The 115343-nt window shown below is 47.3% G+C and carries 101 protein-coding genes and 1 pseudogene (2 of these 102 only partly in view); 58 read left to right on the top strand and 44 right to left on the bottom strand.

Features of this window, described 5'->3' with window-relative positions:
* The 4 genes in view from MKY97_RS27325 to MKY97_RS27310 are tightly spaced (at most 1 nt apart) and all read left to right on the top strand, a layout consistent with a single transcriptional unit that may run on beyond the window.
* Positions 1-670, top strand: the final stretch of a protein-coding gene (locus tag MKY97_RS27325; RefSeq protein WP_342553277.1) for a cytochrome ubiquinol oxidase subunit I. 746 nt of this gene lie to the left of the window's left edge; 670 of the gene's 1416 nt are visible here — the last part of the coding sequence; its start codon lies beyond the left edge, outside the window; the stop codon is at positions 668-670.
* Positions 657-1670, top strand: coding sequence for a cytochrome d ubiquinol oxidase subunit II (gene cydB, locus MKY97_RS27320; RefSeq protein ID WP_342553276.1), 1014 nt, complete (start codon positions 657-659; stop codon positions 1668-1670). Before MKY97_RS27325 ends, cydB begins: the two co-directional genes overlap by 14 nt.
* 1 nt (position 1671) lies before the next feature.
* The gene (locus MKY97_RS27315; RefSeq protein WP_342553275.1) at positions 1672-3678 is read left to right on the top strand and encodes an ABC transporter ATP-binding protein/permease; all 2007 of its coding nucleotides are present in this window, start codon (positions 1672-1674) and stop codon (positions 3676-3678) included.
* Position 3679: 1 nt separating this feature from the next.
* On the top strand, positions 3680-5677 hold the full coding sequence (locus tag MKY97_RS27310; protein WP_342553274.1) for an amino acid ABC transporter ATP-binding/permease protein: 1998 nt from the start codon (positions 3680-3682) through the stop codon (positions 5675-5677).
* A gap of 750 nt (positions 5678-6427) precedes the next feature.
* Here the strand turns inward: MKY97_RS27310 and MKY97_RS27305 are convergent.
* Positions 6428-7450 carry a LacI family DNA-binding transcriptional regulator gene (locus MKY97_RS27305; protein ID WP_342553273.1) on the bottom strand — a complete coding sequence of 341 codons (1023 nt, stop codon included), beginning with the start codon at positions 7448-7450 and terminating at the stop codon, positions 6428-6430.
* Between the two features lie 486 nt (positions 7451-7936).
* Between MKY97_RS27305 and MKY97_RS27300 the strand changes: the two genes are divergently transcribed.
* From MKY97_RS27300 to MKY97_RS27290, 3 genes are all read left to right on the top strand, one after another.
* Positions 7937-9280 (top strand): extracellular solute-binding protein, encoded by a 1344-nt coding sequence (locus tag MKY97_RS27300; protein WP_342553272.1) that lies wholly within the window; start codon positions 7937-7939, stop codon positions 9278-9280.
* Positions 9281-9416: 136 nt separating this feature from the next.
* Complete coding sequence (locus MKY97_RS27295) at positions 9417-10310, top strand: sugar ABC transporter permease (RefSeq protein WP_342553271.1); 894 nt, start codon at positions 9417-9419, stop codon at positions 10308-10310.
* A complete protein-coding gene (locus MKY97_RS27290; RefSeq protein ID WP_342553270.1) occupies positions 10310-11128 on the top strand; it encodes a carbohydrate ABC transporter permease in 819 nt (272 codons plus the stop codon). The genes MKY97_RS27295 and MKY97_RS27290 overlap by 1 nt, the downstream gene beginning before the upstream one ends.
* Positions 11129-11281: 153 nt before the next feature.
* Here MKY97_RS27290 and MKY97_RS27285 read toward each other — a convergent pair whose 3' ends face one another.
* The 3 genes from MKY97_RS27285 to MKY97_RS27275 all read right to left on the bottom strand — a co-directional run bounded on the left by MKY97_RS27285 (position 11282) and on the right by MKY97_RS27275 (position 13625).
* Positions 11282-12241: an MraY family glycosyltransferase gene (locus MKY97_RS27285; protein ID WP_342553269.1), complete on the bottom strand. Its 960-nt coding sequence runs from the start codon at positions 12239-12241 to the stop codon at positions 11282-11284.
* A 117-nt stretch (positions 12242-12358) separates the two neighbouring features.
* Complete coding sequence (locus MKY97_RS27280; protein WP_342553268.1) at positions 12359-13207, bottom strand: hypothetical protein; 849 nt, start codon at positions 13205-13207, stop codon at positions 12359-12361.
* A gap of 112 nt (positions 13208-13319) precedes the next feature.
* A complete protein-coding gene (locus tag MKY97_RS27275) occupies positions 13320-13625 on the bottom strand; it encodes a metalloregulator ArsR/SmtB family transcription factor (RefSeq protein WP_342553267.1) in 306 nt (101 codons plus the stop codon).
* Between the two features lie 191 nt (positions 13626-13816).
* On the opposite strand from MKY97_RS27275, the gene MKY97_RS27270 reads away from it, so the two are divergent.
* Positions 13817-14338 carry a nuclear transport factor 2 family protein gene (locus MKY97_RS27270; RefSeq protein ID WP_342553266.1) on the top strand — a complete coding sequence of 174 codons (522 nt, stop codon included), beginning with the start codon at positions 13817-13819 and terminating at the stop codon, positions 14336-14338.
* A gap of 385 nt (positions 14339-14723) precedes the next feature.
* Here MKY97_RS27270 and gntK read toward each other — a convergent pair whose 3' ends face one another.
* From gntK to MKY97_RS27250, 4 genes are all read right to left on the bottom strand, one after another.
* On the bottom strand, positions 14724-16283 hold the full coding sequence (gntK, locus tag MKY97_RS27265; RefSeq protein ID WP_342553265.1) for a gluconokinase: 1560 nt from the start codon (positions 16281-16283) through the stop codon (positions 14724-14726).
* A 287-nt stretch (positions 16284-16570) separates the two neighbouring features.
* Entirely contained in the window at positions 16571-17398 is an 828-nt protein-coding gene (locus tag MKY97_RS27260; protein ID WP_342553264.1) for a carbohydrate ABC transporter permease, read from the bottom strand.
* A gap of 21 nt (positions 17399-17419) precedes the next feature.
* A complete protein-coding gene (locus MKY97_RS27255; protein ID WP_342556469.1) occupies positions 17420-18349 on the bottom strand; it encodes a sugar ABC transporter permease in 930 nt (309 codons plus the stop codon).
* A 116-nt stretch (positions 18350-18465) separates the two neighbouring features.
* Entirely contained in the window at positions 18466-19740 is a 1275-nt protein-coding gene (locus MKY97_RS27250) for an ABC transporter substrate-binding protein (protein WP_342553263.1), read from the bottom strand.
* A 393-nt stretch (positions 19741-20133) separates the two neighbouring features.
* Between MKY97_RS27250 and MKY97_RS27245 the strand changes: the two genes are divergently transcribed.
* From MKY97_RS27245 to MKY97_RS27225, 5 genes are all read left to right on the top strand, one after another.
* Positions 20134-20901 carry a GTP cyclohydrolase II gene (locus tag MKY97_RS27245; protein ID WP_342553262.1) on the top strand — a complete coding sequence of 256 codons (768 nt, stop codon included), beginning with the start codon at positions 20134-20136 and terminating at the stop codon, positions 20899-20901.
* Between the two features lie 304 nt (positions 20902-21205).
* A complete protein-coding gene (locus MKY97_RS27240; protein WP_342553261.1) occupies positions 21206-21775 on the top strand; it encodes a glycerol-3-phosphate responsive antiterminator in 570 nt (189 codons plus the stop codon).
* Between the two features lie 21 nt (positions 21776-21796).
* Positions 21797-23281, top strand: coding sequence for a glycerol kinase GlpK (gene glpK, locus MKY97_RS27235; protein WP_342553260.1), 1485 nt, complete (start codon positions 21797-21799; stop codon positions 23279-23281).
* 408 nt (positions 23282-23689) lie between these two features.
* Positions 23690-25348, top strand: a complete 1659-nt coding sequence (locus tag MKY97_RS27230; RefSeq protein WP_342553259.1) for an FAD-dependent oxidoreductase — start codon at positions 23690-23692, stop codon at positions 25346-25348.
* Between the two features lie 69 nt (positions 25349-25417).
* Positions 25418-26401, top strand: a complete 984-nt coding sequence (locus MKY97_RS27225) for a Gfo/Idh/MocA family oxidoreductase (RefSeq protein WP_342553258.1) — start codon at positions 25418-25420, stop codon at positions 26399-26401.
* Between the two features lie 181 nt (positions 26402-26582).
* Here the strand turns inward: MKY97_RS27225 and MKY97_RS27220 are convergent, their stop codons facing one another.
* On the bottom strand, positions 26583-26870 hold the full coding sequence (locus MKY97_RS27220; protein WP_342556468.1) for a helix-turn-helix domain-containing protein: 288 nt from the start codon (positions 26868-26870) through the stop codon (positions 26583-26585).
* Positions 26871-27337: 467 nt separating this feature from the next.
* Between MKY97_RS27220 and MKY97_RS27215 the strand changes: the two genes are divergently transcribed.
* Entirely contained in the window at positions 27338-27715 is a 378-nt protein-coding gene (locus tag MKY97_RS27215) for a DoxX family protein (RefSeq protein WP_342553257.1), read from the top strand.
* A 74-nt stretch (positions 27716-27789) separates the two neighbouring features.
* Here MKY97_RS27215 and MKY97_RS27210 read toward each other — a convergent pair whose 3' ends face one another.
* The 5 genes from MKY97_RS27210 to MKY97_RS27190 form a co-directional block, all read right to left on the bottom strand.
* Positions 27790-28626 (bottom strand): DNA alkylation repair protein, encoded by an 837-nt coding sequence (locus MKY97_RS27210; RefSeq protein ID WP_342553256.1) that lies wholly within the window; start codon positions 28624-28626, stop codon positions 27790-27792.
* An 84-nt stretch (positions 28627-28710) separates the two neighbouring features.
* Positions 28711-29415, bottom strand: a complete 705-nt coding sequence (locus MKY97_RS27205; protein ID WP_342553255.1) for a Crp/Fnr family transcriptional regulator — start codon at positions 29413-29415, stop codon at positions 28711-28713.
* A gap of 124 nt (positions 29416-29539) precedes the next feature.
* Positions 29540-30049, bottom strand: coding sequence for an AbrB/MazE/SpoVT family DNA-binding domain-containing protein (locus MKY97_RS27200; RefSeq protein ID WP_342553254.1), 510 nt, complete (start codon positions 30047-30049; stop codon positions 29540-29542).
* A 104-nt stretch (positions 30050-30153) separates the two neighbouring features.
* Positions 30154-30834 carry a CidB/LrgB family autolysis modulator gene (locus tag MKY97_RS27195; protein WP_342553253.1) on the bottom strand — a complete coding sequence of 227 codons (681 nt, stop codon included), beginning with the start codon at positions 30832-30834 and terminating at the stop codon, positions 30154-30156.
* Entirely contained in the window at positions 30831-31229 is a 399-nt protein-coding gene (locus MKY97_RS27190; RefSeq protein WP_342553252.1) for a CidA/LrgA family holin-like protein, read from the bottom strand. The genes MKY97_RS27195 and MKY97_RS27190 overlap by 4 nt, the downstream gene beginning before the upstream one ends.
* Positions 31230-31414: 185 nt before the next feature.
* Here MKY97_RS27190 and MKY97_RS27185 point away from each other — a divergent pair, with 185 nt between their 5' ends.
* The 4 genes from MKY97_RS27185 (at position 31415) to MKY97_RS27170 (ending at position 35028) form a co-directional block, all read left to right on the top strand.
* Positions 31415-32302 (top strand): LysR family transcriptional regulator, encoded by an 888-nt coding sequence (locus MKY97_RS27185; protein ID WP_342553251.1) that lies wholly within the window; start codon positions 31415-31417, stop codon positions 32300-32302.
* A 195-nt stretch (positions 32303-32497) separates the two neighbouring features.
* Positions 32498-33355, top strand: a complete 858-nt coding sequence (locus MKY97_RS27180) for a carbon-nitrogen hydrolase family protein (RefSeq protein ID WP_342553250.1) — start codon at positions 32498-32500, stop codon at positions 33353-33355.
* Positions 33356-33475: 120 nt separating this feature from the next.
* Positions 33476-34159 carry a GNAT family N-acetyltransferase gene (locus tag MKY97_RS27175; protein ID WP_342553249.1) on the top strand — a complete coding sequence of 228 codons (684 nt, stop codon included), beginning with the start codon at positions 33476-33478 and terminating at the stop codon, positions 34157-34159.
* A gap of 197 nt (positions 34160-34356) precedes the next feature.
* Entirely contained in the window at positions 34357-35028 is a 672-nt protein-coding gene (locus tag MKY97_RS27170) for a GNAT family N-acetyltransferase (RefSeq protein WP_342553248.1), read from the top strand.
* A 745-nt stretch (positions 35029-35773) separates the two neighbouring features.
* On the opposite strand, the gene MKY97_RS27165 is transcribed toward MKY97_RS27170, so the two are convergent.
* From MKY97_RS27165 to MKY97_RS27155, 3 genes are all read right to left on the bottom strand, one after another.
* Positions 35774-36274, bottom strand: a complete 501-nt coding sequence (locus MKY97_RS27165; RefSeq protein WP_342553247.1) for an antibiotic biosynthesis monooxygenase — start codon at positions 36272-36274, stop codon at positions 35774-35776.
* Between the two features lie 181 nt (positions 36275-36455).
* Complete coding sequence (locus MKY97_RS27160) at positions 36456-36770, bottom strand: hypothetical protein (RefSeq protein ID WP_342553246.1); 315 nt, start codon at positions 36768-36770, stop codon at positions 36456-36458.
* Positions 36760-36972 (bottom strand): helix-turn-helix transcriptional regulator, encoded by a 213-nt coding sequence (locus tag MKY97_RS27155; RefSeq protein ID WP_342553245.1) that lies wholly within the window; start codon positions 36970-36972, stop codon positions 36760-36762. Before MKY97_RS27155 ends, MKY97_RS27160 begins: the two co-directional genes overlap by 11 nt.
* 307 nt (positions 36973-37279) lie before the next feature.
* Here MKY97_RS27155 and MKY97_RS27150 point away from each other — a divergent pair, with 307 nt between their 5' ends.
* Entirely contained in the window at positions 37280-37690 is a 411-nt protein-coding gene (locus MKY97_RS27150) for a sigma-70 family RNA polymerase sigma factor (RefSeq protein ID WP_342553244.1), read from the top strand.
* 484 nt (positions 37691-38174) lie between these two features.
* Complete coding sequence (locus tag MKY97_RS27145; protein ID WP_342553243.1) at positions 38175-38771, top strand: lysozyme; 597 nt, start codon at positions 38175-38177, stop codon at positions 38769-38771.
* Positions 38772-38877: 106 nt separating this feature from the next.
* Here MKY97_RS27145 and MKY97_RS27140 read toward each other — a convergent pair whose 3' ends face one another.
* Positions 38878-39480, bottom strand: coding sequence for a hypothetical protein (locus tag MKY97_RS27140; protein ID WP_342553242.1), 603 nt, complete (start codon positions 39478-39480; stop codon positions 38878-38880).
* Between the two features lie 365 nt (positions 39481-39845).
* Positions 39846-39995, bottom strand: a complete 150-nt coding sequence (locus MKY97_RS27135; RefSeq protein WP_342553241.1) for a hypothetical protein — start codon at positions 39993-39995, stop codon at positions 39846-39848.
* Positions 39996-40835: 840 nt separating this feature from the next.
* Here MKY97_RS27135 and MKY97_RS27130 point away from each other — a divergent pair.
* Positions 40836-41327 (top strand): hypothetical protein, encoded by a 492-nt coding sequence (locus MKY97_RS27130; RefSeq protein WP_342553240.1) that lies wholly within the window; start codon positions 40836-40838, stop codon positions 41325-41327.
* Positions 41328-41615: 288 nt separating this feature from the next.
* On the opposite strand, the pseudogene MKY97_RS27125 reads toward MKY97_RS27130, so the two are convergent.
* Positions 41616-41816: pseudogene (locus MKY97_RS27125) on the bottom strand (recombinase family protein); the annotation flags it as partial.
* A 518-nt stretch (positions 41817-42334) separates the two neighbouring features.
* On the opposite strand from MKY97_RS27125, the gene MKY97_RS27120 reads away from it, so the two are divergent.
* The gene (locus MKY97_RS27120; RefSeq protein WP_342553239.1) at positions 42335-43201 is read left to right on the top strand and encodes a DNA-binding protein; all 867 of its coding nucleotides are present in this window, start codon (positions 42335-42337) and stop codon (positions 43199-43201) included.
* Between the two features lie 196 nt (positions 43202-43397).
* Complete coding sequence (locus MKY97_RS27115; RefSeq protein ID WP_342553238.1) at positions 43398-44048, top strand: hypothetical protein; 651 nt, start codon at positions 43398-43400, stop codon at positions 44046-44048.
* 161 nt (positions 44049-44209) lie between these two features.
* Here MKY97_RS27115 and MKY97_RS27110 read toward each other — a convergent pair whose 3' ends face one another.
* The 3 genes from MKY97_RS27110 to MKY97_RS27100 form a co-directional block, all read right to left on the bottom strand.
* Complete coding sequence (locus MKY97_RS27110; protein ID WP_342553237.1) at positions 44210-44872, bottom strand: zeta toxin family protein; 663 nt, start codon at positions 44870-44872, stop codon at positions 44210-44212.
* Positions 44869-45063 carry a hypothetical protein gene (locus MKY97_RS27105; RefSeq protein ID WP_342553236.1) on the bottom strand — a complete coding sequence of 65 codons (195 nt, stop codon included), beginning with the start codon at positions 45061-45063 and terminating at the stop codon, positions 44869-44871. The genes MKY97_RS27110 and MKY97_RS27105 overlap by 4 nt, the downstream gene beginning before the upstream one ends.
* Before the next feature lie 89 nt (positions 45064-45152).
* Complete coding sequence (locus MKY97_RS27100) at positions 45153-45644, bottom strand: hypothetical protein (protein WP_342553235.1); 492 nt, start codon at positions 45642-45644, stop codon at positions 45153-45155.
* Between the two features lie 304 nt (positions 45645-45948).
* Here MKY97_RS27100 and MKY97_RS27095 point away from each other — a divergent pair, with 304 nt between their 5' ends.
* The 3 genes from MKY97_RS27095 to MKY97_RS27085 all read left to right on the top strand — a co-directional run bounded on the left by MKY97_RS27095 (position 45949) and on the right by MKY97_RS27085 (position 51559).
* Positions 45949-48261, top strand: coding sequence for a helicase C-terminal domain-containing protein (locus tag MKY97_RS27095; RefSeq protein ID WP_342553234.1), 2313 nt, complete (start codon positions 45949-45951; stop codon positions 48259-48261).
* Positions 48262-48455: 194 nt separating this feature from the next.
* Positions 48456-49949: an alpha-amylase gene (locus tag MKY97_RS27090; RefSeq protein ID WP_342553233.1), complete on the top strand. Its 1494-nt coding sequence runs from the start codon at positions 48456-48458 to the stop codon at positions 49947-49949.
* A gap of 902 nt (positions 49950-50851) precedes the next feature.
* A complete protein-coding gene (locus MKY97_RS27085; protein WP_342553232.1) occupies positions 50852-51559 on the top strand; it encodes a hypothetical protein in 708 nt (235 codons plus the stop codon).
* 76 nt (positions 51560-51635) lie between these two features.
* On the opposite strand, the gene MKY97_RS27080 is transcribed toward MKY97_RS27085, so the two are convergent.
* The gene (locus tag MKY97_RS27080; protein ID WP_342553231.1) at positions 51636-52388 is read right to left on the bottom strand and encodes an MBL fold metallo-hydrolase; all 753 of its coding nucleotides are present in this window, start codon (positions 52386-52388) and stop codon (positions 51636-51638) included.
* Positions 52389-52664: 276 nt separating this feature from the next.
* Between MKY97_RS27080 and uxaC the strand changes: the two genes are divergently transcribed.
* From uxaC to MKY97_RS27055, 5 genes are all read left to right on the top strand, one after another.
* Entirely contained in the window at positions 52665-54104 is a 1440-nt protein-coding gene (uxaC, locus tag MKY97_RS27075; RefSeq protein ID WP_342553230.1) for a glucuronate isomerase, read from the top strand.
* A 297-nt stretch (positions 54105-54401) separates the two neighbouring features.
* The gene (locus tag MKY97_RS27070; protein ID WP_342553229.1) at positions 54402-55043 is read left to right on the top strand and encodes a MarR family transcriptional regulator; all 642 of its coding nucleotides are present in this window, start codon (positions 54402-54404) and stop codon (positions 55041-55043) included.
* Positions 55040-56767 carry an ABC transporter ATP-binding protein gene (locus MKY97_RS27065; protein ID WP_342553228.1) on the top strand — a complete coding sequence of 576 codons (1728 nt, stop codon included), beginning with the start codon at positions 55040-55042 and terminating at the stop codon, positions 56765-56767. Before MKY97_RS27070 ends, MKY97_RS27065 begins: the two co-directional genes overlap by 4 nt.
* Positions 56764-58644, top strand: coding sequence for an ABC transporter ATP-binding protein (locus MKY97_RS27060; RefSeq protein WP_342553227.1), 1881 nt, complete (start codon positions 56764-56766; stop codon positions 58642-58644). Before MKY97_RS27065 ends, MKY97_RS27060 begins: the two co-directional genes overlap by 4 nt.
* Before the next feature lie 517 nt (positions 58645-59161).
* Positions 59162-59842, top strand: a complete 681-nt coding sequence (locus tag MKY97_RS27055; protein ID WP_342553226.1) for an MFS transporter — start codon at positions 59162-59164, stop codon at positions 59840-59842.
* 96 nt (positions 59843-59938) lie between these two features.
* Here MKY97_RS27055 and MKY97_RS27050 read toward each other — a convergent pair whose 3' ends face one another.
* A complete protein-coding gene (locus MKY97_RS27050; RefSeq protein WP_342553225.1) occupies positions 59939-60562 on the bottom strand; it encodes a hypothetical protein in 624 nt (207 codons plus the stop codon).
* A gap of 356 nt (positions 60563-60918) precedes the next feature.
* On the opposite strand from MKY97_RS27050, the gene MKY97_RS27045 reads away from it, so the two are divergent.
* Positions 60919-61815, top strand: coding sequence for a YegS/Rv2252/BmrU family lipid kinase (locus tag MKY97_RS27045; protein ID WP_342553224.1), 897 nt, complete (start codon positions 60919-60921; stop codon positions 61813-61815).
* A 40-nt stretch (positions 61816-61855) separates the two neighbouring features.
* Here MKY97_RS27045 and MKY97_RS27040 read toward each other — a convergent pair whose 3' ends face one another.
* Positions 61856-62437: a GNAT family protein gene (locus tag MKY97_RS27040; RefSeq protein WP_342553223.1), complete on the bottom strand. Its 582-nt coding sequence runs from the start codon at positions 62435-62437 to the stop codon at positions 61856-61858.
* A 170-nt stretch (positions 62438-62607) separates the two neighbouring features.
* Between MKY97_RS27040 and MKY97_RS27035 the strand changes: the two genes are divergently transcribed.
* Together MKY97_RS27035 and MKY97_RS27030 are read left to right on the top strand one after the other, a co-directional pair.
* Complete coding sequence (locus MKY97_RS27035) at positions 62608-64086, top strand: PLP-dependent aminotransferase family protein (protein ID WP_342553222.1); 1479 nt, start codon at positions 62608-62610, stop codon at positions 64084-64086.
* A 601-nt stretch (positions 64087-64687) separates the two neighbouring features.
* A complete protein-coding gene (locus MKY97_RS27030) occupies positions 64688-65281 on the top strand; it encodes an undecaprenyl-diphosphatase (RefSeq protein WP_342553221.1) in 594 nt (197 codons plus the stop codon).
* Between the two features lie 244 nt (positions 65282-65525).
* Here the strand turns inward: MKY97_RS27030 and MKY97_RS27025 are convergent, their stop codons facing one another.
* Positions 65526-66161, bottom strand: a complete 636-nt coding sequence (locus tag MKY97_RS27025; RefSeq protein ID WP_342553220.1) for a TetR/AcrR family transcriptional regulator — start codon at positions 66159-66161, stop codon at positions 65526-65528.
* A 184-nt stretch (positions 66162-66345) separates the two neighbouring features.
* Here MKY97_RS27025 and MKY97_RS27020 point away from each other — a divergent pair, with 184 nt between their 5' ends.
* Complete coding sequence (locus MKY97_RS27020) at positions 66346-68577, top strand: MMPL family transporter (RefSeq protein ID WP_342553219.1); 2232 nt, start codon at positions 66346-66348, stop codon at positions 68575-68577.
* A gap of 269 nt (positions 68578-68846) precedes the next feature.
* The gene (locus MKY97_RS27015) at positions 68847-69800 is read left to right on the top strand and encodes a nucleoside hydrolase (protein WP_342553218.1); all 954 of its coding nucleotides are present in this window, start codon (positions 68847-68849) and stop codon (positions 69798-69800) included.
* A 168-nt stretch (positions 69801-69968) separates the two neighbouring features.
* Here MKY97_RS27015 and MKY97_RS27010 read toward each other — a convergent pair whose 3' ends face one another.
* From MKY97_RS27010 to MKY97_RS27000, 3 genes are all read right to left on the bottom strand, one after another.
* Positions 69969-71690 (bottom strand): methyl-accepting chemotaxis protein, encoded by a 1722-nt coding sequence (locus tag MKY97_RS27010; protein ID WP_342553217.1) that lies wholly within the window; start codon positions 71688-71690, stop codon positions 69969-69971.
* A 384-nt stretch (positions 71691-72074) separates the two neighbouring features.
* Complete coding sequence (locus MKY97_RS27005; RefSeq protein WP_342553216.1) at positions 72075-72821, bottom strand: DUF3105 domain-containing protein; 747 nt, start codon at positions 72819-72821, stop codon at positions 72075-72077.
* Between the two features lie 307 nt (positions 72822-73128).
* Complete coding sequence (locus MKY97_RS27000) at positions 73129-74067, bottom strand: zinc ribbon domain-containing protein (RefSeq protein ID WP_342553215.1); 939 nt, start codon at positions 74065-74067, stop codon at positions 73129-73131.
* 388 nt (positions 74068-74455) lie between these two features.
* On the opposite strand from MKY97_RS27000, the gene MKY97_RS26995 reads away from it, so the two are divergent.
* From MKY97_RS26995 to MKY97_RS26965, 7 genes are all read left to right on the top strand, one after another.
* Complete coding sequence (locus MKY97_RS26995) at positions 74456-74800, top strand: Na-translocating system protein MpsC family protein (RefSeq protein WP_342556467.1); 345 nt, start codon at positions 74456-74458, stop codon at positions 74798-74800.
* A 251-nt stretch (positions 74801-75051) separates the two neighbouring features.
* On the top strand, positions 75052-76125 hold the full coding sequence (locus tag MKY97_RS26990; RefSeq protein ID WP_342553214.1) for an ABC transporter substrate-binding protein: 1074 nt from the start codon (positions 75052-75054) through the stop codon (positions 76123-76125).
* Positions 76126-76226: 101 nt separating this feature from the next.
* A complete protein-coding gene (locus MKY97_RS26985) occupies positions 76227-77162 on the top strand; it encodes a nucleoside hydrolase (protein WP_342553213.1) in 936 nt (311 codons plus the stop codon).
* 285 nt (positions 77163-77447) lie between these two features.
* Positions 77448-78269, top strand: a complete 822-nt coding sequence (locus MKY97_RS26980) for an ABC transporter permease (RefSeq protein WP_342553212.1) — start codon at positions 77448-77450, stop codon at positions 78267-78269.
* 4 nt (positions 78270-78273) lie between these two features.
* Positions 78274-79065: an ABC transporter permease gene (locus MKY97_RS26975; protein ID WP_145324685.1), complete on the top strand. Its 792-nt coding sequence runs from the start codon at positions 78274-78276 to the stop codon at positions 79063-79065.
* Positions 79066-79083: 18 nt separating this feature from the next.
* Positions 79084-80142, top strand: a complete 1059-nt coding sequence (locus tag MKY97_RS26970; protein WP_342553211.1) for an ABC transporter ATP-binding protein — start codon at positions 79084-79086, stop codon at positions 80140-80142.
* Between the two features lie 99 nt (positions 80143-80241).
* On the top strand, positions 80242-82008 hold the full coding sequence (locus MKY97_RS26965) for an adenine deaminase C-terminal domain-containing protein (RefSeq protein WP_342553210.1): 1767 nt from the start codon (positions 80242-80244) through the stop codon (positions 82006-82008).
* A gap of 163 nt (positions 82009-82171) precedes the next feature.
* Here the strand turns inward: MKY97_RS26965 and MKY97_RS26960 are convergent, their stop codons facing one another.
* Together MKY97_RS26960 and MKY97_RS26955 are read right to left on the bottom strand one after the other, a co-directional pair.
* A complete protein-coding gene (locus tag MKY97_RS26960; protein WP_342553209.1) occupies positions 82172-82603 on the bottom strand; it encodes an SMI1/KNR4 family protein in 432 nt (143 codons plus the stop codon).
* A 163-nt stretch (positions 82604-82766) separates the two neighbouring features.
* Entirely contained in the window at positions 82767-83030 is a 264-nt protein-coding gene (locus MKY97_RS26955; RefSeq protein WP_342553208.1) for a hypothetical protein, read from the bottom strand.
* Positions 83031-83317: 287 nt separating this feature from the next.
* On the opposite strand from MKY97_RS26955, the gene MKY97_RS26950 reads away from it, so the two are divergent.
* The 4 genes from MKY97_RS26950 to MKY97_RS26935 all read left to right on the top strand — a co-directional run bounded on the left by MKY97_RS26950 (position 83318) and on the right by MKY97_RS26935 (position 86906).
* Positions 83318-84055, top strand: a complete 738-nt coding sequence (locus MKY97_RS26950) for an HAD family hydrolase (RefSeq protein ID WP_342553207.1) — start codon at positions 83318-83320, stop codon at positions 84053-84055.
* Between the two features lie 395 nt (positions 84056-84450).
* Positions 84451-84930, top strand: coding sequence for a DNA starvation/stationary phase protection protein (locus MKY97_RS26945; protein WP_342553206.1), 480 nt, complete (start codon positions 84451-84453; stop codon positions 84928-84930).
* Between the two features lie 120 nt (positions 84931-85050).
* Complete coding sequence (locus MKY97_RS26940; RefSeq protein WP_342553205.1) at positions 85051-86313, top strand: nitric oxide synthase oxygenase; 1263 nt, start codon at positions 85051-85053, stop codon at positions 86311-86313.
* A 131-nt stretch (positions 86314-86444) separates the two neighbouring features.
* Positions 86445-86906 (top strand): NUDIX domain-containing protein, encoded by a 462-nt coding sequence (locus MKY97_RS26935; protein ID WP_342553204.1) that lies wholly within the window; start codon positions 86445-86447, stop codon positions 86904-86906.
* Between the two features lie 140 nt (positions 86907-87046).
* On the opposite strand, the gene MKY97_RS26930 is transcribed toward MKY97_RS26935, so the two are convergent.
* Positions 87047-88309, bottom strand: coding sequence for an MFS transporter (locus MKY97_RS26930; RefSeq protein WP_342553203.1), 1263 nt, complete (start codon positions 88307-88309; stop codon positions 87047-87049).
* A gap of 513 nt (positions 88310-88822) precedes the next feature.
* Here MKY97_RS26930 and MKY97_RS26925 point away from each other — a divergent pair.
* The 6 genes from MKY97_RS26925 to MKY97_RS26900 all read left to right on the top strand — a co-directional run bounded on the left by MKY97_RS26925 (position 88823) and on the right by MKY97_RS26900 (position 97442).
* Entirely contained in the window at positions 88823-90619 is a 1797-nt protein-coding gene (locus MKY97_RS26925) for an InlB B-repeat-containing protein (protein ID WP_342553202.1), read from the top strand.
* A gap of 79 nt (positions 90620-90698) precedes the next feature.
* Positions 90699-93206 carry an S-layer homology domain-containing protein gene (locus MKY97_RS26920; RefSeq protein WP_342553201.1) on the top strand — a complete coding sequence of 836 codons (2508 nt, stop codon included), beginning with the start codon at positions 90699-90701 and terminating at the stop codon, positions 93204-93206.
* Positions 93207-93655: 449 nt separating this feature from the next.
* Positions 93656-94765, top strand: coding sequence for an ABC transporter ATP-binding protein (locus tag MKY97_RS26915; RefSeq protein WP_123064123.1), 1110 nt, complete (start codon positions 93656-93658; stop codon positions 94763-94765).
* Complete coding sequence (locus MKY97_RS26910) at positions 94755-95588, top strand: ABC transporter permease (RefSeq protein ID WP_145333566.1); 834 nt, start codon at positions 94755-94757, stop codon at positions 95586-95588. The genes MKY97_RS26915 and MKY97_RS26910 overlap by 11 nt, the downstream gene beginning before the upstream one ends.
* Positions 95563-96372: an ABC transporter permease gene (locus MKY97_RS26905; protein WP_342553200.1), complete on the top strand. Its 810-nt coding sequence runs from the start codon at positions 95563-95565 to the stop codon at positions 96370-96372. The genes MKY97_RS26910 and MKY97_RS26905 overlap by 26 nt, the downstream gene beginning before the upstream one ends.
* Complete coding sequence (locus MKY97_RS26900) at positions 96369-97442, top strand: ABC transporter substrate-binding protein (RefSeq protein ID WP_342553199.1); 1074 nt, start codon at positions 96369-96371, stop codon at positions 97440-97442. Before MKY97_RS26905 ends, MKY97_RS26900 begins: the two co-directional genes overlap by 4 nt.
* Before the next feature lie 717 nt (positions 97443-98159).
* On the opposite strand, the gene MKY97_RS26895 is transcribed toward MKY97_RS26900, so the two are convergent.
* Both MKY97_RS26895 and MKY97_RS26890 read right to left on the bottom strand, forming a co-directional pair.
* Positions 98160-98660 carry a hypothetical protein gene (locus tag MKY97_RS26895; protein ID WP_342553198.1) on the bottom strand — a complete coding sequence of 167 codons (501 nt, stop codon included), beginning with the start codon at positions 98658-98660 and terminating at the stop codon, positions 98160-98162.
* Between the two features lie 221 nt (positions 98661-98881).
* Positions 98882-99916, bottom strand: coding sequence for an AraC family transcriptional regulator (locus tag MKY97_RS26890; RefSeq protein WP_342553197.1), 1035 nt, complete (start codon positions 99914-99916; stop codon positions 98882-98884).
* Between the two features lie 134 nt (positions 99917-100050).
* Between MKY97_RS26890 and MKY97_RS26885 the strand changes: the two genes are divergently transcribed.
* Positions 100051-100638 (top strand): NAD(P)H-dependent oxidoreductase, encoded by a 588-nt coding sequence (locus MKY97_RS26885; RefSeq protein ID WP_342553196.1) that lies wholly within the window; start codon positions 100051-100053, stop codon positions 100636-100638.
* 211 nt (positions 100639-100849) lie between these two features.
* Here the strand turns inward: MKY97_RS26885 and MKY97_RS26880 are convergent, their stop codons facing one another.
* The 4 genes from MKY97_RS26880 to MKY97_RS26865 all read right to left on the bottom strand — a co-directional run bounded on the left by MKY97_RS26880 (position 100850) and on the right by MKY97_RS26865 (position 104461).
* The gene (locus tag MKY97_RS26880) at positions 100850-101851 is read right to left on the bottom strand and encodes a cation diffusion facilitator family transporter (RefSeq protein WP_342553195.1); all 1002 of its coding nucleotides are present in this window, start codon (positions 101849-101851) and stop codon (positions 100850-100852) included.
* 169 nt (positions 101852-102020) lie between these two features.
* The gene (locus MKY97_RS26875) at positions 102021-102629 is read right to left on the bottom strand and encodes an SMI1/KNR4 family protein (RefSeq protein ID WP_342553194.1); all 609 of its coding nucleotides are present in this window, start codon (positions 102627-102629) and stop codon (positions 102021-102023) included.
* Positions 102630-103013: 384 nt separating this feature from the next.
* Positions 103014-103787 (bottom strand): class III extradiol ring-cleavage dioxygenase, encoded by a 774-nt coding sequence (locus tag MKY97_RS26870; RefSeq protein ID WP_342553193.1) that lies wholly within the window; start codon positions 103785-103787, stop codon positions 103014-103016.
* Positions 103784-104461 carry an alpha/beta hydrolase-fold protein gene (locus MKY97_RS26865; protein ID WP_342553192.1) on the bottom strand — a complete coding sequence of 226 codons (678 nt, stop codon included), beginning with the start codon at positions 104459-104461 and terminating at the stop codon, positions 103784-103786. The genes MKY97_RS26870 and MKY97_RS26865 overlap by 4 nt, the downstream gene beginning before the upstream one ends.
* A gap of 261 nt (positions 104462-104722) precedes the next feature.
* Between MKY97_RS26865 and MKY97_RS26860 the strand changes: the two genes are divergently transcribed.
* Both MKY97_RS26860 and MKY97_RS26855 read left to right on the top strand, forming a co-directional pair.
* Positions 104723-105091, top strand: a complete 369-nt coding sequence (locus MKY97_RS26860; protein ID WP_342553191.1) for a glyoxalase superfamily protein — start codon at positions 104723-104725, stop codon at positions 105089-105091.
* Between the two features lie 39 nt (positions 105092-105130).
* Complete coding sequence (locus MKY97_RS26855) at positions 105131-105679, top strand: XRE family transcriptional regulator (protein ID WP_342553190.1); 549 nt, start codon at positions 105131-105133, stop codon at positions 105677-105679.
* A 106-nt stretch (positions 105680-105785) separates the two neighbouring features.
* Here the strand turns inward: MKY97_RS26855 and MKY97_RS26850 are convergent, their stop codons facing one another.
* The 5 genes from MKY97_RS26850 to MKY97_RS26830 all read right to left on the bottom strand — a co-directional run bounded on the left by MKY97_RS26850 (position 105786) and on the right by MKY97_RS26830 (position 110212).
* Complete coding sequence (locus tag MKY97_RS26850) at positions 105786-106505, bottom strand: 3-ketoacyl-ACP reductase (protein WP_342553189.1); 720 nt, start codon at positions 106503-106505, stop codon at positions 105786-105788.
* 72 nt (positions 106506-106577) lie between these two features.
* Complete coding sequence (locus MKY97_RS26845; protein ID WP_342553188.1) at positions 106578-107483, bottom strand: DUF4097 family beta strand repeat-containing protein; 906 nt, start codon at positions 107481-107483, stop codon at positions 106578-106580.
* The gene (locus tag MKY97_RS26840) at positions 107480-108085 is read right to left on the bottom strand and encodes a DUF1700 domain-containing protein (RefSeq protein WP_342553187.1); all 606 of its coding nucleotides are present in this window, start codon (positions 108083-108085) and stop codon (positions 107480-107482) included. Before MKY97_RS26840 ends, MKY97_RS26845 begins: the two co-directional genes overlap by 4 nt.
* Entirely contained in the window at positions 108078-108407 is a 330-nt protein-coding gene (locus tag MKY97_RS26835) for a PadR family transcriptional regulator (protein WP_342553186.1), read from the bottom strand. Before MKY97_RS26835 ends, MKY97_RS26840 begins: the two co-directional genes overlap by 8 nt.
* Positions 108408-108667: 260 nt before the next feature.
* Complete coding sequence (locus tag MKY97_RS26830) at positions 108668-110212, bottom strand: FAD-dependent oxidoreductase (RefSeq protein WP_342553185.1); 1545 nt, start codon at positions 110210-110212, stop codon at positions 108668-108670.
* A 369-nt stretch (positions 110213-110581) separates the two neighbouring features.
* On the opposite strand from MKY97_RS26830, the gene MKY97_RS26825 reads away from it, so the two are divergent.
* Positions 110582-113413 carry a glycoside hydrolase family 3 C-terminal domain-containing protein gene (locus tag MKY97_RS26825; RefSeq protein ID WP_342553184.1) on the top strand — a complete coding sequence of 944 codons (2832 nt, stop codon included), beginning with the start codon at positions 110582-110584 and terminating at the stop codon, positions 113411-113413.
* 274 nt (positions 113414-113687) lie between these two features.
* Positions 113688-115343 carry the 5' portion of a methyl-accepting chemotaxis protein gene (locus tag MKY97_RS26820; protein ID WP_342553183.1) on the top strand. It continues 93 nt past the right edge of the window, so 1656 of the gene's 1749 nt are visible here — the first part of the coding sequence; its start codon is at positions 113688-113690; its stop codon lies beyond the right edge, outside the window.

Genomic DNA, 115343 nt, shown 5'->3' with positions numbered 1-115343 from the left:
AATGGCTGCAAGTGAAGGGACATGGACGACAACAGAAGATCCGGCACCTTGGACGGTCATTGCCTCCATTGATCCGGAGAAGCAGGAGAACTCCGGCGAGATCAAAATCCCCGGACTGCTCAGTTACCTGTCTTACAGTAAATTCTCAGGCAGCGTCAAAGGGATGAAAGAGCTGAATGCGGAGTACCAGCAGACGTACGGCCCTGGAGACTATATTCCGCCTGTACGAACTACGTTCTGGAGCTTCCGTGTCATGATCGCTGCGGGTGGTTTGATGATTCTGCTGGCGATGTATGGTACATATCTGGCTTGGCGCAAGAAGCTCGAAGCGGCCAAACCTTGGTTTATGCGTCTGATGGTTTTTGCGATCTCCCTGCCTTTTATTGCGAATACAGCAGGCTGGATTATGACCGAGGTTGGCAGACAGCCGTGGACCGTATTCGGTTACATGACGACTGAAGCAGGTGTATCACCTAATGTATCAGCAGGTATGATTTTGTTCTCTACGATAGCCTTTACTGCGGCTTACACGGTTTTGGGTATCGTGATGGTGTATTTGTTTGTACGTAAAATCAAAGCAGGACCATACGCTGTTGACAAGTCGGAAGAAGAGGATGAGTCGGCTGATCCGTTTGGCATGGATGGGGGGTATTCCGTTGTTACTAAATGAACTGTGGTTTGTACTGATTGCCGTATTGTTCATCGGTTTTTTCTTTCTTGAAGGTTTCGACTTTGGTGTAGGCATGTCTACAGGTCTGATTGCCAAAACGGATCGTGAGCGTCGTACATTGATTAACTCGATTGGTCCGTTCTGGGATGGAAACGAAGTCTGGCTGCTGACCGCGGGCGGTGCCATGTTTGCGGCTTTCCCGCATTGGTACGCAACGCTGTTCAGCGGATTCTACCTGCCGCTTGTCGTTGTACTGCTGTTATTGATCGGACGGGGAGTTGCCTTTGAGTTCCGCAGTAAAATGAAACAGCAGCGCTGGCGCAAAACATGGGACGTCATCATTCTGGTGGCCAGTGCACTGCTGCCATTCCTGTTTGGGGTTGTTTTTGCCACACTGATGAAAGGTCTACCTATTGATGATCAGATGCAGATGCATGCCGGTTTCCTGGATATTGTGAATCCATACACCGTTGTAGGCGGCTTGAGTGTAACCCTGCTGTGTCTTGTACATGGGCTGTTATTTGCTTCTCTGCGTACCGTAGGTGAATTGAGGGAACGTGCACTTCAGATGGCCCAAAAATTAATGGTGCCGCTTGCTGTAGTTCTGGTCTTGTATGCTGTATTGACCTATCTGATGACAGATGTATTCGCTGTTCGCGGCTGGGCGCTCTGGATTATGGCGGCGCTTGGTGCAGCTGCATTTGCCCTTGCAGCGTATTTCATTCGTCAGAAGCGTGAAGGCTGGGCTTTTGGGATGACAGGGGCCGTCATTGCGATCGCTTTTGCATCCGTATTTATCGGGTTGTTCCCAAGAGTCATGGTAAGTTCACTCGGTTCAACATTTGACTTGACGGTATATAACGCGTCATCGGGCCCGTATTCCCTAAAAGTGATGACCATTGTTGCCTGCACGCTGCTGCCATTTGTGCTTGGCTATCAGATTTGGAGTTATTATATTTTCCGCAAACGTCTGAACGAACAGCATCACCTGGAGTACTGACATGGGACGCGGGCTGATGAAGCTGCCGGGCATCCGCCCGGTACTCGTACTGGCATCTGCGCTGGTGCTGCTGCAGGCGATGACGATTATTATGCAGGCCAAATGGCTCGCGCAGGCTGTTACTGCACTTTTTGAAGGTGCTGCCGTCGCGTCACAAGCTGCAGTACTGCTGCTGTTCCTGGCTGCTTTTGCCGCCCGCTACGCCCTGTCATTCTGCCTGCAGCTTGTTACCACGACGTATGCGGAGAAAACGGGAACCGATCTGCGGAGACAGATGACGGAACAGTGGTTTCGACTTGGGCCGCGTTACGCCAAGACAGAAGGTACAGGACATCTGGTAACGCTGGCACGTGAAGGCATTTCCCAGTATAAAACGTATCTCGAACTGTTTATTCCACGTATGCTCGGTATGGGATTTACGCCTGTTGTCATTTTGTTCTATGTGTTCAAACTGGATACAATGTCCGGTGTCATATTAATGCTGACACTGCCTATTCTGATTGTGTTCATGATTCTGATTGGTCTGGCAACCCAGCGAAAAATAGACGGACAATTCAAATCTTACAAAGCGCTGGCAAATCATTTTGTGGATACACTGCGCGGGCTGGAAACGTTGAAAACGCTGGGGCAGAGCAAATCACACGAAGGCTCGATTATGCGCGTGAGCCAGCGATATCGAAAAGCAACGATGTCGACGCTCCGCATGGCCTTTTTATCCTCCTTTGCTCTTGATTTCTTCACCATGCTGTCTGTTGCTTCGGTTGCAGTAGGACTTGGACTCCGGCTGACAGAAGGGCACATGCTGCTTGGTCCTGCCCTGACAGTACTTATTCTGGCACCGGAATATTTTCTGCCAGTACGGATGTTGGGCGCAGATTACCATGCGACTCTGGACGGCAAAGAAGCCGGGGAAGCCATTAATAAAGTCATTGAACGAGGCAAAGCTGCAGAGCAGCGTCAGAACGAAGTGTATGCAGGCATGATGGACCGGGCAGAAGGGCTGCATGGATGTAAGAGTGGAAATGAAGGAGACGTAGGTGAGGATGAGTCTGCACAAACCCCACCCGAGATACAGAACGCTCTAGATACCCGGAAGCTTTCTCCACTCCATACCTCTGTTTCCGCTTCACAGCTTCGAGTGGTGTTTAATCGGGATCTACATGCAGCGCAGCGGGCGAAAGCCTCATTTCCCACTTCGGCAGCAGCCGTGCATGCTGAATCCTTGGCCCTCGGCTCTGCCAATTCCTCGGTTTTACCGTTTATGTGGGGGGAGTGCAGTCGATTAGCGTTAACTGATATTCAGGTCCAGCATGAGGCGGAGGGGCCTTATTCTCTTCGGGATGTGACGTTCCAGCTGACCGGTCTTGGTAAGATTGGAATTATTGGTGCCAGTGGAGCTGGAAAATCAACGCTGATCGATATACTGGCGGGGTTCCAAACCCCGACGGCCGGACAAGTGCTGGTCAATGGACAGCATCTGAATCCGGATCTGCTTGAGTCTTGGCGTAGTCAGACGGCGGCAATCCCGCAGCATCCGTATATTTTCAGCGGTTCGATTGCGGATAACATTCGTTTCTATATGCCTGATACATCCGATGCCGTAGTGGCACAAGCTGCACAGGCTGCGGGGTTAACGAAGCTGCTTTCGTCTTTACCAAATGGACTGCATGAACAGATTGGTGCAGGAGGAAGACAGCTCAGCGGGGGGCAGGAACAGCGTGTGGCGCTGGCAAGAGCTCTGCTCAGTGAACGCCGCATTCTGCTGCTCGATGAACCTACAGCGCATCTGGACGTAGAGACTGAATATGAGTTGAAGCAGACGATGCTGCCGCTGTTCGAGGGCAGGCTTGTTTTTCTGGCCACGCATCGTCTGCACTGGATGCAGCATATGGACCGAATTATCGTTATGGAAGGCGGCACGGTGGCAGAGATCGGAACACATCAGGAGCTGCTTGCAAGACAAGGAGCATACTATCAAATGATTCAGGCGCAGATGGAGGCGATATGAGATGAGATCAGGACATCCTAGGGAGGAGACAGAACACAGCAAACATCTTAAAAACAGCTGGATTGCTCCATATGCAGCACAGTACCGCTGGCGGTTTATCGGTGCGATTGCGCTGGGTACGTGTGCGGCTCTCTGTGCGGTCATGCTTCTTTTTACCTCCGGATATCTGATCTCCAAGTCTGCGCTGCGTCCTGAGAACATTTTAATGGTGTACGTTCCGATTGTTGGCGTACGTGCCTTTGGTATCTTTCGCGCTGTATTTCGATATGCAGAGCGCCTGGCAGGACATGATGCTGTTCTGCGTGTGCTGGCAGATCAGCGGGTGAAGCTGTATCGTATTTTAGAGCCGCAGGCCCTGTTTTTGCGTTCGCGTATGCAGACCGGAGATGTACTTGGCGCGCTTGCCGATGATGTCGAACGTCTGCAGGATATCTATCTGCGCACCGTATTTCCGGCGGTTACTGCGCTTGTGATCTATGGCGCGGCCGTGCTGGCTTTTGGCAGTATTGATCCGATGTTTGCGATGTGGATGGCGCTGTACATGTTATTTATTGCTGCGGTCCTTCCGGCAATTTCTTTGAAATTAACCTGGGCATGGCGTATACAGCTCAAAAAAGAAAACAGCAGCTTGTATACCCGTCTGACCGACGGGGTGCTTGGGCTTGGGGACTGGATTGCCAGCGGCAGAGCGGCAGCTTTTGTGCAGTGGCAGGAAGAGGATGAGGAACAAGCAGACCGGATTCGCCGCAGATTAAGGCGCTGGAGCCGCTGGCGGGATTTCATCGCCCAATGTGTCATTGGGCTGATGGTTGTTTCGGTAACCATCTGGGCAGGACAAGCGGCATCTGCTGCCCAGCTGCCTGCGGTGATGATTGCGGCGTTTGTGCTGGTTCTGTTTCCGCTAACAGAATCACTGCTGCCTGTAAATGACGCACTCGGGCATGTGCCGGACTACCGTGAATCCTTGGATCGGCTGAACCGACTGGAAGGGCCGGAGGAGATGGCGAAATCCAACTCCAAGGAAACAGCATCCTCACTGACAAACAGCATGGATAGAAGCAAGGGTGAGAACAAGGACGGGGACGACCATTGGGGAGGATTGAAGAAGTCTCAGAGAACTGCTCTTCATTCTGAACAGCGAGCTGATTCGGTTGGTGGACAGCGGAATGATGAGACAGCTGCAGCGCATGGACGGATTCGGCTGCGAATTCCGCCGAAGCTGCGTGCAGATATAGTAATCGAGCAGGTGAGCTATCGTTATGAAGCAGAGGGAGAGTATGCCATTCGGGATATCTCGCTGCATCTGCCTCAAGGTAAGCGCGTGGCCATCCTCGGGTGCAGCGGCGGTGGCAAATCCACGCTGTTGAAGCTCATACAGGGTGCGCTGTCTCCTTCATCCGGTAAGGTGCTGATTAATGAGCTGCCGGTGGAAATGCTTGGCGAGAGTGTAACTGAAGTGGTTGCGGTGCTTAATCAGAGCCCGCATCTCTTCGATACCACGGTTGCGGGGAATCTGCGCATTGGCCGTCCAGATGCGACGGATGAGGAGATTCAGCAGGCAGCTGCGCAGGTCGGTCTCGCTGATCTGATCGAATCTTTACCGCAGGGGTATCATACCCCGATGCTGGAGACGGGATTGCGCTTCTCTGGCGGAGAACGTCAACGGATTGCACTAGCACGTGTGCTGCTGCGGAAGACCCCTGTTGTCATTTTTGACGAGCCGACGGTAGGGCTTGATCCCGTAACAGAACGCGCACTGATGCGCACCATGCTGGACAGCCTGCAGGGCAAAACATTGATCTGGGTCACCCATCACCTGATTGGTGCGGAGAAGATGGACGAAATTGTGTTTGTGGAAAACGGAAACATCGTCATGCAGGGTTCTCACGAACAGCTGCTGGCTCGGGAAGAGCGATACCGTCGGCTCCTTGAACTGGATCGGCCCGGATGGCTGGATCGGCAGCGAAATGCACCGCTGCCGCCCGCCGCTTCGAAATAGTCGGCGGCTCCGAAGGGGCCTGCCTATCCGTAAGGCGACCCGGTGCGCTTATTAGAGCTGACAAAAAAATCCCGAAGTTAACCGCTAATCATATATGATTTATGGGCAAAAAGACGAAGCAGGACTGCTTCGTCTTTTTGGTATTCGCGGCAGCTTTTTGCAGCTCGCTAAAACTCTCTATCTGCCCATGCAGCGCTCATCAAGTGGTGACGGTCATGCACTTCTCACCCATATACCGAAAATTATGCACTACCTGTCTAAGTACTGACTAGTGTCAATGGACAGGGTACTTGCTTTCGTTAGGAGTATGAAGGATAGACAAATACAGTCTATCGACCTGTATGGTCGGCTGAGCATCGTTACCTTGAATAAATCTGGGCTAACGATCTCAGATGACGCTATTTGGTGCATTTTAGCCCTTTTCAAAACCTAACGATTCTGAGAAACGTTATTTTGCACGTTTTAATCCGAAAAAGACCTTAAATCAGCCTTTTTGGTTCAAATAACGTTCCTGGTAATCGTTAGAATATTTAATAAGCCGGAATCCGCTAAATAAGGCTTCCGGGAATCGTTAGACTACCTAGAGAGCGTTAGACTACCTAGAGAGCGTTAGACTGCCTGGAGAGCATTTGATTACTGGTAATCGTTAGCTGTGAGGAAGAGGAAGGAGACGGGGCAGTTGGCGCCAATCCGCCCTTCCCTTCCCCGCTTACTAACTCATCCTCTTCTTCCTCCGTAGAACTGCCTCACTTACTGATACGCCAGCAAAGTGCCGCAGGATCGGCGCAGCACCAGCTCCGGCTCTACTTTGATACAGCGGTTGTCCATCTGTTTATTCATCAGGTCAAACAAAATCATGGCAGCAAGACGCCCGATTTTGTCGGTGTCCTGCTTCACAGTGGTCAGCGGCGGGTCGCTGTAGCGGCAGGCTTCGATGTCGTCGCATCCTGCAACAGCGATATCCTCCGGAACACGCAGTCCAGCCTCTTTAAAGGCACGTACTGCTCCAAATGCAAGCAAATCCGTAGCAGCGAATACAGCACGCGGCAGAACATCTGCTGTCAGCAGCTGTTTGGCTGCTTCGTACCCGTCAGCAGCAGCATAATCTTTACTGTATACCATCCATTCAGGTCTCTCTTCGAGACTAAACTGCTTTAGTGATTGCTGGAAAGCCTTCTCCCGCTGCTGCATTACGAGAGAGGCACGCTGGAGCCCGATAAACCCGAGTTCCCGATATCCGTTCATGTAAAACTGTTCTACCACTTTGGTCGAAATTTTTTCGTTATCAGACATAATGTAACAGGAGTTCTGTCCTGTCAGCTCGATATCTATCCCTATGCACGGGATGGGACTGGAATCAAGATCGGATACACTGCTCTCCACCTCATCACCCGCGATAATAATACAGCCATCTACTTGAAAATATTTGGACCGTGCCAGGTAATCTTCCCCCTGATCAAGGAACTTCTCGTTGGAAAAGAAGAGCAGATCATAGCCTAACAGGCCAATCTGTTTTTTGAAGGCATTAATGACCTCTACAAAGAAAGGGTGGCTGAAATCTACATTCAGTTTTCCCGCAAATACAACACCAACCAGATTGGATTTTTTGGTCGCGAGCGTTTTGGCTGAAGAGGAAGGGCGATAACCAGTCTCCTCCATAATTTTAAGCACGCGTTGGCGTGTCTCTTCACCGATGTCAGGGTAGTTGTTAATGATTTTGGACACCGTTGCAACAGACACGCCGGCTAAACGAGCTATCGTTTTGATATTCATATATATACATCCCTCAAGTTCTAAACTAGTTTCGTAGATTTCGGCTCTGTCTTTTTTACGCTTTCCTGCCAACATTCTATGTCACAACTACCAGAGAGTCAATAACGGAAGGGGGGATAATCAAGGTGATTATGATATGTATAGATATATTTCAATCTTTTAATCTGCAATACTACGAAAATGATAAGCTATTTTAGTGAAATTACACCATTTTTACGAGAATTTCAAGTGTGGTTTGATAGGGAAATAGAATAAGCAAACATGGAAAATTACAGCTGCTGGTTATTTGGTTTCGTAAATTGCACTTGAATTCTTCTTCAGTATACCTTCAAATTTCCTTTTGTGATGCGGTTTTCGCCTAATAAATTGTAAAAATTCAAATAAACTATTTACAAATTTATCAGGTGAAGTCATAATGAGGGTGTGATTAACGAAACTGATTTCGTAAATTGACAAATCAATCTGGAATGGTTGGGGGAAAGCGATATGAAGAGAAAGATTTTATCTATTACACTTGTAACCGCTTTACTGTTTGTGCTTGCAGCCTGCGGCAGTGCTTCCAAAGACTCGGATGGGAAAGCATCTACAGATGGAAGCAAAAAAGTGACGTTGAAGATCATTCATTGGCAGCAGGAGAATATCAACAACTACATCAAAGAATTCAATACAAAATTTGAAGCAAAGTACCCGGATGTGAAGGTTGAGTACACGACAGTTCCAGCGGATGCAACTTACGATCAATTGATGCAGACGCGCATGAATGCGGGTACTACAGGCGATGTAGATATCATCCCGCTCAAGTCCAGCTTTGTTGGTGCTCCTCAGGACTGGTCTAAGGGCGCGGCTGATCCGATGTGGAAGCAGTGGATTGATGCAGGGCTGATCAGTGATCTGTCAGGCCAGGCCTTTATCAAAAATTATAATGAAGTTGATGTGCAGAACGCGATGACGTACAACGACAAAGTGTACGGTGTCAATATGGGTAAAGTGGCATTTACGGGCCTGTTCTATAATAAAGACCTTTTCGCCAAATATAATCTGCAGGTACCTGCAACGTGGGATGAACTGCAGAATGTGATCAAAGTATTTAAAGACAACGGCGTAGAAGCACTCGGCTTTGCAGGTAAAGATGTTTGGCCGATCGGCCTTGCGGTGCAGGGACTTCAAGCCTCGATTCATGACGACCAGCTGAGCTACATCAAAGGTCTGTGGACAGGACAAACCAAGCTGACTGATCCGGTACAGATTGAAGTACTGCAGAAAGCTCAAACGCTGATGAACAGTGCAATGCCTGGTTTCATGGGAATTGATTATGGAACACTGCCAAGTCTGTTTGCCACAGGTAAGGTGGCGATGATTGCTGACGGTACGTGGGATGCAACGACGATTCAAGCGGCTAACCCTGAACTGAAATTTGGTTATTTCCCGATTCCGGGCAGCAATGATGCGGCAAAGAACAAGGATTTAGCTGGTAAATACGATATGACCTGGATGGTTGTAGATAAGTCACCGAACAAGGATTATGCAATGAAATGGCTTGAAATGCTGTCAGAGAAAGATAACTACACGGATTTTGTCAATGCAGCCGGATTCCTTCCGACACAGCCTGATGTCGAGATCAAGAGCGAATTCATCAAGGACATTCAGCCATATCTCGAGAACTTTAAGCTTTCATGGGATCAGCTGTTCATTAACCGTCAGAACGTAGGACAGTACATTGCAGAGTCCAGCGTTCATGCTGAGATGCTCAAACCAGCCGGACCAATTGCAGCACCGGAGGAACTTGCGAGCAAATCACAAGCAGACTGGGATGCAGCTGCTCCGAAATAACAAGGAAGTCCTGCTTCTTGATGCAGCTGTAACATGAACCGGAATAGCGCTTGGGGTCGGAGCCTTCAGGCCAGCCCATATCAAGTAAAGCTGTTATTCCGGTTTTTTGTTTTACCCGATGAAAGGTGTGAGGACGATGTATCCGTTTGGAAAAGGGAAGGCACGGCTGATTCCTTATCTGTATTTGAGCATACCGCTGCTGCTTTATGTCGTGTTTGGCTTTGGCCCATCACTCGTGACTGTGTTGTTTTCGTTCACAGATGCAACAGGTGTGCGTGGACAGGAATGGAGCTTTGTTGGCTTCGAAAATTATAAAACTTTTTTTGGCGCATCCAATGCGGGGGATCGATTGGATGCAATTGGCCGATCTTTATATTTTGCGTTTGCTGTGGTCATCATCCAGAACGCAGTCGGCCTGTTCATGGCCATTCTGATTAACAAAAAGCTTCGCGGCGACAAGCTGTACCGTGCGGTATTCTTTTTGCCTGTTGTACTTGGTGTAACAGTCTCTGGACTGATCTGGCAGCTCGTAGCCAATCCGCTCGGCGGGCCGGCACAGTCCATTCTGAATTTCTTCGGCACCAGTTCCAACTTTTTCGGAGATTACAATATTGCCTTTGAGTTAATTATTTTCGTGCAGATCTGGATGTATATGGGGTACTCCATGACCATCTTCCTGGCAGGACTGCAGACCATTCCGAATGATTTGTACGAAGCGGGATATATGGATGGTGCATCGGGCTGGAAAGCTTTTACGAACATTACGTTCCCGATGATCGCTCCTTCTTTTACCGTGAACATGCTGCTGTCCATCATTGGCGCACTGCAGACCTTTGACATTATTTACGTCCTCACTGGCGGTAAATTTAATACAACAACACTGGCGTTTGATGTTTATGCAACAGCGTTTGGCACGGGTACAGCGGATTATGGTCTGGCTTCTGCGGTAGCGATGATTCAATTCCTGTTTGTATTTACGATTTCCATGGTTGCCTTGTTCTATCTTCGCAAAAGAGAGGTGGAGGTATAATGAAGCAGAGCAGAACGTCAAGAACGATCAGCTATATCATAGTGATGCTGATGCTTGCCCTGTACGTCTTCCCTCTGTTCTACCTGTTTAATGTGTCGATGAAAACACAGACGGAGTATTTGCTGAATCCCGTCGCGCTCACGGAAGGCATAAGGCTGGAGAACTTTGCCGAAGCATGGACGAAGGGCAGCTTCTCGCAGTACATGTGGAACAGTGTGCTTTATACCGGGATGTCTACACTGCTGACCTTGATTTTGTCCATATTTGCAGCTTTCCCGCTTGCTCGCAGGTACGTAAAATTCAGCACGCTGATCTATATTTTCTTTTTGATCTCTATGTATTTGCCGAATCCTCTGATTCCGCAGTTCTCTTTAATTAATCAACTGGGTCTGTATAATACCCAAACGGGTTACATTTTGCTGAAAACGACGGGCACGGGCATTGCGTTTCTGATGTTTGTCGGTTATATCAAGTCAGTATCCCGTGAACTGGATGAGGCGGCTGCCATGGATGGGTGCGGGTACACCCGGTATTTGTTTACCATCCTTGTTCCTTTGATGAAGCCGATCCTGGCAACAGGCATTATTCTCACAGCCATCGGGGTATGGAATGATATCATCGGTCCGACGATTTACTTATCTGATCCGAATTATCAGCCGGTGACCAAAGGGTTGTTTACCTTCTATGGGCAGTACATGAATAACTGGCCGCTGCTGGCCTGCGGTATTCTGATTGTGACGCTGCCGCTGGTTGTGCTGTACGTTGCACTGCAGCGTTTCATTGTCGGCGGAGCAATGGCAGGTGCCGTTAAATCCTAAGGTTTTGCACTTGGGAAAACGACCGACTCTGATTCGAGAGATATCCAACAATAAAGCCACCCTCATTAGAAGACATGAAGGTGGCTTTATTGCGTTTCTATTGCAGTAATCCGCGTACGTTCTGGTAAGTGATGCTTGATGAAGCTTGTTTTTCTACATATCCACTAACAACAAAATAATAGAGGAGAGACACAGACAGGTGCTGACCAGATAGAGCACGCCGACCACTTGTTTATGGTTTAAGCCTGCACGCAGAAGGCGATAATGAGCCTGACTTGCATCAGCCTGATAGATTGCTTTTCCCTGCAGGAAACGTTTGATCACGACAAAAATATTGTCGAAAATCGGTACGCCCAGCGCCAGAATCGGAATGAAAATGGACAGCATCGTTGCTTGTTTGAATGCACCGTCCAGTGCAATTACTGCCAGAATGAAACCAAGGAACGTAGCGCCTGCATCGCCCATAAATACTTTCGCCGGAGCCTTGTTGTATTTCAGATAACCGAGCGTGACCCCCACCAGTGTGATGGACATGAGCGCAGAATCGCTCTGGCCCTTCGTGATGGCTACGATAAACAAGGTAAGCGCCGAGATTGCAGATAAACCGCCAGCCAGTCCATCCATGCCGTCCGAGAAGTTAATCACGGTGGTTACGCCGAAAATCCAGAGGATCGTCAGAATGAACTGCAGCCAGATGGGCAGCATTACGTATTCTGCATTAAACGGATTTACAAAGCCGGTAAATGCAATGCCGGACGCAAAAACGAGCACCGCAGCCGAGACCTGAATGATCATTTTAGGCAGGGCGGGGAAATCTTTACCTTTGGTTTTGTACCAGTCATCAATCGTACCAATCGTCAGGAGCAGCATACCACCTGCAATCAGCGCAGTTGTTTCCCAAGTCAATTCTTTTGTCAGGGCAATGTATGTCAGGAAAAATCCAGTAAATATCGCGTAGCTCGCCGTCAGTGGAATCGGCTGTCTGTGCAGCTTACGCTCCACATCTTCCCGAGGCTTGTCCACAAAATCCAGTCGGTGTGCCAGTCGGCCCAGCGGCGGAATCAGCAGAACCACGACAGCAAAAGACAATATGAAAGCCAGTATGTAGATCATAAACTCGCTTGGTTCACTCCCATCATCCCATTTCCTCTTATTATACGAGTTCTACCCGAAATCTGTCGATGTCATTATTGTAACCTGGTGCACCGATCGTGATGCGTCAGACAACGTCTATTTACTCGTTTGAGGTAGGTAAGGGCTGAAATAATCAATCGCGTTCTCAGCATGATAGCCATCATCGCCCTGCCATGCTGCTGCAAAGACAAAGTCACCGGAACCGCCCTTGCGTTTCCTAGGCGTATCCCTTTCAACCAGTATGCCGGCTGCTGCCCAAATTTCCAATAGAGCATCTCGTTCCTGTTTACTGGAAGGCAGGCATTCTTTCCACCTTTTCTCCAGAGAGCGTGCGCTGTCATTCGGGTCTCCCGTCTGTGCGGATTCCAGCAGTTTGGCTAGGATCATTTGATCTTCCGCAGTTACTTCATATGGGCTAATATTACTGGCATCAGTGCTGCTGTTATCATTTTCATCCTGAAGCAGTAATTCCAGGTCCATCAGGCAGTAAAGCAGCCAGTTATGGCGGACGCCGCCCCACTTCATCCGTTCAAAATTCAATACATTCATATCGGTATGAACATAGTGCTCATCCGATTGTAAACGAAGGAAATTACAGTCCCCGCAGGCGCTTGTATTGGCATGCAGAGCTGGGCGTTCACCATAGGTATGCAGAGGCAATTTTCGTGTCAAAGCCCAGCTGGATAATGCGCTGCGCAGATAAACTTTTTTGGTAGATAGACTGTGTAGAAAGGCGGTAATGACTCGTTCTTTAAGTGCAGGGTTCTGATGCATCCTGTGCAGGCGCTGTACGACCTCGTCATGCGTAATGGTGAGTGGGTCAAACATGACTCCCTTACTTTTGGCGTATTCAAAATCATCACCCGAAAAAGGAGCATGGGGTGATTTCCAGCCGCCCCCTCCCCAGAATGTGTTTAATAGAATTTTGACTGCTTTTTTATCCATTAATCCGAGCCTCCTGTCTTATCTGATTCTGATTATTCATCGAGCAGCAATGCCGTGGAGTGGATGCAGCTGTTCTGGAAAGTTTTAGTAAGTTAGTAACGCAGCGGATGCCTTAAACGGTTGTGTCCAGAATCATCGCGACAAGGCCGGGAAAGCGTGCGTTCAGATCATCCTTTCGAAGTGAATAAAAGTGGTGTTTGCCTTCAATGCGCGGCTGGATTATACCGGCTTCGCGCAGCAATTTGATATGGTGGGACAACGTCGATTTGGAGATGTGGTCTACTTCGAAAGCCGAGCAGTTCTTTTCGCCCGAGCTGGCCAGACAATGTGCAATTTTCATGCGTATCGGGTCACCAAGTGCATTGCAGACCCTAGTCAGGTTCATCTCCGAAGCTGTGGGTATCGGTAAAGTTCTCATAATATAGACGTTAGCATATTCAACATCTCCTTTCAATGTTTGAAATATTTCGAAATGTATCTTGCAGTGCAGCGTGGAAGTGTGATAAAGTTCTTTTTGCATTAAATTGTTCGAAATAATTCGAATTGATAGAAACTCAATGCATAATATATATATTTTGAGACAGCACGAGAACTATAGGAGGTCATGAGATGACGAATACAGCAGCAGGAATTCACAACAGTAATAATAGTAATAACCAAGGTACAGAGTTGAGTCATCCAGACGTTCATTCAAACGGCAGCAGTGATGCCAATGGATTAAACACCAGCAGCACCAGTGCTGTAAATACGGCAGCAAGCATCACGATGTTAAATAACTATTTCCGTTTATTTGATGCTTCACGTACAGACAAGCGGGCTATGCAGGACTTGTTATCCTTGTTTACCCCGGATGCCGAGATTGTGTTAAATGGTACCAGTCATACTGGGTTTGAGGGCTTTATGAAGGCCTTTTATGATTACAACCAAGATATTAAACATATGTGGGATGCGTGGGTGCTTCAGCCAGATGGCAGTTACCAGACGAACTGGGCAGTGTGTGGACAAGCGGCAGATGGCACGGTGTATGCAAAGTCAGGCATAGATATTGCACGTGTGAATGAAGCGGGGCAGATCGTGTATCTGGAGAACGTGCAGACGGACGAGAATGCATTCAGCAAATATAATTCATAAGACTGAACCAATTAGCAGGACTGACTGAACAACTTCGTAAGACTTGCAAATTAACATGAATTAACGAATTCATAAGAGCAATCTTGCATGAGCAATATAATGGAGTGATGATTTGTCGCTCATCCCCGTTGTGTTACAAACTCCACAGCTTTAGGCTGTGGGGTTTATTTGTATCTTTGGAGAGAACGGACTGCGTATAACGGACATATTTTCTGAAAAAAAATGGAATGAAATAGGCTCTTCCCATCTCTAGGTTTGGGAAGAGCCTTCATTGAGGAGTGACATATGCATGCTGCGCTAACCAATGCTGCTTCATTTCATATTCCAGTGCAGCTGACCTTTACATGGTGGGAGGTTTCGAAGGGTTGGGGCGGCGCCTAACTTCTCAATCTTCTCGTTCCTGCATCAATCGGCTCTGGAATGCAGCAATATCGGCGTATTCTTCTTCAAATTTACGTGAGATGCGGATGAAAATAGGCAGCAGTTCGCGATACACGCGCACACTGTCCGGCTGCGGCTGATGGCGGTGTGTTGATCCAATCATGCCAGAGACGGCATGAAGGGAATCGATACGGCCAGTGGCATACAGGCCGAGCACGGCAGCGCCAAGACAGGAGCTTTCGATGCTTTCGGGGATGATCACATCCTGATCAAAGATGTCAGCCATCATCTGCCGCCACAGTTCGGAGCGGGCGAAGCCGCCGGTAGCTTGGATTTTTTTCGGACGGCCAATCTTCTCTTCAATCGCGAGCATCACTGTATACAGATTAAACAGTACACCTTCCAGTGCAGCGCGAATCATATGTTCCTTCTTATGATGCAGCGTCAGTCCAAAGAATGAGCCCCGTGCATTCGGGTTCCATAGCGGGGCACGCTCTCCTGTCATATACGGGTGAAACAGCAGTCCCTCCGAACCCGGCGGTACATTTTCGGCGACACGTGTGAGGACTTCATAGGGGTCAATGCCAAGACGTTTGGCCGTCTCCACCTCAGAGGCAGCAAACTCATCGCGAATCCAGCGAAAGATCACTCCGCCATTGTTCACCGGGCCGCCGATTACCCATTGGTCTTCGGTAAGCGCATAGCAGAAGAAACGCCCTTTGGGATCAGTCACCGGTTTATCTACGACCGTACGGATGGCGCCGCTGGTGCCGATGGTCACGGCAACGATCCCTGGATCAATGGCGTTCACGCCCAGATTAGAGAGCACGCCATCACTTGCACCAATGACAAACGGAGTTGACTCGGCAATGCCCATCGCTTTGGCATACTCGGGGTGGAGTCCCTCTTTTAAGACATGAGTCGTCGGCACAAGGGTGGACAGATGTTCTGGCGTAATGCCTGCGGCATGCAGTGCCTCTGCATCCCAGTCGAGCTTTTCCAGATTCATAAGCCCGGTAGCCGAAGCCATGGAATGGTCAATAACGAACGTAGAGAACAGCTTGTAGAATACATACTCCTTCATGGAGATGAATTTATGTGTTTGCCGAAACATGTCCGGCTCTTCCCGGGTGAGCCACATGATTTTGGTTAAGGGAGACATCGGATGAATCGGTGTGCCGGTTCGCAGGTAGATTTCATGTCCGTTCATCTCTGATTTGAGCGCTTCCGTCCATTCGGCGCTGCGATTATCTGCCCATGTCATCGCTCGCATCAGCGGTGTGCCATGAGCGTCTACAGGCAGGATGCTGTGCATCGCGGAACTGAATGAGACAAATAGGATGTCGTCCGGCTTCACCCCGGCTTTGGAAGTGGCCTGCTGTACAGATGCGATGACTGCCTGAAAAATATCCTCCGCATCCTGCTCTGCAATCGCAGGCGTTGGGGTATAGAGCGGATAGTCTGCACTGCCTTGCGCCACGATACTGCCGTCCTGCTTGAACAGTACAGCCTTGGTGGAGGTTGTACCGATATCTACACCGATCATATAAGGTGAAGCTGCCATGGTGATCATCCCTCTTTCTTGAAAATAAACCTTACGAAAGCTAATAGATGTGAACAGTGGAAGACAAAGGGTGCAGAAGATTTCCCCGGAAAGGCGTGCTGGAACCTGTTCTGAATCGCAGTGCGGGGTTCGGCTTCCTTACTTCGTTCTGTCTCCTTCGTGCACATTATGCTGCTCATTCAGGTTTATTTAACGTCTGGTTTTTCGTCTATAGATTAGAATATCAGACTTAAGGGATGGATCAAAATGAGAGCAGGTTAACAAGGCCAAGCAGCGCTCTGCTATCCTTAGTCCTTGACCGCACCTGCAGCAATGTCCGAGATAAATTGGCGGCTGATAAACAGGAACATGATGATCAGTGGAAGGACGGCGAGCAGTGTGCCTGCAATGACCATCGCATAGTCCGTATTATACAGTCCGTTTAATTGAGACAGCGCGATTTGGAGTGTGTATTTGCGTGCGTCCGTCAGTACGATTAAAGGCCACAGATAGTCGTTCCAGACTCCGATAAAAGTGAATGCACCAAGGAAAGCGAACGCAGGCCGCAGAATGGGCAGTGCTACGTTCCAATATAAGCGAAAGAAATTACAGCCGTCGATGCGCCCCGCATCCAGCAGATCGTTCGGAATGGATTCCGTCGCGTACTGCCTAATCCAGAAGATGCCGAAGGCGTTGACCATGCCCGGAATAATGAGGGCTTTGAAGGAACCCACCCAGCCGAACGCGGCTATCAGTACGAAGGAAGGGACCAGCGACAGCTGGGAAGGCACCATCATGGTGGCGAGCAGCAGGACGAAGAGCCATTTTTTACCGGGAAACTCAAACTTCGCAAACGCAAAACCTGCCAGTGAATCAAAGAACAACACGAGAATGGTCACTACACCTGACACAAAAAGAGTATTTAGAAAAGCTCCCCAGAAATCAATCTGCTGCAGTACTCGCGTAATATTGTTCCACAGCTCACCGCCGAACCAGAGCTGGGGTGGAAACTTGTAGATATCGGACGTGGTTCGTGTAGACATAACAATCAGCCAATAGAACGGGAACATGGATATGAGCATGCCACCGATCAGGCCGGTATACAGCACCAGCGACTTGAGATGTTTGGACGCCATGAGCTCTCCCCCCTTGTCACATCAGGATGATTTGCCTTGAACAAGCTTCCAGTTCACGATGGAGAACAGCGCGATGATCAGGAACATGCCCCAGCCAACGGCAGCGCCGTATCCGAAATAATTGTTAATGAAGGACTCGCGGTACAGATACAGCACAATCGTCATACCTGCCGCTCCCGATCCACCATCATTCCCCACCAGTACCTGAGGTTCGGTGAACAGCTGCATGCCGCCAATCGTAGATGTAATCACTGTGAACAGAATGACTGGACGCAGCATCGGAATCGTAATGCGGAAGAAGGACTGGACAGCAGATGCACCATCGATTTTGGCTGCTTCGTACAGTGTCTGCGGGATGCTCTGAAGTCCAGCCAGATAGATAATGGCGTTATATCCCGTCCATCGCCACACAACCATGGAGGAAATGGCCACTTTGATGCCCCATGGTGCATTCAGCCATTCGACCACCGGAAGACCGATCGACTGCAGCAAATAGTTAAGGAAGCCGTAATTGTTTGCAAAAAGTGCACCGAAGATGATCGCTACGGCCACAATGGACGTAACGTTAGGCAGAAAGTAACCAACCCGGAACAGGGTGCGGAACTTGACGAAGGGAGCATGCAGCAGGAACGCAATAATGAGTGCAAAGAAGAGCATCGGAATCGTCGAATAGATCCAGATCATAAACGTGTTACCGACTGCCTGCCAGAATTCAGCATCTGTAAGCATGTATTTGAAATTGTTCAAACCGTTATAGGTCATGACACCGATGCCATCCCATTTGTGGAAGGCCAGATAGAGCGAGAAGGCGATCGGGAACAGTCCGAACACGGCAAACAGAATGTAAAAAGGCGAGATGGCAGCATAGAGTGCACGATGCTCCCATATGCGGGCCCAGAGCGATTTTTGCCGATCCAGATCGGGATGGAACGGTCCGGAATCAGGCGACATGCGAGTTTCGGTGACAGCCATATGAATCCCTCCTTTACGGATAACGAAGCCACATCAGACGATAGCCAGTGAAGCTGACCAATAGAAGTGATAACCGTTGGAATCAAATTCAAGCCTTAACGCTGCAGCTCCCGCTCGACGCGGTGTACCGTATCCGACCAGACCTGCTGCGGATCGGCATTCTGTTTGGCTATATCGTTCAGCCGCCGCGTGATGATGTTGTGGACCGAGGGATATCGTTCGCCAAAAAAAGCATCCGGCACATGCTGTGCCGATTCGGCAAATACCGTCCCTGTCGCCTGCCCGCCGAAGAAAGTTTCCTTCTCCTTCAGAGCGGGTTTATCAAACACACCTGGAGCTGACGGGAACAGGTTGAGTGTCTGGTACTGCTCCAGTTGGTTCTCGGGACTTTGCAGCCAGCGAATCAATTCGAAAGCTTCCTTCGGATGCTTGCTCGATTTCAGAATAGAGAGAAAGGAGCCGCCGTTATTGCCGTCTCCTCCGGGAGCGCGGGTAACACGCCATTGGCCTGAAGTGTCCGGTGCGGCCTCCTGAAGAACCTGCTTCATCCAGACTGCTCCGACGAAGGAGGCGATCTCCCCGTTATTCATTGCTGCATTCCAGGCGGGTGTCCAGCCGTCAGCGTTAGCGAGCAGCCCTTTTTGCTTAAAAGCAACCGCTGTATCCCAGCTTGTGCGTACAGCAGGAGAATCCATGCCGATAAATGACCCATCCGGGCGGAAGTATCGTTCTGATGCTTGGGACAACACTTGACTGTAAACGCTTCCAATATTGTCGGTCAGAAAGACCTTTCCATCGAATTTCTCCTTGATTTTCTCTCCGGCAGCAGCATAAGCATCCCAGTTATCGATCTGGCGTGCAACTTCTTCAGGTTCGGATGGCAGGCCAGCCTCTTTGAAGAGGTCTGCACGATAGAAAAGAGCTGTCGGACCCGTGTCCATCGGGAATCCGATCATCTGTCCGTTTGGCGTCACGCCCTGCTTCCATTTCCACGGCAGATACTGATCCTCGACCTCTCCTGCGCCCAGATCGTACAGGTTATAGAAGCGATCCTCGCTCGGGAACAATTCCATGATCCAATCGTTGAGCGCCACAATATCAGGTTCGCCTGAACGTGCAGCAAGGGTGGTTTTGAGCTTCGCTTTGAAATCACCGCCAATCTTCTGGGCAGTCAATTCAATATTCGGGAACTTCTCCTTGGCCCTGGCAATGAGTTTGTCATCGATCGATCGGTTCCAATACCAGAGTGTGAGCGCTACCTTTTTGCTGGATGCTGCATCATCCTGTCCCGGCCAGACGGAGCATCCGCTGATAAGCAGGACACAGGCCATGATCATGGCTGTCCAGCAGGTTCTTTTCCGGCGGATCATGTGCATAACCCCCTCATCATTAAGTTTGAGGCAAGAAGTATCAAGGACTGCGGGTGGGCTTCATGGACTACACCAATAGTGTATGAGCAGTTTCTAAACTCATACCCAATATTCCTCGAATGAAACACAAGGAATGTGTCCATTGCGTAACATAAATTTAGTAGTTACTTTAAAAATAAAAGTTACTTGACACAATATATTTTTTATTCTAAACTAACTTACATTAAGTAACTAATTATAGTGAGGATTATATAGATACGTAATATTTTGCCGTATATCTGTGTTAATGGTTGCTGTATTGCTTGAACAAGTGATCCAAAATCGAAGCGGATGCGAATGCATTATATTATGACAAGTGATGACAATAAGATGGCTTAACAGGAGGAACGAACGATGATCAATTCACATATTATTCAACTGCTTGCCCCCAAAATCCAGACTTTTCCGAGTGGAAAAGAATTCATACACCTGGTAGGCCCGATTAAGCTGCCGGTCAATCTGGATGGCGAAACCAGAACATTCCAGTGGTACAGCTGGCTGAAGACGGACAAAGCGATGGACAGCGGGGAGCTGATCGCGTCTCTAGCAGATGCTGAACTGGCAGAACGCCAGCAATCCAGCGTGCTGGTGTATGGTGATTTTGCCGAGGCGCAGGAGGCTCTTATTCGTATGCACAGCATCTGCCACACGGGTGATATTTTTGGCAGCAAACGCTGTGACTGCGGCTTCCAACTGGAACAGTCCATGAAGATGATCGCAGCTCACGGCGCAGGTGCATTGTTCTATCTTGCAAATCACGAAGGACGAGGCATTGGCCTGTTCAGCAAAGCAATGGCTTACATTTTGCAGGAAGAAGGCCTGGATACGGTGGATGCGAACCTGCAGCTTGGGTTCACGGATGATGCGCGTAATTATGACGATGCCATTGCTGTACTGCGTGCACTTCGCTCGGCTCCGGTTACACTGATTACAAACAATCCGCGCAAGCTGGCAGCGCTGCAGGAAGCAGGGCTCAATGTGGGCGGACGTGTTCCGCTGTGGGGAGACCGTTCGGCTTATAACGAGAAGTATTTGCAGACGAAAGTGAATCGTTCCGGTCATTTGGCAGCAGGTGATGGCTGGGTACAGGATGAGGCACGAATCCCACACGCTCAGGCTTGAAGTAGGGTTCACAAGCGCTCACAGTCTTGATCTAGGGTTCGCAGGCTTTCGCAGGATGCAGTGATAAAGAGCAGTGCGTAGTGGTGTTGTGATCCTGCGCAGTACGCAGTATAGACCGGCTGTTACCGTACTTTGAATGAAAAGTGCAGTAGCAGTCTTTTTTATTTAAAGTGAGCAGGGTTCGCTCAATTCAGCCTCTTCCACCCGATTCGCCCGAGTCACCTGATTTGCTGCCAAATAACTTGCCGTTGATGTGTGACGAATTATACAATATAGTCATCTGAAGAGTGCAGGAGGAACGATAGTGGTATTTGAGGCACAGCGTATTTTGCCAGCTGCGAAGAGCATGAAGCAGTTTGAAGCGATAATCGAAGGCCCTTATACATACGGGGTCATGCTGGAGACGCATATTGCACAGCTGCAGAGCATGATGGAGCAGGCGAGGCGGTATGGGAAAAAGATTCTGCTGCATGCCGATTTGGTACAGGGTCTGAAAAATGATGAGTTTGCCGCAGAGTATCTGTGTCAGCATATCCGTCCGGCAGGACTGATTTCCACACGGGCCAGCGTGATCCAGAAAGCAAAACAAAAAGGCATCACAGCAATTCAGCGGGTGTTTCTGCTGGACACACACGCGCTTGAAAAGAGTTACCTGCTGCTGGCCAAAACACAGCCTGACTACATCGAGGTATTGCCGGGCGTCATTCCGCATATTATTGCGGAGGTATCGGAACGCACGGGCATTCCAATCATTGCAGGTGGACTGATTCGCACACCCGAAGAAGTGGAGCTTGCACTTGGGGTAGGAGCGGCGGCAGTGACGACGTCGAATGATGATTTGATTAAACATTTCAAGAAATCGCTTACAACATAACCCTACGCAGGAGGCATCCATATGGAAAAATTCATTTTGGCTCTGGATCAGGGCACAACAAGCTCCCGGGCTATTCTTTTTAACCACAGTGGAGAGATTGTACATACTGCACAGCAGGAGTTCCCGCAGTACTTTCCCAAGCCGGGCTGGGTTGAGCAGAATGCCAATGAAATCTGGAGTTCTATTCTGGCTGTGATGGCCTCATGTTTGGCGGAGAGCGGCATCAAACCCGCACAGATTGCGGGTATCGGCATCACGAATCAACGTGAAACTGCGGTGGTATGGGATAAACAAACCGGCAGACCGATCTATAACGCGGTGGTGTGGCAGTCGAGACAGACGGCATCCATCTGTGAGGCGTTGAAAACGCAGGGGCTGGACGACCTGTTTCATCAGAAAACAGGTTTGCTGATCGATCCATATTTTTCGGGCACGAAAGTAAAATGGATTCTGGATCATGTCCCTGGTGCCCGTGAACGGGCGGAGAAAGGGGAGCTGCTGTTTGGCACCATCGACAGCTGGTTGATCTGGAAACTCAGTGGCGGCACACATGTCACAGATGTATCCAACGCTTCGCGCACATTGATGTATAACATCTATGAACTGCAGTGGGATGATGAGCTGCTGGATATTCTGGATATCCCTAAGGCGATGCTGCCCGAAGTGCGGGGGTCATCGGAAATTTATGCACATACGACGGATTATCACTTCTTTGGTCACCGTGTCCCCATTGCCGGAGCGGCAGGGGATCAGCAGGCTGCTCTGTTTGGTCAACGATGTTATACCCAGGGCAGTATGAAAAATACATATGGTACCGGATGTTTCATGCTTATGAACACTGGTGAGAAACCGGTACACTCGGACCATGGGCTGATTACAACGATTGCCTGGGGGGTGGATGGGAAAGTTCAATATGCGCTGGAAGGCAGTATTTTTGTGGCAGGGTCTGCGGTACAGTGGCTGCGAGACGGCCTGCGCATGCTTCGCTCGTCCAAAGACAGTGAGGATTATGCGAAGCGGGTGCCCTCGACGGAGGGAGTTTATATGGTGCCCGCCTTTGTGGGACTCGGCAGTCCATATTGGGACAGTGATGTGAAGGGAGCAGTATTTGGCTTGACCCGAGGTACAACCAAGGAACATTTCATTCGGGCCACGCTAGAAGCACTGGCTTACCAGACCAAGGATGTCCTGGAGGCGATGGTAACCGACTCAGGATATCCCGTAGATACGCTGCGTGTAGATGGCGGCGCTGCAGCGAACGATTTTCTGATGCAGTTCCAGAGTGACATGCTGGGCATACCCGTGGAGCGCCCATCGGTTAATGAAACGACGGCCCTCGGAGCAGCCTATCTGGCAGGATTAGCCGTCGGATTCTGGTCAGGTGTAGACGAATTGAATCAGCATGATCATACCGAACGAGTCTTTGAATCTGTGATGGCTGAACAGGAGCGGGAGCAGTTGTATTCTGGCTGGCAGCGTGCGATTAAGGCAGCGATGGCCTTTTAAATCGAGTAACCAGAATCTTCACTGTTTCAGCACATGGTCATTTGTACTTTTTCGTTAAACATATGTTATAAATGATAATTACTGGTGGAAAATCATTCATAATTTACAGGGATTATATTCCTTGGACTGTTAAACTGACTGCCCACAATAAGGAAAATTAAAAAGTTAGTGGGTCACTTTGGAATTCCATCCTTGTGCCAAAAAAAAAATTAAGAATTTTTTTGAATAATGTGTGAATTCAGGCCTTCACGCCGCAGAAAATCTGTGATAGGATTAGGTTACAAGTTAAAAAATGATGTCTGGAGATCGGGAGGGACCACGTGCGTTCAGCAATTGCTGAACGAATGACGTGGTCCTTTTTTTGTTGTTTTTTAGAGAGGAAATAGGTAAAAAATGGAGGGTATTGTCATGGCAACAGCGTTCTCGGCAGCACAGCGAAATGAAACGATGGAACGAATGGCGAATGCACATTTTGACGTATTGATTATTGGCGGCGGTATCACGGGTGCGGGAATCGCACTGGATGCTGTATCCCGCGGATTAAAAACAGCACTCGTCGAAATGCAGGATTTTGCGGCAGGTACATCCAGTCGATCCACAAAACTGGTTCATGGCGGGCTGCGTTACTTGAAGCAGTTTGAAGTGAAGATGGTAGCTGAGGTTGGACGGGAGCGGGCGGTTGTTTATGAGAATGGTCCGCATGTGACAACACCTGAACCGATGCTGCTTCCGATTTACACGGACGGCACGTTTGGCCGATTCAGTACATCGATCGGTTTGATGGTGTACGACCGACTTGCTGGTGTGAAGCGCAGCGAACGGCGGCAGATGCTGAATGCCAGCAATACATCGGCAAGTGAACCTCTGCTGCGGACACAGGGGCTGCTGGGCGGCGGACGGTATGTGGAGTATCGGACAGATGATGCCAGACTAACCATCGAAGTCATGAAGGAAGCGGTCAAACGAGGAGCGGAAGCCATTAACTATGTGAGGGCAACCTCCTTCCTGAAGGAGGATGGCGTCATTACGGGAATCCATGCCGTGGATCAGTTGAGCGGAAACGACTGCACGCTTCGAGCTAAAAAAGTAATCAATGCTTCAGGCCCCTGGGTGGATACCCTTCGTGAAGTGGATGGCTCACGCCAAGGCAAAACGCTGCAGATGACCAAAGGTATCCATCTGGTATTTGACAGCGCACGTTTTCCACTGCGGCAGGCGGTTTATTTTGATACACCGGATGGACGCATGGTATTTGCCGTACCGCGGGATGGCAAAGCGTATGTGGGTACAACCGATACGGTGTACCGTGATGACCCGGCGCATCCCCAGATTACAGAGGCTGACCGAGATTACGTCATCGATGCGATCAACTTTATGTTCCCGGATGTTCACATTGGCCGGGATGATGTGGAGTCCGGTTGGGCAGGCGTCCGTCCGCTGATCCATGAGGAGGGCAAAGGTCCATCCGAGATTTCACGCAAGGATGAAGTTTGGGTATCCGATTCCGGTCTGATTACGATTGCCGGAGGTAAACTTACGGGATATCGCAAAATGGCCGAGATGGTAGTTGATCTGGCTGCACGTCAGCTGCAGCAGGAATTTGGGTACACTTCCGGACCGTGTGTGACCAAACAGATGCCGATCTCTGGAGGAGATGTGGGCGGTTCGGCCGGATACGTGTCATATACTGAACGGAAGATCAAGGACGGCGTTGCGCTTGGTCTGGATCGAACCGCGGCGGAGCGAATTGCTCGTACGTATGGCTCCAATGCAGATGCGCTGTATGAACGCATGCCTGATCCTCGTACCAAGGCCGAGCTTCACGGCATGCCGCAGGAGCTGTTGCTGATGCTGCGTTATGCGATGGAGGAAGAGATGGCGGTTACACCAGCCGACTTCTGGGTACGCAGAACGGGAGATTTATTTTTCCGTATCGATGAGGTTCGCCGTTATAAATCTGCAGTCAGCACGTATATGGCAGATCGGCTTGGCTGGTCAGAGCAGCAGACCGCAGCTTATGCGAAGGAACTGGATCAGCTGCTGCTGGAAGCATCCGGAAGGAACTAGTGCGGCAGGATTTAGCGGATCTGGGTCGAATGGAACATGTAAGCGCGTAACAGAGAGGGGATTACATCCATGACATTACAGATCGGAATTATAGGAACAGGTTGGTTCAGTAAAGTGCACGCAGATATTCTTACACGTATGGAAGGTGTCCGTGTCTCGGGTGTATGTGGAACAACAATGGAAAAGGCAGAGGCGATGGCCTCCGTGTATGATGCTGCCGGTTACGATCAGCTTGAACATATGCTGGATGGGGAAAAGTTGGATGCCGTATACATCTGCGTGCCTCCTATGTCCCACGGGTCTATTGAGACAGAGCTGATCAAGCGAGGCATCCCTTTTCTGGTGGAAAAACCGCTGAGTACTGGAATGGACATACCGAGCCGCATACTGGAGCAGGTACAGCAGTCTTCATTGTTAACTTCCGTTGGATATCATTTCCGTTATCAAGAGGCTGCACAGCTCATGAAACAAGCGATGCAGGAGCAGCGGGTAGGCATGGCTCTGGGACGCTGGATGGGAGGTATGCCTGGAGTCAGCTGGTGGCGCCGTCAGGAAGGCTCCGGAGGTCAGTTTGTGGAACAAACGACTCATATTGTGGATTTGCTTCGTTTCTGTGCAGGCGAGGTGACAGAGGTCTATGCTGCTGCAGCACAGCGAAGCATGCATGAGAAGCATGAGGACGTGACGGTGGCAGATGTGGCAAGCGTGACACTGAAGCTTAAAAGTGGCGCAATAGCAAGTATTTCCAATACATGTTTACTGCCTGACGGTGAGGGCGGAGCCGGACTGCAATTCTATACAGACGCAGGTGTATGGGACTGGACGCCAGAGCGTCTGCTGCTGCCGAGCGCGGCTTCACATCCGATGGCCGGGCTGGAGGTGTCCGCGGGGCATAATCCATATGAACGTGAGAATGAAGCATTTATTCATGCGCTTCGCACGGGTGACCGCTCCCGTATTATGTCCGATTACGCAGATGCCTGCCGGACACAGGAGATCACAACCGCCGCACAGGCATCGGTGGATTCGGGTATGCCTGTGAAGCTCGATTGAAAATTCAACTCCACCTGAAACTTAAATACGCCTGCACCGGAACCATTCTCTCCGTGGTCCGGTGCAGGCGTATTTGTTATGTTTCACAACCGCAGCAATGCATGTTCGCTTGGGATCAGCAGCAGTACGGTTGATCTTAAGTTGTTTTCCTGCTCTTGCAACGATGCAGCTCTCGAGCTGTTTATTTCACCTGCTGCTGTTGTTGTAACCAGTCCGAGGACCAGCTGTAGATTTGATTGATGACAGGTTCAATGGCTCTGCCCTTAGGAGTAAGCTCATATTCTACACGGGGAGGTATTTCGGGATACATATGCCGGGTTACGATGCCCTCCGTCTCCATCTCTTTCAGACGCTCCGACAGCAGCCGTCCGCTGATGGCCATCTCGGCCTCCAGTTCCGTGAACCGTTTCGGTCCGGACAGCAGCTGATACATAATCAGCAGCACCCACTTTTTCCCGATAATATCCATCGCCTGTGTAATCAAACAGGGACTTGGAGATTTGACTTTTCTCAGCTTCAACGTGTTTCACCTCGATTCATGGCAAAAGTGCAGGATAACGCTATATTAAAGGACAAAACGCTGCCGTTCTAAAAAATATAAAACGTTCATGCAGGGTGGTTACTACAAAATACACTGTAACATACCTTTTGTATGTATTATACATCATTTCAAGAAAAATTACTTGAAGAAATTATCTTATTATTATATACTCGCTTCATAAAAGTAAGTTTGTGAATAATAATGCGTATTATACACATACATATGATTTCTCAAATGAGCAGCTGGCTAAGAAGCTGAAAAATCGTTCCTGCAGGGACATTGATATAGATAAGTTCTACATAAATAAATGATTCTATTTACTGAACTTCATGAACAGTCAGCTGGATCAGGAAATACTTTTGTAAATAACATTTGATGATTAGGAGATGAAGGGCATGAAGAAAGTGCTGGGATATGTTTTTCTGGTGGTGTTGGCGGGTGTATTTGTAATGACGGGGGTTAGTAAAGTTACAGGAACAGAGATGATGATGGAAACATTCGATAGTTTCTCCTACCCAACATGGACGATGTATCTGATCGGCGGGCTGGAACTGCTGAGTGCAGTCGGGCTTCTCATCCCGCTTACGCGTATTCTGGCTTCGGGTATACTGACGTTTATTATGATTGGGGCAGTAGGCAGTCATCTAATCTATGCGCAGTATGCAGCTGTGCCGTTCCCGGCTGTATTGCTGGTGGCTAATATCGTTGTCCTGCTGGTCAGTCTGAACAAACTGGAAGAAGAGGAAGGTAGTATGGACATGGTGCAGGCCTGACAAATGCAAACAACCTTCAGCCAGGCTGTGGCAGGTTTATCTCATGCCTGGCTGCACGTACATCCTCGACATCATTACATACTTCGTTGACCGCGCTTCACAATTCGCTGTGTATGTTTGGTGTCCGATTGCTCGAGCCAAAGAGCACATACTTCACGCACCCAATCCGGGTTCGTTTTACCTGCATCGTTCAGCCAGTTACTCACGGAATCCTGCACATAGGGGTGAGCATCTGATTTTACGGCAGACAGCAGGGGGAGAGCGATTGCCGGATCTTCCTTTAGTGGCTGGATGTGTTTTGCCCACACCCCGCGAGGTCGAGTCGATTCGATGGCAAAGCGCCGAATCATCGGATCGGGATCGGTACTCCAGGGTGTTAACCACTGGAGCGCTGCAGATAAATCTGCACGAATGGAGTCCCGTACCGCCATCCACGCGATCTCTCTCACGCCAAAGTGAGCATCCGCTGCAAACGGACGGATCTGTTCCAGCTTTTCTGTCACCTGTAGTTCGGGATTTAGTCCGATGATATAAGCTGCCCAGCAGCGAATACTGTCTGAACGGTGTTTTGCCAAGAATGTGAAGAGGTCTGCTTTTTCCTGTACGGGTATGCTCTTCATATACTCCAGCCACTGTATGCCAATTGCGGGGATGACCTTCATAATACGCTGTTGATCCTTCGGTTCCAGCCTTGAGGCGATACCCTGGCTGGAGATCGGTATATCAAGTTCATGGGTGATCTGCTCCAAAAGAACAAGATGATCCACAGCAAGCCATTCCGTCAGATTCACGGATTCAATCGTCCCGCTTTGCAGCAGGTGGCGGATGTGTTCTGGAATTTCGGCCGCTTTACGCGCACCTTTGCGAGAAAGAATATCTTCAGAAATGATGAAGTCCGAATTTGCCTCCATGGTTTGGCCTCCTTAACTTGTCTGTACTCATTAGGCATACCATACAATGGGACAGGCGTGCTTGGATGTAAGGCAGCTTACAAGTTACGGATTTTGTAGCGAAGGAGCCAGTTTACGAAAGGACTTGATCTCAACAGGATGAAGGGCAGCTGATTTGAATGCGGTACGAATTCGTCCTGTTTGCGAGAGTTCTTTCATAGCTGCTGTGACCGATTCTCTGGAGGCACCAGCCATCCAGGCAATTTCCTGATGTGTAATCGTACACTGGATAAGGCAGTATCCATCCTTTTCCGTCCAACCCACCTGCTCGGCCAACCGACACAGATTATGCATGATTTTGTCATGTAAATTCCCCAGTGCAAGTGTCTGCGTCAGCTCGCTCATTCGTTTAATTCGTTCACTCAGCACGTTCATCATTCTCATCATGAATGCCGGATGATCGATTAGAAACTGCTCAAATCGGCCGCGATCCATGAGGCAGATATCGCATATGTCCATCGTCTCAATATATAAATCACGTGTGCCAAGAGAAAGACCGTTCATCTCTCCAAAAACGTTACCCTCGCTCAGAATATCCAAGGTAAACTGCTTTCCTTCAGGGTTCAACGTGTACAAGCGTACTCTGCCCCGTTTCACAAAATAGAAACCTTCCTTAAATGTATCGGGTGTCTGAATGGCTGTATGTGCAGGGAACGAAGTGATGGAGGTCATGCTGTCCATCTCAACGAGGTCTGACTCTGATAAGGAGGACATGAGGTCGAATTGAGACAGATACAGAATTTTATCCATAATGATCTTCTCCTTACCCATATTGTGTACAAAAAAAAGAAGAACCCAATAAAACAGCGGGTTCCTTGGCAGCGTACCTCTGTATTGAAAGGTGCTGTCTATTTATGATCATATGCCATTCTAATTACAGCAGCTTTTTTAATTGAGAGACACGTCCTTGGCTGATGCCAAGTTTCTCTGCAATTTGCTGTTGAGCAAGGCCTGGATGCTGTTCAATAATTTCTTTCATTTGCTGCAGCATGCGTGCCGTCTTCGGCCGCAGGTCGGGGTAGTCCTGGCTTGCCGCAATGTCTCCTTCATTCCATGAAGAAGCCGCGGGTTTCGCAGCAGGGCGCTCTGTTGGTGCAGAAGCCTGTTTGTTCTCAGGGATGAACCAGTTGGGAGTGTCATCTGGGTGTTTTAGTTGAATCGCACAAGTCCGGCAGATGAATTGCTCTTTGAAATACATTTCCGTATCCACGTCACCGCAAAAAATACACAATGTTGATTTGTACTTTCTTAAAATCAACTCTTTCCCTTCAATGAAAAATTCAAGCGGATCGCCGATATGGATTTCCATTGTATCCCGCATTTCTTTGGGAAGGACAATTCGTCCGAGACGGTCCAGAGATCTCTTCATTCCGGTTCTTTTCATCGCATCTCCCCCGCAATATTAACATTAAAACCTGTCCTTATTGTAAGGAAGAAAGGGCTTTAATACAACAATAATATTTCAAAAAAAAGGGATTATTCCAACTATTATGGGAAAATAAGTTTAGAAAGCGCGGGAGCAACGGCCAATGTGAAGAGTGCAGCCAAAACCATGGAGATACTGGAAATGGTACCTGTGAGCGAACTTAGTTCGAAGGCTTTCGAAGTACCCGTCCCGTGAGCACCGGTTCCGAGCAGTGCACCTCGTGCAATTTCACCATCAATACGAAGCATTTTGACGATAGAAGGCCCCATAATCGCTCCAAGCAACCCTGTCATGATCACAAATACGGCTGTGACAGCCGGGATTCCTCCGATGGAAGCCGACACATTCATGGCAATCGGTGTTGTGATGGAGCGCGGGATCAGACTGTGAATCAAACCGGAGTCCAAACGCAGCCACTTCGCCAGCATAGCCGAGGAGAGTACGGCAACGACCGAGCCGGCCATCACACTGACCACGATCTCGGAAATGTGTTTTTTGAGCACATGAAAAAAGGTATAGAGGGGTACTGCAAAAGCTACTGTAGCAGGCTGAAGGAGCAAACTGAGCCATTTGCCTCCGCTGCTGTACGCGGCATAATCCGTCCCCGTCATCAGCAGTATGCCTACAACGAGCAGTGGTGTAATAAGCAGAGGTGACAGATACACTTTAGGCAGGCTGCGATACATCCGTTTGGCAACCCAATAGATTCCGACCGTTAACAGCAAACATAAAAATCCAATCATCCGGTGTGACGCTCCTTTCGTTTGGCAATACGTGCAGCAACCAGGCCGGTGCAGGCCATAACCAGAAACGTGCTCAGCAGCACGATAAATACAATTTGCAGTCCGTCATGTTCCAGCATAGGCATGTAGTTCATGATGCCAACGGCCGACGGGATAAAAAATAGCAGCAGCTCACCAAGCAGCCAGGCTGCTCCGACCTCAATCCAGCGCAGCTTCACAACACCGGTCTGCAGCAGGATGAACAAGACTGCCATTCCTAGAATCGAGCCGGGTACAGGCAGGTGGAGAGTACGGGCCAGCAGGTCCATGAGTAGTGAAAAAATCATTAACAGCGCAACCTGCGCTGCGCCGATGCCCCATTTTTTCACGTAAAATCCCTCCTTGTATATGCGCATTTATTTGATGTATTTGAATGCAATATTTTTGAAAAAAGAATGGAAATGCTGCTTCGTATCACAAATTTTACAACGCATTCTTTCATGAGTAAAATGCATATTAAGAATGTTTTCTATTCCATTTGTCTATGGAGAGAAGATATAGTTGATGAGGATAGCGATAAGAAAGGAGGAGGGACCACATAATGGATATACGTCATCTGCAGTATTTCCTTGAAGTCGCGCGGCAGCAGAGCTTCACCAAGGCTGCCGAGGTGCTGTACATCACCCAGCCTACGATCAGTAAAACCGTCAAAAGCTTGGAAGATGAGTTAGGCGTAATCTTACTGGATCGGTACGGTAAACAGGTGAAGTTGACGGACGCAGGGCATGTTTTTTTTCGGCAGGCGCTGGAGATTGAAAAATCGTTCCGCAGTCTTTCGTCCGAGCTGGACGATCTGATGAATCTGAAGAAGGGGCATCTGCGCATCGGCTTGCCACCGATGGTGGGATCGAGCTTTTTTCCGATGATTATCGGTGAGTTCCACAAAGCTTATCCTCAAGTGAGTATTCAACTGTTCGAGGACGGGGCGAAAAAAGTTGAGGCCGATGTGATCAGTGGTGCCTTGGATATTGGTGTGGCAGTCCTGCCGACTGTGGATGAGCTGCTGGATCATTTTGTGTTTGTCCAGGAAAAGCTGAACCTGCTGGTGCATCCTTCCCATCCGCTTGCCGGAAAAGAATCGGTTGCAATGCATGAACTGGAGCAGGATGCTTTTGTCCTGTTTCGGGAGGACTTTGCACTCCATGACCGCATTATTGCGGCCTGCCAGCAGGCCGGTTTCCAGCCGCGAGTTGTCTATGAGAGCTCACAGTGGGATCTGCTGAGTGCGATGGTTGCCGCGAATCTGGGGGTTGCCCTGCTGCCAGAGACGATCTGCCGTGAGGTGGATCACATGCGTGTGCGAATTATTCCGGTCGTCGAACCTGTCATTCCATGGCAGCTGGGCATGATCTGGCGAAAGGATCGATATCTTTCTTTTGCTACCCGGGAGTGGATTGCATTTACCCAGTCGATGCTGGGGAATAGATGAAATGAAGTCACGTTTAATATCAATAATCGAGCCTATCTGTAATGAGTAGTGGATTGCAGGATGGGGACATTGCTGTCCCTACCGAAACAGCTAAATATGGCTTGATCAGATGACGTTACACTGCCTCAGCATCATAGATATATCACGGGATCATTGTTACAATGGAGACACAATACTGATGGAGGTGTGGGACATATGAAACTGCGGGTATCCGCTGTACAGTACCAACTGCAAACGATTCAAACTTTTGAACAATTTGCCGCTCAGGCTGAACATTACATACGGACAGCTGACGAATTTGGAACGGAATTTGTGCTGTTCCCAGAATTTTTTACAACTCAGTTGATGTCCATTGGAGACGCACAGGGAAATGCATTGACGATTGAAGATCTGCCTGACTTCACGGAGCAGTATGAGCAGCTGTTTATCTCTCTTGCTGCCAAATACAACATGCATCTGATCGGAGGCACTCATGTCATTCGCAAGGAAGGCAAGCTGTATAACACGGCGCATATGTTCTACCCGGATGGGCGGATTGCACGTCAGGCGAAGATTCATATTACCCCGACCGAAGTGACGGAGTGGAATATGGCAGCAGGTGACGGGCTCGAAGTGTTTGATACGGATAAAGGACGCATTGCAATGCTGACCTGTTACGATATTGAATTCCCAGAGATCGTGCGTATGGCTAAAGCCAAAGGAGCCGATGTCATTTTCTGTCCGTCCTGCACGGATGATCGCCACGGTTTTTATCGGGTACGGTATACAAGCCATGCCCGCGCAGTGGAAAATCAGGTTTATGTTGTATTAACCGGAACGGTGGGGCATCTGCCGACAGTGGATTTCATGCGTGCCAATTATGGACAAGCGGCGATTATTACGCCGAATGATGTGCCATTCCCCCCACGCGGCATTTTGGCGGAAGGTGAAATTAACAACGATATGATCGTCACAGCCGACCTTGATCTGGACTTGCTCTATGAGGTGCGTGAACGCGGCTCCGTAACAACCTGGCGTGACCGGCGTACGGATCTGTACACAGACTGGGAGTAAAGCGAAGAAAGGCTTTGTTCTGTTTTTCGCCGCGGCGCTTTATGTACGGGAGATTGTGCAGGGCAGCCGTTTCATATTTTGTGTTTCGTCATTTGATCTTGGGAAGGAGGGATGAGCGGGATGTACGTTAAAGAAATGCTGATCACTGTGCCTAATACATGCGGAGAGAAAGGTAGAGCTAGAGCGGTCATACGCAATTATGCGGCCCCTGACTTTGAAGAATTGATTCGCATTCAAGCGGAGAGCTTCCCTCCGCCATACCCGGAAGAACTGCTCTGGAACCAAGAGCAGCTCAGCAGCCATGTGCAGCATTATCCTGAAGGAGCAATCTGCATCGAGGTGGATGGGGAACTGGCTGGATCTATGACTTCACTGCGAATGCAGTGGGACCCTGCGCATCCATCCAGTCATACATGGGCGGAGGTCACAGATGACGGATATATCCGCAACCACCAGCCGGAGGGTAACACGCTGTACATTGTTGATCTCTGTATTCGCCCGAAATATCGGAAGTGGGGGCTGGCTCAGCTCATGATGCAGGCTATGTACCATCTTGTGATAGCACAAGGGGTGGATCGTCTGCTGGGGGCAGGACGGATGCCGGGTTATCATCTTGTTTGCGAGCAGCTGTCAGCACTGCAGTATCTGGATCAGGTTGCGGCCGGGGAGAGACATGACCCGGTCATTTCCTTCCTGCTTCGGTGTGGACGTATGCCTGTCGGTGTAGCGGCAGATTATCTGGATGACGTGGAATCCTGTAACTATGCGGCTCTGATGGAGTGGCGTAATCCATTCAGAAGATGATCCTGTTTTTGATCTGCACGTCTTCTGGCTTGATCTTATGTATTCTACAGCACGCAGCACCCGGTACATGGCAGTCTGCTTTGTAACAGGTATGGCAGACACATGCAGTAATTTCGGGTATTGAAGTTTCTGCTGCGGCTCTTGGTGTTCCGTTTACAGCACCGAATATACACCTAATATAGGGAGGTTTTTTATCTATGGAATTTACACGTATCACATCCATTCAGGACCCACTGTTCGCTCAAATGCACAAGCTGATGCAGGAGATTTTCCCACCAGAGGAAGTACTGGACTTCCCGTTATGGGCTGAACCGCTGGAAGATCCGGGCATCCGGGTATTTGTGGCTGTGCATGAAGGTCAAGTTGTCGGTGCAACGGAGTATCGCTACTATGAGGACTGGAATGTGGCAATGACCGATTTTACCATTATTGGTCGTGAAGGTTTGGGAATCGGTGCCTTTCTGGCAAATCAACGCAAACGTGATCTGGAGCAGCTTGCAGCTGCGAATGGTAAAGAATTGTTCGGCATGTTTGCCGAAATCTATAATCCATATCTGAGTCAGGACCATGCATTTGGCGGCATCAAACCAATGGACCCGTACGTGCGCCGCGAAGTGCTGTCACATCTGGGGTATCAGCGTCTCGACTTCCCATATGTGCATCCATCTTGGCAGGGAGACGGCGAAGCTGTAGGCGGACTTGATCTTTGCTTTATGCCTGGGGAAGAATCGGTGACGGAGCTGCCTGCCAGTCTGGTGGCCGATTTCCTGAATCGGTACTATGCTGTGCTGCCAAACAAACCACAAGAGTGGCTCGCCATGGTAGAGCAATTGAATGTCCGTGAAACCGTGGCATTGCGTCCGTTGTAAAAGAAGGCAGCAGCTTGCAGCACCAGAGCAGCTGTAGAAGGATTATGCTGCTGGGAAGTTCTTGATTCGAGTATTGGAGTTATGGCTGATGCTCCCGCTCCACGAATGGGGTGGTGATAGCGGGGGCGCTAACGATCTCAGAAAGCCTTATTTAGGCGTTCGAAGTCACTTTCAAGTCCTAACGATTCGGAGAGACCTTATTTCAGCGAAAAGAGCCTATTTCAAAAGAAAAGTGTGAATTTGGCTCAAATAGCGTCCCCTGAGATCGTTAGATTTCCAAAAGGACAGAAGTGGCCTGAATAAGGTCTCCTGGAATCCTTAGAATTACAATACCAGGATGGTGAACCATGATCCCAGGCTTATACGACAGCACCACGCCCCGTAACTCCGTACCCTGTACCTCCGTACCCCGTAACTCTGTACCTCCGTACCCCGTAACTCTGTAACCCCGAACCCTGTAACTCCGCATCCCGTAACCTCGCTACTGCATGTTTCTGTCCTTCATAAATCCTGCAGCTGTTTAACTCGGTAGCCTACCTAGGGTTAATATTCAAATTATCCAATATCAATCTAAGAAGATAACAAAAAAACCTCTCCCTATTGCAGGTAGAGGCAGCTGTATCGTACACGAAATCGTCTGTTACCAGTTAAACTCACTAACCAATGCATGAGACCTACTAAGACTCAAATCAGCTCGGCTTAAATCAGTTATGCTCAGGCTCATCTCAAATAAATCCAATCAAATTTACTCAATCGTATACGTTGTCACAAAGGAAGGCCTAGGGAACATGGTTGGTTTCTGCGCGGTCAAACCTTCACTTGTGCTGCGGTTGCGGTGGGCATGATTGTAGGCTTGGGACTGCTGCCAGCCCTTGAAATGTTCTTCCGATTGCCAGAGCGTAAGCACGACATAGGTGTCGCCTTTAAGTGGACGGAGTACACGAATACCGATAAACCCGGGTTCGTCTTCTACTTTGCGGGCGCGGTTTGTAAAACGTTCCTCAAAATCATTCCGTCCATCTTCAGTCACAGGAATGTTGTTCAGCACAGCAAATCCGCCGCCAGTCCATGATCCGGCTTCGTCAAAAGCCTCGTAAGCAGCCACCTGCTCATCCGACTCGATATGCAGCAGCCGATCCGTAGTTTCAATAGCGAGAAGCACCTGATCTTCTGCACCTCTCAATCTCAGATGCGGATAAGCCGCAAGTGCATCCGGTAAGGGAGATGGAACCAAATAAATGTACATAGGATTTCGGCCTCCTTTTATAGTAGGTTAATATCTTATCTGTATCACTATGAAGTACGATCTATCTTGTTGTAGAGCTGATTTAGTCCTCCAGCCGCTGGATTTAATTCTCAACAGATATTTCTAACATAGCATACGGCAAGGGGCGAGTCCAACAGGTTCACATTTTGCCTATAGGGGACTAATTTCGAGCGGAGTAGTAGAAGTTTGCTGCCAGAGAAGACAAACAGTGAATGACAAACAGAGCAGTAATCATGAAAAATGAAAGTGAAATCCCATCCAGCATCACTGCGATAATCCATGCCAGAGCAAGACTGACAGTTGTTGCATTCCACGAGAAGGCTTTTGCTTTGGTCAGGCAGTACAAATAACGCTCATCCAACCCATGCTGTCTCCTGCTTATTCCTCTTGCAAGGAACATAATAACAACTGCGAGCAGCAGTCCAACGATAATTCCGCCAATGCCAGTCAAGCGATTCAGCAGCTCAGGATTCAATATTCTCATCTCCTTCAAAAATAAATAAATCTTCAATCCTACAGTCGAATAGTTGGGCGAGCTTGTGAGCAAGCACAAGTGAAGGTTTATACTTTCCAGATTCCAACGATATGATGGTTTGTCTGGAAACCTTGAGCCTTTGAGACAGTTCTTCTTGTGTGATGTTCATATGTATACGTTTGTCTCGAATTAGATTTTGCAATTTATCCTCCTTAAAGTAAAGCGTGCTTTACGTAAAGTTTACTTTACATGTGTGGAGAGAGAAAGTCAATGATGCTTATTTTGTTTCCATTTATACCCATATTATATTTTCATATACACTCTAAAAAAGGAAAAAATCACATGATCATTTGATGTAAAAAATGGATTATATTTCATTTTCCACGTTCCTATCAATGCTAAAATATAGGAACTCATGTTCTTTATTTTGGGAATTGGTTGTAAAAAATGAGTCTCATTTCTCTTTATAAAGTAGGAATGATCTCATTAAAAAGAACGGGGGGCTTATATTGAAAACGAATGATGACTTGAATCGTCGTTTTATCACGTATATGGCCAATCTTATATACTACAATTCTATTAATTATGACAAAAAGAGAAGAATGAAGGACAGCCGCTTCCAGCTAACTTTAGACACCGATGAAAACATAGATTCTGCCTTACTTTCAGTGTATGACTCCGAATCTGTGCCACCAAATTTAAAAGATCACATTGCGGATCACTCACTTTATCAAGCGTATGAATCTCTTTCAGCACAACAACAACAGATTTTATCTTTTGCTTACGTACAAGGACTAAATGACAAGGAAATAGCCAGAATATTGGGAGTATCCCAGCAAAATGTCTCAAAACACCGATTAAAAGCTCTTACTAAATTGCGCAATTTGATAACGGAAGGGGATGATTATAATGGAGGGTGACATTGCTGCTTTTATTGCTAATTTAGGCTTCCCGATTGCAATTACTTTGTATCTACTTATTCGATTTGAAAAAAAATATCTGATCTAAGCGATGCCATTAATGGCTTAAAGAATGAAATACAAAAAAATGTAAAGAGGTGATTTTATGTTGGCCGAACTTTTAGTACAAGCACAGCAGCATCATGATCAGGAAGCGACATTACATATTCTAGAATCTTTCACACCAAAGATTAAAGCTTCCTTACGACAAGTGCCTAGCGATCATCGAGAGGATCTAAAACAGGAACTCTATGTCAAAATGATTGAGGTCATACAAACTTTTAATATTAGATAAAATTTGCAGAGTGGTTGTAAAAGAAGTAACCCAGTTCTCTTTATATAGATGTGAAGGCCAATACGGCATTGCAGAAAACTTGGGAATGGTGTTCTGGCTATGATTCCTCCTATTGTTCTTCTACCAAAACTAATTCAAGGAGTGATTATTATGGCATCTTTAGGTTCTAGTGGTGCAGCTCTTATTAAATCGCATGAGGGATTTTCTTTAAAATTCTATGGAGACCCCAAGGGGTATCCAACAGTTGGATGGGGACATCTTATAACATCGAGCAAAACATATAAGAAAAACACAACAGGTAATCCCAATGATTCTCTTCTAACCCAAGCAGAAGCTAATGCTCTATCAACTTCTTTGGGACTAAATTATACTTCTCCAATTTCTCAGACTCAGGCAAATACATTTTTTAACAACGATACCGCAGAGGCTGTAGGAAGAGTAAATCGGTTGACACTTCCTGCTGGTATGTCTTTGTCACAAGCTCAGTTTGATGCACTTGTTTCGCTGACTTTTAATGGAGGTCCTAAAGTGCTTGAAACCACTGATGTAAAAAATCTGCTTGCATACAAGTTGATATATTCGTCCTTTCAAGGCCCTCGTTCAGAGGTAGAAAAAGATAATTGTTCGAGACTGGTCAGCAAAGCATTTTCATATGACACAAGCTTAACGAGACGAAGAAATGAAGAAGCAACTTTGTTTTGTAAAGGACAGCCTTATACTCACAAATATCCAGTATATTCACTTTAGTCAATTATGTTGTAACATAACAAGAAGGTCAGCCTTTAGGCTGACCTTCTTTCATTTTCAGAATTTTATAGGATTCCTCAGCGCAGCGCAGAACCAATACATAACCTTAATTCATTGTATTCGAGAGCTTCTTAAGCTCAAAAATAGTTGCCTCTGATATCAAAATAAGTCTCTCGTTATTAACAACAAAAAAACCTAAACTTACAGGTATACTCATTTTTGTAGAAGGGTTACTTACATCTATTGCTTTTACCACATCATTTTCATTTAAGTCTGGAATATCTATTTTAAATGATCTATAAAAAGAATCTTTATTATTGCAAGTCGCTGTAATCTCATATAATGGGTTTCTTAGTTCAGTTTGATATTGACTGTAGTTTTTAATTCCTTTTGATGAAAACAAGTCTTTTTTGATGATTAGTTCATCTCCGATAAACTTCTGCCCTGTTGGATATTCAGAAGCATCATTATATGAATTTGCAAATCCCAAAAGCTTCTCAACTTTCCAAGTTCCATAGAAATAATTTTCAGTCTCACTATCCAAACTTGTACTCTCTGTAGTACAGTAATCACTATTTTGCTGTGTTGTTACTTGTTTACTGGGAGACTCACCCGAACCTTGCGTAGCGGTTGCGGGCTTACCTGATCCAACACATCCTGAAAGCAAGAGGAAACTCAACACCATCAATACACCGACTGCTTTTTTCAATCCTAAAATCTCCTTTCGTCTACCTAGCAGAAATTATATCAGAGCAAATGAACCTAAGAATGACATAAAAATAACATTATTTACGATTAAAGTTAATTTTATGTTATATGATCACAATCAATAAATTGCTCAAACAGCGCAGCGTGATGCAGCTATGCCGCGCTCTTCCCCGGTTTAGGCACTCTGATCGGGCCAAGTAACCCCGTAGCGGTGCGTACAGGCTCTTAGGGGCCTACTCTTGCTGCCTTAGAGCCTGTAGCATTAGCCCGATCTAGCCCTTCAGCTCCTTTTCCTTCCGGAACAATATATGCTTCAGCCGCACAAAAAAACGTCCAAATGGGTGCCCCGACCTGAACGTTTTTGAATTACTGACCTAAGAGATACTTGATACCAATAAGAACTAATTGAATCAATGTCTGATGTCCCTCTTTAGATTTCAGATATTCCCAAACATGCCGACCGGCAGATTTCATGCTTGTCCACATTTTCGAAAAAATCGGTTTGATTCTCTTCATCTCAACCCCTCCCTTCCTTCCTGCATTCAGCATAAGAAAGCCAGCCATGGATTTATCAGGTGAGCGTAACCAGCTTGCCTAGCGAATCGGATACAACATGATAAGTAAAACGGCGCGTAATATAATTAATAGCGTGTCGTATACCTGTTAGGCTGGTTACACTCCGGCTGCTCACTCTCGTATAAATTGGCAGAAGAAGATTTCAGGGTTTTTAATTTCAAGCTGAAGAAACTAAAAAAGGGATTTTTCTATGTATTTTCATCATAAGCTGTTCATTCTTAAATATAACTGTTTAGCAAATCGATCTCTTTAATCCCACCATTGGTTGCAACCATTCATGTTGCCACTTATGCAATGTTCGGATTTAAACCAAAAAAAGACCAGCTGTAGTAGCTGGCCGAAGATCCAAATTGTATTAAAAGACAAACATTAAGAAGCCCATTCTAAAAGCATATTCACGCGGTCTGAAGCTATTCCTATCCTGGTTCAGTAATGCAACAATAGCCGCAGCATCCTCGTGCAACAAAGACTTGAATGGCAGAATTGCTAATGAAAGCCCAGCTCTACAAAATGATCAAGATGCTGCGTTTTACCCCAAAAATAAATTCGTCACTACGTCAAGTTCCTCCTGATTACCGAGAGGATTTAAGGCAAAACCTTATTTAAAGATGATAGAGGTTATACATCAATTCAATCTTAATTAAAAAAATTTGTATTGTGGTTGTAAATATTGAAGTTCATTTCTCTTTATATAGTGTAACCTGATTCAAATCAAACGAGGTTGTAGGGGCAACTTAGTTTGATCTCCCCTTACTAAAATCTAATTATGGAGGTATTTCTATGGCTGATTATGATGAGTACACAGGTAGAGTAAGTGTAACTTTGAGTGAACTATCTCAAATGGTAAAAGTCCAAAAACTGATGCGTGAGGGCGCAGAAAAAGTACATTCTCAGTCCAAATTGAAAGAACATCTTGAATCGCTTGGCATCACAACAGGAACATTCATTGCCATGTTTGGGAAAATCCCTGCTCTAAAAGGTCTTGCTGGCGCTGCTGCTATTGCATATTCTATCTACTCATGGGTTGATAATTTTGTGAAACCATTTCGATTGGAAAAACTACTCAGAGCTGCTGAAGCGAATCTTAATGACCATCTCGTTTGGTTCTCGAAGAATGCTTCAAAGTATAAACGGATTGAATTTGAAGCTGCGTACCTAGAGTATTTCTTCGGAAGTGCTACCGGTACTCGTGAATCTATCCGTTATATGCAACAAGCAGCTAAAATTGATCGAATTCAATTAAATGATGGTACTTGGATGAGCGCTTCTTAAAAAAATAACCCTAGGATCATTTTGATTCTAGGGTTATTTTAGTTCTACCAGCATGGGAGCTATCCAAGTACCGGCTACTCGATCAGGCTAGGCTAAACAAAGTTAATTCAAAGATAAATCTACAAAATGCAAAGTAATAGTAAAAAAGTAGTAAATAATAATGATATAACAGTTACAGTATTTAAAACTAAATAGCGACTTGTTTCCCTAATGTATTTCAATTCCATAAAAGCTCGAAAATAAAAACATAATATTAATAATGGGAATTGCAAAGATAATTGAGCCGCTTTAGTTCCCACTAAAGCCAAGCTCTCTTTCGTACTCTTTAATAATCTTGCAAAATGTATTTTTTTTCAAGTCTAGTTGTCCCATCAACTCTACGGCCGTTAGCACCCCACCCTTCCACTCACCATACCCTTTATTGTGTTGGCTAACTGATAACGTATTCAAATTTATCTGCGGCCGCCCCAGGTGCTTCCCTTTTTTCTTAGGACTGCAGAACCTTATTTTGATAGAGAGGGAGCAGATCTTCTAGCAATGAGGAGTGTCAATGATAGTGCAAAGTTCATCAGGGTTCAATCAAAAGGGCGAACAGTAATTAAAACTATGTATAACTTCAACTAAAGTACCGCAATCATATGTAACTACTGATTTTGTTGTCTTTCTGTATATTCAATTCGAGTCTGAGATAGATGAAGAGATAGAGACCTACCTATACTGTTTTTCAAAGAGGATATTAATACTTATTTGCTAAAGGATGCTACTCAGGTACTTGATCGCTGACCCGCACAATGATTTTTTCATTAACAAAGATGTATCACTCCCTCATTGATGTATTTTACCAAATATAAACATTTAATTCATAATTACCTTTTTTAAAAAGATATTTTCATTTACCAATTGACCTATAGTTAATTTTTGTATATATTTGTAATAATATAGGGAAAAAATAGCCGGGTCTCATCACTCTTTGACTCCATGAATATGGTAGATATGGAGGGATTACATTGCAAGAAAATGAAGAAGTTTTCTTACTATCAGATCAAAATCATGTTCTGGATAAAGCCTTTGAATTATTTCGCATATGTTACAAGCAGAACGATTGGAATGAAGCCAAAAAAATCATAAGACACATGCATAAAGTCTCAGAAAATCTATACAAAACTCAACAAAAATATGGTGATATTTCACCATTGCAGCTACCTATGAAAAGACCGCTGATATTTTACATAGGTTATAGCTACCTTGCTGAATCTATCGTGTACCAGAAGCAAGGACTTTATGAAGAAGCGCGCTCATGCATATCACATTATGAAAACCTGGATCAGTACAACCTTTCAGATCCGGAAAGCCAGGAAGAAGTTAACAGGTTCAAAATTTTTGCTAAGGCTAACTCTTACGCTGCTGATCTGTTAGCCGGTAACTTTGAAATTTTACTAGAGTACCATAACTTTATTAAATCAGATGATGAAGAGGTATTGCCAGGTTTAATTACCATATTGGAAGCAGCTAACCTTAACAACTGGAACGTTGATCATATTTTAAACGATCATCTTCCTCACGATCTTGAGGCATTTGCAAGCTATGAGGATATTGGGAATCGCGTGTATTACATCAAACTACTATTTCAACTCGCCCTCTATACTTTCAATAAAAAATCTTACCACGATACAATAAATTACATTCTTGAATATCTGGCAATAGCAGTTAATATGGATGTGTATAGGGAATTTATTACAAATGCGGCCATGTACGAAAAAGTCAGAAAATTAGCATCAACAGAGCAGCAACTAAGGTATGAAATTATAATCAAAGGAGTCCTGACAAATGAAAAAAACATTAATAGCCATGTTCTTAACGGTAACGCTTTGTAGTGTCATTGTTGTTGTTCCACCCCCACCACCTAATGCACCACCAGTTGCACCGTTTAATCATGGGGTTAATGGCTAAATACTTTTCTAAGACCATCTTTTTAAGGTGGTCTTTTTTCTTGCGCCAATTTAATTGCTGAATTCCCCTCTCTTTTTTTGCACATAATAATGAGCATAAATGGATGAAGGATGTGTTCTAGTGCCGATTGAACCTATATGTATATGTACATGGATATCAGAAAAATTAATGGGAGATCAGCCGATTTACAATGTAGCAACATTAGATGAAAAAAGAGCTTCTTCGTATTGGGGCGTGAAATTTTCTTCTCCTAGTCATATTCGACTGCTTGAAAATCAAGATCAATTTATATACCGAAGTGAAGACATCGTTCCTGCGGCAGAAATTAATAGCCCCCAAGGAGCTAAATTAAAACGTTTATTTGACCATGTAATTAAAGCTGAAGTATGCAGGGTAGATTCAAGAAGGCTTTTACATGTGTTTTATTTCAATATAACTAAAATTGGAGATTCCTCAACAGGAAGAACCTACTTTTACAATAATCATCTGTATATTGTTCTAACAACCAAGGATCATGCAGGGATAAATTTATTCTCACACGAACTCGGACATGCGCTATACTTCTCTAATCCTGAACTAAAGGGAAATGACCCGGTAACAGGAAAGAGCCATCATAATATAGAAGGTAACTTGATGTATCCAAGTGTTGATCTTAATAAAGTTTTACAATTGGAACAAAAACAATTGGATGCAGTGAATAACAGTTATTTAGTTAAACCCGATACACTATCTGCATTCCCGCTAACTAATGCCAATACAGATATAGAATAGGAAACTGAAGAGTATGGAAATGCTCCCCGATCTCGCTTGGATCGCAGCCGCACGCCTGGCGTGCGCCTTCAGCTCGGGCGCTCCTGTACGTGCGTAGCTGTTCGATCTTCCGGAGACGTGCAAAAGGACGGCCATAGCCGTCCGGAATTTCTATTCTCTTTTTATCGTTCTAGATCTGATGCCTTGATTTTTTCTGTTTGTTTACCTTCACGTTCAGGTGTACTTTCATTCGTATGTGTATGCTCCTGTACTTTCTCCGCTTCTCTTAAAAAAGTGGTTTTAACCCACTGCGGTATGTCTTTAGATATTGTTTGAACCTTTCCTTTGTCTATCTTCATTACTAACCTAAACTTTGAAGTGTTATCAACAATAAAAGAACGATCAGCTAATTTTATTGCATCAGGTAAATGACCGATTGAACGGTCATATCGTCTTCGAATATCTTCCTCTGGAATATGATGCCCACCATTTTTAACTCGCATTTCTACCCGCTCGATATGATATTCTACATTTTTAAGTCCTACATAATAAAGATTTATTTCAAATCCTGCTTCTTTGGCTTGTTCCATTTGCCGTATGGCGTGTTTACCAGCAAGAGTCGTTTCAATGGAAAAGCTTTTACCGTTCTGTATGCATTCTCGAACGCGTTTAATGGCTTCTCTTCCTGCTGATGGAGAAACCGATTCAGGGTTATGAGGATTGATAGTTTTCGCAATGGCATCAGGATCAATAATTTCTCCTAACTGATCATTAAAATTCCTGGTTAATGTGCTCTTTCCTGCTCCATTTGTGCCAGCGAAAACAGTCATGACAGGTTTGCTCATGGATATTCAATTTCCCTTTTGATTCCATTTTCATAGATGATTTCGGTTTTTCTCCCATCCGGATATTCCTTAATCATTTTTTCATTTTCCTCATACACAATGGGGACACCGTTCGTTTTGGCCTCTTGTCTGGCTGAGAATGTAGCTTTTACTAATATTTCATTCAATTCAGATATTGATATACGTTTCACGCGAAGACCACCCTTTCTAATAATAATATTCTTCCACTTAACACATGCATCTATGATAGAACATAGGCCACGAAATACAAAGTTTTATTCTATATCTGCTGTTCTTTAGTTCTTATTCTCATGGCTTTACGGTTTATTTTTTCAGCTTTTGCAACTAATTTATGCAAATAGTCATTTGTGATTTTATCAGGGTAGACTCCGGTGCGATCCCTTAGAATATTTTCTAATACCCAGGCTTTTCGCGTCCAATACTCATAGTCCTTGCCTGTTAACTCAGCATGTTCCTTAAATTCACCCTCGGCCTTGTTAAAAACCCTTAAATAGTTATAAAAATCTGTAGCCTTCTGACGAACTAGACGCAGCAGAACGATTAACTCATTGGTCGGTCTTTGCATGAGCTGTATAGTGTTCTCGTCTGCATTTGAAATGGCCACATTGTTTAGCAGAAAAGGAATATGCTTTCGTTGGCCATTCTCCTGTGTATCTTCTTCTGGAATATCCATTTCACAAAAATCACAGTAATATGCATAGCTTATACTCTTCAGAACACTGCCACAATAAGGGCATGTACATGTATCCATTCTTGCGCCATCCTCTCTTTCCGTGACTTTAATCCTGCTGTATACCCTCCATGATGTATGATAAAATAGGAAGGGTGAGCGACCCGGCAAAGTTACTCACCCTAAGTCGATTGCTTATGCAGTCGGCTTTTTATTTTTCATTTCATTATACTGGTTCAAATTGCATCAAGCTCCTGGGACTTTTCCAAGGTTCGAGGATCATGTAAACCATAATCTGCGACCAGCTCATTTTTGGAGAGGCCATTGTGACTGAAAGCATGTTTCATGATAAAGTAGAACCACTACAAGCAGAACGGGTGATCGCATGAAAACAACAATTCGGATATCAGTCCGACCGCTGGTTGAGTACGTGTATCGCAGCGGCAGCATACGTCCGGGGTTCCGTACCAATGCGTCAATGCAGGAGGGGACACGGATTCATCAGCGGGTACAGAAGGCCTATACGGAAGAGGATTTGAAGGAGATTGTGCTGGAAGCCGAGCTTCAGCATGGTAATTTGACGTACGTTATTGAAGGACGATGTGACGGCCTGATCCGCCTGGAGGGGCAGTTGACGGTGGACGAGATCAAATCTACAGCAGGCAATCTGGATGAACTGGATGGTGGACTCGATGTACACTGGGCCCAGGCGAAGATGTATGCCTATATGTACGCCGTGCAGCACGACGAGCCGAGAATGCAGGTGCAGTTGACGTACGTCCATTCGGTTACGGGGGAAGAGCGTCGGTTTCGCCGTATGGCGGAGCGCGATGAGCTGGAGCAGTTTGCGGCAGAAGTGATTGCGGGATATGCCCCATATGCCGAGATGATTGCTGCCTATGAAGCAGAGCGGGACGTCAGTGTACGCGAGCTGCCGTTTCCTTTTCGCAAATACCGGGAGGGGCAGCGCAAGCTGGCAGGTGCAGTGTACAAAACGATTCGTGAAGGGCAGGGGCTTATGGCAAAAGCACCCACAGGCATCGGCAAAACGATGTCCGTGCTCTTCCCTACGGTGAAAGCCATCGGTGAAGGTGAGGCCAGTCGTTTGTTCTACCTGACTGCGAGAACGACAACGAGAGTGGCGGCTGAAGAAGCTTTTGCCCGGATGCAGGCGGAAGGGTTGAAGATGCATGTCATCAGTCTGACGGCGAAGGACAAAATCTGCTTCAAGGACGAGGAAGCCTGTGATACAGGCCAGTGCGGTATGTGTGATGGGTATTATGACCGGATTAACGGTGCTGTGCTGGACATGCTGGAACACGAGACGCTGATGACTCGCCCCGTTATTGAGCAGTATGCCCGTAAGCATCGGGTGTGTCCGTTTGAGTTTTCATTGGATGCAGCGTATGCAGCCGATGCAGTAATTTGCGATTACAACTACATTTTTGATCCGCGTATATCGCTGAAGCGTATGCTGGAGGAACAGAAGCGCAGGACGGTGCTGCTGGTGGATGAGGCACATAATCTGGTGGATCGTGGGCGAATGATGTTCTCGGCTGAGCTGGAAAAGGCGGTGTTTCTCGATGTCAAAAGAGAATTCCAGACGCTGGGCAGCGATGTACCCGCCGCGAAAGCGATAGTGGACTACACCGGAGCAATCGACAAGTATCTGATCACCCTTCGTAAGAATGGCGGAGAAGAGGGTAAGATCATTCAGCAGGAGGCGCCAGAGGAACTGATCGAACGACTGGAGCCTTTTATTATGGTGGCAGAGCAGTGTCTTGTCGAAGGGGGATCAAAGAATGCCGAGACGGACCAGCTGCTGCTGGATGCCTATTTTACGGCACAGAATTTTGTGCGGATTGCCAAGCTGTACGATGAGCGTTTTATCACATATGCGGAATGTGTGCGGAGCGAGGTGCGGGTGAAGCTGTTCTGTCTGGACCCTTCGCTGCTGCTGCGTCAGACTGCGAAAGGATTCCGTTCGACGATTCATTTTTCGGCAACCTTGTCACCGCTTCGTTATTATCGGGATATGCTGGGGGCAGAGGAGGAGGACTACACGCTCCAGATTCCGTCACCGTTCAATCGGGAACAGCTGGATGTGCGTCTAATGCCATTGTCTGTTCGTTATAAAGACCGAGAGCGTTCCAAGCGGCCAATTGCCGAGATGTTACAGCAGCTTGTATCCGAGTGGCCGCGCAGCAATCTGCTCGTCTTTTTCCCTTCTTATCCGTACATGCGGGAGGTGTATGAGGCGTACGCGCAGCTTCCGAGCGATGCAGATACGGTGATGCAGGAACAAGGCATGAACGAGCAGGAGCGGGAGCAGTTTCTGGCGGCATTTCAGCCGCATCCCGAGCGTACACGTCTTGTTTTTGCCGTGATGGGCGGCGTGTTCTCGGAGGGAGTTGATCTTCCGGGAGACCGCTTGAATGGAGTTGTCGTTGTCGGTGCGGGGCTGCCGCAGATTGGTCTGGAGAACAACGTGCTGAAGGATTACTTTGACAAATCGGGACGTAACGGTTTTAACTACGCTTATGTATTCCCGGGCATGAACAAAGTACTTCAGGCTGGGGGCAGACTCATTCGAACGGAAGAGGATAAGGGTGTATTGGTGCTGGTGGATGATCGCTTCACGCAGGAACCGTATCGTTCCTTATTACCGGAAGAGTGGCTGGATTATAAGCGAATTTGACGGATATTCCACATTTTTAGTTCTCTTTTTCAAAATTTTACGTAAAATATTCGTTGTTTTCTTAACATTCTTTCATTTTCATGATTGAAACATAGGGTAAACGGGTTATAACTTGGTTAGCACGAACGAACAACGGCGATACCCTATCCGTTCCGCGGTCCGATTCGAATGCAAATCAAGGAGGTCGGTTTGTGATGAAGAAAAATCATACGATGATGCAGTTTTTTGAATGGCATTTGGCTGCAGACGGCAATCATTGGAAACGACTGGCTGACATGGCCCCGGAACTGAAAGCAAAAGGCATAGACTCCGTATGGGTGCCTCCCGTAACCAAAGCGGTGTCTGCAGACGATACAGGTTATGGTGTATATGATCTGTATGATCTGGGCGAATTTGATCAAAAGGGTACGGTGCGCACCAAATATGGCACTAAGCAGGAGTTGGTGGAAGCCATCGCCGAGTGTCAGAAAAGCGGCATTGCTGTTTATGTGGATCTTGTGATGAATCATAAGGCCGGGGCAGACGAGAAGGAAGTATTTAAGGTCATTGAGGTTGATCCCAATGACCGGACCAAGGAAATTTCCGAACCGTTTGAGATCGAAGGGTGGACCAAATTCACATTTCCCGGACGCGGTGATCAATATTCGTCCTTTAAATGGACGTCCGAGCACTTCAACGGTACCGATTTTGATGCCAGAGAAGAGCGGACCGGTGTGTTCCGCATTGCGGGTGAGAACAAAAACTGGAATGAAAATGTCGATGACGAATTTGGCAACTATGACTACCTGATGTTTGCCAATATAGATTATAACCACCCGGATGTGCGGAATGAGATGATTGAGTGGGGCAAATGGCTGATTGATACCCTCCAGTGCGGCGGTTTCCGTCTGGATGCGATTAAACATATCAACCATGAGTTCATCAAGGAATTTGCTGCCGAAATGATCCGCAAACGTGGTCAGGATTTCTACATTGTAGGCGAGTTCTGGAACTCGAACCTGGATGCCTGTCGTACGTTTTTGGATACGGTGGATTACCAGATTGACCTATTTGATGTATCGCTTCACTATAAGTTCCATGAGGCTTCCCTCGCAGGCCGGGATTTCGATCTTTCCAAAATTTTTGAGGATACGCTCGTTCAGACTCATCCGACTCATGCGGTAACCTTTGTAGATAACCATGATTCACAGCCCCATGAAGCTTTGGAATCCTGGGTGGGTGATTGGTTTAAACCGAGTGCATACGCACTGACACTGCTGCGTCGTGACGGATATCCCGTTGTCTTCTACGGCGATTATTATGGCATTGGTGGACCTGAGCCGGTGGAGGGCAAAAAAGAGATTTTGGACATTCTGTTGTCAGCTCGCTGCAACAAAGCCTATGGAGAACAGGAAGACTATTTCGATCATGCCAATACGATTGGCTGGGTGCGCCGCGGCGTGGACGAGATCGAAGGCTCCGGCTGCGCAGTGGTCATCTCCAATGGGGATGACGGTGAGAAGAGAATGTTTATCGGTGAACATCGTGCAGGAGAAGTCTGGTCAGACCTGACACACAGCTGTGACGATGAGATTACCATTGAAGAAGATGGTTGGGCCACGTTCCATGTGTGCGGTGGTGGTGTCTCCGTCTGGGCTCTGCCAGATCAGGACGAGGATTGCGGGACAGTTACTGCAGATACAGAGTGATATGCGTACGCCTGCTCGCAGAAAGTGTACGCTGCATGCGGATACAGATATTGCGATTCCTGCAGATACAGAGTCATGCCTGTTCGTGTGCAGGAAACGCATGCTGTATGCTGCTGCAGATGCCGCGGATACCGCGAACGGGTTGTATAAAGTAATCAACAGGATGTTCATGAGTTCAAAGTGAATGTTATGTTACTCGCATTTGCATTGGCAGAATAATATCTCGGCATAATGATTACGTAAAGCTCGATCAAGAATCTTAAGTCGTTAAGTTGTTATTAAACCACCTGAAGCTGAACTGTTTTCCCACTCGTTCTATAGCGGGTTGTGAGAGGGGCAGTTTGATCACGCGTGCTGCCGCGTGCTGATTCAGGTGGTATTTGTTGTGTTTTGGAGAACTATGGATTCTAACGATCTCAGGAAACCTTAATTACCCCAAATAGGGTTACTGGAAATCTAACGATTCCCAGTAAGCTTATTTCGCTGAAATTCGATCAAAATAGTACCATTTACATCAATTTCAATGATATAACGTTTCTGGAAATCGTTAACGTAAAATGGATATTTAAATGAGTATACACTGCTAAAATTTCCTCGGACTTATATAGTATGACCAACTGCTCCAGGTTTCCCCTACGAACTCTGTCTGCTCTTGTGTAGTTCGGCTGCTCTTATGGAGCTGCTCTTTATGTACTCTTGCTGCTTCGACTGCTCTCTATCTACTCAACGTTACCAATGGACCCATATCATCGTTACTTGTGTATCCATGATTCACATAGTAACGATTCATAGTAGAATTTATGATACAATAACCCAAATATAGGAATAAGGTGTTTTGAAATCTATACGAGCCAAGTTGGCATGTTTCAGGATTTATATAAGATAGAAGCGAGGAGACTGGCATGCGTCGAAGAATCAAAACAGAATTCAAAGCAAGAACAACAATATCAAAAACAACAATATCAAGAACAAGGACTAGAACGACACAAGCAGGAAAAAGAAGACGTCTTTTTCTGCTTGCTCTATATCTTCTTCTAGCTGCAAGTTTGGCGGCATGCAGTTATGATGCAGAACAGGGACCACATGGAGAAGCAAAGCGCACGGACAGCTATACGTTTAATGGGGAACGCAGGGAAATAACCAAACGGATGACGAAGGAGCAGGAGATTTTCAAGGAGGCCCCACCAGAGGGGTATCATCTGGCTGCGGCGGTAGATGTAAATCGTGAATCTGGAGCAGAGGAGATTACATATGAGATTATGCTTAATGAGGTTCACATACCGATGTTGAACGTCATTCAATCCTTCACCCTTGATCCCGAGATATTGCAGGTCGTCCATGCAGGTGAACTTTTCACTTCGAATGTAAGTAATACCTATGAAACTACACTGGGACCGGGTAAGGAGCCGCTGGGCTTAAGTCTGTCCAGAAGTTATGTACTGAAACCGGAATCAGAGATCAGTCCGGAATATCTCCAGAATTATACTGAAATGTATGTCAAAATTTCATATGGACCGGAAGAGCAGCGGACTGAAGATTATTTTCGCCTTCAAGCAAAGCCCTCTTCAAGAATGGTTGAATATATGAAGATATGGGGGGAAAAAGAGTAATGGGGGATTACAGGGCAGGGTTTGCCCTGATCCCCCGGTCACCGGTTCCTCATTCTACTCCAAAGTCCGCTCCTGCTTATGCCTTCAACTCAAAAGACTCCAAGGTGCCAGCCATACGCAGATCATCCGCGTGCTCGCGGTTGAATGCTGCACGTTTAGCATCGTTCGCGTACTCATCATGGTAGTGCATCAGCACCGTTTTTTGTCTTACCTCGGGGGGAAGCTGCTCGAGATCCTCCAGAGAAGTATGAGATTTGATAACCAAGTCATGCATATGGCATTCATGGAAAATCAGCTGCACATCGGGTGCGGTCCGCTCTACCAGCTCACGATCCAGTGTGCTGTCCGCACTATAGTAAAAATAAGACTTGGCCATCAGTCCGCTGCTGACCATGCCGGGAACATGCTTCGTGCGGAACGTCTCGAATGTTAACCCGCCCAGTTCAAAGCTTCCGCCATCCGGCAGCGGAACCACGTCATAATAATCACTCATCGTACGCTCGCCGTCCGTAGTATAACGCATGCCTGGAGAGAGGATGCTCCACAGCGGATCAACCAGCTCTTCATGAATAAACAAACGCGGCTTACGATCTCCTACAATCTGGGCATAATACCCAAGCATCTGAACCCCGTTAATATGATCCTCATGCAGATGGGTAATGAACACATTATGAATGCCGGTCATTGCGAATCCGTATTCTTTAAGTGCTTTGGCGTTGGACTCCGGAAAATCAATCACCAGATGGGTGCCGCCGAATTCAGCCAGCATACTGTTATGATGCTGCTCAACACTGAACATATCCCCTGTACCAAGAAAAGTGACTTTCATCGCATTTCATCTCCTTGTTTGACAAAGGTAAACCTGCCTGGCGAATGCAGGACCGGTAACGGATTAACCTTTGATCTTATTATCCGTATTCATCTTTAAATCAGCACCATTCGTGTTAAATCCAGTATAACGTGTTCCCGAGAGTATGCCCAAACCAACCTTTTTTGAGAACGCTATCATTTTATATTGAACTTTGCGGGCAAACGGTGTAGCGTAAAGATTGGAAAGTGAACCTGTATGAACGTAAACTCACCTAAAGGGAGCGTGCAAGGCGAAATGAAATCTTTTCTGGATGAACAGTTCCTGCTTCACAATGAAACGGCGGTAAGGCTGTACGAGGAGTACGCCAAAGACATGCCGATTATGGATTATCACTGCCACCTCAGTCCTCAGGAAATTTACGAAAACAAAACATTTGGCAATCTGACTGAGGCCTGGTTATATGGCGACCATTACAAGTGGCGGCTGATGCGGGCTAACGGGATTGAAGAAAAATATGTGACCGGCGGGGAAGGCGTAACCGATTACGACCGCTTTCTCGCTTATGCCAAAACGGTGCCCATGATGATTGGCAACCCGCTGTACGCCTGGTCCCACCTGGAATTACAGCGTTATTTCGATGTGCATGAGGTATTGAATGAGTCAAGTGCTCCTGCGGTCTGGGAAAAAGTAAATGCCAAGCTGAACAGCGACGGCTTCGGTGCGCGTGATCTGATTACCAAATCCAATGTCACCGTTGTGTGCACAACCGATGATCCGACAGATTCTCTCGAATACCACCTGAAAATTCAGGAGATTGAAGGTTTTGATACGGCGGTCCTGCCATCGTTCCGTCCAGATAAGGGGCTGGAGTTGAATAGAGATACCTTTACCCAGTGGGTGGCCAAGCTTTCACAAGTGGCGGGTACGGAAATTGCCGATTATGACTCGTTCCTGGCTGCGCTGGAATCCCGCGTAGAGTTCTTCCATTCCGTTGGTGGACGTGTTTCCGATCACGCACTGGATTATGTGCCATACGCTGCAGCGACTCGCGAGGAAGCAGCGGCTGCCTTTGCCAAGGCACTTGCCGGGGAGAAGGTTTCCCGCACGGAAGAGGATGGATACAAGACGGTTACACTGACGTTTCTAGGCAAGCTTTATGCGGAGCGCGGTTGGGTCATGCAGTTCCACATCAATGCGGCACGTAACAACAACACGAAGATGTTCAAGCAGCTCGGCCCTGATACGGGTTACGATTCGGTTAATGATACCCCTCTATCCGGAGCTGTTATCGGATTGCTGGATACATTGGAGCAGCAGGATGCTCTGCCCAAAACCATTCTCTACTCCCTCAACCCAAGGGACAATGAAGTGCTGGCTGCAATTATCGGAAGCTTCCAGGGCGGCGGTACACCGGGGAAAATCCAGCTTGGTGCAGCATGGTGGTTCAATGATACGAAGGACGGCATGCTTGCTCAGATGAAAGCACTGGCGAATGTAGGGCTTCTCAGCCGTTTTGTGGGCATGTTAACCGATTCGAGAAGTTTTCTTTCTTACACCCGGCATGAATATTTCCGCCGACTCCTCTGCAACCTGATTGGAGAATGGGCAGAACAAGGCGAAGCACCTAATGATATGGAACTGCTCGGTCGGATCGTGCAGGGGATTGCTTATAATAATGCCGAGGCCTATTTCCCATTTGCTGATGTGCCGAAAAGCGTTTCCGCTTCAAAATAATATTGAATCTATCCTTTTTACATGAACATGCTCTCAATTCCTTCAGCTGGCCTTTCGCCAGAGGGGGATTGGGGGCTTTTTGGCCTGATCAATTGACATGGGTAGGCTGTCCGGGATTTTTGGATTCAATTTACACGAATGAAAGGATTGACATAGACGTATGCTGAACATATAATTAGTATACCTAATTAATTGATTGGCTATTAAATTGTGAACCTATTATATAAAGGACCTATTTAATAGATAGGCTATGATTATTTTCAGGACACCGAAGTTCTGATAAAGGAGGACGATAAGATGACTGGTATAGATCCGGTAGCCCAGAAGCTTTTATACTCCATCATGCAGTTTAACAAGGGCAAATGGAGACAGCATAAACCGTCCGGACGCAATCACAATGAAATTATGGTACTGGCCTGTCTGCTTCACGGTTCACATCCGGGTGAACGTATGGATTGGCGGGATAATCCACCCGATTTTGAGAGCCATTTAAATCAGGAACATCCAGGATTGAAAGTATCGGAGATCAGCGCATTAATGCGGGTAAAATCACCGACCATTACGCCTGTTATTCGCGGCCTTGAGGATGAAGGTCTGGTTGAGCGCACGATGGACCCCGAGGATCGGCGAGCAGTGCGGATTACAATTACGGATGCAGGACGTGCAATTATCCGTGCCGCGCATGAAGAACGGATGACAACCTTTAACAGGCTGGTTGAACATCTGGGCGAAGAGGACAGCCTGCAGCTGGCTGCACTGCTCAGCAAAGTATACACTTTCTTTGATACACAACTTTCGGGACAGAACGAAGCATCTGAAGACCCAAATGCGACAGCTGGACAAGATCACCAGCCGGATGCACAAGAGAATCAAGCAAATACACAGGACAACGAAATACCCGAACAAGGAGCAGCCAAACAAGGAGATGATACGCCATGATGAAATTGTTTCGCATGCTTAAGCCATATCGAATCCCGATTTTTTTTATTTTGGCGCTTATATTTCTGCAAACGATGGCCGAGCTGTATCTGCCTACGTTAATGGCAGATATCGTGAACCTAGGTATCGTCAAAGGTGATGTACCTTATATCTGGAAAATCGGCGGTTTCATGCTGCTGATTGCTATCGGTGGAACCGCATGTTCCATTATTGCAAGTTACCTGTCTTCCCGCACAGCGGGTGGATTCGCCAAGCAGCTACGCAGCAGAGTGTTCCGGCATGTCGAGAATTTCTCGCTGCAGGAATTCGACAAGCTGGGCACAGCCTCACTGATTACTCGTACAACGAACGATATTACACAGGTTCAGAACGTATTAACGATGATGCTGCGCATGATGATTATGGCTCCGATGATGTGTATCGGGGGGATTTTCATGGCCGTTTCCCAGGATGCGAAGCTGTCCACCATCTTTCTGGTCGTGCTGCCCGTACTTGCGGGAGCCATCGCTTTGATCGGTTCCAAAGGATTCCCGCTGTTCAAGCAGATTCAGAAAAGGCTGGACCGGCTTAACCTCGTGCTTCGCGAACAGCTGACGGGTATCCGGGTTGTTCGTTCTTTTAACCGGGGCGAACATGAGCGTGTTCGCTTTAACGGGGCAAATACGGAATTAAGAGATGCATCAATCAAGGTCAATGTCCTAATGGCTACAGTTATGCCTGTAATGATGGTGGTCATGAACTTTTCGATGATTGCGATTCTGTACTTCGGTGGTCTGCGCATTGATAGCGGTCATATGAATATTGGTTCGCTGATTGCCTTTGTGCAGTATGCCATGCAGATCATGTTCTCACTGATTATGGTATCCATGATTTTTGTGATGATTCCAAGAGCGTCAGCTTCGGCAGAACGGATAAATGAAGTGCTCGATATGCAGCCGGATCTGTCCGACCCTGCACAGGCTCGCACGATGAAATCCATGCAGGGAATGATCGAGTTTGATCATGTCACTTTCCGTTATCCGGGTGCAGAGAATGCTGCCCTATCCGATATCTCGTTCACGGCTCGTTCGGGTGAAACGACAGCGATTATTGGCGGTACGGGCTCCGGTAAGACAACGCTGCTGAGCCTCATTCCGCGTTTCTATGATGTGACCGAGGGTAGTGTGCGTGTGAACGGAACGGATGTGCGGGAGCTTAGACAGGAAGAACTGCGGTCCAAAATCGGGTTCGTCCCACAAAAAGCAGTCCTGTTTACTGGAACAATTGCAGAGAATATTCGCCATGGTAAAGATGATGCAAGCATGGATGAAGTCATGCATGCAGCGCGTACAGCACAGGCAGAGAACTTTATCTCCGAGATGAAAGATGGCTATGACAGCCTGATTGCACAAGGCGGGAATAACGTATCCGGTGGACAAAAACAGCGGTTGTCCATTGCACGGGCACTGATTCGCCGTCCGGACATTTATATTTTCGATGACAGTTTCTCGGCCCTTGATTTTAAAACGGATGCCAAACTGCGAGCTGCACTCAAATCGGAAACGACGGAAGCGGCGGTGCTGATCGTAGCTCAGCGGGTGAGCACGGTTATGGATGCGGATCGTATCCTCGTCATGGATGAAGGCCGAATTGTCGGGTCGGGAACACATAAAGAGCTGCTGGAGAACAATGAAGTGTACCGCGAGATTGTATCCTCCCAGCTGACTGAGGAGGAGATCGCATGAGTGAACGTGCAGCAGAACGCAAAGCAAGTGCTCCGCGCGGGCCGGGTCACCCTGGTGGCGGAATGGGCATGCGGCCTCCAGCAGAGAAAGCGAAGGATTTTAAAGGTACGCTGCGCCGCCTGATTAAGTATCTTCGGCCGCACAGTTCCCGTTTGATCGGTGTCCTGATTGCTGCCATTTTAAGTACGGTGTTCGGCATTATTAGTCCGAAGGTTATGGCTGAGGGTACCGATATTCTTGCCCATGGAGCTATTGCTATTATGCAGGGTGTGCAGGGGGCGGGAATTGATTTCCCTGCTTTGATGAGAGTATTGTACCTTCTGCTTGGATTGTATCTGTTCAGTGCAGCTTTTGCATATGTACAGCAATATCTGATGGCTGGTGTAGCCCAGCGGGTTGTCTACGATATGCGGGAGCAGGTCAGTGCCAAGGTTGGGCGTCTGCCGCTAAAATATTTTGACTCCCGTACGCATGGTGAGACGCTTAGCCGTGCAACCAATGACGTGGACAATATCAGTAATACGCTGCAGCAGAGTTTGGCTCAGTTTATTACGTCAGTAGTAACGATTGTTGGTGTCATCATTATGATGCTGACGATTAGTCCATGGATGACTCTTATCACGCTTCTGACCCTGCCGCTTAGTGTTGTGGTGGTTATGCTGGTGGCTTCCCGTTCGCAGAAACATTTTGCTGGGCAGCAGAAATCGCTTGGTGAACTGAACGGTCACGTAGAAGAGATGTATACAGGCCACAAAGTGGTCAAAGCATTTGGACGTGAAGAACAATCCGTACAGCAGTTTGAGAAAGTGAATGAGGAGCTGTATGCATCGGGTTGGAAAGCACAGTTTATCTCAGGGATTATTATGCCTCTAATGAACTTTGTCGGAAACTTGGGTTATGTGCTGATCTGCGTAGTCGGCGGGATTTTTGTTACACGGGGCTCGATCTCCATCGGGGATATCTTGGCCTTCACGCAGTATTCACGTCAATTCACACAGCCTATTAATCAGATTGCTAACATCTCCAATATTATTCAGTCGACAATTGCCTCGGCAGAGCGGGTATTCGAGCTGCTGGATGAGGAAGAGGAAGTTCCGGAGTCGAAACAACCTGCGGTGCTGCGTCACCCGGCAGGTGCAGTTGCTTTTGAAGCAGTAGATTTTGGTTATAAGGAAAATGAACTGCTCATTCACAATATGAATATTGACGTCGCACCAGGGCAGACCGTCGCAATTGTCGGTCCGACAGGTGCTGGTAAAACGACGTTGATTAACCTGCTGATGCGGTTCTACGAACTTCAGCGCGGCCGGATTACCATTGACGGCATTGATATTAAGGACATGTCACGCGGTAATCTGCGCAGCATGTTTGGTATGGTGCTTCAGGATACGTGGCTGTTTAACGGTACAATTCGGGATAATATCGCTTATGGACGGGAAGGTGCATCGGAAGAAGAGGTGGTCAAAGCTGCTGTGGCTGCCCATGCTGATCATTTCATTCGCACACTGCCGGATGGCTACGATACGGTGCTGAACGAAGAGGCGTCCAATATCTCACAAGGCCAGAAGCAGCTGCTGACGATTGCGAGAGCGATTCTAGCGAACCCGTCTATCCTCATTCTGGATGAAGCAACCAGCAGTGTGGATACGCGAACCGAGGTCTTTATCCAGAAAGCGATGAATGAACTGATGAAAAACCGTACGAGTTTTGTCATTGCCCACCGTCTGTCCACCATTCGCGGCGCCGATCTGATCCTTGTGATGGATCACGGTAACGTGATTGAGCAGGGCAGCCATGATGAGCTGATGGCAAAGCAGGGCTTCTATGCCGATCTGTACAACAGCCAGTTTTCAGAGCAGCAGCCGCAGGCGATCTAAGGGTAATATTTAGTCATGTTTATAAAGTAGAAGTGTCTAAAACAATGATAGTTCTCAAACTGACGTCGGTACAGTTACTGGCGTTGGTTTTTTATTTCGTTGTGCTGTGAGGAATCTGCATACAATTCACACAGTTTATTAATATCACTAACCTTCTTTGTCCTCTCCTTTCTTCTTCTTACCAATCCCTATTCTTGGGTAATTATCCCCTTTTTATATCCCTTCAATTACACCTTGAAAGTGTGTCCTTTCCTTTCGTCACCATAAAGTCAACTTCCTAGAATTTCACCTGTGCTGCAAGTGTGGGAGATTATGTTTACTGTGTACTACAAAATAATGAATTTATACATCAAGTGTTGACTTAAATGTATTCATATGGAAAAATATATTCTTAAGATTTTATTTCCAAATTTTCTAGCGCTAAATGAGGAGAATTCGGTTATACTTTCAGCCTTAGAGGAGTATTGGAAGCCTATTAGAACACGATTTAGTTAAAGATTTAAAACCCTTTTCTACCATGTCTTATGACAGAAAGAGTGTTGATATACCGGCCAGTAATGAATATCAAGATACAGTGGGAAATCCCGAGCAAGAAACAACCTTGTGGAAAGAATTTAGAAGATCACTTATGCTGAAGGTTATTGCTCTTCAAGCTATATTTTGGCCAATAGGTGGAGGAGCTATCAATATCCTTATAAGTGTTTACGGTTATCAAGTGTATCAGGAGGGAAATACAGGAGTAGGGATCTTATATGGTGCTTTGGGTTTTGGATTTCTAATCAGCGGATTCATAGCTAGTTACTTTAGAAAATGGATGATTCAAATAGTGATCTTATCATCCGTAATTGAAGGGTTATCTCATGCATTAATGAGTCAATCTTCCAATCTTTGGATCGGAGCTGCCTTAATCTCAATTGCTACACTTGGGGCAGGCATTGGGAATGCTTCATACACCACTCTTATCATGAGAACAGTACCTGAGCAGGTGTTGGGAAGAGCATTTGCTCTAAGTGAAACAACTTCCAACGTTATGATGGCTTTATCTATGGTTGGAACTGGTGTATTACTGAAATATTTCCCTGCCCAACAGGTAGGATTTTGGGCGGGAATTTTGATTATACTATCTGCATTGACGGCTTTACCTCTTTTAAAATTAAGAAGCAGTGATATGGTCAATCTTAATACAGTTAGCCAGTAGCTCTGTCTACAGTTAGAAAATAACATTTAAACGGGACGAAAGGCATTTTGGCCTCTTCTGCCCGTTTAAATGTTACACATTAGAACCAGACGGTATTTACAGCATCGTATCCTCAGATTTATCTTCAGTCTTACCTGCAGATTCATCCTCAAGCTCCATTTTATCCTGAGACTTCTCTTTCAATTGATCCATGGAATCAAGTTTGAAATCCGCATTTTCCAGTACTGCCTGAGCTGGTTCGCCTGGCAGCCCATCACGCTGCTCAATCATTCGTTTGACCACCTCATAACAGTCATCAATGTGTTTGCTGCCGACATACCGCATGGCGGTGAAGCTGAGGGCTGCGGCAAGGCCTTGGCCCGCAAACGGTACAAATTTGGCAACCGATTTGGCTGCAACGCGCACACCCACTCGTTTGAGCACCTGTACGACCAATTCCTTCGTGACCATACGGCCGATGATTTTACTTCCGATCGACATGACAAATCCGTAGATCATAGACTTGGTCTCAGGGTCCATACCGTCGAGCTGTTTCTGCGACAATCCAAATTTATTGTTAATCGCAGGTAAAAGCTGCATCAGCATGCCCACGTCAGCTAAGACGTCTGTACCGGGAAGGGGCACAAGGGTGGACCCGGCTGAAGCAGTGGCTCTTTTGCGAACCATGGTACGGCATTCTTTGCGGACTTGTTCTAATTGTTCCAATGTCGCTGGAATCATAGGGAATTCCTCCATTCGTATAGTGTACATTTAACCAATCCGAAGCGGATTGAATGGGCTGCTCCCACGAAGTACTCACCTATATTGTATAGGTTGCGGAGGAACGATTTTTCTCATGCATACATTTGTTTGAAGCAGGTTATGGCTGTGGAGAATGGTGAATTATAGAGTCATCAGATACTACGCAAGAGGAAACAAAAATGGTGCGTTATCCGCATAAAAAAGTATCTTAATCGAACTCTACCTTCTCAGGTTCGGCTGTGAAACAGGCATCTGATCGTGAAGCCCTGATTTTGTTTATTCTTCCAAGCATTTTGGGTAAAGGGAAACAAGCATTGGAATGGAGGAAGAGCAGCATGGAATGGAAGAAAGCTTTGTTAATTCATCATCTTCATGCAGGTAAAGCGAACCGGGAAAATGCAGTAGGTCTGGTGACAGGCGTACTGGCTCCAGCCATTCGTGAATTGGTCGTTGTTCGAACAGATGAACCGGGTGAAGGGGAGAAGCTGTGCCGGGAACGCGGTGAAGAGTTTGAGGTTGTGTTTATTCTGGGTGGTGACGGTACGGTGCATGAGTGTGTGAACGGGCTGGCTTCCCTGCAGCATCCTCCACAGATCGGGATACTTCCAGGCGGTACATGTAATGATTTTGCGCGTTCACTAGGCTTATCTCCAGATGTAGAGACAGCTGCTCAGCAGCTTCTGACAGGGCGGGCTGCTGCAGTGGATGTGGGACGGGCAGATAACCGGGTATTTACCAATTTCTTCGGGATCGGTTTGATCAGTGATACATCACAGAACATTAATGAGAATTTGAAAGGTGCACTGGGCAAAGTCAGCTACTTCATCAGCACGCTGCAGACCATCAGTCGATCTGAGCCGTTTCATTACGAGTTAGAGGTAGACGGGGAGTGGATGGAAGGTGAAGCAGTGATGATATACGCGGCTAATGGGCGTTTTCTGGGGACAAATGCGCTCCCTTTTGCTCCAGATGCACTGCAGGACGGTAAGCTTGATGTGCTCATTATCCATGAGACAGGTATTCCGCTAATGCGAGAGGTACTTTCTCATAAACCGGAGGGGGAGTGGCAGCCTCGAAACGAGAGTATCTCCTACTTCAAGGCAGCTGCACTTCAAATAAAAACGGATGCACCCATGCCGGCGGACACGGATGGCGAGCTGTACATGCAAACACCCGCCGAGCTGTCGGTGCTGGCGGGTCATCTGCATTTTCTGATCGGGGCAGGAGAATAGTCTGCTCCGATTTATTTTTATAAGAAAGGTCAGCTTCACTTTATCTGTCTGTTTTCAGATGTTTTTCCCTGAATTCATCTTCGAGGATGCTCATCAGAATGGCGTCATGGTACTGGTGATCGTAGTACAACATGTCCCTCTTCACGCCTTCACGCTGGAAGCCGAGCTTTTCATACGTGCGAATGGCGCGTTCGTTAAAAGCAAAGACATCCAGCTCAATCCGATGCAGATTGGCGATGCCGAACCCGTAATCGAGCATAAGCAGCAGCGCTTCACTACCATATCCCTTACCTTGGTGTGCTGGCTGATCGATAGCAATGCGAATGTGTGCACTGCGATTTTTGGCGTGCATGTCCATCAGGGCGACATCCCCGATAATTTCGTCTGTGCTTTGTAATGCGATAAGCAGGTTCAGTCGCGAGTCGTCCTGAGCTAAATTCTCCACATACTTTTCAACCTGAGAACGGATAAAGCTTGCTTGAGTCCCTGTTAGTTTGCGCATTTCGGGCTCAAACAGGCTTGGATAATAAGCATCCACATCGGTTATATCGAATGGACGCAGATATATACGTTCAGTCTGCATGAGTTTGGCGGTACGATTCGTAGGTGTAGGGTATGACATGTTTCTTCCTCCTGTCATATTCAAACAGGCTTGGACGGATGCGATCACTTCGGCATTCCGCTCTTATACTGTTTGGATATATTGATGATGACATAAGTATATCCGGATACTGTATACTTCAAAATATACAGTTTTTACGAATTCAGCAGGACAGATGGAGTGAAGAAGCGATGATGCAGCTGCCAAAACTTGATGAGCAGGATAGTACACCTATTTATGTTCAATTATCGGATCATATTAAAAGGGAAATTTTCTGCGGGGCGCTTGTGGAACACAGCCGCCTGCCTTCCGTTCGCAAACTGTCAGAAATGCTGGACATCAGCACAACACCTGTGGAATGGGCATATCAGCAGCTTATTGCAGAGGGCTACGTCTACAGCGAGCCGCGCCGGGGTTATCGTGTGCGTGCTGTGGTTGAAGGTTATCACGATATATGGCTGGGGAGATCTGATACCGACATCTCAACCAAGAAGCAAAAGGAAGAGAATGCCTTGGCATCATCACCAGATTTACAGGGCTTGCGCCCTGCAGCGTTGGTTTCCTATGATTTTCATATGTCACGCAATGACTTCGGGCTGTTTCCAGACGTGAAATGGCAGCAGTATGCAAACCGGGTATGGCGTGAAGAAGCCAAGAATTTGTTATTTTACGGAGATCCTCAGGGGGAGCAGGGATTAAGGAGAGAGATTGCAGACTATTTGGGACAGTTCAGAGGTGTTCGATGTATACCGGAGCAGATTGTAATCGGTGCGGAACAGCATCTGCTGATGTCACTGCTCGCACAGACAATGCTGTACAAGGGAAGTCGTAAATCCATCGCTGTAGAGAATCCGGGATACCGGCTGCTGCCCGGTACATTTCGCAATTACGGATATGAGATTATCCCTGTTTCGCTGGATAACGACGGGATGAATCTGAATGAGCTGGATCATGCAGCAGTGTCGCTGGCCGGTGTGTCACCATCACATCAGTTTCCTATGGGCATGACCATGCCAATCAGCCGCAGACTTGCCTTGTTGGATTGGGCAGAACGCTCCGAAGCATACCTTATTGAGGATGATTATGACGGAGAGTTCAGGTATTCCGGGCGCCCGATTCCTTCTATGCAGGGGTTGCGGGAGAAAGCACCCGTGATCTATATGGGAGGATTCTCTCAGGTGCTTGCACCCGCCTTCTGCGTACACTATATGGTATTACCGAAGGAACTTCTCCCGCATTTTCACGAGGTATATAGAAACGTCCTATTTGAGCAGTCAGCTTCTCGTCTGCATCAGCGGGTGCTGGAATTATTCCTTCGTGATGGAGAACTCGGTAAACATATTCGTAAAATGCGTCATTTGTATAAACGCAAACACGATCTGACAGTGCAGGCTATGCAGCTGCATTTTGGCGATTGGCCTGGATTTGAAATCCGGGGTGAACATGCAGGTTTTCATCTGGTATTGCGGTTGACCCATCCGAATCCAGCCCAGAATATGGTGGATGCGGCGTTAGAGGCAGGTGTACGAGTGGCCTCGGCGGAATACCTATGGGCAAACGAAAGTCTCCCTGCTGACGGTAAACGAGAGTTCATCATTGGATTTGCTGGCATCGAGCTGGAAAAAATTGAGCCGGGTATTGCAGCGCTGGCAAGTGCATGGAAAAGTTGAAAATTTACGTATGATTAGATGCCGATAAATGATTGAGGGTACAGTTATATTCAGGATTTACATATGAGCTGCAGTGCATGAGAGTAAAAGAAAAGGCTGTGCCTTCTGAGAAGTGTGCAGCCTATTTGCCTTATCTTTAGATTAATTTCAATGTTAATTTGTTCACCAGAGGAAGGGTTTAATTACATATAATTACTAACCTTACAAAATTGTAAGGTAGATGTAAGTTTGATCGATTGGTACGTTCTTTTAACGGCCGTATACTGGTAGTTGAGAAACAAGAAAGATTGGAAATGCCGTCACTTAACACGCACTAAGGTAAGGAACGATAGCTGTTCTAATCGTTTTGGCTTGGGAGACTGATTCAGATCTTCAATGCAGGGAGATCTATCAGCTTCTCATGGCATTTTATTTTTTTGTTTTATGTGGAAAATATTTGAATTTAGTATTTTATATGGATGAAAAGGGGTGTTGTGCATTCACGATGTGGTGGCGTTAAGAGCGCTTCGGAAATGTGCCTTATTCATCTCACCATAGATTAATCAAGGTGAGCTTCATTTATCATGCATTCAGTAATTCATTTCAGATGGAGGTGGACTTTTTGTTCCAACTAGATATTGATATTTTTCGGGCCATTAACGGCTTAGGCCGACAATTTCCTTTTCTGAATCCGGCTGCTGTTATTGCAGCAGAATATATGATGTATCTGCTTGCACTGGCCATGCTGATTTATTGGTTTACCCGCAGCATGCAGCATCGAATGATGGTCATTCAGGCAGGCCTTGCTTTTATTATGGCGGAGATCATAGGGAAAACGATGGGCTTATTGTATGAGCATTATCAGCCGTTTGCGGTACTGCCGAATGTTAACAAACTGATCGATCGCAGTATAGATAATTCTTTTCCTAGTGATCATACCATTTTGTTTTTCTCCGTTGCGTTCTCTTTCTGGCTGGTTCGAAAAAAAGAAGGATGGCTCTGGTTGTTACTCGCAATCTGCGGTGCAATCTCCCGCGTTTGGGTTGGTGTGCATTATCCAATCGATATCATAGTAGGGGCGTTAATTGGTATCGGATCAGCATGGTTTATGTACTGGCTGGCCCCTAAGGTTGGAATAATCGGAAGATCTCTGGCTTTATATGAAAAAATGGAGCAGCGTATCTTACCGACTCGTCATAAGTCTGGAAGTATGTAAAATTTCAGTAGTGCGTTGATAAGCCGTATGCTGTATATATTTGCTGACATACGTCTAGCTAATTGCATGCATATCTAATTCATGTTAAGCTGCAGGCAGGTTATACATTACCAAAGCAGTGGCAAGTCTGGAACTGAGATTCCGGATTCGCCACTGCTTTTTTTGGACTCGACAGCAATAGAACATGTAAAAAGAGAAAATTTGTTTTATTGAAGGCATCCATATTTCATCATAGCCGTACAATCTAGCTTTTTTTAACTGCTCCATTCAAGAACAATCTCACCAAATCCTGAGCTAACTCCTCAATTGTTTCCTTCATATTGCGTACATCCTCACGGTTGGCAAGCATGAGCAGGGAGGTAAACGCCTGAGCGAGCAGCAGAGGATTGGCCTTTCGCAAATATCCGTGATCCATCTCCTGCTGGAGGTGAGCAGCCAGTACATCAAAGATGCGATTCTCTGCATCTCGAATCTTGGCAAGCTGCTCAGCATTCAAGTATACATTGGCTTCGCGCATCATCGTTTCGGTATCGACATGAGAACGCTGCATCTTGGCAGCCGCCACGTTGACCAGCCGTTCATGCAGTGTGCCTTGTTCGCCCAAACGCAGGGTTGTCTGCTGCATGCCCATGTCCATCATACGGGTAATGGCTGCGGTGAATAGTTCCGGTTTGCTGGAAAAATGATAATAGATGGACGCTTTGGTAACGTGGCATAACGAAGCGATCTGTTGAAGAGAAACAGCTTCGTATCCGTATTCCATAAACAGCCGTGAGGCTGTCATTAAGATGTTGGTGTAGGCGGAAGCCTGATCGGTGCCTGCCTTGGGTCTGCCTGGTGCACGCGTTGGGCCTGCTGTTTTTTTTGGCTTTTTGTTCATGATGTTCGACCTCATTTACGGATAAAATAACGTATTGCAGCATTTCATAAAATTAGGGATTGCATAATTAACCTTCCGGTAAGTATAATTAACTCGATTATATTATGACTCATGGTTCATTTCTATACCATGACATTAATTTCAAAGCTGTTTTGATTAACAAAACTAGGGAGATGAATAGACCATGCAGGAAGGTTCAGGTTATAGCCGCTTTGTAGCGGGCAAACGAAGTAAATGGGTCACGCTGCTCGTATGGATTATCATTGCGGTTGTGCTTGGTATGGTGTGGCCGGCAGTAAATCAACGTGAGACCAACAACGCACAGGACCTGAGTGATTCCAAACCATCCGTTCAGGCCGCTGCTCTGGCGAAAAAAGAATTCCCCGGCGGTGAGGGACTGCCAGCACTAATCGTCTGGCGCAGTTCCACCGGCCTTACGGATGATCAGATACAGCAAATTCAAGCGTTGACAGAGCGTCTTGATCAAGACCCGGTGGAGCAGCAGCAGTCCGTTGTGCCGCTGTATCAGCTGCCGCCGCAGGCGATTAAAGGGCAGCTTTCGGAAGACGGAAGCACCATCGTCATGCCGCTATTTTTTAATAAAGATGCCGATGCAGAGCAGCTGAAGGCAGGCATTGAAGGGTTAGAGGAAAAAACCAAAGCGATCTTTGGCATGAATCCATTTGAAACGGCGATCGACAACGACAGCAAGCTGATTGCCCGGGTAACGGGACCCGTTGGAATTTCCATTGATGCTACCGGATTGTTCTCTTCAGCCGATGTATCTCTGTTAATTGCAACTGTAGTGCTTGTGCTTGTCCTGCTGCTGCTGATCTATCGCTCGCCAGTTTTGGCGATTATCCCAATTATCGCAGTAGGCTTTGCCTATATGGTGACCAGTCCGATTCTCGGATTTATGGCAGATCAGGGCTGGATCACGGTGGATGCACAGTCCATCTCGATCATGACCGTATTGCTCTTTGGAGCAGGTACGGACTACTGTCTGTTCATGATCTCCAGATACCGTCAAATTCTGTATCATGAGCAGGATAAAAAGAAAGCTATTTTCCAAGCGATCACCGGTTCATCCGGCGCGATTGCGATGAGTGGATTTACGGTCGTTGCCGCTTTGCTCGTGCTGCTGCTGGCTGAGTATGGTGCATATCATCGTTTTGCCGTACCATTCAGTTTGTCCATCTTCATCATGTTTATAGCAAGTCTCACGCTCGTTCCGGCGCTGCTTGCCATCTTCGGGCGGGGATCGTTCTATCCGTTCGTTCCACGTACTCACGAGATGGAAGTGGAGCGGGCGAAGAAAAAAGGCAAACCGGCTCCGTCTCCGCGTAAAGTCCGTGAAAGCTGGATCGGACGCATCGTAACGACTAAACCTTGGACGGTTCTGGCGATTACGGTAGTGCTGCTCGGTGGACTGGCTGCTTTTTCAACACAAGTGAAATTTACGTACGACTTGTTATCTTCCTTCCCGGAAAATGTACCTTCGCGTGAAGGCTTCAAGGTTATTGGGGAGCAATTTTCCCAAGGAGAGCTCGCTCCAGTTAAAGTGATCGTGGATGCCGGGGGCAAAGAGACAGATCTGAAGCAGCGTCTCGAATCACTGGATTATATCAGCAAGGTGGGTGACGCGCAGCAAGGCGCGGAGAATGCCAACATTACGGCGTATGACGTAGAGTTCAATCTCAATCCATACTCCATTGAAGCGATGCAGCATATTCCAGACCTGCGCGATGCGGCGGAATCGGCATTGAAAGATGCCGGGGTTGCCAACGTGGATCAGCAAGTCTGGATTGATGGACAGACGGCTGAACAATATGATATCGAAGTCGCTGGAGAGCGCGATGCGAAGATTATTATTCCAGTCGTTATCGGTATGATTACGCTGCTGCTGCTGCTCTATCTGCGTTCGATTGTTGCGACAGCATACCTGATTGCGACTGTAGTCCTGTCGTATTTCTCCGCACTCGGCCTGGGGTGGATTATCATCCACTATGGTCTTGGCGCAGAGGCGATTCAGGGAGCGATCCCGCTGTACTCCTTTGTCTTCCTCGTGGCACTCGGCGAGGATTATAACATCTTCATGATCTCAAGCATCTGGCAGAAACGCAAAACGATGCCGCTGCGTCAGGCTATTAAGGAAGGTGTAGGCGAGACGGGTTCGGTTATTACCTCTGCGGGTCTGATCCTGGCAGGCACGTTCGCCGTTCTGGCCACCCTGCCAATCCAGGTGCTGGTGCAGTTCGGGATTATCACCGCCGTAGGTGTTATGCTTGATACGTTCCTGGTTCGTCCGTTCATGGTTCCAGCGATTACAGCGCTGCTGGGCAAATGGGCTTTCTGGCCAGGCAAGTATATGCCGATTGCGGAAAAGCAAGAAAAGAAACCAACCCGATCCCTGTAAACTATGGAGAGGGACAGATGGACGGCGGGGCTTCATGCCCGTGGTCCATCTTTCTTTTTTACCAGAGGCGAGAGCATTGAGGTTTGTCTGTCTGAGATGGAATGGATAAGCTGGTAAAAATGCGCAGAAAATGCTGTAGGGACGGGGTTCTTTGGGTGCGGAAGGTTTACTCGGCTAAGGGTTATGGGACATAATAGAGGAAGCGTCGGCCTTGGGCGGACGGACAAGTTCACATCAATGGGGTAACCAGAGGAAGGATGAAAGCAAGCATGACGAACAAACTGAATGTGTATTTCAATCATGACGGCGGCGTAGATGATCTCGTATCGCTGTTTATGCTTCTGCAAATGGACAATGTACATGTAACCGGTGTATCGGTTATTCCGGCAGACGGATATTTGGAGCCGGCAACTGATGCGAGCCGTAAAATTATCGATCGTTTTGGGACGTATTCCATTGAAGTATCCAAATCCAATTCCAGAGGCAAAAACCCGTTCCCGCCAGCGTGGAGACTGCACTCATTCTATGTAGATGCACTGCCGATTCTGAATGAATCAGGCAAAATGGAAGCGCCGCTCTCGGCTGTACCAGCACATCAGCATCTGATTGAGAAAGTACGCAGCACCGAAGGGAAAACGCTGCTTCTGTTCACCGGTCCGCTGACAGACCTCGCACGTGCGCTGGACGAAGCACCGGACATTGAAGAGAAGATCGACAAGCTGGTATGGATGGGCGGTACATTCGAACGTGGAAACGTAGAAGAGCCGGAGCATGACGGTACTGCGGAATGGAACGTATTCTGGGACCCGGAAGCAGCCTATCGCGTGTGGCAGAGCGGCATCCAGATTGATCTGGTTGCTCTGGAGAGCACGAACAAAGTACCTCTTACACCTGCAGTCCGTAACCGCTGGGCAGCAGAACGCCGCTTCGAAGGCGTGGATTTCCTAGGGAACTGTTATGCAGGCTGTCCGCCACTGGTTTACAGTGAAACGAATTCCACCTATTATCTGTGGGATGTGCTGACTACGGCTTCCGTAGGCCGCGAGGACATTGTGAAGAAAAAAACCGTGAACTGCATCGTCATCCCAGATGGTCCAAGCCAAGGCCGCACGGTGGAGCAGGCAGACGGACGTCCGGTACAGCTGGTCTATGATACAGACCCGGATGCGTTCTTCACATACATGACAGATTTGGGCAAAAAGGCTGCTCCGCAGCGCTACTAATGATCGGCAGCCCCGCGGCTGACCTTCATTTAAGATAAAAAGGCCTTTATAGGATACGTATCAATGATGCGCATCCTATAAAGGTAAGAGCTAAAGAAAGCCGCAGGCTGTGTTCCGATGATCGAGGAAACCCCGATCACTGGAATGCAGGCCATGCGGCTTTTTGTTCTAGATTTTAAATCGGCTGATCAGGCCATTCAGTTCACTGGATAGAACACGCAGCGACTCGGCGGAGTCACTGATCTCACCCATGGATTGCAGCTGCGTTTCGGCAGCCTGAGATACTTTCTGGATGCTGGATGAGGATTCTCGCGAGATATGTTCCATGTTTTCAATGGATGCCGACACTTCCTCTGAACTTGCTGATAGCTGTTCGGAAGCTGCGGACACTTCATGCAGCCGCTCGTTAATCGTTTCAATGCCGCCATGAATGGAAGAGAAAGATTGACCTGCCTCCTGCACGACAGTCAGACCGGATTGCACTGCTGTAGTGCTTGCCGACATATGTTCTGCAAGCAAAGAGGTCTGACGTGTCATCTCCGTAATCAGCTCGGATACGTGCTGTGAGGATTGTTCGGATTCCCCTGCGAGCTTGCGCACCTCGGAGGCAACTACAGCAAAACCACTGCCATGTTCACCTGCACGGGCAGCTTCGATACTGGCATTCAGTGCAAGCAGGTTTGTCTGGGAAGCAATATTTTTCATCAAATGAGCGACGGATTCGATCTGGCTGGAGTAATCCGTTAGCTGTGTCGTTGATGCCGCCATCTGCACGTTGGCCTGATAAATCTCGTCCATGCTGCGAATGGCTGTATCCAGCTTGGCTTGTCCCTGAAGGGCATCGTTTGTTGTCTGCTGCGACACGTCGGCAACCTTGGATGAAGAATGAGCAATATGCTGCATACTGCGTGTAATCTCTTCCATGGCAACCGTGACTTCCCCAGCACGTACCACCTGTTCGGAAGCCCCTTGTGCAGTATGATTCGTGTGCTCTGCAATCCGCTGACTGGCCTCAGCCGTTGCCTGGGAATGACGAGACACACCTGCCGCAGCATGCAGCAGGGAATCCGAGCTTTGACGAATACCTGTCATGACTTGCCGGGTATCCGTGACCAAGTGTTTGAACTCGGAAGCAAGCTGCCCAATTTCGTCTTTGCGTCCAAGCTCTACGTTGACGGTGAGGTCTCCTTTTCCCACTTCGGTAATGAGCTGTTTCAGCTTCACCAGCGGCCTTGTCAGATAACGTGCGAAAATATACACCAGCAGTACACTAAGCAGTACAATCGCCAGCGCTGTCCAAACCATCGTGATTCGGTTGCTTGCCATGAGTTCATAGACTGCGGTAGAGTCCAGATCGGCTCCTACAATACCTAACATCTTGCCATCCGTTCCATGAATCGGCACATAAGCGGTAATCGTAGCCCCGTAATCTTCATCCCGAGTAAGCTCTCCGCGAACCGATGTATCTTGTGCAAAGGCTTGAAGCATACCAGCGTACAGTGTTTCCTCTGCTTTGCCGTAAGGCGAGAAATCATCCTCGGGTGTATCGGGAGCAGCTCCATCCACCACGTAATAGTATGCGGCCTTCCCGTTCTCTTCCCTTGTGCTCATCGTGTAAAGATACTTAAGCCCGTTGGCCTCTCGCAGCTGACTAAGCTGTTCGCGCAGTGTGTCATAATACGCGGTCTTGTCCTTCCCCGTACTTAGCGGAGCATATAGTGAAGTATCAATTAAGGCGGCGGCCCGTTCAGCTACAGCCTGAGCCTGCATTCCCATGGATTGTTCCACCAATTGGGCTGACGCACGGTACATGGTGATGCCAAGAATAGCACCCGCCGCCAGCATCAGACAGGAAAAAAATAAAAAAATACGCATAAATAAACTATTCATCGTTCTAATTGCTCCCCTTTGTTGAACCGGTTTGATCTTTTGTAGTCTATCTGTAGGAAAAATAATTGACCAGCTAACGTGCATTTTATGTATATACTTCTAATTGAATTTATCGGCTCAAGAGAGGGAAAGGATTAGAGACAGGGCTGGATTGATTTGGGGTAATTTTCGGTAAAAAGAATCTGCAGATTGTCTTAATCTAGATAGACCGATTATTAGTCAAATAAGGTTCCTGGGGATCGATAAACATTAGAGGGGGAGATCCGATACTAAAACTGAGAAACTGGAAAATGATGAATCCCCCTCACCTGCATTTCATTCCTCTTTCCTTCGATCTATCCTGCGAAAATGTGTGCCATCTCTGTTCAGCAGACTCATTGCTACTTACATCGTTCCGCCGCCTTGGCGAACGGATGGTGGGATCTTCTCGGGTCCCTGATTGATGTATCGATTGATAAAGGTTCCCACCTTGGCATCGTCAAACTTGTCCAGTTTCATCGTTTTGGTCCAAGCGGTCATGACGACTTCGCTGCCATCGGGAATATCTTTGTTCGGTACGGCGAGAATGCCTGATCCTGCTTTACGAAATTTTGTGAGATATTTCAGATGTTCCTTAAGCTCTTCACCAGCATTTTCACGATAATAAATAATGATGTCCCCGTGCTCCATGTTATGAACCAGATAAGGGTAACCAGGAAAGTCCGTATAAAAACCAAACTGAATATCATGCGGATTGTGCGGCCCCGAGGTCGGAATGGTCATCTCATAGTGAATGGGTTCTTCGGTGTGGTTGGCCCCATAATATTTGTCACTGGTCACATTGATCGCTGCGCTGCTGTCCAGGTCTGCGGTATTATATGTTTTATCAGCACGCTGCAGAGAAAAAATCCCGAATGCTGTGATGGATAGAGCGATCACAATATGAGCTGCAGTATGAATGGCTCGGCTTTTCTTTTGAATTAATGCACGCTCTTTCTTTTTCATATGACTGAGAATGCTGCCGCGTGTACGCGATGCCCAGACATAAGCGGCAGCGGAGAGCAGCAGCAGGGCGGCTCCAACAATCAGCCATAGGTATGAGGTGCCCGTTTGTTGTTCCATCTGCATATGATCCATGTGGGTCATGTCCATTCGAATTCCCCTTTCTTTCGTCTTAAAATAATGAATAATGACACTACATATTGTAGTGTTTATGGGTGAAGAGATAGTAACAAAGAATCCATCCAAATCCATGCTGAATAAAGATTTATAAGCGTAATCTTTCAGGAAAATCGCTTGGGAAATGTTAAGTAAATAAAAACATATGATTCGCACTACACATTATAGTGTAAATCATATGTTCCGTGCAACGCTTCTAGCGCGCCTTCGAAATATGAAAAAGGCTTCACCCGACAGGTGAAACCTTCAGAATTTTAAAATAAGGAGAATGAAGACCAAGCTACAAGCCTCTATAAGGTGCGAACAGTGGATCGAAGAAACCTGCAACCACGGCATATAACAAACGATAGGTTACGTAAAACAGCACCGCATTAACGATCAGCACGCTGTACACACTATCAAGTGCAGCTTTGGTACGATTCAGCGGATGGTGGAACAGCACCGTATTCATAGCGACAAACATAACGATATACGACAGCACCAGCAGGGAAATGGCAAACGAATACGAGATTACAATCATCAGGTTAGCCAGCAAAAGGGTAACGATCCCTGGCACCAGCAGGGTTCCGAACTGGGCAATCAGTATTTTCGGACGGAAAGTAATCCGTTCCAGCTTCAGCACACCATAGATCAGTGCGGCCGCGGCAATGAGAATAATTGCTGTAAACAGCAGTGGACGCAGGAATCCGCTAATGAACAGTCCATCCGCACCAAGACGTCCAAATGTGATTAGAATATATGTAGAGGTCAAGACAGCAAACAGAGCCATGGTTACCAGACCATGCAGGGCATGCTGTTCCCCGACGGTTTTCATCGACTGATACGGACGAGCCAGTACGCTTAGAAAATAGGAAAGATATTGTTTGCTCACTTCTTTGGCTTGCTGTACTTTCTCATTCTGCACGAGGTTGCTCCACTGATTTCCTGCGCTGTTTTGGGCAGAACCGTGGTCGGCAGCATCGTTGTTACTGGCATGATTCGTTTCGTAAATAGGTGATGGTACGGGTGAGACGGATGATGAACGTGTGGATGCGGATTCATGAGAAGCTGGTTCCTGAGTACTGGACCAACGAGTGTACTCCTGATCGGCAGGCACCGAATCTGTGTGGTTGACAGGATTCGCAGGTTCAGAAGAAGCGTGGTTTCCAGTCAGGTTAGAGCCGCACCTCTCGCAAAAACGGGCATCTCCATTTTCATGATTACATACTGAGCATTTCATGTGATAAGCCTCCAATTTCTTGAAATATGTAACAGTGTACATTGTGTCTCATTTTAACGTTCGATGACGAACTTTGTCTATGTATCGCAGAATTAAATACCCAAAAATATTTTCCTGAAACAGGGAAGGAAATCAACTCGTATAACTCCTTCTCACTGCAGCAGCGATTGGATAGAAGTTAGAAGTTACGGAAATAATTCCATATAGTACAGGGTTCTGCGTATGCAGGTTCAGCTGCTTTATTTCAGGTCATTACGCTCAATGTTCGCTTTTGTGTGTTTTTTATATGTGAAATATATCTTTTGGGTTGCCCATTACAGAAGAATTATGTATAATCAATCGTGTTAACACGTCGAATGTACGGTAGTAAAAGATGTGGGTGAGTTCAATGGAACTGCTGGACAGCAATGAGAGCAAGAAGAAGATGTGCCAGTATTATAATGAAATCTCGAAGGAACTATTCGGATTTGGTACCACTCTCCTGAGAGTGACCATTGACCAGAATATTGTAACCTTCTATGCGAAACACCGTCGTTCGCCGCGCTCTGATGCCCTGGAAGGGGAGGCCCCCGGCTTGAAGCTGGAAGTGGACTTCCGCATGTCTGTCTTATATAAGAAGAAATTCCGGGAGAAACTCGAGCAGCATATGGGTTTGCCTATTGAAGCAGTATTGCGGGATTATGATGCGTCCACCCAGTGGGCCATCACCAATGTGATTTTGAAACAAGTCTAGATCGGATCGGCAGGATAGACTCTTGCAGATACAATCATAGATGTGATTCGATCTCATGCATGATTCCGAATCCTAATTTCATATGATGGCGTCTGTCTTCGGATTGATTCTGAAGCGGAAACCGATGATGTACCGGCAGCGGGTGTCGCTTTCCTTTGTTTACGAAGAAAAGTGTTCTTGTTCTTACAAGAATGCTTTTCTTTTTGTTTTATTTAGATTGTCATATCACACATATCAGGGGGAACTAAATCATGAAGAAAAAATGGATTAGCGGGTTGGCAGCGGCAGCCCTGACATCGGTGCTGCTTGCAGGCTGCGGCAGCGGCACGGAGAACGCGTCGGGTGGATCAGGCAGTGGAGGAACAGCAGCGAACAAACTGGTTATCTCGACCTGGGGTTTCTCGGAAGATTTCTTTAATGAAGAAGTATTTGGCCCTTTTGAAAAGGAACATAACGTTGATATTGTGCTTGAAGTCGGCAACAACGCAGAACGTCTGAACAAAATCCGTCAGGGTACATCCAATGTGGATGTCATCTATCTGTCCGATTATTATGCACAACAGGGCATTGATGAAGGTCTGTTTGAGAAAATTGACCGCTCCAAAATTCCGAATATTAACGACATTTATGATATTGCCAAAGCACCGCTAGGCGAAGATTATGGCCCGGCCTACACGGTTGGACAGCTCGGCATTGCCTACAATCCGGATATGGTATCCAAAGAAGTCAGCTCTTGGAGCGATCTGTGGGACCCCGCGTTTGCGAATAATCTGACAATTCCGAACATTACGGCAACAGCAGGTCCTATGGTTGTCGATGCAGCTTCTCGTGTGGCAGGGAACGAAGCGTTTAACGAAGATGCAGCCTTTGCCAAATTGAAAGAGCTGAGCGGCAACGTAGTGAAATTTTACAGCCAAACATCCGAGTTCGTGAATATGTTCTCCCAAGAGGAGATTGCGGGCGGACCGATCATGGAAATGTACTTCAAAGACCTGAAAGCGGCTGTTCCGAATGCAAAGTTCGTAACACCTAGTGAGGGTGCTTATGCCGTGATGAATACGATCAATGTGGTGAAAGACAGCAAAAACAAAGAGCTGGCGGAAGAGTTCATCAACTGGCAGCTGAGCCAGGACGTACAGGCCAAATCAGCCAAAGCCAAAGTGGACTCCCCGGTGAATACCAAAGTTGAGCTTACTGCGGAAGAAGCGGAAGGTGTTACGTATGGTGCGGATGTGGTAGAGAAGCTGAACAAGCTGGACATGGAATTTGTGAACCAACAGGTCAAAGGCTGGACAGACCGCTGGAACCGCGAGATTGCACAGTAATTGCAAGCACTGCTGCGAAAAGCAGAGGCTTTCGAGAAGAAGTTTGTGAATCGATGAATCAAAAAAGGAAAGTTATATCACTGCACAGGAGCTGAGAACGGATGAGTGAAGGGCTTAAACGCGTCATTCTGGATGTGGATACAGGGATTGATGATGCGCTGGCCATACTGCTGGCGGTCAAAAGCCGGAGGCTGGACATTCTCGGAATCACTACAGTCTGTGGGAACGTCTCACTGCAGCAGGCGACAGATAATACATGCAAAATCCTTGAACTTGTGGATGCTAACGTGATCCCTGTCATTGCAGGAGCGGCAAAGCCGCTGGTTCGCGAGTCGCACTATGAGCATCGGGTACATGGACAGGATGGACTTGGCGGTGCACTTCCTGATTCGGCTTCCAAACAGGCTGAAGAAGGATTCGCCCCAGACTTTATTGTAGAGCAGGCCAAACGCTTTCCGGGAGAGTTGACCCTAATCATGACGGCCCCATTAACAAATCTGGCGCTGGCCTTGATGAAATGTCCAGAACTGCCTTCTTTATTGAAGGAAGTGATTTTTATGGGCGGGGTAGTACGCGGACACGGCAACATTACACCAACCGCTGAATACAACACATACGTCGATCCGGAAGCAGCACGAATCGTGCTGCATGCTGGCATCGAGAAGCTTACGCAGGTTGGACTGGATGTGACGCGGCAAACACTGCTGGATGAAGCGGCAATTGAGCGTCTCACTGACCCGATACTGCGTGCGTACGTGGCCCAGAGTACGGAGATCTACATTAATCGCTATGAACAGATGAACGGGGTTCGGGCCTGTGCCCTGCATGATCCGTTGGCTGTAGGCGAAGCGCTTGTACCAGAGTTGGTTGGGCGCAAGTCCTATTACGTAGATGTCGAAACGGCGAGCCGCCTGTGTGACGGACAGATGGTATGTGATTTCCAAAACCGTCTCGGCAAACAGCCCAATACTCTCGTGTGCGAAACGGTGGATGCCGAAGCATTCCTTGAACTATTTATTAACGCATTAAATGCGTAAGTATGAGCTTCACGGCGTGAGGTTCAATCAGGCGGAGAATTAGTCCTTACGTATTAAGCTCGTAGTGCAGGGGACGAAATCGATTCTGAAGAAGCGAAGCGCTCGCCTTTATCCTTGGATTTTTCCTTCTATTAAGAAGGAGATCAAGAAAATCCAAGGATAACAGCGATCGTAAGAACGATTCGTAACCGGAACGGCTGGCGCAATAACGTGGAGAACTCTTTTTTGAAGGCTGTACCGAACGAAACGTGTGAATAAAACATTTTAGAAGTCAGGAGTATCCCGATGAAAAAATCAGTAATCTACTGGCTGCTGCTGCCGGGATTTGTGTTTTTGGCGGCATTTATGATCATTCCGATTGTCCTGACGATCGGGTCAACGTTCTTTCAGGAGAACGAGTTTACCTTTGAAGGATATATGCATTTTTTCAGAGACCCATACTTTTTGAAAATATTGCTGACCACCCTGCAGGTTAGTGTGGTTACCACCATCGTCTGTGTGGTGCTCGGATTCCCGACAGCTTATTATATTTCGCGGAAAGCACCGCGCCGCAAAGGTATTCTGCTGGCCCTTGCCATTTTCCCTTTGCTGACCAGCCCGGTCGTGCGCTCGTTCAGCTGGATGATCATTCTGGGACGCAAAGGATTAATCAACAATACGTTGATTGGACTCGGCATCGTGGACAAACCGCTGGACATTCTGTATACCCCGGCAGCCATGATGATTGGTCTGACGCATCTGTTTCTGCCGCTCATGATTATCTCGCTGGTCGGTGTACTGGAGAACATTGACGGTGATCTGCTGAAGGCAGCGCAGAGTCTGGGGGCATCCCGTCTGACTGCGTTCCGCCGAGTGGTGTTCCCGCTGGCTGTCCCCGGGCTTGTGATTGGAGCCGTGCTGGTCTTTGTCGGCAGTCTGACGGCGTATACTACGCCTGCCCTCCTTGGGGGTAAACAGCGAGTAATTGCCACGTTCCTGTATCAAAATGCGATGACCCTTAACGACTGGTATCTGGCCTCCGTTGTTGCCGCGATTATGATTGTCATTACATTTGTCGTGGTTGGTGTCATGAACAAAATGGCCAAAACTTTAAATCCGAAGGGGTAGACATATGCGGGAGAAACATATCGGGCTGGGCCTGTTCAGTCTGCTGGTCTTTATCTTTCTGCTGGGCCCGCTTCTGATCATCTCGGTCACTTCATTTGAACCGGGAACGGTACTCAAATTTCCGCCGGAAGGTTTCTCCTTCCGCTGGTACGAAAATATTTTCAACACAGGCGGTTTCCTCCGCACGTTCCAGACATCCATCATCATTTCCCTGCTGGGGAACCTGCTGGCACTGGTGCTTGGAGTTCCGGCAGCATATGCACTCAGTCGTTATGATTTTAAAGGCAAATCCGTGCTGAACGCCCTGTTTCTGTCTCCGGTACTCATCCCGGGAATCGTGCTTGGTTTTACATTGATGAAATACTTGATTGTGATCTACCATCTGCCGATGTACCTGGGTTTGTTAATCGGTCACACGATTATTATGCTGCCGTTTATCATTCGGGTCATTGCATCGAGCCTGTCGAGCTTTGATTTTGCAGTGGAGGAGGCAGCGCTCAGTCTGGGTGCAGGACGGGTAAGAACGTTCTTCACGATTGTGCTTCCCAACATTCGCTCAGGGATTTTGGCGGCGGTGCTGATTGCCTTCCTGGAGTCCTTCAACAACGTGGACATTTCCGTGTTCATGACGGGACCTGGAGTAAGCACACTGCCGATTCAGATGCTGACGTATGTGGAGAATTATTTTGACCCGACGATTGCAGCCATTTCGGTGCTTCTGATGGTATTGACCGGACTTTTAATGTTTGTGATCGAACGGATCATGGGCGGATTTTCATATTTTACTAAACGTTAATTGGAGGCGCAGAACGCTATGGCATTGCTGACACTAGACCACGTATCCGTGGCATACGACAAGCAGACAATCCTGAAGGATTTTCAGTTGGAGCTGGAAAAAGGCAAGCTGCTCTCCCTGCTCGGACCGAGCGGTTGCGGCAAAACGACTACGCTGCGCCTCATCGCCGGATTCCTGGAAGCATCACAGGGCAAGTTTATGTTCGGCGGCAAGGATTATACGAAGGTTCCGGTAAATAAGCGGAATTTCGGATTTGTATTTCAGAGCTATGCGCTGTTCCCGCATCTGTCGGTGTATGACAATGTGGCCTTTGGCCTGCGAATGCGAAAAGTGAAGGACAAGGATATCGCTTCCCGTGTGATGCGTATCCTTGAGGTGGTGAATCTGAACGGGTTCGAGAAACGATTCCCTACAGAGCTGTCCGGTGGACAGCGTCAGCGCGTGGCCATTGCTCGCGCACTCGTGATTGAGCCGGATCTTCTCCTGTTTGATGAACCGCTCAGCAACCTGGACGCCAACCTGCGGCTGAACATGCGTGTGGAGATTCGGCGAATTCAGCAGGAACTTGGCATTACGACGCTGTATGTATCGCATGACCAGGAGGAGTGCTTCTCCATCTCGGATCAGGTGGCGATTATGAATAAAGGCGTGGTCGAGCAGCTTGACCGCCCGGAAACCATTTTTAAATATCCGGCCACAGAATTTGTAGCACGTTTTATCGGATTCCATAACTTTATTGAATTTGCCGATCGCAGTGATGCAGGTGAATCGATTACGCTGCATGCAGGAGGCCGCTCGTTTACGGCGACAGCGCACCCAGGGACAGCACGTCCGGGAGCACGCAAAGGGGCTATTCGTCCAGATGATCTGATCGTGAGCGGAGAGATGACAGGAGATACGAGCAACGCACTGCCGGGTATCATCAAAGTCAGCACGTACCTTGGGCGCAGTTATCAATATGTCGTTGAGACGGAACTGGGTGACTTTACAGCCAATCAGGAGATGGAGACGCCGCATCTCAGCGGCCAGCGTGTGAATCTGATTTTCCCGCAGGATAAGCTTGTACTTGTAGAGTAGAACGAGTGTGATACTTGAATTGGGGATGACATGACGAGGTAAACGCAGCAAAGAAGGCATTTCACGGGTGAGGTGCTGGTAAAGAAGGAGATTATGCTCATGCGTGCAGATCAACTGATAACAAACGTGAATATATATAACAGTTATTATAAACGGTTTGAAAAGAATAATGCTGCCGTACTGGACGGCCGCTTTATGTATATCGGCCCTGGTGGCCCGGAGATGATTGAGGCGGAGGAAGTCATTGATGCCCGGGGAAGGTACATGATTCCCGGTCTGATTGATATCCATCTGCATATTGAGAGCACGATGGTGACGCCGATTACATTTTCTCACGGCTTGATTCGCTGTGGTGTAACTTCGATTGTGGCTGAACCACATGAGATGGCGAACGTGTTTGGTTTGGAGGGTGTTCAGGAGATGATGGCTGCCAGCCGCGAGACGCTGGTGGACATGTTTTATGCCATTCCGAGTTCCGTTCCCGCTACGCCGATGGAGACGACCGGAGGAGCCATTGAGATCGAGGACATGGATGCGCTGCTCGCTACAGGGGAGATCATCTGTCTGGGCGAGATTATGAATTATGTGGATGTGATCCGTGACCCGGATTGCAAAACCAATCAAATTTTACAGCATATTCGTAAAAACTATCCTGATCTCGTCATCGAAGGACATACTCCGAAGTTACTCGGCTTGGACCTGCATCGTTTAATCTACGCCGGTGTCGATTCCGATCATACACATCAGAGTATAGAAGGACTGCAGGCCCGCATTGCAGCAGGCATGTTTATTGAGATTCAGGAGAAGTCAATGACCCCGGAAGTGATGGATTACCTGGTACGGCATGATGTGGCGCAGCATTTCTGCTTTGTCACCGATGATGTCATGCCGGATTCTCTGGTGGAGCGCGGGCATCTGGATCACATTGTTCGCAAAGCAATCCAAATGGGGATGCGTCCGGAGGATGCTGTTTATGCAGCAACATCCACTCCGGCGCAGCGTATGAAAATGACGGATCGCGGCAGCATTGCACCGGGAAAGGTGGCAGATTACATACTGCTGTCAGATCTGGAGCAGCTGACGATTGATCAGGTGTACAAAAAAGGACGCAAAGCTTATGACGACTACGAACCGTATAAGCAGGAACGAACCACGGGTCAGTTTCCCCCTCACTTTTATACCAGTGTGAAGCTGGATATGCTGACTGCGGCAGACTTCTCCATCCAGTTATCGGACCCGAAGGTCGGCGGGAAAGGTTCAAATTCCTCTGGTGAAGGGGAAAAAATGAAGGGAGAAGGAGAAGGACCATATGCATGCCGTGTCATGATGGTGAAGGATGGATCGACCTTTGTGGAAGAGCAGATTGCTTCCATACCGGCAGCAAATGGTGAACTGCTGTGGGAAAACAGTAAGTATGGACAGATTGCCACCTTTGAACGTTATGCAGTGAACGGCAACCGTGCTCACGGTTTAATAGGCGGAGATACGATCAAACGAGGTGCGATTGCCACGACATATTCCCACGACAATCACAACCTGTTAGTGGTTGGACGCAATCGTGAAGATATGATTTTGGCGGCTAACACGGTAATTTCGAGCCATGGTGGATTCTGTGTGGTGGAGGATGGCAGGGTGCTTTCACATTTGGAACTGCCTGTTGGCGGTATTTTGACCGAAGAACCCCTTGCCGTCGTGTCTCATCAGGTGAAGGAACTGCGTGCGGCTATGTTATCTCTGGGCTATGTACACTACAATCCGATTATGTCGATCAGCACCCACTCTCTTGCTGTAAGTCCTGCATTGAAAATAACGGATCACGGCCTGATTGATGTGAATGCAGGCCAAGTTGTGCCGCTGATTGTGTAATTTAAATATACAAATTTCAAAGATTTAGTAGTGGAGTACTTTTAGCATAAAAAGTTTTAGACCCCGTTTCGCCATTGGAAAGTGGTGCGGCGGGGTCATATTGTTCAAGCGGCGAATTCGAAGTCATCCTTCTGTATGCTTAATCGTGCAGGATAAACATGGACTAGATTTTAATCTTTCCTTGTAATGACCATTCCACATATTTGGACACCGACGGGGCAACCCACTTTCGACTATCATTTTCATGATTCCATACAAATACGTCACCTCTACAGAGTCCTTCCCCTGTCACTGGAAACGCGAATAAATCGCCAATGCCGCTTTCTCCGAAGAAAATCAGGTTATTAAATGGCATATAATATTCTTGGAAGTGATCGTCACGATAGTGTCTGTTTCCATTCTTGATTCGATCTGCTGACCAGATTAATCCTAAATCATAAATGGCCCTAACCCCATTGGTTTCCAACAGTATTTCCTTTAATTCGGAAGGGAGAGTGACATGGAACAAGCTCTCAACCTTTAGAATTTCATCTGCAGGTGCAGGAGAACTGAACGTACACTCTTCTGAAATTCCCTTGAAATATTCTTTCCACATGTAGGAGTCCTCCCGTCGTATGTAGTGTAATCATATACCTCGTATGAAACAGCTCTTCTTAGTGTTTAATGAAAAGAAGGCAGCCTGTAATAGACTTCTCCTACTATTTGCTGCTAAATAACGATAGGGAGAGCTATGCAGGACTACCTTTGTTAATTCATGCTTACCAAGTAAGCCAACCACTTGTACGTTTATAATTGTGCAGGAGATCATATTTCTCTTGTTGAATCAGACGTTTCATTTTCGTCCTATACAGACGATAATCGTGTTTTCGATTCATTTTACTTTCTTTGTTGAAATGCACACTCTTGATTCCTTTACGAATCTCCTTGAACTTCTCTTTTCTTGGATCAATGAACTTCCTGCTGGTTTTCAATTCAAGCCATTTTTCATTTTCCCAGGTTGGAATCTCTTTGTGTGTAAACATCTTCATCCCTGTTGTGCGAGGTTATATTTTGGCTTCGAGAGCCATGGCCTTAGACACAACTAATAGAAGAAGACTTTTGGATTGAACATAAGCATCACCTCTGATATTGTTCATCCTAATTTTAACATAAGTACAACTTGTTTTCCCGATGTCATCATCTGATTTAGGGTTGTAATGGTCTCTTTGAAGATACACCGTCATTAATCCCCCTTTGGACGGGACAAATGAATACATATATAGTAAGAAGAGAATGTTCGGACTCGAAAGCAGGAGGGTAGAGAACGACTATGGGTCAAATGAATTGCGTTAAAACTATATTTTTCGACGTGGATGATACTTTATATGATCACCTGCAGCCGCTTCGCGGAGCGCTGCAGGAGGTGCTGGGTTTACCCGATACGTTCGACTATGCGATGGCGTATCATCATTTTCGGTATTACAGCGACTGGTTGTCTGCACAGGAAGATTTGTCTGCGGTTCCCGAACCGGATGCAGTGGAGCGTATGCGAAGCCGCAGGTTTGAACTAACCATGGAGGAGTTTGGAATTGCACTGCAGTTTGGACAAGCACAAGAACTGCAGCGTACGTACCTGAGCAGACAGTTTGAGATTACTCCTTTCCAAGGAGTCTATGATCTGATTCGAAGACTTCAGGCGGAGGGGCATATGGTGGGTTTGATTACGAATGGAGAAGGCCCGCATCAGCGGCGCAAGTTAGAAGCGCTGGATGTGTTCAGTCTGGTGGATGAGCAGCTGATCTTTATCTCGGGTGAGATTGGTTATGCCAAACCGGACAGCAGACTGTTTGAACATGTGAACAAGCAGACAAGGACAGCAGCAGATCACTGCTATTATATTGGAGACTCGTGGCGCAACGATGTGGCAGGTGCGGTTGATGCTGGCTGGAACATCATATGGTTCAACCACCGCGAGGCGTCGCCCGAATCAGACCATCAGCCTCATTTTACAGCACAGAACTATGCAGAGATTAGCCGGATTCTTACGTTTGAGCATGCTCGTTCATAAGAAAAATTATAAATAAGAACACACCTACTAAGACATACCTATATTGTCATAGAAAGCATGCAGTCCTGTCATCTGCCGAAGAGGAAGGGCTGTCTTTTTATGTTTAACGAGGTGTGTGAGAATGTTCACTGAAGACCGGTAGGGTTGACTGTATAACTACACAAGCAGCTTTGGGATGAAGAATACGCTCAAGTTGATCATGAAGTCAGCTTCATGGAATCTTCATTTGGAAGAGAGAGCAAAGCTCTTTTCAAAGTGTATAGGTGGTGTTATAATTAAAACAAGATTTAGATTAAGTCTAAATTAAAGATTGGATATTTAATTAACGCAGTTAAAATCAGTTTTAAATGTATGCTTAAAAAACTTAACGAACTATTCGAAAGGGGATAAATTCCATGAGCACAATCCAAACTAACCAAAACACATCTGCAGCAAACACAGCTAAACTTCAAGAGGTCTTGAACCGTCAGATCGCTGGATGGTCTGTTCTCTACACAAAGCTCCATAATTTCCATTGGTATGTTAAAGGACCACATTTCTTCACACTTCATGCGAAATTCGAAGAGCTTTACAATCTGACTACCGCGAATATGGACGAAGTGGCTGAGCGTCTACTGACCATTGGAGGTCGTCCTTCAGCGACAATGGCAGAACAGCTGCGTCTATCTCCAATTCAAGAGGCAGAAGGACAATTTTCCGCTGAACAAATGGTGGAACAGGTGGTTGCTGATCTGAATAAGATGCTGTCTGTTATTCGCCAAGGCATTGATGAGGCTGGAGAAGCAGGAGACAATGCAACCGAAGATATGATGATCGGGTTTACAGCAGCGCTGGATAAAGAAATCTGGATGTTAAATGCTTTTTTGGGCAAGTAACCAAATTTTCTCGTCCTCCTGGAAGTGATATGTAGAGTCCGTGAACAAACATCCCGTTCGCTTACAAATCCGGTGTACTTCCCGTATAATAATGGCATCCAAGATGTACAGAATGGTGGAATGAAAATGCGGACAGACCTGGATCGATTGCAGGAAGAAGCTGAACGGTTTATATATACAAGTTATGAAGAGCTGGGCCATACGCGTGAAGACGCAGAGGCCCGGCTTATTGCCATTACACGCGAAATAGAAGAAACAGGTACTTATATCCACACCGCCAAAGAGCTGGAACATGGCTGCAGAATGGCTTGGCGGAACAGCAACCGCTGTATCGGTCGTCTGTTCTGGGACAAGCTGCGGATCGTGGATGCCCGGCATGCGGATACGGCAGGTACAGCTGCGCAAGCGGTATTGGATCACATCCATAATGCTTCAAACGGGGGGAAGATCATTCCGACAATCACGATCTTGCCGCCGGAAGGCCCATCCGGAGCGCCCATCCGCATCTGGAATCACCAGTTGATCCGGTATGCGGGATACGAGACGGAAAAAGGTATTTTGGGTGATCCAGCATCCGTTGAGCTCACCAAAGCCGCTATCTCACTCGGCTGGCAGGGAGCTGGCGGGGATTATGATGTGCTGCCGCTCATTATCCAGGCCCAAGGACAAGCTCCAGAATGGTACGTGATTCCTGACGATGAGATCGTCGAGGTACAGATTGAGCACCCTGAGTGTACCGAGATCGCCGAGCTGGGTTTACGCTGGTACGGTGTGCCAATGATTGCGGATATGCGTGTGGAGATCGGGGGTATTAACTACCCGGCAGCACCGTTTAACGGATGGTATATGGAAACCGAGATTGGTGCGCGTAATCTGGCCGACACCTTCCGATATAACAAGCTGCCGGCTGCAGCTGAAGCACTTGGACTGAATACGTCGAGTGAAACGACACTTTGGAAGGATCGCGCTCTGGTGGAGCTGAACGTGGCTGTGCTGCATTCCTTCAAGAAGGCAGGCGTGAGCATTGTAGACCATCATACGGCTGCTTCACAATTTGCCCTGTTTGAACAGCGGGAAGAGAAGGCTGGACGCGAGCTGACCGGAGACTGGGTGTGGTTGATCCCTCCGGTATCTCCAGCCACCACCCATATTTTCCACAGTTCTTACCGGAATGAGATTGTTAAGCCGAACTTTTTCCACCAGGACCCTGCATATCAATTTCAGGGCAGCATTGCCGTGGCTGCTGATCCGAGCAGCAGTAAGCAGCGTGTTGAGCAGCCGAATCAGACACTCCGAGCGTATCCATCTGCTGAACCCGCTCGGTCGCAGGCAGGGAAGTCTCAGGCCGAGAGTACTCCAATGAAATGCCCGTTTGCACATTAAGTTGTGTGAGCGGGTTTATTTTTTTGGATCTTTCTGTATATAAAATATGAAAATTCAAACCCACTTTTTTCTATATATGAATACATGAAACAGCTCCATACTTAGTACATACATTATAGGGAGGCGATAGTATGGGATACATTGAGATGCTGCGAGGGCTGGTGGGGAATACTCCATTAATTTTGGTGAGGCCAAGTGTACTTATTGTTAATCACAAGCAGGAGATTCTATTAGTCAGGTATAGGGATGATAACAGTTGGGGAGTACCGGGTGGAATGATGGAACTGGGGGAGTCTGTTGAAGAATGCGCACGAAGAGAAGTTAGAGAAGAGATCGGCATAGAAATGAAAAGATTACAGTTATACGGTGTATTTTCGGGAGAAGAGTTACATACTCGATTAAGAAATGGTGATGAATATTACAATGTAGTTATTGGTTATATCTGTACCCAGTATGAAGGAGAGTTAAAGCCTGATGGGGAAGAAGTTGTTGAAGCAGGGTTTTATAGTCTGACAGAGCTGCCTGAGAGAACAGATCCGTATATAAAACAAAAAATTCTAGAAAATGCACACGCTTTGAATATGCTGCTCTAAACGTTCCGAAGAGATGCACCTTTAGGTAGGTCAGCATCTCTTTTAGCATTCTGTGACAGCTGCAGATTTTACAGCCGCAATTTTGAGTCATGAACAATATTTACAGCCTGGTCCAGATGATTTGCAAATAAAAAACTCCCTCACCCCTGTTTTACCCGATACCGGGTTCGCATCACAGCCTGGACAGCAATGGCCGCTACGATCAAAAGCAGGTTGAAGACGAACACAGCATAGAGGGATGAAGTCTCCATCAAAAGCGCTGCAATCAGAGGAGAAACGATAGAGCCGATCTCGGCTGAGGAGACAATTTTACCAATGGCGGAGCTTCGATTCGCTTCAGGGACGTGATCACCAATATGCGCGAAAAAAGAATCCATGTAACATGCTCCGCCAATACCCCCAATGAACATACCGATGTATACCCAGAGGTGGGCAGACGTACTCAAGAAGACCATGACTTCTACCCCAATCAGGGACATTCCGAGCATGCATAATAGAAGCCGATCTCCCAATCGGTCGGAAAGAAAACCAACTAAAGGGGCGGAAGCAAGGGTAGATACACCGGCTATGGTGAAGGCTAGACTGACGGCTAAAGTACTCCACTGCATTACTTGAGAGGCGTAGAGCGCAAAATACGTCAGAAAAACAGCATAGGCACTCATCTCCAAAGCATGTACTGTAATGTAACCGATAAGCAGTGGTCTCTTTGTCATTGTAACCGGATGAGATATTGCCTGAATGGATTCTGTCGTGGGAGCTGCCGGAGGAGGAACATTCTTTCGATTATTCTGATTCCGATTGTAATGATGATTGTTGACTGAATGGGAAGCTTCTAATGATACAGATTGTTTCCGTGTGGAGTCTTTGATACCCATGGCTGTAACGACTGCAATGAGGCAGCAGAGTGCGACCAGCAGAAAAGGTACAGACAAGGGCCAGTGTATGGCAAGCCAGCCGCTAATCACCGGGCCAAGAACCATACCACCACCTTCACTGCTGCTGATATAACCGTTGTACAAGCCCCGATTCTCGACACTGCCGCCATCCCCAATGATGGAGCGTACCACTACGGTCAGGCCGGAAGAGGCGAGTCCCTGCAGCAGGCGAAGGAGACCGAAGAAAATTGCGGACTTGGATACGGCGAATCCCCCCATACACAAGGCGAGTGCAGCCAGCATGAAGATTAGTGCTCGTTTGCCCCCGAGTTTACGGTAAAGAGCTGCTGCCGGAACGCCGCCGATCACTTTCCCGACATAAAACAGGGCAAATATCATTCCGAGCATCCAGCCGGACAAACCGAATTCCTCCATAAACAGCGGAAACAAAGGCAGAATCATAAATCCGCCCATTTGGCTAAGAAAACAGATACCGATTAACAGGGGCAGATTACGGCGCATCTCCATGATTCTCCTCACCTCATATCCATGATATTACCTGTCTCCGCTTCATACGTCATATACAGAGCTCTTGATTGGTATTACTTGGACGGATACTGTTTCGGAACAGTTATCAATCGAAAATCCGATAACAACATAGTATTGGAAGTTTTAGAATGCAGTTTTGTAGTAAAAGGGATGAGTTAATAAGGCTGTGCAGTGGAACGATTCATAATATTGATCAATGATGAGGAAGGTGCATCGGACCTATAGGAGATTTCTCTTGAACAAGTGGGAGATATCACTTTCGTGGGATTTATCTGGATCAGGATGTGAAATGCTAAATGCATTTATAAGGCAAATTATAGAGGTTCTATATCATATGGCTGTTGCAAAAGACCCCCTATTTTTCGAGGGGTCTCTACATCGTGGAGAGGAATTGATAGTGAAAATTGTCGATTTTTAAGGTTTTTTTAAGGTTGATTTTTTTATGATGGGTGATATGTTGCAGTACTGTGCCGAACGAGGGGGAAGAAATAAATGAAAAAGAGCAGTAAGAGCAGCAGAAAAGCTGTTATATGGATGCTGGTATTTGCATTCATCGTTGGGCCGCTTGTAATATTCCAGGGGGCAGATTCTGACCGTGCCTATGCAGCTTCAAGCAAGTGGAAGGTTCTGGGTGGGGAGCACTTTTATACGAAATACATGCGATACACAGATATGGCAGTGGACAATGGAGCTGCCTATGTGACTTTGCAAAATGAGAATGGCAGCATCGAGATCATGAGATACCGGAGCACAGATGGTTGGACAAAGTTGGATAAAACGGGAATTAACGATCAAACATTCTATCATACTCCGATTGTAGTACGTGACGGCATCCCTTACATCGTGTATCCAGACCGTTCTTTAGAGAATAAAACTACGATTATGAAGTATACCGAGGGGAGTGGTTGGTCTCCAGTAGGAAATCCAAGTTCCGTACCATTGTGGGGACATGAACCAAGTATGGCCATTGGTGAGGATGGGACCTTCTATCTTGCTTTTGGTAATAATAGAAAAATATACGTTATGAAGCTCGATTCGACAACCGGGAATTGGGAGTATGTGGGCAAGGAAATCTATTCACCAGATAGTATTTACCGTATGACACTTAAGGTTGATAACGGGGTACCCTTTTTATCTTATCAGTATTCATATAATGGCTATAACACAATCGTAATGAAATACACCGAATCTACCAATTGGGAACGGCTTGGGAATAATGCGTTAGATCCGAACTCAAATTATCTTGCTTCTTTTGATGTGTATCAAGGGAAGCCATATATATCTTATGTGGACAGGCTTCATGATTATAAAGCTACAGTACTGTCTTACGATGAGCAGAGCGGTTGGACTCCAGTAGGTTCTGAGGGTTTTACCCCCGATAGGGCTGCTTTCACAGCATTAGCTTTGGATAGTCAGGGAGTTCCCTATATTGCTTATCGAGAAGGCAATCAAGCTAAAGCAACAGTGATGAAATACAATGGTGTCAATGGATGGGAAACGGTTGGACAGAACAGTTTTTCTGCAGAAGCAGTTTATGAAACAATGCTTGCTATTGATCATGATGATGTACCGTATATCGCTTACACAGACAGCACCACTGGCATAGGCGGCGTCATGATGACATATGCGGAAGGAAGTCAAGTATCCTATGACAGTAACGGAGCTTCTGATGGTACTATACCGAATGACTTGAAAGTATATGAGGATCAAGACACTGTCACTGTGTTTGGAAATACGGGGAATTTATTAAAACTGGGTCATACATTTGCCGGATGGAATACTGCTGCGGATGGTAGTGGAACTAATTATGCCAGCGGGGATACGTTTACTATGGGCGGAACGGATATTGTTCTATATGCCAAGTGGTTGTCTTCAAATATAACAGTTGGCTATGAACCTGGCGAGCATGGCACCATCAGTGGAACAAGTGAGCAAATACTACCTGGCAGCCATCCAGTGGATGTGCCAAACGTCACGCCAGCAAATGGTTACCGGTTTGTCGGTTGGAGCAGCGACGGGGGAGTTACCAAGTTAAGCACAGCGCAAGTACAGGTCTTAACGATTACAGCACCAATTACATTTACAGCGTATTATAGTGGATTCCTTAAAGGGGATGCTGACGGAGATGGCATTGTTACAGCCGCTGACGCGCTGCTGCTGACCAGATATTTAAAGGGGAAAATCACATTATCCGCTGAACAGCTTCAAGCTTTAGATGTCAATGAGGATGGCGTTCTGGATGAACGAGATGTACATGCTATTTTAAGTCTATATGTAGGAAAGGGTTGAATATATGCAGACGCATAGGTTCTACAAACATAACACTGTATGTAAAAAGCTTATTGCCATGTTGGTAATTATAAGTATAATGTTGCCCGCCAGTTTAAGTGCTGTTGTTTGGGCGGATAACTCTCCCTCACCTGATACAGTCGAATTAATTCAGGCAGAAGGTTTTTCAGGTGAACTGGTCGACGTGCCGGTGTATGTTACACCGGATGAATTCATTTATAAGTACAGCATTCATATACAATATGATTCAGAGTCACTGGAACTTGTGCAGGATCGGGCGGTGACTAATGAGCTCTTAATAAATCCTCAAGAAGAGTTTAATACAGATGTATCGACCGCAGGTATTATTAAGATGCAGGCTAGTTTAATTGAAAATATAATTGTGACAGAGAGAACCAAGGTAGCTACAATCCATTTTAAAATCAAGGATAACGTGCCAGCAGGATCGATAATTCTCGATGTAACTAAACACGATTTGTACGAGAGTAATGAACCGGCCAATCCTTCATTCGGTATTCAGGGGGAAATTACAGTGAAGACTCCCCGATATACCGTTATATTTGACTCCACAGGTGGCAGCTTAGTAGAGAATACTCCAGGTGTAAGCAAAGGTTCGCTTATAAATGAGCCTTTATCCCCAACGAAGGATGGCTATCATTTCGCAGGATGGTACAAGGATGAAGCTTTGACAGAGGATTGGGTTTTCTTAACGGATATCGTCAATGGAAACCTCACATTATATGCCAAATGGATCAAAGATGAAGTGAAAAAGGCAGATATTCAGATTGGTTCTGTCAGTGGATTGCCAGGATCGAATGTACAAATTCCTGTAACGGTAACAAACACAACGGCCGGAATCGGCTCTTATGGTATGCAGATTGACTTTGATGCTAATGCACTTGAGGTCACCAGTATCATCGGGGGGACAGACCTCTATTTTGATAGTAATTATAACAACCAGGCTGGTTGGTTAAAGACAGCATGGGCAGACCGTGATGGTGGAGATGCACGGATTGAATCAGGCCAAACGATGTTTACCGTGTCGTTCCGTATCAAGAGTAGTGCAGCGGCAGGTGAGAAAGCTTTGAGCGTACGCACTCAAGATGCTGCCTATTTCAAAGTCACTAACGAATCAGGACTTGACATGGAGAAAACACTGATTCCAGGAAAAGTGACAGTGAACGGTAATGGAAGTAATGGTAATGGCGGAGGTTCTGGCGGTAACGGCGGAACTGTCGGCAGCGGGGGGACGAGCAGTAACGGAAGTTCTGGCAGCACGGGAGAGCCAAGCAGACCATCTCCAGTTGCGACGTCACCTGCAGCACCTCCACAACTAGGCGGTGTCGATGTTCTGGTGAACGGAAAAGCAGAACAGGCCGGTATATCGGTAAAGAGTGCTCGGGGAGAACAAGCTGTCAACACGGTTCACATGGATTCTCGGAAATTGGAAGCAAAGCTGGCTGCTGAGGGTGAAGGCTCACGTGTGACAATTGCCTTTAAAGGAAATGAGGACATTGTCATTGGACAGTTGGATGCGCAGATGGTCAAAAATATGGAGCTTAAAAAGGCTGTGCTTGAACTGCGCACATCTCAAGCGACATACACCATACCTGCGCAGTATTTGAAGCCTGAAGCTATCGCTCGTCAGATGGGTAGCGGCATCGCGCTTCAAGATATTGAGGTTCAGATTGAAGTTAGTCCTGCATCGGCTGAAACAGTAAAGCGTGCAGAGCGCGCTGCGTTGCAGAATAACCTGACACTGGTTGCCCCTACGTACGATTTTACCATTCGTGCACTGCATCAGAATCAGACAATAGAAATCTCCAAGTTTGATGCCTATGTTGAGCGAAGCATAGCTCTGCCTGAGGGTATTGATCCTACACGGATTACAACTGGAGTAGTCATTGATGCCGATGGAAAAATACGACACGTGCCAACAAAAGTAATCAAGGATAATGATACGTACTTTGCTCAAATTAACAGCCTAACGAACAGCACATATTCCGTTGTATGGCATCCACTTGAGTATGTCGATGTTGCGGATCATTGGTCCAAAACAGCTGTAAACGATATGGGCTCAAGGATGATTATTGAAGGAACTGGCGAAGGAATGTTCAGCCCGAATCGCGACATTACCCGCGCTGAGTTTGCTGCCATCCTGATTCGGGGTATGGGTCTTGCACCGCAGCAAGGATCATCATCGTTCTCGGATATTGCTGATTCAGACTGGTATAACGGAGCTGTTAACACAGCAGTATCATTCGGGTTAATGGCTGGATACGCAGATGGCATGTTCCGACCAGAGGACAGAATTACACGTGAGCAAGCCATGGTTGTTCTGGAAAGAGCGATGTCTAAAACCGGGTTGAACCTTCAGCCTGTCAGCACTGTGAATGAAGAAATGCTCTATCCATTCCAAGATACAAAACAATTGGCAGATTGGGCACGTGGTGCTGCTGCATTTAATCTGCAGCAGGGGCTCATTACAGGTAGACATGCTGTAGAATTGGCACCTAAAAAGCATATGACCCGCGCTGAAGCAGCGGCTGTAATGCAGCGGCTGTTGAAACAGTCCAAACTAATTTAATTTCTCCAATTTCTGTACGGAAATGTGACTGTAATGAGATGAAGAAGTTTATCGTCTGCGGGACTCCAAAGACGTTGTCAATAACCCATAAACCTGAAAGAGACGCGGCAGGACGTCGATCCGCTGCGTCTCTTTTTGTGATATCTGTTTTTGAATTGTATAAATGATAAGAAATGATCCAATCATTGATGACGGTGATGTTGTTTTTCTTCGTGGTCAGGGGATACACTGTACTGTCTTGAAACTATTAATCCGTTTGTATAGAAGACTAATTAATAAAAAAATAGATTTATTGCCATATTAATAATATTTGGAATGGAAGAGCTTGACTTTCAAAACAAAAGAAAATGGGGTAAATTAATCATATTCGAGATATGACTTATTCAAAGTCGTGTATAATAGGTAAGGTTTCTTAGGATAAACCCAAGGATAAGGAGGCGGCGTGAAGCATGTCAGAACAACAACCGATCATTCGGTTTGAGCGGGTGACGCAGCAATATGACCAGGATGAGGCTGTATTGAAGGCAGTTAGCTTTGAGATTGAACGTGGTAAATTTTATACGCTTCTCGGCCCTTCCGGCTGCGGTAAAACAACGATATTGCGGCTGATCGCCGGCTTTGCGGAGCCGACGGAGGGCAGCATTTATTTTAACGGGGCATTGATTAATAAGGTGCCTGCGCATCAGCGTCAGGTGAATACGGTATTCCAGGACTATGCGTTATTTCCACATTTGAATGTATTCGAGAACGTAGCCTTTGGCTTGCGGATTAAAAAAATGAAAACATCCGAGATTCGCAGCAAAGTGCTGGAAGCTCTCAAGTTTGTCAATCTGTCCGGTTATGAGAACCGGGAGATTGGCGAGATGTCCGGCGGACAGCGCCAACGGGTGGCGATTGCCCGCGCGATTGTGAACGAGCCTGAAATTCTGCTGCTGGACGAGCCGTTGTCGGCGCTCGACCTGAAGCTGCGTACGGAGATGCAGTACGAACTGAGAGAGCTGCAGCAGCGGCTGGGCATCACGTTTATTTTTGTCACGCATGATCAGGAAGAAGCACTCGCGATGTCTGATGAAATCTTTGTCCTGAACGGTGGTGTCATTCAGCAGAGCGGTACGCCGAATGATATTTACGATGAGCCAATTAACCGCTTTGTCGCGGACTTTATCGGAGAGTCGAATATCGTGGCAGGCAGGATGAAGCAGGACTTTGTCGTTGAGTTTGCAGGTGCACAGTATGAATGTGTCGATCAGGGACTGCAGCCGGACGAGCCTGTTGAGATCGTCATTCGCCCAGAGGACTTCGAGATCACAACGGAGGAGCAGGGCAAGCTCAAGGTGAAGGTGGACTCCCAGCTGTTCCGCGGCGTGCACTACGAGATTTCGACCTACGATGACGCAGGCAACGAATGGCTGATCCATTCGACGAAGAAAGCAGTCGTGGGATCGCGCATCGGGCTTTATTTTGACCCGGAAGCCATTCACGTTATGCGCTTCAACGAAACCGAGGAAGAGTTCGATAGACGACTCGAAGCTTATCAAGAGGCCGCTCATGCAGACTAAAGCCAGCACGCGCAATGCGTATCTAATTCCATACGTGTTATGGATGGTGTTGTTCGTTGTAGCGCCGGTGCTGCTGGTCATCTATTATTCGTTCTTTGATGTGGAGGGTAACTTCACACTGGGCAACTACGCGCGGTTCTTTACGCCAGTGTATATGCAGATGACGCTTAGTTCGTTCTGGTACGCGTTTCTGATTACAGCGTTCTCGCTGCTCATCTCGTATCCAACGGCGTACATGCTGACCCGAACGAAGCATAAGCAGCTGTGGCTGCTGCTGATCATTTTACCGAGCTGGATCAATCTGTTGTTAAAAGCGTACGCCTTTATCGGCTTGTTCGGTACGTATGGTCTGACCAACTCCCTACTCGAAGTGGTGGGCATTGGTACGCAGCAGATTTTGTTCACCGATTTCAGCTTTATTTTTGTGTCGGTGTACATCTTCATTCCATTTATGATTCTGCCGATCTTTAACGCGCTGGAAGAGATGAATCCGTCCTTGATCTATGCTGCACGGGATCTCGGTGCTTCATCGTGGCTGACGTTCCGCCGCGTGATCTTTCCGCTGACAATCAGCGGGGTGAAATCAGGCTGCCAGGCGGTATTTATCCCGGCGCTGTCCCTGTTTATGATTACTCGTCTCATTGCAGGGAACCGTGTTATTACGCTGGGTACAGCCATCGAGCAGCATTTTCTCGTGACCCAGGACTGGGGCATGGGTTCGACGATTGCCGTCTTTTTAATTATCGCAATGGCAGTTATTATGTTTCTGACCGGATCAGGCAAGAAGGAGGTGCGGAATGGGAAGAAACGGAAAACTGTCTAACGTCTATCTGGCGGTTGTATTCGCCATTTTGTATGCACCGATTGCCTATCTGATTTTCTATTCTTTCAATAGCGGCGGTCATATGCGCGGGTTCGAAGGCTTCACGCTGGAATGGTACAGGGAAGTTTTTGCGGATACCCGGCTGCTGATTATCGTCTTAAATACGTTTATTATCGCACTGTTGTCTTCGGCCATTTCAACCATTCTGGGTGTGGCAGGGGCACTGGCGATTTATCATGTACGCCGCAAACGAACCAAAAACACACTGTTATCCCTGAACAACGTGCTGATTGTTAGTCCGGATGTCATTATCGGTGCATCCTTCCTGATCCTGTTTACGATGATTGGCATCAAACTTGGCTTTACGTCGGTACTGCTGTCCCATATCGCATTCAGTGTGCCGATTGTAGTCATCATGGTGCTGCCGAAGCTGCAGGAGATGAGTCCAACCTTGATGGATGCGGCTCGTGATCTGGGTGCAGGGTCATGGCAGATTCTAACGCGTGTTGTGCTGCCTTACGTGAAACCTGGTATTTTCGCTGGATTTTTCATGGCCTTGACGTACTCGCTCGACGATTTTGCTGTAACCTTCTTTGTGACGGGGAACGGATACTCCACGCTTTCGGTGGAAATTTATTCCAGAGCAAGACAAGGGGTGTCGCTGTCGATTAATGCGTTGTCTACCCTGCTGTTCCTGCTCACGGTGCTGCTGGTGGTTGGATATTACTTCATTAATCGCCGTGCAGCACGCATACCAGCGGGAGGAAAGGGGCTGCGTCCATGAAACAGCTGGTACGGACATTTGCACTTGTGTTTGTGGCCGCTTTTGCCTTGATGATTCTCGCTTCATACTTGAATAAAAGCCAGGGGTACTCCGGTGGTAACACACTGACCATCTACAACTGGGGTGATTATATCGACCCGGATCTATTGAAGGAATTTGAGCAGGAATCCGGTATGAAGGTCATCTATCAGACGTTTGATTCCAATGAAGCGATGCTGACCAAAATTGAACAGGGTGGCACAACGTTTGACGTGGCCATTCCTTCCGAATATGCGATTAGCAAAATGAAAGAAGAAAAACTGCTTGTTCCGATCGATCACAACAAGCTGCCGAACCTGAAAAACATTGATTCCCGGTTCCTGAACCTCAACTACGATCCGGATAACCAATTTTCTATCCCGTATTTCTGGGGAACCGTTGGTATTGTGTACAATCCGGAGCTGGTGGGCGGTCTGACATTTGACAGCTGGAATGATTTGTGGGACCCGCGTTTGAAAAATCAGATCCTGCTGCTCGATGGTGCTCGTGAAGTCATCGGTATGGGTCTGAACAGTCTGGGCTATTCGCTCAACGATACGAACGAAGACCATCTCCAAGCTGCACTGCAAAAACTGTCCACGCTGACTCCTAACGTAAGAGCCATCGTTGGGGACGAGATCAAAATGCTGCTTGCGAACGAAGAAGCCGCAGTTGGACTCGTATGGTCTGGGGATGCATCGGAGATAATGGATCAGAATGACAAGTTGGATTACAAGGTGCCGGAGGAAGGTTCAAATCTCTGGTTCGACAGCATGGTCATCCCGAAAACAGCCAAAAACGTGGACGGCGCGCACCAGTTTATCAACTTTATGCTGGACCCGGATCATGCTGCACGCAACGCAGAGTACGTGGGGTATTCTACACCGAATGCCGAGGCACTCAAGCAGCTGCCAGAAGATATCTCAGAGGATGAGCGTTTCTATCCGGATGAGACTTTGACAAGCAAGCTGGAGGTCTACAACAATCTGGGCAAAAAAATGCTGTCGCATTATAACGACCTGTTCCTGGAGTTTAAAATGCACAGTAAATAGCTGCCCTCCAGGTTGCTGCAGCTATCAATTCACGGAGACCATCAGCGATTGCTCGATGTACCGACATTCAATCTTCTGGATATTGTTTTTGTAGAGAAGCAGCTCCTGCATAGATGGGAGCTGCTTCTTTGGTTTGTTTGACTCCGTGAATGAAATAGCTGTGCAACCTTATCGGAAAAGTAATTTTTTCTTTCTGGATACCCAAGATCAGTACCAATTTGTAGGAAAGCCGACCATTACGGAGCAGGAGGACATAGACCGTATAGATGTTAGTGTAAGGTTGAGGTCTAAGGTAAATGGACCTGAAATGGATGAGGACGTCAAGGAAACGGGGATTATGTACAATTTTAAAAAGAATGCATCCGGGAAGTGGAAAATTGTATTAATCGACTAGAGCAAATCCCATAACCCATATCAGCACCAATCATAGGTTCAGCAATTAACAAAATCACCCCTGATCACTAATAGATCAGGGGCGGTTCACATCCTTTACCTGCTTCAGAGCATCAGCATCTGAGTGCGATATCAGATCATTAACAAGTTACACATTAACGGAGAGGGCAGAGATAAGCTGTAGAAGCGGAGCGTTCGCCTTTATCCCCGGATTTTCCCTTTTAAAAAGGAATTCAAAAAATAAGGGGGTAACAGCGATCGGAAGATTACTCTGCGCGCGGAGTGGCCTAGTGTAATTAGCTTATGCATCTTATATCACTGCCACTACATATGCTTTTTGCGTCCCATGATGAGGTAAGCCCCGCCCACAATCAGCACAATAGCAATAAACGGCTGAATATAACTCATATTGTTTAGTACCGAGCCGATGGACATTACGGAGAAGAACAGGAGTGAAAGGACCGTCAGAATGTTAATCGGAATGAGCAGCCATCTATTCCGTCCGCCAAACCAATAGAGTTCAAACAGACCAACGGCTGGCGCCAAAATGAAACCCGGCCACATGGTACCCCAGTTTCCAAACAGCATTGCGATCTGGCAGACAAGCCCAACAGTCAGCAGCAGACCACCTGGAACCAGCAGCCCCACCCCTCTGCCAATCATGGAGAAGTACAGCCAGTGGAAGAACAGCCCCAGCGGTATAACAAATAAGGTAGGCCAGAAGGCAGCAAAGATCGTGCCAGGCCCCATAGAGCCGCCTTGATTCAGAATCAGGTATACACCCAGCAGAATCAGGACAGGTGCAAGAATCGTACGTTTAGCCATAATTACTCTCCTTTTTAATGCAGTATCATTTTACCGAGCGTATGTATTCACCGCTTTCGTTACTCACAGCATACCACGAACTGGAAAACATCAACCTCCGTCTTTGGCGTTAAACTTCACCTAGACTAAAGTCTAGGTATGCGGACTGTAGGCCAGTCTTCATTCAGGCTCCTCACACGTGGTATATCTCATGACATAACAGCTGGCGGTCAAGGGAAACATTAGGATTGTGATTCAGCGAGACTTGCCCGGTATTGTCCGGGTGTCTGTCCAGTCCACTTTTTAAAAGCATTCTGAAATGCACTTTGCTCCGAAAAATGCAGAGCATACGCAATATCGCCCATAGAATAGCTGCCTCTTTCTAAATAACGCTGTGCCATTTCCTTCCGTACCTGAACGGAGATTTGATTATATGTTGTACCTTCTTCACGCAATCGACTCTGGAGTGTGCGAATGCTCACGCCCAGATGCGCTGCTGTATGCTGTAATGTGGGGAAGAAGGAGGGGAGATTCTCTGTGATCCAACGGCTTACTTTGCTGGAGAAGGGCTGAGAGGCATAGAGATCTGCTCTGCTCTCCTCGGCCATCGTCTCAAATACTTTCAGCATTCTGGCATCCGAATATAATACGGGCTGCTTCAGAATATCCCTGGATAAACGCAGGAGGGTATGTTCAGCTCCGAAAAGGGGAGCAACCCCAAATGAGTTCATGTAAGCAGACAGATCACCCGCTGCTTCAGGAGCCTCATGACGAAACTGCACTTCTCGCACCAATGCCCGGCGATTAGCCAGCTTGTTGATCAGCTGCAGCACCGAAACAGCCATATCCTCTACGCAGTGGCGAGACATGGGAACATTCTCATTTTGCACCGATAACCGAAGGACCAGATCTGGTCCGTTTCCTTCCCAATCCAGTTGAAAGCCGCTGTACAAAATATCGTTATACCGCTGATAAGCCGTGAGCGCATCTTCTATCGTTTTGGAGTGCATCATGACATATCCGGGCAGGCCAAGGTCCGCAAAATCCAGTCTCAGGCCCTGATTTAACCCAAAATACAAATCTTTCGTATAATCAGCAGCGCACCGCATAATCCGTTCCAGTTCGGTGACGGGTATCCGTGCATCCGGGTTTGCCATGAGGGCAGGATCTACATGGACGTCTTGGAAAAAAGAATCGGGATCAAACCCTTTGTGTACCAGCGTTTTCAGAATAGGATACACCATGCTGATCGAGACGCTTTGATTGAGATGTTTCATAATTCCTCCGTTTGCGCGAATCCGCAATGATTCGGCGCCGTTGATCATTTGTTTATGCTGTCGTTCGCTCTATGCTTGTGACATACCCGTTTTATCGGCCTTCATGAACATTATTATACAGGAGGAACACAAGTATGAATGCAAATAAAATTCTCATCATTAACGGACACCCTGACCCGCAGAGTTACTGCAGAGCACTGTCAACGTCTTACGCAGAGGGAGCTAGAAAATCCGGGGCAGCTGTTAAGCTGATCGATCTGAGTGAGATCGAGTTCAATCCCAATCTGCGATACGGCTATCGCAAGCGGACAGAGCTGGAGCCTGACCTGCTGCAGGCCCAAGAATTGATCCGATGGGCAGACCATCTTGTATTCGTTTATCCAACGTGGTGGGGAACGATGCCTGCTGTAATGAAAGGTTTTATTGATCGGATTTTCCTGCCCGGGTTTGCCATGAGATATCGCGACAATTCACCTCTTTGGGACAAATTGCTGAAGGGCAAGTCTGCGCACCTCATCGTAACATCAGATACACCACGCTTATACAATCTACTGGTATACAGACAGGCTGGACACCGAATCATGAAATCCAATATCCTTAAATTCAGTGGTGTATCCCCTGTGCGTGTAACCGAGATTAGTCCGATTCGCAAGTCTACGGAAACGTTCCGTCAGAAATGGCTGGATAAAGTGAAAGAAATGGGTGTGAAGCAGGCAAGGTGAATATCGGACTAACAAGAACAAGATGATCAACATGAGTAATGTGTAATGAGATAAAGCCTATGAGGTGATCTGGCATTGAAATGCCGCAAGAGCATTCACATGGGCAGTACACGATAAAGGGAAATATCAAAGAGACGAAGCGGCACAAATCCGCTTCGTCTCTTCTTCGGCACACACTTAAGGGTGCAGCTGATAATCATTGATTTTAATATTATTTCACCACGTCCGATTGTTTTTTGCCCCAGCTGTTCACCCCATCATCTTCAATAATGGAGATGGCTGCATCTGCAATGTCCGGGTTCGCCATCAGTTTCTCCTGAATTCGGAATTTGATATCGTCTGCATCTGCGAGGCTCAGGCCTTTGGTCAGCTCAATCAAACCTTCGACATGGTAATAACGGCCTTCCTGAATGATGCGCATCATCTGGATGTCGGCAACATGGCTGTCCGCCAGAATCGTCTGGGATACCTTGTCCTCGATATCCTGAGGCGCTGCGACACCGATCAATCCAATCATGTTGTCGTAGCCGACACGGAAAGCTACAGCGATCATCAAACATCCAATGATGGTGGTAACAATACCGTCCAGCAAAGCAAAGTTGGTTAGTGCAATAACGACAACGGACACGAGCGCAAGGGCTGCCCCAAGCACAGCTACGACATCTTCATAGAATACGAGGCGGGTCGGAGGTGCAGCGCGTCCTACGTTTTTGATCGCTGCAGGTACGAGTGCCAGTCCTGTCGCTTTTGGCGCGCGGGCTTCCTTGAGAATTTCCTTCATCGCTTTGATGAGGATTGCGCCGTCGATCGCAATATTAAGCACAAGCACACCAATGTTGATCCACAGCCCACCCGAGTGACCAGCAGGATGCTGGAGCAGGTGAATGCCTTCATGAATCGTTTCATAGGCCATGATCGTTACTACAATAACGGCAATCATGCAGAAAATGTTGATGACCCGTCCGAATCCGGTCGGAAAGCGGCGTGTAGGCTGCTTCTCGGATAACACACTTCCGACAAAAACAAACCCTTGGTTAATGGCATCGGCGAGTGAATGCATCGCTGAAGCAAACATGGCGCCGCTGCCGCTGAAGATAAAGGCTCCTCCCTTACACAGCGCAAGTATGGCATTTCCGGCCATAGCTACGGCAGAGGATGTGTTTCCTTTTTTGACGAGAGACATAAAGCTCTCTGACTTCGGTTGTTCAGCCACTTCGGTAGTTCCTCCCAGATAATATGTAGTTGATGTAGAAAGACAGTCCTTGTTCCGGTAGTTTGTGCATTTCACTAAATGTTATTATACTCGCCTTCGCATCTCCCAGCATTATGAAAAAATGGTCATATCGCCATCCAACAAAATCCGGCTGTCGCTGCGTGCCAACTTAATATTCGATTGCTTCTATCTCACGCAGATTACGATTGGACTGCTCCAGCAGCTCCGTGAAGGTTTCAGCTGTGTAATAGACAAAGTCAGGATCGTGTGTGAACATAATGATCTGCCCATATGTTCCCTGCTCTGCTGGGTCAAAGTCCAGCATTAAATACAGTGAGCCGCCCCCCAGCTTACCAAAGGTAATCCACGACTTCTGATGCAGATAAGGTTTGATTCGCGGATCCAGCTCAAGCATTTCTTCCTTGGAAAAGTAGTCTTCCATCGGAATCTCTACCGTACCGTCGTTTTCCTGCTGCATCTGTTCCAGCGATAACATGTAGAAGACATTGTCCTCATTTCGTGCTGCATCGCCTGGGAACAGGACATGAAAGGCATATCCACTACCATTTTTACGTTTGTAAAATGCCCGGAAATCGGGTGGGAGACGTATACCGTAATGCTGTTCGAACGAATCCAGTTCCTCATCAGCTGCCCCTTCCCGTTCGCGGTAAGCTTCCAGCAGCTCCTGGTTTTCCTCGTCCTGAACCTTTTCTTCCAACAGTTCCAGCAGCTCATCCATTAATTCATCGATACGCTGTTCCGATCTCGGCTCTGACATGTTGTTTCGCCTCCTTAGGAGAGTGGATATTCCAAAACGTATCCGGTATCCTATTCGTTTTGGTGTGAATACATGATTCAACTTATACTATAAAGTTACTCCAAAAGCTTGTACAAGAAACGATAGACCCAAGGCGGGAGCTCTATATATTGAACTAATTTGATGTATAAAAGTGCACTCGTGCTCTATGCAGCTGCGATTTGCTATCTTTAACAACCCCAAAAAAGCGTGAGCGGCAGGGGACCCTGCGACTCACGCTTTCGCGCATCTATAGTGTACATCTTATATCTTACTGGAACTGTATCCATATCTATATCTGTATTGCTGCATCCGCGATTTTCATATCTCTAATATTTCTTGTATTCACAGTCTCATGCGTCCAGCTTATTCAAATTTCCAGCAGGACAGACTCAGGTTTCCAAGCTGATATGCCCGGAACAAGAGGGAGGCTTGCTTTTTTGCATCTCCTGCACCCATTGCCAGCAGTAGAGGTACAAAATGCTCTGGTGTAGGGACTGCAGCCTGAGCAGACGGTGCAGTTTTGTCATAAGCAAAGAGAGCATCCGTATCCCAGCGCTCCAGCTTATCCTGCAGCCAGCTGTCGAATTCTAAGGCCCATGAATCCACACCTGTACTTTCCCAGTTCAAACGTCGCAGGTTGTGCACCGTTCCCCCGCTGCCGATGACCAGAATGTCTTGTTCACGCAGCGAGACGAGTGCTTTACCAATCTGGTACTGCTGCTCGCCTGTCAGGTAACGGTTAACAGACAAAGCCACGACAGGGATGTCTGCTTCAGGATAGAGCAGACGCAGTACAACCCATGCTCCGTGGTCGAGGCCGCGCATATTATCGGTCTGTACAGGGATTCCCGCCTCGGTTAGCCGTTTGACGACTTCAGCAGTTGTTTCGGCATGCCCCTCCGCCGGATATTTAATCTGGTAGAGTTCAGGCTGAAAACCGCCGAAATCATAGATCGTGTCATATGATCCGCTTACAGAGGAGACAAGCTGTGTGTTCGATTCCCAGTGAGCGGAGAACAGCACGATTGCTTTTGGCTTGGGCATCTCCTGCCCCAGTTTTTGCACGAACTCAGTGTAAGCATTCTCCTCGAGCGCCAGTGAAGGAGCGCCATGAGCGATAAACAGAGATGGCATCATGATTCTTTCATTCCTTTCGTATCTTCAGTCGTTACCTGGATATCCGTTTGCAGGAAATGTTGAAGTTTGGCGTATAACTCAGGGGTCACGGTATGACCGCCGCTGTATGGTACATAAGTGACATGGTCAGTGTACTTTCGGAAGAAAGCAGCGTTATCTTCGCCAAGCTGCAGCGGGAACAGATGGTCCTGATCACCATGCGAGATAAACGCAGACAGATTGGGCGAAGGCTGAAGAGTGTATTCGTCTTTGACAAACTGCGGAATGTATCCGCTCAGGGCAGCAATGCCCTTGATTGCGTCACCCATAACCAAGGCCAGCGTCATTGCCATGATGCCGCCCTGACTGAATCCGGCGATGTAACGTCGTGCAGGATCAATCGCATATTGAGCCGACAGCTCAAGGATGAGCTGCTGTAGCCCCTGAACCGAGGCATCATATAATTCGCGGACAGGATTCCCTATACTTTTGATCTGGAAATAAGCATATCCACCACCTTGAACAATAGGGCCGCGAATGGCAGCGATAATGAAATCAGAAGACAAGGGCTCCAGCAGCCGAAGCATGTCCTGTTCATCCGATCCCATACCGTGCAGAGCGAAAATAACCGGGTACTGCTGATCTTTATCGTAATCGGGAGGCAGCATCACCTCATGAATATAAGAAGAATTCAAACCAATACACCTCCAGGTGAAATGTAAGATATGCATGAATCAAATGTGTAAACCGAACCCATAAAGAAATAGAATAGATTGAATCGACATCTTCCGAAAAAAAGTTCACTAATGTGAAAATAATATTCTTATTAATGAACAAAATTTATCACGATTTCATTGTAGGGTCAACACTTTTTTTGTATGATGAAAATATGTTTTGTATCAAGGAACTTGAGAAAAGGGAAATGTATATTCATTTTTGGAGAAGGAGCTGCTAAGATGATGAAACGGATTGTACCTATTCTGAGGATATTTGATGAACTTAAAGCAAAGGATTTTTATATTGATTATCTGGAATTCAAGCTGGACTGGGAGCATCGATTTGAGGCAGACATGCCCTTATATATGCAGGTGTCCCATGGCGATGCTGTCATTCATCTATCTGAACATCACGGAGATTGTACTCCGGGTGCGGCAGTACGTATTGAGACGGAGCAGTTGGATGAGCTGCATGAGCGGATTTCTCTGAAAAATTACAAATATGCCAGACCCGGTATAGAAGAAACACCTTGGCATTCACGGGAAATGACGATTACTGATCCATTTGGCAACCGGCTTATTTTCGTAGAGACAGCGGTTGAATCTTGAATGAATTGAGCAGTAATCAGAGAGAGGAAGAGCAGGACTATGGATATCGGCTTGGCAATTCGAACGATACGAAAACAGAAACAGATTACCATCATGCAGATGTGTGAGGGCACGGGACTGTCCAAAGGTTTCATCAGCAATGTGGAAAATAACAAAACCTCACCCTCCATTGCTACACTGGAAAGCATTGCCGACTATCTGGATGTGCCGCTGCCGTACCTGCTGCTAACACCGGAACAGCGGATGAATGTGGTGCGGAGGCATGAACGCAAGGAAACGACTGCGGGCAGCGGGCAGATCAAAGTACAGCAGTTAACGGCGAAAGGCGCTATGCGCATGTCGATCGTAGAGCTGCCACCAGGGGCTTCTACAGGTATAAGTAAACATGCGGGTGAGGAGAGCCATCTGGTCATGCAGGGGGTGATCCAGGCAAAGCAGGGAGAGGATGAGGAAACGCTGGAAGCGGGAGATTCATTTACGTGGAACGCGATTGTACCGCATGAGGTTACCAATATTGGCGATGAGCCCGCCGTTGTATTGATTGCAGTGTCCAAGGAATTGGAGCTGGATCACCTGCTGAACCCGTAAGTGGGAGAGAGATAATGAAGTATTATAAAAACCACCAACCAGAACGCTGGTTGGTGGTTTTCGGGCTCTCTTTCTGCTTCTAATGAAGCTGGCCTTCGCTTGAGGCTTACTGTGGATTGGTTGTCCAGAGACCTGCGGCTTTAACGAATACACGATCGGACAGCTTCAATGTTGCCAGCGCAAGCTCAGCCACATCTTCAGCCTGCATCATGCGATCTTCGTCTCCAATCTTGAGTCCGGCATTCACAGCCAGTTCGGTATTCACCGTGCTTGGTGTCAATGCAGTTACACGAATATTGGATTTGCGGACTTCCTGCATCAGGGATTCTGTCATTCCAAGCAGTGCAAACTTGGAAGCACAGTAGGCGGAACCTGTAGCGAATCCGCGCTCGCCTGCTGTTGAAGCAATATTGATGATGCTGCCGCTGCTCTCCTTGATCATGCTTGGAAGGACGGCACGTGTCACGTAGTATGTACCCATTACATTGACATGCAGGATGCGCTCCCACTCTTCAGGGTCCATGTCCAGGAGTGTTCCGAATTTGCCGATCCCTGCATTATTAATCAGGATATCAACGGCTCCAAGCTCCAGCTCAATCGCTGCGACTGCAGCTTCAGCTTGAGTGCGATCCGAGATGTCGGCTGCTGCGCTGGTTACTTTTATACCATATTCCTGGCTTAAAGACTCTTGAAGGGCCTGAAGGTCAGAAGCCGTGCGGGCAATCAGTCCGAGATGTACGCCTTCCTTGGCAAGGGCTTCGGCAATGGCACGTCCGATACCTTTACCAGCACCTGTAATAATGGCTGTTTTATTTTTAAGTTCCATGGGATAATCCTCCTCAGCATTTGGGTTAGCACTTGATTATACTATACTTTACCCAACGATCGGAAATATGCTTCATGGCTGTTTAGTAATCTCAATGCTGCCGGATGTTGTTCTGGCCTTAATCAGTTCCTTGCTCACCATTGGTGATTCAGGTACATCGACATCACCTGAAGTGGCGCGGGCATCATAGATACCGTCAAAATCAGGTGCAGCCTGAATGTAGATATCTCCCGAAGTCCCCGAAGCGTTAACGGAAGCTGCTTGAGACTGCTCGATATGTATACTTCCCGAAGTGAACTCGACGTCCGCATCACCGTTTAAATTTGTAATCCGGATATCTCCTGACTGAATGCTGCTTGTTACTTTTCCGGCAATCTGATCTGCTTTAAAGCTTCCTGAGGTTTGTTCAACGGTCATATCTCCGTTGATTGTGGAAGCAGCAATGTCTCCGGAAGTCAGTGATAGTTCAATTCGAGGAACTTTGACTTCCTGCAAACGGATAGAACCGGACGTGTTTTTCATTTCTAGTGATTGAGCGTGCAGTCCATTTACATCCCAGTCACTTGAGGAGGAATGCAGTGAGACATCATTTAAACGATATCCTTCCGGTAAAGCTACGGTTATTCTTGAATCCTCTTCGTCCCAATGAAAGGTAAGAAATTGAAAGCGGGCACGCTTTTCCTGGGTCAGCTTGAATGTGCCATCGGTCAATTTTGCCTGTTCAAAGCTTTTGATCTCATGTTCATCCCATTTGCCGTCTACCTCGATATATGCATCGTTATCCGGGCTGACAATGAATTCAATATCAGCATCAAAGTTGCCGTTCATCTGGATGTTCTGCAGCTCCCCGGAATTGAAGTCCCACCGTTTAGCGTATGGCTCCCGTTCGTCTCCAAACTGAACGCCGTAGATGGATGTACCAAGCAAACCTATTCCGATACAGATGACGGCAATTGCAATCCATTTTTTAGTACTCATGAAGAAACATCCCCTTTCATCACTTTTGCATTCCAACGAATATATTGAAGCGTAATGGTTTTAAATGCTCGAAAAACAAACTTGGAGGCAAAGGCAAACAGTATGCCAATTCCGAATAAACCAATGGACACGAAAATTTCCGCTTTTTCGAGGTGGTTCAGAAATAGATAATCTACAATAGCGGCGACAGGGGCCAGGGTCAGCAGGGACATGCCTGCAATGGTGAGCCACACCGACCAGAGGCTGAGACCGATGGGAATCATGAGCATCAGATTCAAGAATATCAAGCCGATTAGGGCGAAAAAATTGCGTGCAGCCCGATTCCGGTTCACGGCTGGCTGCCTCTCTCCGAATGGAGGTGCATAGAAGGGGTCCGTACCGGATATATCAGAGTATGTGTGAGCCTCGTACCGATCGCCGAGTGCTTCACGCGCAATCTCCTCCGGACGACCCAGTTCCCGGGAGATTTCCTCTTCGGATCTGCCTTCACGCAGTCCGATGGCGAAATGCTGGTCATAATCCGCAAGCAGTTCGGCACGTTCTAACGGGTCCAGCGGACGTAAATGCTTTTCCATCGCCTGCATAAATTGTTGTCTATTCATCTTCGGTTCCTTCCTCTATCAGATTTGCAACGCTGCGTACAAATGTGTTCCATTCTGTGGTTAGTACTTCCATATATTCACGGCCTGTATCGGACAGGCGGTAATATTTACGGGGAGGTCCCTCACTGGATTCTTGCAGATAAGTTGTACAGTATCCGTCCTTCACAAGCCGGCGGAGCAAAGGATACAGCGCACCTTCAGCCACTTCAAAATGTTTGGAGACCGCCTGAGCCAGTTCGTAACCATAGCGATCCTGACGATGAATCAAGACCAGGACGCACAGCTCCAGTACCCCTTTTTTGAACTGGATGTTCACATTCACATCGGTTCCTCCTGGTTCTTTTCAATATTCACTATTATGTATTATTCAGTAGTGATGAAATCATCATAGCATTCACTAGTGTGTAATGCAACGCAGTATTTATAAATAAGCCTTGATATCAGCATACAGAAAAACCGGATCGGCTGCTTCCGTCTGGAGGCGGATACCGACCCGGTCTATAAGATGAATGTACGAAAGGCACCCTGAACGCGGCTTCACAATTCGGGGTTCACGGGGTTCAGATGAGACAGCTCGTGTAATTAAGGTCCCTGCACATCCAGGATCGGAAGGTCTTCTACCGCAGGTCCTTCTATGACGCGGCCTTCATAATTGAAACGGGAGCCATGGCAGGGACAGTCCCAGGAACGCTCTCCTTTGTTCCATTCCACTTCGCATCCCAGATGGGTGCAGGTTGTATCGACCAGAAAGAGCTTTCCGCTGGTGTCCTTGTAGGCACCGGCCCGTTTGCCGTTATGACGAACGACGGCTCCTTCGTCATTCTCAATCTCGCTTATATTTTTGTGAACGATGCCTACTTTTCCGGAAATTAATTCCTTTGCAACATTGACGTTTTCCACAATAAAGTTTTTGATGCCCGGGTCGGCTTTGAATCTTGCCGGATCAAAAACAGCGGCATGTGGATTATCCCGTCCAGTAATCCGGTCTGCCAGTATATGCCCAGCCATCGTGCCTGTAGTCATTCCCCATTTGGCAAAGCCTGTGGCAACATAGATCCGTTCATGTCTTCCGGTGATCGGTCCGATGTAGGGTACTTTATCGATGGAGATGAGATCTTGGGCAGACCAGCGAAATGGAATGCTGCGAATGCCAAACGTTTCTGCTGCATACTGCTCCAGGCGCTCGTAGTGACCGAAGGTGCATATGCCTTGTCCGGTTTTATGGTTTTCCCCGCCGAAGAGAATATGCTCTTTGCCATTGTGTATGACGGCACGAAGTGAACGGGCCGGTTCATCATCCGAGATGTACATGCCGCCGGCATACGTTTTTTCTGGCTCAACCATCACCGCATAGGAACGCTCGGCATGAAGCCGGGTGAAGTAAAATCCGGGATCATACACGGGAAAATGAGAAGCGACAACGATATGCTCTGCCGTGACGAATGAACCGCCATACGTTCGTATTCGAAGGGAAGCTTCTTCCTCAACATCGGTTACCGTGGTGTGTTCATAGATGCGCACACCCTGCTTCACGGCTGTTTCCAGCAGATAATGAAGGTAGGCTAACGGATCAAACCGTGCTTGCCCGGGCATACGAATACCTGCTCTGGATGGGACAGGGATTGGCAGTGGATCTACCCATTCACCGGGGATGTTCAATTTGCCGTAAGCAGTCAGCTCAATCTCGAGCTTTTTAATATTGTCTTCGGATTGAATATAGACATAGGCATCCTCATCGGACCACTGGCAGTTGATGTGCTTTTCCTTGACTAAACTGCGCATCCAGCTCGCTGCACTCGCATTCCCTTCATAGTACATCTGTGCCTGCTCCTGCCCGAAATGATGCATGATTTCGTCAAAGATCACCCCATGCTGTGCAGATACTTTAGCAGTCGTATGGCCGGTTGTACCATCCAGCACCTTGCCTGCTTCAAGCAGCACAACACTCAGACCAGACTGTGCAAGCAGATAGGCCGTTGTAATGCCTGCGATCCCGGCACCAATAATGGCTACGTCGGCTGAAGTGTCCTCTGCCAGCTTCGGATAGGTATTGAATGTATTCGCGGCTCGCCATAAAGATTCCGGGATCGGCGGCAAATTTGTTTTTAACTGCTCGTGTTCACTCATTTATTTTCTTCCTCCTCGATCTGGATCAGACCCTATTGCGGGATGCCTGGGTTCATATATTCCAGTACTTCTAATCAGGATTGCCAGAGTATGCCAGAAAAAAACGAGTACACCTATAATTTAAGAGTGGAAGCTTCACATTTTCATGAATCGGCCCCTGTATTTTTGACTTCATATGTTTTATAGTAGGAATATCGAAATCGTTTTAGAAAAATATAATGAACATCCTATTCTTAGAAGAATGCATGTATGACAAAGGGTTTTTAGTCAATTTAGCAGTATAATGCATCTGAACTAATGCATAATTTATTTTAAAATTGTATTCGCTATCATTATAATTATAATTTCATTTATTGAAGGAGATTGGATATGACAACTCATCAAACGAAATACCCGTTTCAAGATACTGCACTTCCGCTTAACGATCGGGTAAAGGACCTCGTATCCCGGTTGACAGATGAAGAAAAAATCGAATCCATGCTCCAGTACCAGCCAGCCGTTGAGCGCTTGGGTGTGGCGGCTTACAAACACGGAACGGAAGCTGCGCACGGACTGGCATGGCTTGGTGAAGCGACATCCTTCCCACAGCCTGTTGGGCTGGCATGTACGTGGGATACAGATTTGATGAAACAAATCGGCTCCGTCATCGGAGATGAAGCACGTGTATTCTATAAGCGTAATCCTGCCGTCAATGGTCTTACCCTGTGGGCACCAACGGTGGATATGGAACGTGATCCGCGCTGGGGTCGGAATGAGGAAGCGTATGGTGAGGACCCGGAGCTGACAGCAGAGCTGACAACCGCATTGGTAAAGGGCATCCAGGGTGATCACCCCCAATACTATAAAGCGGTGGCTACCCTCAAACACTTTCTAGGCAACAACAACGAGGTGGATCGCGGCAGCGGCTCATCCAGTATCGATCCGCGCAATATGCGCGAATATTATTTGAAAGCATTTGAAAAGCCGTTCAAGCAGGGCGGAGCACAGTCAATGATGACTGCGTACAACTCTATCAATGGAACGCCAGCTCTGCTGCATCCCTATGTGAACGAGATTGTCAAAGGTGAATGGGGCATGGATGGTTTTATCGTCAGCGATGCGGGTGACGTGATGGGCATCAAAAATGACCATCACTACTACGATTCCCACACACCAGGTACGGTGGAGTCAGTCAAAGCAGGGATTGACAGCATCACCGATGATGCCGAACTGTCCAAGCAAGCGCTGCGTGAAGGGCTGGAGCAGGGGCTGCTCAGCATGGAGGATATTGATAAAGCCTTGTTCAACACTTTCCGTGTACGTTTCCGTCTCGGTGAGTTTGATCCCGAAGAAGGCAACCCGTATGCTGCAATCGGCGAGGAATCTATGATGACAGAGAAGGCCAAGGCATTGTCTCTTCGGGCGGCGAGAGAACAAATGGTCCTGCTTAAAAATGATAAAAGCATCCTGCCCCTGGACAAAACCCAAGCAGGTAAAGTGGCTGTCATTGGTCAGCTCGGCGGAACAGTCTATCGGGACTGGTATGCAGGAACGCTGCCTTACCATGTGACACCTCTGGAAGCCATTCGCAGCAAAGTAGGCAGCGATAACGTAACCTTCCAGGATGGTGATGACCGCATCACGCTGACTTCTAAAGCAAGCGGTAAGAAGCTGGGACTTGTCCGGACCGAGAACTCACCTGTGATGGCAGTCAAAGCTTCGGAAGAAGCCGAGACGTTCCGAGTGACGGACTGGGGTTTTGGCAGTTACACGCTGCAGGCCGAAAGTAATGGCAAATACCTGACCACGGATGAAGAGTCCGTCACTGCGTCAGCTAATGAGGTGTATGGCTGGTTTGTCAAAGAAGTATTTCACCTGCTTCCGCAGCCTGACGGCAGTGTAGGATTGACAACTTGGAATGGCAAAGTGGTGACCGTGCCGGCTGAAGGGCATGATGCGCTCAAGGTGTCTGAAGAGCTGAAGAAATTTGGTGATGCCGAGACATTTCAGCAAAATGTAGTAATCAGCGGAATAGAAGAAGCCGTTACTGCTGCCAAAGAAGCCGAGACAGCCATTGTATTTGTTGGTAACAACCCACTCGTCAACGGCAAAGAAGAAGTGGATCGTCCGGGTCTGGATCTGGCCGAATCACAGCAGCGGCTGGTGCAGGCCGTATATGAGGCTAACCCGAATACGGTAGTGGTCATCGTGGGAAGTTATCCATTTACCTGTAACTGGGTTCAGGAGAATATTCCAGCGATCCTGTACACGTCACATGCCGGACAGGAACTGGGCAGCGCAGTCGCTGACGTGCTGTACGGGGATTATGCTCCTGCGGGCCGTTTGAACATGACTTGGGTACAATCGGAAGATCAGCTGCCCGATATTCGCGATTACGATATCATTCAATCTGGACGGACGTATCAATATTTTGAAGGCAGTGTGTTATATCCGTTCGGACACGGGCTGACATATGCATCATTTAAATACAGCAATCTGGAGGTTAGTCCTTTACAAGCGGGCCAAGATGACCAAGTGACGATCCGTGTGGATGTGACCAATACCGGCTCAATCGACAGTGACGAGGTGGTGCAGCTGTATGTACGTGCAGGCAAGTCAAGAGTTAAACGTCCGCTCAAAACGCTGAAAGCTTTCCGCCGCCTTCATATTAAAGCAGGAGCGACAGTAACGGTTCATTTTGAGCTGCCTGTTCAGGAACTGGCAATCTGGGATGTCACGCGTGACCGGTACGTAGTGGAGGAAGGCATTTATTCCATCATGGCAGCCAAGTCTTCATCGGATGTGCAGTTAGTTGCAGATCTGAAGGTAGTGGGAGAGACTATTCCTGCACGTAATCTAAGTGTGAGTACACGCGCCGAGAACTATGATGCGTATCAGGGTGTGGAACTGGATGAGTGCAAAGAAGGCGGAACAGCAGTCCGTGTTATCGGAGAGCGGGGGTGGATTGCCTTTAAGGATGCTGATCTTGGAAGCGGGATGACTGTTCTTGAAGCACGCGTATCTGCAGAACAGGAAGATGGTGTGCTGGAAGTGAGATTAGGTGCACCTGATGGCGCAATTGCTGGTCGTTTGGAACTGGCACGGGGCGGTGCGCAGCAGTGGCAGTCGGTTAAAGCTGAACTGACAGGAGCAGCGGGATTGCAGGATGTTTATCTGGTACTGACTGCGGGTGTACGCATTCGTCATTTCGAGATTCGTTAGTTATAGAACATATAAAAGAGAGCTTACGATTAGCAGAAGGTCGCCGACTTTCTATTGTATCCTCTCTGTAATATGGGGCTGCCAGCTTTGCTGGTTGGCCCTTTTTGCGTTTTTTCTAAGGTTCCCATTCAAAAACAGAAATTATATAACGATAAATACTATATAGTGTCATATCATTAACTGCTTGCAAAGGTGAAGAAAAGCCAATCTCAGGCGCATTCTTTATCAGGACGGATATGTAAGCTGGAAAAGCCAAGGAAAAGAGGAAACTCCAATGTTACACTATTTTCGCAATCGAAGTTTAGTTTTTACAAGTTCTGTTCTAATTGCCTTCATCCTGTTTGCTCTGATCCTTACGATGAGTTTTATCAATTTTAAGCAGAGCGAGCAGGCCTACTATGAAGAGATTAACCAGGTCGGTAAGGCCTTGTCCGGCCAGCTCCAAGTTAACTATCACCAAGTAGAGACAGCCAAGAAGCAGCTGGAAACCTCTGATCAACCATCCTCACCTGAACTTACGTCCCTGAAAGAACAGCTGGATGCCATGACGGGTGCTGCATCCATTGCGAACGCTTATATCTTTAAATCGGATATTATTGAACGTGATGGGAAACAGATTTTGACCGGAGTACAGGTCAATCAGGCCCTGATTGATCTGGGTATGGTACCCGGCGTCGAATATGAAATTCCGGCTTTAGTTCAAGATACATATAAACTTGTTCTGCAGCAGGGGACAGCTTTTACTGAACCTTATACTGATAGCGCAGGAACTTGGGTGACCTATCTAAGCACGATTAAGGATGACCGTGGGCAAGCGGCAGCTATATTTGGTCTGGATTTGGACGCCGCCAAAGTAAAGCAGGATCGGATGTGGATGTTTTTATACAGTTTGGGCGGGGGACTGCTGGCAGCAGCGGTGCTGATCGTTCTGCTGATTATTCTGCTGCGTATTGTCCTTCGTCCGTTACAAAATCTGGCGGTTGTATCCAATCTGGCTGCGGAAGGCAATCTGACGGTAAGCCTGACGGTGCGCAATAACAATGAAATCGGACAGTCTGCAAAAGCATTTAATCATATGCTCGCAGCGCTGCAGCAGCTGATTACAGGAATTCAGTCAACCTCCTCAAACGTGACCCGTTCCGCATCTGATCTGCAGTTAAGCGCGGAGCGAACAACGGAAGCTTCACAGGAGATCACCGAATCAATGCTGCAGGTATCCTCCAGGGCAGAACGGCAGCGTCAATCCACATATGAATGCCAGGAATCCATCAGCGAGATGGTGACGGGTATCCGGCGTATTGCTGAATCAACCCAGACAGCAGCCGCATTGGCTGCGGATACGACGGATCGGGCAACCACGGGCGAAGCAGATATTACAACCATGGTCGATCAGATGCAGCGAATTGAACATAACATGACCGGGACGGTTACGGTTCTTCATGAGCTGCAGCAGCAGAATAGTAACATTGGCGGAATCATGTCTATGATTCGGGATATCGCGGATCAAACGAACCTTCTTGCTCTCAATGCTTCTATTGAAGCCGCTAGAGCGGGGGAATCCGGCAGGGGATTTGCTGTAGTGGCTCAGGAGATTCAGAAGCTGTCTACCCGCTCCAAAGAATCCTCCGATCAGATCGACCAAATCCTGAAAGGCATATTTAATTATACAGAGAGGGCCGTAGGCTCCATTGAAGAGTCTGTGAACGCAGCTAAAAAGGGTGCAGAGACGTCTGAAATCACCGCCGGGGCCTTCCGTCAGATCGTTGGAGCGATACAAAAGGTGTCGGAACAGATCTATGAAGTATCTGCCGCCTCAGAGCAGATGTCAGCCAGCAGTGATCAGATTGCTGCCGCTCTGTCTCAGCTCGGTACTGCAGCTTCTGACTCATCTGACAATGCAAACAAAGCTCGTGCTTCTTCTGAAGAGCAG

Origin of the sequence: Paenibacillus sp. FSL R7-0652 (genome assembly GCF_038595045.1) — a bacterium.
Taxonomy (GTDB): domain Bacteria; phylum Bacillota; class Bacilli; order Paenibacillales; family Paenibacillaceae; genus Paenibacillus.
Note: the sequence above shows the minus strand (reverse complement) of the source record. Positions and strands in the feature narration are given on the sequence as shown.

Coding starts and splice junctions, on each gene's coding strand:
- MKY97_RS27315 (WP_342553275.1), top strand. CDS start 1,672: ATGGGACGCGGGCTGATGAAGCTGCCGGGCATCCGCCCGGTACTCGTA.
- MKY97_RS27310 (WP_342553274.1), top strand. CDS start 3,680: ATGAGATCAGGACATCCTAGGGAGGAGACAGAACACAGCAAACATCTT.
- MKY97_RS27305 (WP_342553273.1), bottom strand. CDS start 7,450: ATGAATATCAAAACGATAGCTCGTTTAGCCGGCGTGTCTGTTGCAACG.
- MKY97_RS27300 (WP_342553272.1), top strand. CDS start 7,937: ATGAAGAGAAAGATTTTATCTATTACACTTGTAACCGCTTTACTGTTT.
- MKY97_RS27295 (WP_342553271.1), top strand. CDS start 9,417: ATGTATCCGTTTGGAAAAGGGAAGGCACGGCTGATTCCTTATCTGTAT.
- MKY97_RS27290 (WP_342553270.1), top strand. CDS start 10,310: ATGAAGCAGAGCAGAACGTCAAGAACGATCAGCTATATCATAGTGATG.
- MKY97_RS27285 (WP_342553269.1), bottom strand. CDS start 12,241: ATGATCTACATACTGGCTTTCATATTGTCTTTTGCTGTCGTGGTTCTG.
- MKY97_RS27280 (WP_342553268.1), bottom strand. CDS start 13,207: ATGGATAAAAAAGCAGTCAAAATTCTATTAAACACATTCTGGGGAGGG.
- MKY97_RS27275 (WP_342553267.1), bottom strand. CDS start 13,625: ATGAGAACTTTACCGATACCCACAGCTTCGGAGATGAACCTGACTAGG.
- MKY97_RS27270 (WP_342553266.1), top strand. CDS start 13,817: ATGACGAATACAGCAGCAGGAATTCACAACAGTAATAATAGTAATAAC.
- gntK (WP_342553265.1), bottom strand. CDS start 16,283: ATGGCAGCTTCACCTTATATGATCGGTGTAGATATCGGTACAACCTCC.
- MKY97_RS27260 (WP_342553264.1), bottom strand. CDS start 17,398: ATGGCGTCCAAACATCTCAAGTCGCTGGTGCTGTATACCGGCCTGATC.
- MKY97_RS27255 (WP_342556469.1), bottom strand. CDS start 18,349: ATGTCGCCTGATTCCGGACCGTTCCATCCCGATCTGGATCGGCAAAAA.
- MKY97_RS27250 (WP_342553263.1), bottom strand. CDS start 19,740: ATGATCCGCCGGAAAAGAACCTGCTGGACAGCCATGATCATGGCCTGT.
- MKY97_RS27245 (WP_342553262.1), top strand. CDS start 20,134: ATGATCAATTCACATATTATTCAACTGCTTGCCCCCAAAATCCAGACT.
- glpK (WP_342553260.1), top strand. CDS start 21,797: ATGGAAAAATTCATTTTGGCTCTGGATCAGGGCACAACAAGCTCCCGG.
- MKY97_RS27230 (WP_342553259.1), top strand. CDS start 23,690: ATGGCAACAGCGTTCTCGGCAGCACAGCGAAATGAAACGATGGAACGA.
- MKY97_RS27225 (WP_342553258.1), top strand. CDS start 25,418: ATGACATTACAGATCGGAATTATAGGAACAGGTTGGTTCAGTAAAGTG.
- MKY97_RS27220 (WP_342556468.1), bottom strand. CDS start 26,870: ATGGATATTATCGGGAAAAAGTGGGTGCTGCTGATTATGTATCAGCTG.
- MKY97_RS27215 (WP_342553257.1), top strand. CDS start 27,338: ATGAAGAAAGTGCTGGGATATGTTTTTCTGGTGGTGTTGGCGGGTGTA.
- MKY97_RS27210 (WP_342553256.1), bottom strand. CDS start 28,626: ATGGAGGCAAATTCGGACTTCATCATTTCTGAAGATATTCTTTCTCGC.
- MKY97_RS27205 (WP_342553255.1), bottom strand. CDS start 29,415: ATGGATAAAATTCTGTATCTGTCTCAATTCGACCTCATGTCCTCCTTA.
- MKY97_RS27200 (WP_342553254.1), bottom strand. CDS start 30,049: ATGAAAAGAACCGGAATGAAGAGATCTCTGGACCGTCTCGGACGAATT.
- MKY97_RS27195 (WP_342553253.1), bottom strand. CDS start 30,834: ATGATTGGATTTTTATGTTTGCTGTTAACGGTCGGAATCTATTGGGTT.
- MKY97_RS27190 (WP_342553252.1), bottom strand. CDS start 31,229: ATGCGCATATACAAGGAGGGATTTTACGTGAAAAAATGGGGCATCGGC.
- MKY97_RS27185 (WP_342553251.1), top strand. CDS start 31,415: ATGGATATACGTCATCTGCAGTATTTCCTTGAAGTCGCGCGGCAGCAG.
- MKY97_RS27180 (WP_342553250.1), top strand. CDS start 32,498: ATGAAACTGCGGGTATCCGCTGTACAGTACCAACTGCAAACGATTCAA.
- MKY97_RS27175 (WP_342553249.1), top strand. CDS start 33,476: ATGTACGTTAAAGAAATGCTGATCACTGTGCCTAATACATGCGGAGAG.
- MKY97_RS27170 (WP_342553248.1), top strand. CDS start 34,357: ATGGAATTTACACGTATCACATCCATTCAGGACCCACTGTTCGCTCAA.
- MKY97_RS27165 (WP_342553247.1), bottom strand. CDS start 36,274: ATGTACATTTATTTGGTTCCATCTCCCTTACCGGATGCACTTGCGGCT.
- MKY97_RS27145 (WP_342553243.1), top strand. CDS start 38,175: ATGGCATCTTTAGGTTCTAGTGGTGCAGCTCTTATTAAATCGCATGAG.
- MKY97_RS27135 (WP_342553241.1), bottom strand. CDS start 39,995: ATGAAGAGAATCAAACCGATTTTTTCGAAAATGTGGACAAGCATGAAA.
- MKY97_RS27130 (WP_342553240.1), top strand. CDS start 40,836: ATGGCTGATTATGATGAGTACACAGGTAGAGTAAGTGTAACTTTGAGT.
- MKY97_RS27110 (WP_342553237.1), bottom strand. CDS start 44,872: ATGAGCAAACCTGTCATGACTGTTTTCGCTGGCACAAATGGAGCAGGA.
- MKY97_RS27100 (WP_342553235.1), bottom strand. CDS start 45,644: ATGGATACATGTACATGCCCTTATTGTGGCAGTGTTCTGAAGAGTATA.
- MKY97_RS27095 (WP_342553234.1), top strand. CDS start 45,949: ATGAAAACAACAATTCGGATATCAGTCCGACCGCTGGTTGAGTACGTG.
- MKY97_RS27090 (WP_342553233.1), top strand. CDS start 48,456: ATGAAGAAAAATCATACGATGATGCAGTTTTTTGAATGGCATTTGGCT.
- MKY97_RS27085 (WP_342553232.1), top strand. CDS start 50,852: ATGCGTCGAAGAATCAAAACAGAATTCAAAGCAAGAACAACAATATCA.
- MKY97_RS27080 (WP_342553231.1), bottom strand. CDS start 52,388: ATGAAAGTCACTTTTCTTGGTACAGGGGATATGTTCAGTGTTGAGCAG.
- uxaC (WP_342553230.1), top strand. CDS start 52,665: ATGAAATCTTTTCTGGATGAACAGTTCCTGCTTCACAATGAAACGGCG.
- MKY97_RS27070 (WP_342553229.1), top strand. CDS start 54,402: ATGACTGGTATAGATCCGGTAGCCCAGAAGCTTTTATACTCCATCATG.
- MKY97_RS27065 (WP_342553228.1), top strand. CDS start 55,040: ATGATGAAATTGTTTCGCATGCTTAAGCCATATCGAATCCCGATTTTT.
- MKY97_RS27060 (WP_342553227.1), top strand. CDS start 56,764: ATGAGTGAACGTGCAGCAGAACGCAAAGCAAGTGCTCCGCGCGGGCCG.
- MKY97_RS27055 (WP_342553226.1), top strand. CDS start 59,162: ATGTCTTATGACAGAAAGAGTGTTGATATACCGGCCAGTAATGAATAT.
- MKY97_RS27050 (WP_342553225.1), bottom strand. CDS start 60,562: ATGATTCCAGCGACATTGGAACAATTAGAACAAGTCCGCAAAGAATGC.
- MKY97_RS27045 (WP_342553224.1), top strand. CDS start 60,919: ATGGAATGGAAGAAAGCTTTGTTAATTCATCATCTTCATGCAGGTAAA.
- MKY97_RS27040 (WP_342553223.1), bottom strand. CDS start 62,437: ATGTCATACCCTACACCTACGAATCGTACCGCCAAACTCATGCAGACT.
- MKY97_RS27035 (WP_342553222.1), top strand. CDS start 62,608: ATGATGCAGCTGCCAAAACTTGATGAGCAGGATAGTACACCTATTTAT.
- MKY97_RS27025 (WP_342553220.1), bottom strand. CDS start 66,161: ATGAACAAAAAGCCAAAAAAAACAGCAGGCCCAACGCGTGCACCAGGC.
- MKY97_RS27020 (WP_342553219.1), top strand. CDS start 66,346: ATGCAGGAAGGTTCAGGTTATAGCCGCTTTGTAGCGGGCAAACGAAGT.
- MKY97_RS27015 (WP_342553218.1), top strand. CDS start 68,847: ATGACGAACAAACTGAATGTGTATTTCAATCATGACGGCGGCGTAGAT.
- MKY97_RS27010 (WP_342553217.1), bottom strand. CDS start 71,690: ATGAATAGTTTATTTATGCGTATTTTTTTATTTTTTTCCTGTCTGATG.
- MKY97_RS27005 (WP_342553216.1), bottom strand. CDS start 72,821: ATGGACATGACCCACATGGATCATATGCAGATGGAACAACAAACGGGC.
- MKY97_RS27000 (WP_342553215.1), bottom strand. CDS start 74,067: ATGAAATGCTCAGTATGTAATCATGAAAATGGAGATGCCCGTTTTTGC.
- MKY97_RS26995 (WP_342556467.1), top strand. CDS start 74,456: ATGGAACTGCTGGACAGCAATGAGAGCAAGAAGAAGATGTGCCAGTAT.
- MKY97_RS26990 (WP_342553214.1), top strand. CDS start 75,052: ATGAAGAAAAAATGGATTAGCGGGTTGGCAGCGGCAGCCCTGACATCG.
- MKY97_RS26985 (WP_342553213.1), top strand. CDS start 76,227: ATGAGTGAAGGGCTTAAACGCGTCATTCTGGATGTGGATACAGGGATT.
- MKY97_RS26980 (WP_342553212.1), top strand. CDS start 77,448: ATGAAAAAATCAGTAATCTACTGGCTGCTGCTGCCGGGATTTGTGTTT.
- MKY97_RS26975 (WP_145324685.1), top strand. CDS start 78,274: ATGCGGGAGAAACATATCGGGCTGGGCCTGTTCAGTCTGCTGGTCTTT.
- MKY97_RS26970 (WP_342553211.1), top strand. CDS start 79,084: ATGGCATTGCTGACACTAGACCACGTATCCGTGGCATACGACAAGCAG.
- MKY97_RS26965 (WP_342553210.1), top strand. CDS start 80,242: ATGCGTGCAGATCAACTGATAACAAACGTGAATATATATAACAGTTAT.
- MKY97_RS26960 (WP_342553209.1), bottom strand. CDS start 82,603: ATGTGGAAAGAATATTTCAAGGGAATTTCAGAAGAGTGTACGTTCAGT.
- MKY97_RS26955 (WP_342553208.1), bottom strand. CDS start 83,030: ATGTTTACACACAAAGAGATTCCAACCTGGGAAAATGAAAAATGGCTT.
- MKY97_RS26950 (WP_342553207.1), top strand. CDS start 83,318: ATGGGTCAAATGAATTGCGTTAAAACTATATTTTTCGACGTGGATGAT.
- MKY97_RS26945 (WP_342553206.1), top strand. CDS start 84,451: ATGAGCACAATCCAAACTAACCAAAACACATCTGCAGCAAACACAGCT.
- MKY97_RS26940 (WP_342553205.1), top strand. CDS start 85,051: ATGAAAATGCGGACAGACCTGGATCGATTGCAGGAAGAAGCTGAACGG.
- MKY97_RS26935 (WP_342553204.1), top strand. CDS start 86,445: ATGGGATACATTGAGATGCTGCGAGGGCTGGTGGGGAATACTCCATTA.
- MKY97_RS26930 (WP_342553203.1), bottom strand. CDS start 88,309: ATGGAGATGCGCCGTAATCTGCCCCTGTTAATCGGTATCTGTTTTCTT.
- MKY97_RS26925 (WP_342553202.1), top strand. CDS start 88,823: ATGAAAAAGAGCAGTAAGAGCAGCAGAAAAGCTGTTATATGGATGCTG.
- MKY97_RS26920 (WP_342553201.1), top strand. CDS start 90,699: ATGTTGCCCGCCAGTTTAAGTGCTGTTGTTTGGGCGGATAACTCTCCC.
- MKY97_RS26915 (WP_123064123.1), top strand. CDS start 93,656: ATGTCAGAACAACAACCGATCATTCGGTTTGAGCGGGTGACGCAGCAA.
- MKY97_RS26910 (WP_145333566.1), top strand. CDS start 94,755: ATGCAGACTAAAGCCAGCACGCGCAATGCGTATCTAATTCCATACGTG.
- MKY97_RS26905 (WP_342553200.1), top strand. CDS start 95,563: ATGGGAAGAAACGGAAAACTGTCTAACGTCTATCTGGCGGTTGTATTC.
- MKY97_RS26900 (WP_342553199.1), top strand. CDS start 96,369: ATGAAACAGCTGGTACGGACATTTGCACTTGTGTTTGTGGCCGCTTTT.
- MKY97_RS26895 (WP_342553198.1), bottom strand. CDS start 98,660: ATGGCTAAACGTACGATTCTTGCACCTGTCCTGATTCTGCTGGGTGTA.
- MKY97_RS26890 (WP_342553197.1), bottom strand. CDS start 99,916: ATGAAACATCTCAATCAAAGCGTCTCGATCAGCATGGTGTATCCTATT.
- MKY97_RS26885 (WP_342553196.1), top strand. CDS start 100,051: ATGAATGCAAATAAAATTCTCATCATTAACGGACACCCTGACCCGCAG.
- MKY97_RS26875 (WP_342553194.1), bottom strand. CDS start 102,629: ATGTCAGAGCCGAGATCGGAACAGCGTATCGATGAATTAATGGATGAG.
- MKY97_RS26870 (WP_342553193.1), bottom strand. CDS start 103,787: ATGATGCCATCTCTGTTTATCGCTCATGGCGCTCCTTCACTGGCGCTC.
- MKY97_RS26860 (WP_342553191.1), top strand. CDS start 104,723: ATGATGAAACGGATTGTACCTATTCTGAGGATATTTGATGAACTTAAA.
- MKY97_RS26855 (WP_342553190.1), top strand. CDS start 105,131: ATGGATATCGGCTTGGCAATTCGAACGATACGAAAACAGAAACAGATT.
- MKY97_RS26850 (WP_342553189.1), bottom strand. CDS start 106,505: ATGGAACTTAAAAATAAAACAGCCATTATTACAGGTGCTGGTAAAGGT.
- MKY97_RS26845 (WP_342553188.1), bottom strand. CDS start 107,483: ATGAGTACTAAAAAATGGATTGCAATTGCCGTCATCTGTATCGGAATA.
- MKY97_RS26840 (WP_342553187.1), bottom strand. CDS start 108,085: ATGAATAGACAACAATTTATGCAGGCGATGGAAAAGCATTTACGTCCG.
- MKY97_RS26830 (WP_342553185.1), bottom strand. CDS start 110,212: ATGAGTGAACACGAGCAGTTAAAAACAAATTTGCCGCCGATCCCGGAA.
- MKY97_RS26825 (WP_342553184.1), top strand. CDS start 110,582: ATGACAACTCATCAAACGAAATACCCGTTTCAAGATACTGCACTTCCG.